Source organism: Pantoea sp. X-Soil-ISGK-285 (assembly GCF_059730815.1).
In genome coordinates this window covers 112,383-226,870 of record NZ_AP035939.1, presented here as the reverse complement: position 1 = coordinate 226,870, position 114,488 = coordinate 112,383, and the positions used below count along the sequence as shown (strand labels likewise).

105 protein-coding genes, 2 pseudogenes and 1 riboswitch (2 of these 108 cut by a window edge) are annotated in these 114,488 nt (G+C 53.4%); of the genes and pseudogenes, 50 read left to right on the top strand and 57 right to left on the bottom strand.

The genetic code is table 11. The features are described 5' to 3' along the window. Both AC6I8B_RS20355 and AC6I8B_RS20350 read left to right on the top strand, forming a co-directional pair. Positions 1-374, top strand: the end of a protein-coding gene (locus AC6I8B_RS20355) for a transporter substrate-binding domain-containing protein (protein ID WP_157353089.1). The gene continues 397 nt to the left of window position 1, outside the view; the window shows 374 of its 771 coding nt (coding positions 398-771); the start codon falls outside the window, past its left edge; it ends in the stop codon at positions 372-374. Positions 375-411: 37 nt separating this feature from the next. Next, the gene (locus tag AC6I8B_RS20350; protein ID WP_157353090.1) at positions 412-1,485 is read left to right on the top strand and encodes a DUF2817 domain-containing protein; all 1,074 of its coding nucleotides are present in this window, start codon (positions 412-414) and stop codon (positions 1,483-1,485) included. A gap of 2 nt (positions 1,486-1,487) precedes the next feature. Here AC6I8B_RS20350 and AC6I8B_RS20345 read toward each other — a convergent pair whose 3' ends face one another. Beyond that, complete coding sequence (locus tag AC6I8B_RS20345; RefSeq protein ID WP_061703469.1) at positions 1,488-2,261, bottom strand: HalD/BesD family halogenase; 774 nt, start codon at positions 2,259-2,261, stop codon at positions 1,488-1,490. Positions 2,262-2,360: 99 nt separating this feature from the next. Between AC6I8B_RS20345 and AC6I8B_RS20340 the strand changes: the two genes are divergently transcribed. Further along, complete coding sequence (locus tag AC6I8B_RS20340) at positions 2,361-3,269, top strand: LysR substrate-binding domain-containing protein (RefSeq protein ID WP_033760408.1); 909 nt, start codon at positions 2,361-2,363, stop codon at positions 3,267-3,269. A gap of 98 nt (positions 3,270-3,367) precedes the next feature. On the opposite strand, the gene uca is transcribed toward AC6I8B_RS20340, so the two are convergent. The 6 genes from uca to AC6I8B_RS20310 form a co-directional block, all read right to left on the bottom strand. Continuing rightward, positions 3,368-6,979, bottom strand: coding sequence for an urea carboxylase (gene uca, locus AC6I8B_RS20335; protein ID WP_497817785.1), 3,612 nt, complete (start codon positions 6,977-6,979; stop codon positions 3,368-3,370). 164 nt (positions 6,980-7,143) lie between these two features. Further along, positions 7,144-7,779, bottom strand: coding sequence for an urea amidolyase associated protein UAAP2 (locus tag AC6I8B_RS20330; protein WP_157353095.1), 636 nt, complete (start codon positions 7,777-7,779; stop codon positions 7,144-7,146). Between the two features lie 10 nt (positions 7,780-7,789). After that, positions 7,790-8,518: an urea amidolyase associated protein UAAP1 gene (locus tag AC6I8B_RS20325; RefSeq protein WP_157353097.1), complete on the bottom strand. Its 729-nt coding sequence runs from the start codon at positions 8,516-8,518 to the stop codon at positions 7,790-7,792. Then, entirely contained in the window at positions 8,515-9,300 is a 786-nt protein-coding gene (locus AC6I8B_RS20320; RefSeq protein WP_157353100.1) for an ABC transporter ATP-binding protein, read from the bottom strand. The genes AC6I8B_RS20325 and AC6I8B_RS20320 overlap by 4 nt, the downstream gene beginning before the upstream one ends. Then, a complete protein-coding gene (locus AC6I8B_RS20315) occupies positions 9,297-10,112 on the bottom strand; it encodes an ABC transporter permease (RefSeq protein WP_010247123.1) in 816 nt (271 codons plus the stop codon). The genes AC6I8B_RS20320 and AC6I8B_RS20315 overlap by 4 nt, the downstream gene beginning before the upstream one ends. Before the next feature lie 24 nt (positions 10,113-10,136). Then, positions 10,137-11,192, bottom strand: coding sequence for a putative urea ABC transporter substrate-binding protein (locus AC6I8B_RS20310; RefSeq protein ID WP_010247121.1), 1,056 nt, complete (start codon positions 11,190-11,192; stop codon positions 10,137-10,139). A gap of 60 nt (positions 11,193-11,252) precedes the next feature. Beyond that, positions 11,253-11,351: riboswitch (guanidine-I (ykkC/yxkD leader) on the bottom strand. Between the two features lie 287 nt (positions 11,352-11,638). Between AC6I8B_RS20310 and AC6I8B_RS20305 the strand changes: the two genes are divergently transcribed. Next, positions 11,639-12,688 (top strand): ABC transporter substrate-binding protein, encoded by a 1,050-nt coding sequence (locus AC6I8B_RS20305; protein ID WP_157353102.1) that lies wholly within the window; start codon positions 11,639-11,641, stop codon positions 12,686-12,688. Further along, a complete protein-coding gene (locus tag AC6I8B_RS20300) occupies positions 12,688-13,374 on the top strand; it encodes a molybdate ABC transporter substrate-binding protein (RefSeq protein ID WP_332837931.1) in 687 nt (228 codons plus the stop codon). Before AC6I8B_RS20305 ends, AC6I8B_RS20300 begins: the two co-directional genes overlap by 1 nt. 70 nt (positions 13,375-13,444) lie before the next feature. Here AC6I8B_RS20300 and AC6I8B_RS20295 read toward each other — a convergent pair whose 3' ends face one another. Both AC6I8B_RS20295 and AC6I8B_RS20290 read right to left on the bottom strand, forming a co-directional pair. Further along, the gene (locus AC6I8B_RS20295; RefSeq protein WP_045140103.1) at positions 13,445-14,026 is read right to left on the bottom strand and encodes a DJ-1/PfpI family protein; all 582 of its coding nucleotides are present in this window, start codon (positions 14,024-14,026) and stop codon (positions 13,445-13,447) included. Between the two features lie 151 nt (positions 14,027-14,177). Continuing rightward, the gene (locus tag AC6I8B_RS20290) at positions 14,178-14,561 is read right to left on the bottom strand and encodes a cupin domain-containing protein (RefSeq protein ID WP_010247112.1); all 384 of its coding nucleotides are present in this window, start codon (positions 14,559-14,561) and stop codon (positions 14,178-14,180) included. A gap of 296 nt (positions 14,562-14,857) precedes the next feature. Here AC6I8B_RS20290 and AC6I8B_RS20285 point away from each other — a divergent pair, with 296 nt between their 5' ends. Then, positions 14,858-15,655 carry a MetQ/NlpA family ABC transporter substrate-binding protein gene (locus tag AC6I8B_RS20285; RefSeq protein WP_157353104.1) on the top strand — a complete coding sequence of 266 codons (798 nt, stop codon included), beginning with the start codon at positions 14,858-14,860 and terminating at the stop codon, positions 15,653-15,655. Positions 15,656-15,788: 133 nt separating this feature from the next. Here AC6I8B_RS20285 and AC6I8B_RS20280 read toward each other — a convergent pair whose 3' ends face one another. Further along, positions 15,789-16,496 carry a phage antirepressor KilAC domain-containing protein gene (locus AC6I8B_RS20280; protein ID WP_010247108.1) on the bottom strand — a complete coding sequence of 236 codons (708 nt, stop codon included), beginning with the start codon at positions 16,494-16,496 and terminating at the stop codon, positions 15,789-15,791. A 390-nt stretch (positions 16,497-16,886) separates the two neighbouring features. Here AC6I8B_RS20280 and AC6I8B_RS20275 point away from each other — a divergent pair, with 390 nt between their 5' ends. Beyond that, entirely contained in the window at positions 16,887-17,321 is a 435-nt protein-coding gene (locus tag AC6I8B_RS20275) for a 6,7-dimethyl-8-ribityllumazine synthase (RefSeq protein ID WP_122889383.1), read from the top strand. A gap of 55 nt (positions 17,322-17,376) precedes the next feature. After that, positions 17,377-17,850 (top strand): nuclear transport factor 2 family protein, encoded by a 474-nt coding sequence (locus tag AC6I8B_RS20270; protein ID WP_033773958.1) that lies wholly within the window; start codon positions 17,377-17,379, stop codon positions 17,848-17,850. 45 nt (positions 17,851-17,895) lie between these two features. Here AC6I8B_RS20270 and AC6I8B_RS20265 read toward each other — a convergent pair whose 3' ends face one another. After that, entirely contained in the window at positions 17,896-18,291 is a 396-nt protein-coding gene (locus AC6I8B_RS20265) for a hypothetical protein (protein ID WP_010247102.1), read from the bottom strand. A gap of 361 nt (positions 18,292-18,652) precedes the next feature. Here AC6I8B_RS20265 and AC6I8B_RS20260 point away from each other — a divergent pair, with 361 nt between their 5' ends. From AC6I8B_RS20260 to AC6I8B_RS20250, 3 genes are all read left to right on the top strand, one after another. Further along, entirely contained in the window at positions 18,653-19,423 is a 771-nt protein-coding gene (locus tag AC6I8B_RS20260; RefSeq protein ID WP_033780243.1) for a MerR family transcriptional regulator, read from the top strand. A 121-nt stretch (positions 19,424-19,544) separates the two neighbouring features. After that, the gene (locus tag AC6I8B_RS20255; RefSeq protein WP_050679344.1) at positions 19,545-19,934 is read left to right on the top strand and encodes a DUF1090 domain-containing protein; all 390 of its coding nucleotides are present in this window, start codon (positions 19,545-19,547) and stop codon (positions 19,932-19,934) included. A 465-nt stretch (positions 19,935-20,399) separates the two neighbouring features. Further along, the gene (locus AC6I8B_RS20250; RefSeq protein WP_010247095.1) at positions 20,400-21,674 is read left to right on the top strand and encodes a Glu/Leu/Phe/Val family dehydrogenase; all 1,275 of its coding nucleotides are present in this window, start codon (positions 20,400-20,402) and stop codon (positions 21,672-21,674) included. A 42-nt stretch (positions 21,675-21,716) separates the two neighbouring features. Here AC6I8B_RS20250 and AC6I8B_RS20245 read toward each other — a convergent pair whose 3' ends face one another. Next, the gene (locus AC6I8B_RS20245; protein WP_010247093.1) at positions 21,717-22,886 is read right to left on the bottom strand and encodes an ROK family transcriptional regulator; all 1,170 of its coding nucleotides are present in this window, start codon (positions 22,884-22,886) and stop codon (positions 21,717-21,719) included. Positions 22,887-23,183: 297 nt separating this feature from the next. Here AC6I8B_RS20245 and AC6I8B_RS20240 point away from each other — a divergent pair, with 297 nt between their 5' ends. The 5 genes from AC6I8B_RS20240 to AC6I8B_RS20220 are packed head-to-tail and all read left to right on the top strand — an operon-like array spanning position 23,184 to position 28,213. After that, positions 23,184-24,431, top strand: coding sequence for an extracellular solute-binding protein (locus AC6I8B_RS20240; RefSeq protein WP_497817784.1), 1,248 nt, complete (start codon positions 23,184-23,186; stop codon positions 24,429-24,431). A gap of 9 nt (positions 24,432-24,440) precedes the next feature. Further along, positions 24,441-25,349, top strand: a complete 909-nt coding sequence (locus AC6I8B_RS20235) for a carbohydrate ABC transporter permease (protein WP_033787031.1) — start codon at positions 24,441-24,443, stop codon at positions 25,347-25,349. Then, on the top strand, positions 25,339-26,178 hold the full coding sequence (locus AC6I8B_RS20230; RefSeq protein ID WP_157353106.1) for a carbohydrate ABC transporter permease: 840 nt from the start codon (positions 25,339-25,341) through the stop codon (positions 26,176-26,178). The genes AC6I8B_RS20235 and AC6I8B_RS20230 overlap by 11 nt, the downstream gene beginning before the upstream one ends. Positions 26,179-26,180: 2 nt before the next feature. Then, on the top strand, positions 26,181-27,128 hold the full coding sequence (locus AC6I8B_RS20225; RefSeq protein ID WP_033760463.1) for a carbohydrate kinase family protein: 948 nt from the start codon (positions 26,181-26,183) through the stop codon (positions 27,126-27,128). A gap of 2 nt (positions 27,129-27,130) precedes the next feature. Continuing rightward, complete coding sequence (locus AC6I8B_RS20220; RefSeq protein ID WP_033787036.1) at positions 27,131-28,213, top strand: ABC transporter ATP-binding protein; 1,083 nt, start codon at positions 27,131-27,133, stop codon at positions 28,211-28,213. Between the two features lie 331 nt (positions 28,214-28,544). On the opposite strand, the gene AC6I8B_RS20215 is transcribed toward AC6I8B_RS20220, so the two are convergent. After that, positions 28,545-30,485 carry a methyl-accepting chemotaxis protein gene (locus tag AC6I8B_RS20215; protein ID WP_061703154.1) on the bottom strand — a complete coding sequence of 647 codons (1,941 nt, stop codon included), beginning with the start codon at positions 30,483-30,485 and terminating at the stop codon, positions 28,545-28,547. A gap of 522 nt (positions 30,486-31,007) precedes the next feature. Between AC6I8B_RS20215 and AC6I8B_RS20210 the strand changes: the two genes are divergently transcribed. Then, positions 31,008-32,135, top strand: a complete 1,128-nt coding sequence (locus AC6I8B_RS20210) for a Fic family protein (protein WP_052271551.1) — start codon at positions 31,008-31,010, stop codon at positions 32,133-32,135. Between the two features lie 68 nt (positions 32,136-32,203). Here AC6I8B_RS20210 and AC6I8B_RS20205 read toward each other — a convergent pair whose 3' ends face one another. From AC6I8B_RS20205 to AC6I8B_RS20135, 15 genes are all read right to left on the bottom strand, one after another. Further along, positions 32,204-33,598, bottom strand: coding sequence for a glycoside hydrolase family 1 protein (locus AC6I8B_RS20205; protein ID WP_497817783.1), 1,395 nt, complete (start codon positions 33,596-33,598; stop codon positions 32,204-32,206). Positions 33,599-33,610: 12 nt separating this feature from the next. Further along, entirely contained in the window at positions 33,611-35,473 is a 1,863-nt protein-coding gene (gene bglF / locus AC6I8B_RS20200; RefSeq protein ID WP_157353110.1) for a PTS beta-glucoside transporter subunit IIABC, read from the bottom strand. Between the two features lie 138 nt (positions 35,474-35,611). Next, positions 35,612-36,445 carry a BglG family transcription antiterminator LicT gene (gene licT / locus AC6I8B_RS20195; RefSeq protein ID WP_157353112.1) on the bottom strand — a complete coding sequence of 278 codons (834 nt, stop codon included), beginning with the start codon at positions 36,443-36,445 and terminating at the stop codon, positions 35,612-35,614. A gap of 615 nt (positions 36,446-37,060) precedes the next feature. Beyond that, the gene (locus tag AC6I8B_RS20190; protein ID WP_497817782.1) at positions 37,061-37,405 is read right to left on the bottom strand and encodes a YebG family protein; all 345 of its coding nucleotides are present in this window, start codon (positions 37,403-37,405) and stop codon (positions 37,061-37,063) included. Positions 37,406-37,563: 158 nt separating this feature from the next. Further along, entirely contained in the window at positions 37,564-38,358 is a 795-nt protein-coding gene (locus AC6I8B_RS20185) for an SIR2 family protein (RefSeq protein ID WP_010247078.1), read from the bottom strand. Continuing rightward, positions 38,355-38,915, bottom strand: coding sequence for a non-canonical purine NTP pyrophosphatase (locus tag AC6I8B_RS20180; RefSeq protein ID WP_010247077.1), 561 nt, complete (start codon positions 38,913-38,915; stop codon positions 38,355-38,357). Before AC6I8B_RS20180 ends, AC6I8B_RS20185 begins: the two co-directional genes overlap by 4 nt. A 156-nt stretch (positions 38,916-39,071) precedes the next feature. Then, on the bottom strand, positions 39,072-39,971 hold the full coding sequence (locus tag AC6I8B_RS20175) for an ABC transporter substrate-binding protein (RefSeq protein WP_033780257.1): 900 nt from the start codon (positions 39,969-39,971) through the stop codon (positions 39,072-39,074). Beyond that, positions 39,968-40,762: an amino acid ABC transporter ATP-binding protein gene (locus AC6I8B_RS20170; protein WP_010247075.1), complete on the bottom strand. Its 795-nt coding sequence runs from the start codon at positions 40,760-40,762 to the stop codon at positions 39,968-39,970. Before AC6I8B_RS20170 ends, AC6I8B_RS20175 begins: the two co-directional genes overlap by 4 nt. After that, a complete protein-coding gene (locus AC6I8B_RS20165) occupies positions 40,746-41,672 on the bottom strand; it encodes an amino acid ABC transporter permease (protein WP_010247074.1) in 927 nt (308 codons plus the stop codon). Before AC6I8B_RS20165 ends, AC6I8B_RS20170 begins: the two co-directional genes overlap by 17 nt. 9 nt (positions 41,673-41,681) lie before the next feature. Further along, entirely contained in the window at positions 41,682-42,200 is a 519-nt protein-coding gene (locus AC6I8B_RS20160) for a GNAT family N-acetyltransferase (protein ID WP_010247073.1), read from the bottom strand. A gap of 10 nt (positions 42,201-42,210) precedes the next feature. Then, positions 42,211-43,152 (bottom strand): ABC transporter substrate-binding protein, encoded by a 942-nt coding sequence (locus AC6I8B_RS20155; protein ID WP_437382547.1) that lies wholly within the window; start codon positions 43,150-43,152, stop codon positions 42,211-42,213. An 11-nt stretch (positions 43,153-43,163) separates the two neighbouring features. After that, on the bottom strand, positions 43,164-44,477 hold the full coding sequence (locus AC6I8B_RS20150) for an LLM class flavin-dependent oxidoreductase (protein WP_022624348.1): 1,314 nt from the start codon (positions 44,475-44,477) through the stop codon (positions 43,164-43,166). Between the two features lie 80 nt (positions 44,478-44,557). After that, entirely contained in the window at positions 44,558-45,709 is a 1,152-nt protein-coding gene (locus AC6I8B_RS20145) for an amidohydrolase (protein WP_033773369.1), read from the bottom strand. 23 nt (positions 45,710-45,732) lie between these two features. Then, positions 45,733-46,731, bottom strand: a complete 999-nt coding sequence (locus tag AC6I8B_RS20140; RefSeq protein WP_157353118.1) for an MsnO8 family LLM class oxidoreductase — start codon at positions 46,729-46,731, stop codon at positions 45,733-45,735. 553 nt (positions 46,732-47,284) lie between these two features. Further along, positions 47,285-48,019, bottom strand: coding sequence for a GntR family transcriptional regulator (locus AC6I8B_RS20135; protein ID WP_010247068.1), 735 nt, complete (start codon positions 48,017-48,019; stop codon positions 47,285-47,287). A 576-nt stretch (positions 48,020-48,595) separates the two neighbouring features. Between AC6I8B_RS20135 and AC6I8B_RS20130 the strand changes: the two genes are divergently transcribed. Genes AC6I8B_RS20130 through ulaA form a run of 3 tightly spaced genes read left to right on the top strand, consistent with a single transcriptional unit; the run spans position 48,596 to position 50,779 of the window. Then, complete coding sequence (locus tag AC6I8B_RS20130; protein ID WP_010247067.1) at positions 48,596-49,045, top strand: PTS sugar transporter subunit IIA; 450 nt, start codon at positions 48,596-48,598, stop codon at positions 49,043-49,045. Positions 49,046-49,093: 48 nt separating this feature from the next. Next, positions 49,094-49,366 carry a PTS sugar transporter subunit IIB gene (locus tag AC6I8B_RS20125; RefSeq protein WP_010247066.1) on the top strand — a complete coding sequence of 91 codons (273 nt, stop codon included), beginning with the start codon at positions 49,094-49,096 and terminating at the stop codon, positions 49,364-49,366. Between the two features lie 39 nt (positions 49,367-49,405). After that, positions 49,406-50,779 carry a PTS ascorbate transporter subunit IIC gene (gene ulaA / locus AC6I8B_RS20120; RefSeq protein WP_033773374.1) on the top strand — a complete coding sequence of 458 codons (1,374 nt, stop codon included), beginning with the start codon at positions 49,406-49,408 and terminating at the stop codon, positions 50,777-50,779. 115 nt (positions 50,780-50,894) lie between these two features. On the opposite strand, the gene AC6I8B_RS20115 is transcribed toward ulaA, so the two are convergent. Together AC6I8B_RS20115 and AC6I8B_RS20110 are read right to left on the bottom strand one after the other, a co-directional pair. Beyond that, positions 50,895-51,308, bottom strand: coding sequence for a helix-turn-helix domain-containing protein (locus AC6I8B_RS20115; protein ID WP_010247064.1), 414 nt, complete (start codon positions 51,306-51,308; stop codon positions 50,895-50,897). After that, positions 51,305-51,616, bottom strand: coding sequence for a type II toxin-antitoxin system HigB family toxin (locus AC6I8B_RS20110; protein ID WP_010247063.1), 312 nt, complete (start codon positions 51,614-51,616; stop codon positions 51,305-51,307). The genes AC6I8B_RS20115 and AC6I8B_RS20110 overlap by 4 nt, the downstream gene beginning before the upstream one ends. A gap of 440 nt (positions 51,617-52,056) precedes the next feature. Between AC6I8B_RS20110 and AC6I8B_RS20105 the strand changes: the two genes are divergently transcribed. The 12 genes from AC6I8B_RS20105 to AC6I8B_RS20050 all read left to right on the top strand — a co-directional run bounded on the left by AC6I8B_RS20105 (position 52,057) and on the right by AC6I8B_RS20050 (position 67,954). After that, on the top strand, positions 52,057-53,610 hold the full coding sequence (locus AC6I8B_RS20105) for a pyridoxal phosphate-dependent decarboxylase family protein (RefSeq protein WP_157353119.1): 1,554 nt from the start codon (positions 52,057-52,059) through the stop codon (positions 53,608-53,610). A 10-nt stretch (positions 53,611-53,620) separates the two neighbouring features. Continuing rightward, positions 53,621-54,913, top strand: coding sequence for a lysine N(6)-hydroxylase/L-ornithine N(5)-oxygenase family protein (locus tag AC6I8B_RS20100; RefSeq protein WP_497817781.1), 1,293 nt, complete (start codon positions 53,621-53,623; stop codon positions 54,911-54,913). Between the two features lies 1 nt (position 54,914). Further along, on the top strand, positions 54,915-57,269 hold the full coding sequence (locus AC6I8B_RS20095; protein ID WP_497817780.1) for a GNAT family N-acetyltransferase: 2,355 nt from the start codon (positions 54,915-54,917) through the stop codon (positions 57,267-57,269). A gap of 77 nt (positions 57,270-57,346) precedes the next feature. Next, positions 57,347-58,573, top strand: coding sequence for an MFS transporter (locus tag AC6I8B_RS20090; RefSeq protein ID WP_033768943.1), 1,227 nt, complete (start codon positions 57,347-57,349; stop codon positions 58,571-58,573). A 219-nt stretch (positions 58,574-58,792) separates the two neighbouring features. After that, positions 58,793-60,427, top strand: coding sequence for a TIGR04028 family ABC transporter substrate-binding protein (locus tag AC6I8B_RS20085; RefSeq protein ID WP_052061784.1), 1,635 nt, complete (start codon positions 58,793-58,795; stop codon positions 60,425-60,427). A gap of 12 nt (positions 60,428-60,439) precedes the next feature. Continuing rightward, positions 60,440-61,381: an ABC transporter permease gene (locus tag AC6I8B_RS20080; protein ID WP_010670387.1), complete on the top strand. Its 942-nt coding sequence runs from the start codon at positions 60,440-60,442 to the stop codon at positions 61,379-61,381. Continuing rightward, positions 61,378-62,229 (top strand): ABC transporter permease, encoded by an 852-nt coding sequence (locus AC6I8B_RS20075; RefSeq protein ID WP_010670388.1) that lies wholly within the window; start codon positions 61,378-61,380, stop codon positions 62,227-62,229. The genes AC6I8B_RS20080 and AC6I8B_RS20075 overlap by 4 nt, the downstream gene beginning before the upstream one ends. Beyond that, positions 62,226-63,845: a dipeptide ABC transporter ATP-binding protein gene (locus AC6I8B_RS20070; protein ID WP_497817779.1), complete on the top strand. Its 1,620-nt coding sequence runs from the start codon at positions 62,226-62,228 to the stop codon at positions 63,843-63,845. The genes AC6I8B_RS20075 and AC6I8B_RS20070 overlap by 4 nt, the downstream gene beginning before the upstream one ends. Next, positions 63,842-64,849 (top strand): putative FMN-dependent luciferase-like monooxygenase, encoded by a 1,008-nt coding sequence (locus AC6I8B_RS20065; RefSeq protein WP_157353125.1) that lies wholly within the window; start codon positions 63,842-63,844, stop codon positions 64,847-64,849. The genes AC6I8B_RS20070 and AC6I8B_RS20065 overlap by 4 nt, the downstream gene beginning before the upstream one ends. Then, on the top strand, positions 64,846-65,946 hold the full coding sequence (locus tag AC6I8B_RS20060; RefSeq protein WP_157353126.1) for an alkylhydroperoxidase domain protein: 1,101 nt from the start codon (positions 64,846-64,848) through the stop codon (positions 65,944-65,946). Before AC6I8B_RS20065 ends, AC6I8B_RS20060 begins: the two co-directional genes overlap by 4 nt. A 2-nt stretch (positions 65,947-65,948) precedes the next feature. Beyond that, positions 65,949-67,088 carry an amidohydrolase gene (locus tag AC6I8B_RS20055; protein ID WP_033780275.1) on the top strand — a complete coding sequence of 380 codons (1,140 nt, stop codon included), beginning with the start codon at positions 65,949-65,951 and terminating at the stop codon, positions 67,086-67,088. 20 nt (positions 67,089-67,108) lie between these two features. Continuing rightward, the gene (locus tag AC6I8B_RS20050; protein ID WP_033773398.1) at positions 67,109-67,954 is read left to right on the top strand and encodes a VOC family protein; all 846 of its coding nucleotides are present in this window, start codon (positions 67,109-67,111) and stop codon (positions 67,952-67,954) included. A gap of 114 nt (positions 67,955-68,068) precedes the next feature. On the opposite strand, the gene AC6I8B_RS20045 is transcribed toward AC6I8B_RS20050, so the two are convergent. The 3 genes from AC6I8B_RS20045 to fhuE form a co-directional block, all read right to left on the bottom strand. Beyond that, the gene (locus AC6I8B_RS20045) at positions 68,069-68,479 is read right to left on the bottom strand and encodes a helix-turn-helix domain-containing protein (protein ID WP_010247048.1); all 411 of its coding nucleotides are present in this window, start codon (positions 68,477-68,479) and stop codon (positions 68,069-68,071) included. After that, entirely contained in the window at positions 68,476-68,787 is a 312-nt protein-coding gene (locus AC6I8B_RS20040; RefSeq protein WP_157353127.1) for a type II toxin-antitoxin system HigB family toxin, read from the bottom strand. The genes AC6I8B_RS20045 and AC6I8B_RS20040 overlap by 4 nt, the downstream gene beginning before the upstream one ends. Positions 68,788-69,145: 358 nt before the next feature. Continuing rightward, positions 69,146-71,368, bottom strand: coding sequence for a ferric-rhodotorulic acid/ferric-coprogen receptor FhuE (fhuE, locus tag AC6I8B_RS20035; RefSeq protein ID WP_497817778.1), 2,223 nt, complete (start codon positions 71,366-71,368; stop codon positions 69,146-69,148). 443 nt (positions 71,369-71,811) lie between these two features. Between fhuE and pagP the strand changes: the two genes are divergently transcribed. Next, positions 71,812-72,381 carry a lipid IV(A) palmitoyltransferase PagP gene (pagP, locus tag AC6I8B_RS20030; protein ID WP_497817777.1) on the top strand — a complete coding sequence of 190 codons (570 nt, stop codon included), beginning with the start codon at positions 71,812-71,814 and terminating at the stop codon, positions 72,379-72,381. A gap of 18 nt (positions 72,382-72,399) precedes the next feature. Here the strand turns inward: pagP and AC6I8B_RS20025 are convergent, their stop codons facing one another. After that, on the bottom strand, positions 72,400-73,506 hold the full coding sequence (locus AC6I8B_RS20025; RefSeq protein WP_332837877.1) for a tyrosine-type recombinase/integrase: 1,107 nt from the start codon (positions 73,504-73,506) through the stop codon (positions 72,400-72,402). A gap of 307 nt (positions 73,507-73,813) precedes the next feature. On the opposite strand from AC6I8B_RS20025, the gene AC6I8B_RS20020 reads away from it, so the two are divergent. Beyond that, entirely contained in the window at positions 73,814-75,988 is a 2,175-nt protein-coding gene (locus AC6I8B_RS20020) for a TonB-dependent siderophore receptor (protein WP_157353380.1), read from the top strand. 294 nt (positions 75,989-76,282) lie between these two features. After that, positions 76,283-76,504, top strand: coding sequence for a hypothetical protein (locus AC6I8B_RS20015; RefSeq protein ID WP_010247042.1), 222 nt, complete (start codon positions 76,283-76,285; stop codon positions 76,502-76,504). A gap of 175 nt (positions 76,505-76,679) precedes the next feature. Here the strand turns inward: AC6I8B_RS20015 and AC6I8B_RS20010 are convergent, their stop codons facing one another. The 3 genes from AC6I8B_RS20010 to AC6I8B_RS20000 form a co-directional block, all read right to left on the bottom strand. Further along, positions 76,680-76,862 (bottom strand): hypothetical protein, encoded by a 183-nt coding sequence (locus AC6I8B_RS20010; RefSeq protein ID WP_071778610.1) that lies wholly within the window; start codon positions 76,860-76,862, stop codon positions 76,680-76,682. Then, positions 76,859-77,497, bottom strand: a complete 639-nt coding sequence (locus AC6I8B_RS20005; protein ID WP_050679322.1) for a TetR/AcrR family transcriptional regulator — start codon at positions 77,495-77,497, stop codon at positions 76,859-76,861. The genes AC6I8B_RS20010 and AC6I8B_RS20005 overlap by 4 nt, the downstream gene beginning before the upstream one ends. Before the next feature lie 171 nt (positions 77,498-77,668). Then, positions 77,669-77,980 carry an antibiotic biosynthesis monooxygenase gene (locus AC6I8B_RS20000; protein WP_010670399.1) on the bottom strand — a complete coding sequence of 104 codons (312 nt, stop codon included), beginning with the start codon at positions 77,978-77,980 and terminating at the stop codon, positions 77,669-77,671. A 321-nt stretch (positions 77,981-78,301) separates the two neighbouring features. Here AC6I8B_RS20000 and AC6I8B_RS19995 point away from each other — a divergent pair, with 321 nt between their 5' ends. Continuing rightward, positions 78,302-78,814: a hypothetical protein gene (locus AC6I8B_RS19995; protein ID WP_157353132.1), complete on the top strand. Its 513-nt coding sequence runs from the start codon at positions 78,302-78,304 to the stop codon at positions 78,812-78,814. A gap of 153 nt (positions 78,815-78,967) precedes the next feature. Here AC6I8B_RS19995 and AC6I8B_RS19990 read toward each other — a convergent pair. Then, positions 78,968-79,420 (bottom strand): annotated as a pseudogene (locus tag AC6I8B_RS19990) (ABC transporter permease subunit); the annotation flags it as partial. A gap of 201 nt (positions 79,421-79,621) precedes the next feature. On the opposite strand from AC6I8B_RS19990, the gene AC6I8B_RS19985 reads away from it, so the two are divergent. Then, on the top strand, positions 79,622-80,023 hold the full coding sequence (locus AC6I8B_RS19985; RefSeq protein WP_033760565.1) for a VOC family protein: 402 nt from the start codon (positions 79,622-79,624) through the stop codon (positions 80,021-80,023). A gap of 207 nt (positions 80,024-80,230) precedes the next feature. Here the strand turns inward: AC6I8B_RS19985 and fetB are convergent, their stop codons facing one another. The 5 genes from fetB to AC6I8B_RS19960 all read right to left on the bottom strand — a co-directional run bounded on the left by fetB (position 80,231) and on the right by AC6I8B_RS19960 (position 85,915). Beyond that, complete coding sequence (fetB, locus tag AC6I8B_RS19980) at positions 80,231-81,010, bottom strand: iron efflux ABC transporter permease subunit FetB (protein ID WP_332837878.1); 780 nt, start codon at positions 81,008-81,010, stop codon at positions 80,231-80,233. Further along, complete coding sequence (gene fetA / locus AC6I8B_RS19975; protein WP_497816494.1) at positions 80,997-81,665, bottom strand: iron efflux ABC transporter ATP-binding subunit FetA; 669 nt, start codon at positions 81,663-81,665, stop codon at positions 80,997-80,999. Before fetA ends, fetB begins: the two co-directional genes overlap by 14 nt. A gap of 302 nt (positions 81,666-81,967) precedes the next feature. Then, the gene (locus AC6I8B_RS19970; protein ID WP_010247034.1) at positions 81,968-82,456 is read right to left on the bottom strand and encodes a hypothetical protein; all 489 of its coding nucleotides are present in this window, start codon (positions 82,454-82,456) and stop codon (positions 81,968-81,970) included. A gap of 430 nt (positions 82,457-82,886) precedes the next feature. After that, positions 82,887-84,245: an esterase-like activity of phytase family protein gene (locus AC6I8B_RS19965; protein WP_157353138.1), complete on the bottom strand. Its 1,359-nt coding sequence runs from the start codon at positions 84,243-84,245 to the stop codon at positions 82,887-82,889. A 491-nt stretch (positions 84,246-84,736) separates the two neighbouring features. Next, a complete protein-coding gene (locus AC6I8B_RS19960; RefSeq protein WP_157353140.1) occupies positions 84,737-85,915 on the bottom strand; it encodes a methyl-accepting chemotaxis protein in 1,179 nt (392 codons plus the stop codon). Positions 85,916-86,733: 818 nt separating this feature from the next. On the opposite strand from AC6I8B_RS19960, the gene AC6I8B_RS19955 reads away from it, so the two are divergent. Beyond that, positions 86,734-87,906: an EAL domain-containing protein gene (locus AC6I8B_RS19955; RefSeq protein WP_497816492.1), complete on the top strand. Its 1,173-nt coding sequence runs from the start codon at positions 86,734-86,736 to the stop codon at positions 87,904-87,906. Positions 87,907-88,148: 242 nt separating this feature from the next. On the opposite strand, the gene norR is transcribed toward AC6I8B_RS19955, so the two are convergent. Further along, entirely contained in the window at positions 88,149-89,669 is a 1,521-nt protein-coding gene (norR, locus tag AC6I8B_RS19950; protein ID WP_033787081.1) for a nitric oxide reductase transcriptional regulator NorR, read from the bottom strand. A gap of 145 nt (positions 89,670-89,814) precedes the next feature. Between norR and AC6I8B_RS19945 the strand changes: the two genes are divergently transcribed. From AC6I8B_RS19945 to AC6I8B_RS19930, 4 genes are all read left to right on the top strand, one after another. Then, complete coding sequence (locus AC6I8B_RS19945; RefSeq protein WP_157353145.1) at positions 89,815-90,117, top strand: TehB family protein; 303 nt, start codon at positions 89,815-89,817, stop codon at positions 90,115-90,117. A 199-nt stretch (positions 90,118-90,316) separates the two neighbouring features. Further along, the gene (norV, locus tag AC6I8B_RS19940) at positions 90,317-91,786 is read left to right on the top strand and encodes an anaerobic nitric oxide reductase flavorubredoxin (RefSeq protein WP_157353147.1); all 1,470 of its coding nucleotides are present in this window, start codon (positions 90,317-90,319) and stop codon (positions 91,784-91,786) included. Positions 91,787-91,790: 4 nt separating this feature from the next. Beyond that, positions 91,791-92,936: an NADH:flavorubredoxin reductase NorW gene (gene norW, locus AC6I8B_RS19935; protein WP_157353150.1), complete on the top strand. Its 1,146-nt coding sequence runs from the start codon at positions 91,791-91,793 to the stop codon at positions 92,934-92,936. Positions 92,937-93,063: 127 nt separating this feature from the next. Next, complete coding sequence (locus tag AC6I8B_RS19930; protein WP_033787085.1) at positions 93,064-93,348, top strand: hypothetical protein; 285 nt, start codon at positions 93,064-93,066, stop codon at positions 93,346-93,348. 624 nt (positions 93,349-93,972) lie between these two features. Here AC6I8B_RS19930 and AC6I8B_RS19925 read toward each other — a convergent pair. After that, positions 93,973-94,926, bottom strand: a complete 954-nt coding sequence (locus AC6I8B_RS19925; RefSeq protein ID WP_157353152.1) for a DMT family transporter — start codon at positions 94,924-94,926, stop codon at positions 93,973-93,975. 115 nt (positions 94,927-95,041) lie between these two features. Here AC6I8B_RS19925 and AC6I8B_RS19920 point away from each other — a divergent pair, with 115 nt between their 5' ends. After that, on the top strand, positions 95,042-95,830 hold the full coding sequence (locus AC6I8B_RS19920; protein ID WP_129063337.1) for an AraC family transcriptional regulator: 789 nt from the start codon (positions 95,042-95,044) through the stop codon (positions 95,828-95,830). Between the two features lie 178 nt (positions 95,831-96,008). Here AC6I8B_RS19920 and AC6I8B_RS19915 read toward each other — a convergent pair whose 3' ends face one another. Further along, entirely contained in the window at positions 96,009-96,872 is an 864-nt protein-coding gene (locus AC6I8B_RS19915) for a LysR family transcriptional regulator (RefSeq protein ID WP_497816491.1), read from the bottom strand. Between the two features lie 101 nt (positions 96,873-96,973). Here AC6I8B_RS19915 and AC6I8B_RS19910 point away from each other — a divergent pair, with 101 nt between their 5' ends. Both AC6I8B_RS19910 and AC6I8B_RS19905 read left to right on the top strand, forming a co-directional pair. Further along, positions 96,974-97,825: an alpha/beta fold hydrolase gene (locus AC6I8B_RS19910; RefSeq protein ID WP_497817776.1), complete on the top strand. Its 852-nt coding sequence runs from the start codon at positions 96,974-96,976 to the stop codon at positions 97,823-97,825. A 4-nt stretch (positions 97,826-97,829) separates the two neighbouring features. After that, positions 97,830-98,432, top strand: coding sequence for a glutathione S-transferase (locus AC6I8B_RS19905; protein ID WP_033760594.1), 603 nt, complete (start codon positions 97,830-97,832; stop codon positions 98,430-98,432). Between the two features lie 288 nt (positions 98,433-98,720). On the opposite strand, the pseudogene AC6I8B_RS19900 reads toward AC6I8B_RS19905, so the two are convergent. Continuing rightward, positions 98,721-98,909, bottom strand: a pseudogene (locus tag AC6I8B_RS19900) (LysR substrate-binding domain-containing protein); the annotation flags it as partial. Between the two features lie 441 nt (positions 98,910-99,350). On the opposite strand from AC6I8B_RS19900, the gene AC6I8B_RS19895 reads away from it, so the two are divergent. After that, entirely contained in the window at positions 99,351-99,698 is a 348-nt protein-coding gene (locus AC6I8B_RS19895) for a hypothetical protein (RefSeq protein ID WP_031591685.1), read from the top strand. Between the two features lie 163 nt (positions 99,699-99,861). Here the strand turns inward: AC6I8B_RS19895 and AC6I8B_RS19890 are convergent, their stop codons facing one another. Further along, positions 99,862-101,205 (bottom strand): MFS transporter, encoded by a 1,344-nt coding sequence (locus AC6I8B_RS19890; RefSeq protein ID WP_157353160.1) that lies wholly within the window; start codon positions 101,203-101,205, stop codon positions 99,862-99,864. A gap of 485 nt (positions 101,206-101,690) precedes the next feature. Beyond that, on the bottom strand, positions 101,691-102,854 hold the full coding sequence (locus AC6I8B_RS19885; RefSeq protein WP_157353162.1) for a mandelate racemase/muconate lactonizing enzyme family protein: 1,164 nt from the start codon (positions 102,852-102,854) through the stop codon (positions 101,691-101,693). A gap of 191 nt (positions 102,855-103,045) precedes the next feature. On the opposite strand from AC6I8B_RS19885, the gene AC6I8B_RS19880 reads away from it, so the two are divergent. Next, the gene (locus AC6I8B_RS19880; protein WP_157353165.1) at positions 103,046-103,972 is read left to right on the top strand and encodes a LysR family transcriptional regulator; all 927 of its coding nucleotides are present in this window, start codon (positions 103,046-103,048) and stop codon (positions 103,970-103,972) included. Positions 103,973-104,133: 161 nt separating this feature from the next. On the opposite strand, the gene AC6I8B_RS19875 is transcribed toward AC6I8B_RS19880, so the two are convergent. Beyond that, positions 104,134-104,238, bottom strand: a complete 105-nt coding sequence (locus AC6I8B_RS19875) for a hypothetical protein (RefSeq protein WP_228312790.1) — start codon at positions 104,236-104,238, stop codon at positions 104,134-104,136. Positions 104,239-104,509: 271 nt separating this feature from the next. Then, the gene (locus AC6I8B_RS19870) at positions 104,510-105,130 is read right to left on the bottom strand and encodes a TetR/AcrR family transcriptional regulator (RefSeq protein WP_033773452.1); all 621 of its coding nucleotides are present in this window, start codon (positions 105,128-105,130) and stop codon (positions 104,510-104,512) included. Between the two features lie 173 nt (positions 105,131-105,303). Here AC6I8B_RS19870 and AC6I8B_RS19865 point away from each other — a divergent pair, with 173 nt between their 5' ends. Then, positions 105,304-106,512: an MFS transporter gene (locus AC6I8B_RS19865; protein ID WP_022624386.1), complete on the top strand. Its 1,209-nt coding sequence runs from the start codon at positions 105,304-105,306 to the stop codon at positions 106,510-106,512. Between the two features lie 106 nt (positions 106,513-106,618). Here the strand turns inward: AC6I8B_RS19865 and AC6I8B_RS19860 are convergent, their stop codons facing one another. From AC6I8B_RS19860 to AC6I8B_RS19850, 3 genes are all read right to left on the bottom strand, one after another. After that, positions 106,619-107,611, bottom strand: coding sequence for an MFS transporter (locus AC6I8B_RS19860; protein WP_124890622.1), 993 nt, complete (start codon positions 107,609-107,611; stop codon positions 106,619-106,621). Next, the gene (locus tag AC6I8B_RS19855) at positions 107,592-108,056 is read right to left on the bottom strand and encodes a cytochrome P450 (RefSeq protein WP_229518700.1); all 465 of its coding nucleotides are present in this window, start codon (positions 108,054-108,056) and stop codon (positions 107,592-107,594) included. The genes AC6I8B_RS19860 and AC6I8B_RS19855 overlap by 20 nt, the downstream gene beginning before the upstream one ends. A gap of 187 nt (positions 108,057-108,243) precedes the next feature. Beyond that, complete coding sequence (locus AC6I8B_RS19850; RefSeq protein ID WP_157353167.1) at positions 108,244-109,197, bottom strand: MBL fold metallo-hydrolase; 954 nt, start codon at positions 109,195-109,197, stop codon at positions 108,244-108,246. An 81-nt stretch (positions 109,198-109,278) separates the two neighbouring features. Between AC6I8B_RS19850 and AC6I8B_RS19845 the strand changes: the two genes are divergently transcribed. After that, complete coding sequence (locus tag AC6I8B_RS19845; protein WP_157353169.1) at positions 109,279-110,205, top strand: LysR family transcriptional regulator; 927 nt, start codon at positions 109,279-109,281, stop codon at positions 110,203-110,205. A gap of 5 nt (positions 110,206-110,210) precedes the next feature. On the opposite strand, the gene AC6I8B_RS19840 is transcribed toward AC6I8B_RS19845, so the two are convergent. After that, on the bottom strand, positions 110,211-111,080 hold the full coding sequence (locus tag AC6I8B_RS19840) for a LysR substrate-binding domain-containing protein (protein WP_157353171.1): 870 nt from the start codon (positions 111,078-111,080) through the stop codon (positions 110,211-110,213). Positions 111,081-111,278: 198 nt separating this feature from the next. Here AC6I8B_RS19840 and bla point away from each other — a divergent pair, with 198 nt between their 5' ends. After that, the gene (gene bla, locus AC6I8B_RS19835) at positions 111,279-112,118 is read left to right on the top strand and encodes a class A beta-lactamase (protein WP_370873667.1); all 840 of its coding nucleotides are present in this window, start codon (positions 111,279-111,281) and stop codon (positions 112,116-112,118) included. 99 nt (positions 112,119-112,217) lie between these two features. Here bla and AC6I8B_RS19830 read toward each other — a convergent pair whose 3' ends face one another. Continuing rightward, entirely contained in the window at positions 112,218-113,642 is a 1,425-nt protein-coding gene (locus AC6I8B_RS19830) for an alpha,alpha-trehalose-phosphate synthase (UDP-forming) (protein WP_157353172.1), read from the bottom strand. 454 nt (positions 113,643-114,096) lie between these two features. Further along, positions 114,097-114,488, bottom strand: the 3' portion of a protein-coding gene (locus tag AC6I8B_RS19825) for a GNAT family N-acetyltransferase (protein WP_022624394.1). It continues 49 nt past the right edge of the window; 392 of the gene's 441 nt are visible here — the last part of the coding sequence; its start codon lies off the right edge, out of view; the stop codon is at positions 114,097-114,099.

Here is a 114,488-nt window from a genome sequence, read left to right as displayed (position 1 = left end):
CGATCGGTGTGGCACAGGGCACCATCCAGGAAACCTATGCCAAAACCAAATGGGAGCCGGAGGGCGTTAAAGTCATCTCCTATCCTAACCAGATGGAAGTTTATCCGGATCTGGTCGCCGGGCGTCTTGATGGCAGCCTGGCCAATGCGGTCTCTGCTGAACAGGGATTCCTGACCTCAGCCGAAGGCAAGCCGTACGCCATCAAAGGGACCCTGGTGGATAAAGTGATTTTTGGTGATGGCGTGGGTATCGCGCTACGCAAAGGAGATGAGGCAAACCTGAAGATGATTAACGCGGCACTGGCGGAGATGCATAAAAACGGGACTTATGACCAGCTCACCAAAAAATATTTTAAATTCAATGTTTATCCCTGAGCCGCTCAACGTGAAGAATCGCAGGAATATGAAGACTATGGCATTGCCCGAATACCACGTTCAGCGCGCGCGCTTTATGGCAGCGGCGCAGAGCAAAGGTGCTGAGACGACCTCTTATCCGCATCCTCTGCCTGGTCCTCTGGGAGAAGCTCTGTATACAGACGTGGCACGGATAGGACCGGCCAGCGCATCACGTCTGATGCTGGTCGTTTCCGGCACTCACGGCGTTGAAGGCTATTATGGTTCCGATTGCCAGATAGCCTGGCTCGAGACCCTGGATGAAAAAGCGTTGCCCGCTGATACCGCGCTGTTGCTGATTCATCTGCTCAATCCATGGGGCGCGGCGCATTTACGGCGCGTGAACGAAGACAATATTGATCTGAACCGTAACTTTATCGATTTCAGTCAGCCACCTCCTGCTAACCCGAATTATGCACAGTGGCACGGTATTTATCATGGCGACCGTGCAAGCGCCGATCGGCAACTGGCCGACGCACTCGAGGGCGCAGGCTGGCAGGCGGTTAAACGTGTCACAGAAGCCGGACAGTATAGTTTTGCTGACGGCTTTTTTTTCGGCGGTGAGAAGCCCTGCTGGTCACACCTTACGATGGCGGCGATCGTTGACCAGCATCTCTCTGTAGCGAAAACTATCATCAGCTTTGACCTTCATACCGGGGCTGGCGCATGGGGGCATCCGATGCTGCTCTCTATTGCGGAGCAGCGTTATCCGGCGCATGACTGGGGCAAAGTCATTTACGGTGAGTGGCTGACCTTATTGTTTACTGGTGCCGGACGTGACAGTGTAACTGGAATCACAGCAACGGCAACCGGCTATCTGTCGCACTATCTGCTGACGTCACTGGCTGACACCCGGATTTTGCCTCTGGTGGTGGAATGCGGGACTTACGAGGGTCAGGATATGCATCAGCGGGTGCGTGAAGATCACTGGCTGCACCTCTATGGCGACCCTGCCAGTGCGGGCGGCCAGGTGATAAAGCAACAACTGGTCGAGGGGTTCTGGCCAGAAGATGCGGACTGGCGTGCATTGGTGGCTTTCCGCACGCAGCAAATCTTTCTGCGCGGCTGGCGTGCCCTTGCAGACACGCCATGATGTCATAGTCTGCCGTAAAAGGTCATACGCGCGGTTTCTGACAACGCAATATCCGGCTGCGTATTGTAAGCCAGCACGGCCAGCATACGGGTGACCTCGCCTTCAGTTGGGGTCACACGGTGCAGGGAATTACGGCCGCGAAACAGCACCAGATCTCCGGCATCTATCTCCAGCGCGTCAACGGTCTGGCGTTCTTCCAGCACTGCGTCGACACCGGCAAAGTTCATCTCACCGGCATCGGCATCCCGCAGATCTTTCACATACTGAAACACGCCGCCCGCCAGCGGTTTCTGCACCAGTAAGGTGATGGCAAATGAGGAGTTGTCGAAGTGCCAGCCCAGCTCCTGGCCGTGTGATGCATAGTGCAGATTGATCGAGGAAAGCGGGTCAGCATAGGGATAGAGCGCTTTTTCACCCAGTACATCGCACAGGAAATGTTTGAACAACTCATCATTATAAAGCTGACGCAGCGGCGAGTCGGCAGCGATAACGTCATCCGTAATACAGCCTTTGGTGCTGATCACATCCCTGTTACGCGGATGCTCAGCACTGAAAGCGTCATCAGGTTTCATCAGATAGACATTGTGCTTGCTGCGGGTGTGATAAGCCTGGTGACGTTGTGCATTGCCCTCTTCGATGATCGCCACTAAAGCGTGTGGTTTTAAAAATTGACGCAGTACCAGCGCGCCGGACTGGTTTAACTGTTCACGACAACGTTGACGCCAGCCATGATCGGCCAGTGGATGAAGATCGAGACGGACAAGGGAACCAGACATAGCAACAATTCTCATGATGAGCAGGTGTGATGTTACTCTACCGGTCGCCTGCAACGCGGCGTAACGATAAAAACTTAATGCCCTGATAAGGAAGAGTTAATGCCTGCCCAATTGCCAAGGTTGCCAAAGATCAGCGTCATACAGTCATTTAAAGTGGCTGCCGAACTGGGCAGCCTGGCAAAAGCGGCCGCTCAACTGGCCTTAACCCCCGCGGCAGTCAGTCAGCAGATTCGCCAGCTGGAGGAGCAACTCGGCAGCGCCCTGTTTTTACGTACGCAGAGCGGCGTGATGCTGACCGAAACCGGCAAAGAGTATCTGCGCTATGTCACTGAGGCGTTTGATATTCTGCATCTCGGTCAGCAAAACATCCGCCATGCGGCAAGCGCGCCAAAACTCACGGTTTACACATTGCCGGCGCTGGCGTCCAAATGGCTGTTGCCCCAGTTGGCGAGCTGGCGCGACCATTGCCCGAATATCGATCTCTCGTTACACGGTACGCATTCTCAGGTCGATTTCACCGCGATGCCCGCCGATTTTGTGATCTGCTTTGGTGAGGATCGTTACCCGCAGTCAGATAAGCTGAAGTTGTTTCATGATGACGTGCTGCCGGTGGCCAGTCCTGCTCTGTTACATCGCTTTACGCCGGAAACGATCTTAAGCCAGGCGCCGCTGATCCACCTCGACTGGGGTAATGAAGGCCGTTTTCTGCCGGACTGGCGAAGCTGGTTTCAGGCTAAAGGCATGGACGAACCTCTGCCGCAGCCCGCGTTCAGCTTTAATCTGACCTCGCTGGCGATTGATGCGGCCGTCGCGGGAGCTGGTGTGTTGCTGGGGCAGCGACGCCTTATCGCGGCGGAACTGGCACGGGGCGATCTGGTGGTAGTGGATGATCTTTGCCTGCCGCTGAGCAAACCCTATTACCTTGTCTGGCCGCAACGCACCCTGAGCCAGCCAGGCAGTGAGGCGATGATTAGCTGGTTAAGCCAACTGGGCGCGAGCGGCGAATAGCCCGTCGCCGTGATCGGACTCGCCTGCGCCCGCCAGTCTGGAACCATCAGTGGGCACAGGGTCAGATTATCACTGCGTCACTACGTGATCAGGTGTCATCATCCTTCCGCATTATCCTCAACAATCACCGCCACGCGTTGCCCTGCACGTACAGCGCTGCCTGGCTGCACGCTGACCTGCTGAACAATACCGTCGCACGGCGCCAGAAGCGGGATCTCCATCTTCATCGACTCCAGCACCACCAGGATATCGCCTTCCCGCACCCGGCTGCCCGCCGTCGCCTGCACCTGCCATAAATTGCCGGAAACCGGGCTTTCAACCCCCTGCTCGCCTGGCTGCAGCGGCGCGTCGCCACCTTCATCGGCCACACTTTCCTGGCTGTCAAAATGGGCCTGTCCGCTGGCGATCCAGCGGTCACGTTCCGCATTGAACGCGGCTTGCTGGTGATCGCGAAACAGACCGATACTCTCCGCTTCACGGGCGAGGAAATCCTGATATTCCGCCAGCCGCAGCGTGCTGTGCTCGATGCGCAGCGGATAGCGACCGAGGGGAAAATCGCGGCGAATCTGCAACAGCTCACTGGCCGGGACCGGATAAAAACGGATCTGATCGAAAAAGCGCAGCAGCCAGGGTTTACCGCCAAAATCGGCGACTTCATGATATCGGTTCCACATCTGCAGCGTGCGGCCGACAAACTGATAGCCGCCTGGCCCCTCCATGCCATACACACACAGATAGGCACCGCCGATGCCAACCGAGTTTTCCGCCGTCCAGGTGCGGGCCGGGTTATATTTTGTCGTCACCAGCCGATGACGGGGATCCAGCGGCGTGGCGACCGGCGCGCCGAGGTAGACATCGCCCAGCCCCATCACCAGATAGCTGGCTTCAAAGACCGTGTTCCAGACAGCCTGCTCATCTGGCAGATCGTTTATACGGCGGATAAATTCAAGATTACTCGGGCACCACGGCGCATCCTGCCGCACGGTGGTCATATATTTTTCGATGGCCTTCTGACAGGCCGGATCGTCCCAGGAGAGCGGCAGATGCACCACGCGTGTGGGAACCTGAAGGTCATCACTCATGCAGACCCTCTCCCACTCACCGCGCACCCACATCAGCAGCACGTCGGGCGTCAGCGTCTCCGGCTGAAAGTGGATTTGCAGCGAGCGGATCCCCGGCGTGATATCAATAATGCCGTTGCGGGATTGCGCTTCCAGCGCCTGCATCAACGCATGAATGCGAAAACGTAACACCAGATCCAGTTCCGGCTCGCCAGCCTCCAGCAGCAGATGCTTATCACCAGAGAGGCGCGCCACCAGGCGTTTATCCGCTGCGCCGCAGGTCATCACGATGGGCGAAATCAGCGGTGCAGGCTGCCAGTCTGTTTCCTGTGGCTGGAGCGTGGTCAGCTCGGTGCGTCGGCCCTCTGCCAGTCGGCGGGCGGTGGGGATATCCACCGCGACAAACTGTACTTTGTCACCGGCTTTGAGCTGTCCCAGTTGCCAGAGGTCAGCCTCGATTACCGTCACCGGGCAGACGAACCCGCCAAGGCTCGGGCCATCCGGCCCCAGAATCACCGGCATATCACCGGTAAAATCGACCGCGCCGATCGCGTACGGGTTGTCATGGATGTTTGAGGGGTGCAGCCCTGCTTCACCACCGCTATCGCGGGTCCAGATTGGCTTTGGCCCGATCAGGCGAACGCCGGTGCGGCTGGAGTTAAAATGCACTTCCCATGCTGTGGTAAAAAACGTCTCGATATACTCCGGCGCAAAAAACTCAGGCGCACCGTGCGGACCATAAATGACGCGCAGCGTGCGCACCGTGGCAAGCTCTGTTTGCAGTCCGACGGGCAGTTCCGTTCCGGTTGCGCTTGCAGAACGCGGAGCGAGATGCAGCACGTCACCGCTACGCAGTGCCCGTCCGGCATGTCCGCCAAACTGACCAAGGGTAAAGGTGCTTTTGCTGCCTAAATAGTCCGGCACCTGAATGCCGCCGCTCAGACAGAGATAACTTCTGACGCCCGCGCCACTTATCGCGCCCAGCTTCAGCGTTGCCCCGGCCGGAATGGTAAAAACAGAATTCATTGACTGTCCGACGCCATCCAGTGTGACAGTGAGCGGCGCGCCAGAGATCACCGCCTGAATCTCAGTGTTAAATTTCAGCGTGGGTCCATTCAGGGTGATTTCCAGCGCGGCGTCACCCTCCTCATTGCCCAGCAGACGGTTGCCCAGACGCAGTGCGCGATCGTCCATCGGCCCCGACGGCGGCACGCCTACCGCCCAGTATCCCAGACGTCCGGGATAGTCCTGAACGCTGGTCTGGGTTCCGGCACTCACCACTTCAACCGTTGCCGCCTGATAGGCGAGCTGCTCCAGGCAGCGGGTCCAGGGTTCGCCAGCCGTAAAGGGCGAGAAGGCCAGAATCTGCAACAGATAGAGGCGATTGGTTTCTACGCCATAAAAACGGGTCTCCGCCAGCGCCTGTGCCAGGGTGGCGATGGCTTCCTCGCGAGTGGGGCGCCAGGTGATAACTTTTGCCAGCATCGGGTCGAAGAATGGCGGGACTTCGCACCCCGCTTCCACCCAGCGGTCAATACGCAGGGTTTTACCGTCGGCTGCCGGAAAGAGGACCTGGGTTAACAGCCCTGGCGAAGGCTGGAACTGCCGCCCCGGATCTTCCGCATAAATTCGCGCCTGCACGGCATGGCCCTGAGGATTCAGCGCAGCGGCTAACGCATGAAGCGGAGGAAGATCGCCTGCTGCCAGCTCAATCATCCACTGCACCAGGTCAACGCCCCACACCTGCTCCGTGACGCCATGTTCAACCTGCAGCCGGGTATTCACTTCAAGAAAATAGAACTGCTGCGCCACGCTGTCATAGACAAACTCAACCGTTCCGGCGCTGCGATAGTTCACCGCTTTTCCCAGCGCGATAGCCGCCGCGCATAAAGCCTCCGCCATACCTGCGGGCAGATTCGGCGCTGGCGTCTCTTCGATCACTTTCTGGTTACGCCGCTGTACCGAGCAGTCGCGTACGCCCAGCGCGATTACCTCGCCCTTGCCGTCACCGAAAATCTGCACTTCAAGATGTCGGGCGCGTTCGATATATTTTTCGAGAAATACCCCGGCATCGCTGAAGTTGTTCTGGCCGAGGCGCTGGACCGTTTCAAACGCCTCTGACAGCGCATTCGCATCACGACAGACACGCATACCGATGCCACCGCCGCCCGCGGTGCTTTTGAGCATCACCGGATAGCCGACCCTCTCTGCGGCGCGGCGGGCTTCGCTGATATCCGCCAGCAGTTCACTGCCTTCCAGCAACGGCACCCCTTCGGCTTCCGCCAGCGCGCGGGCCGTGTGTTTCAGGCCAAAAGTCCGCAACTGCTGCGGTGTGGGGCCGACAAAAATCAGACCAGCAGCCTCGCACGCCTCAGCAAAGGCGGCGTTTTCCGAAAGGAAACCGTAGCCAGGATGAATCGCTTTCGCCCCGCTCTGCTGCGCGGCGGCGATGATCTTTTCCGTTACCAGATAGGTTTGTGCGGCCGGGCCTTCGCCAAGACTTAGCGCCACATCCGCCTCGCGGATATGTAAACTGCTCAGATCGGCTTCGGAGTAAACGGCGACCCCTTTCACCTGCATGGCACGTAGCGTGCGCAGGATGCGACAGGCGATAGCACCGCGATTAGCAATCAGTAAGGTATCAAACATAAGCGAACTCTCAGGGATGCGGGTCGTCCCGCAAAATTCGATATTCCCTGGGGCCGTCCCCGGGGCTGACCGGCACGTAACAGGCGTGCGCCGGTCGTGTGTTGAGAGGTCTGACGCAAAAGGCTGAGAAACTCAGTCCCGCTTGTCGCCATGGCAACGCTGACTCAGTTCCACACCAGCACTTCGGCGGGCGTCGGGTTCCAGCCGTTACAGGGGTTATTCAGCTGCGGGCAGTTGGAGATCAGCACCATCACATTGCATTCGGCTACCAGCTCAACGTATTTGCCTGGTGCCGATAGCCCATCCTCAAAGGTCAGACCGCCTTCCGGCGTGACCGGAACGTTCATGAAAAAATTGATGTTGGCACCGATATCACGTTTGTGAAGGCGGCCATCGTGCATGCAGGCGCAGAGAAAGTTATCCCGACAGCTGTGCATGTAGCGCTTATCCTGGGCATAGCGCACGGTGTTGCTCTCCTGCGAGCAGGCTCCGCCCAGGGTATCGTGACGACCGCAGGTGTCGGCGACGATAGTCAGCAGCGGATTGCCGAGATTCGAATAGAGCACGCTGCCGGTGGTCAGATAGACGTTTCCCTGACGACGCAGCGTGCGCTGAGGATCGTAGCGTTCCCGCGGGTTATCGCTGTTATAGAACAGGGTATCAATTGCCTGATTCCCTTCGAGGTCGAGCAGGCGCAGCGTCTGCCCTTTTTTCGCTTCGAACAGCCACGGCTCGCCTGCCGGGATCACGTGGCGATAGACGGCATCTTCAGGACGACGATCAGAGTTAATAAGGGTCATCGCAGCCTCCTTACAGGGCAAAAAGTTGGGTGTTATGAAGCGCGCGCTGGTTTTCACCACGCGTGACCATCGCTTCGCTGACGGCCTGCATATCGTCGGCCTGATACCAGCTCAGCTGAACCGGTCGCGGGAGATAGTCAGCGGCGGGATCCTGCGGATGTGGCAGCGCGGTCAGCACCATCAGCACGTCCATGGGTGCGAACAGTTCAGTGAAATCGCCGGCGCGGCTGTTGCCCGCGCTGAACCGGAAGCGGCCCTCCTCATCAACCGTGACCTTGCTGAAAAAGTTGACGACCATCAGCAGATCTTCCAGGCCCAGATCCCATTTGCCCATCTCAACCAGCAGATTATCGGTGCCGTTGCGGTAGAAGCCGTTGCGCAGCTCCTGATAGCGTCCGGCTCCATACTTATCGTGTGTTTCCGCCGCGTTGAGAACGCCGCCAAACGGGTCGTGCCAGCCGCAGCTATCCGCCACGATCGCGGCCAGTACGCGTCCCATGTCGGAGTAGAAACAGTGCCCGGTGGTCAGGCGAGCCGTATGCTGGCCTTTCAGGGTATCCGGCAGATTCAGGCGTTCACTTTTCTCGTGGGGATTGAGCATCATCATGCTGACGTTCGCGCCGCCCTCGATGTCGGTCAGGCGCAGGATTTGCCCTTTGCGCAGAATCAGCGAGGTGTGCCCTCCGCCAGGCAGCTGCTCTTCGCGCAGGCTCGGAGCTGAATGAAAAAGTGCGGTCATTGAGCGGTCTCCTTGAAGGGATAAATATTGTTTTTGTTGCGGGTTGTCAGCTGCGACAGCCGCGTTTCATTAAGCGGGATGTCGTAAGTGATACGCGCGCCCCAGGCATTGGGGGCCTGAGGATCGATGCGCACTTTGTCGAAAACCAGCAGCCGGGTGCCAAGATTGAAGCCTTCGGCAAGGTCGTGAGTGACCATAAACACCGTCATGCGGGTTTCGCTCCAGAGCTGGAGCAGCAGCGCATGCATATCTTTGCGGATGCCGGGGTCCAGCGCGCCGAAGGGCTCATCCAGCAGCAGTACGCGCGGCTGCATCACAAAAGCCTGCGCAATCGCCAGCCGCTGCTGCATCCCTCCCGAAAGCTGCGCCGGATATTTATCGAGCGAATGGCCCAGCCCGACTTTCTCCAGCATCTGTTTTGCCTGCTCACGGGCATGGCGTTTTCGGGTGCCAAACAGCCGGCCAGTAAACGGTGAAGCCGGAAGTTCGAGGCCAATGGCGACGTTATCCAGCACGTTGAGATGAGGGAAAACGGAGTAACGCTGAAACACCACGCCACGGCTGCGATCGGGTTCCGCGCGCAGCTGTTCGCCATCCAGCGTGATTGTTCCCCGTGTCGGCTTTTCCTGACCCAGCAGCAGGCGTAAAAACGTCGACTTACCACAGCCGGACGCCCCCACCAGCGAGCAGAATTCACCTTCTTTGACCTGCAGATTGATGCGTTCCAGCACCACGTGGTCGCCATACTCCTGCCAGATATTTTTGATATCGATAAAACTCATTCCCGGCCTCCTTCCGCCCAGGGGAAACAGGCTTTGTGCAATTGACGCAGCGCGAGATCCATCAGCCACGCCAGCAGCGTGATCCAGATGACATAGGGAATGATCACATCCATCGCCATATAGCGACGAACCAGGAAAATGCGATAGCCCAGTCCGGCGGTTGCGGAAATCGCCTCGGCGGAGATCAGAAAGAGCCATGCGGATCCCAGCAACAGGCGCAGCGAGGTGATCAGCCGCGACAAGAGCTGCGGCAGCACAACCCGCAGCACCACCGTCCAGCTGTTCGCCCCCAGAGTTTGTGCTTTGATAAACAGTTCTGCGGGGATTTCCCGCGCCCGATGTTCAAGGTCGCGCGCCAGCATCGGCGTAATCCCGATAACAATCAGCATCACTTTTGACAGCTCATCCAGCCCGAAGACGATAAACAGCATCGGCAGGAGCGCCAGCGGCGGGATCATTGACACCACGGTCATAAAGGGTGACAGCGCCGCGCGACTCATCGGGAAGACGCCCGCAGCAACACCGATGCAGAGACCAATCAGTGAAGAGATCGCCAGGCCGGTCAGCAGACGGCTTAAGCTAATCCACGTATCCGCCCACAGCAGATATTCACCGCTGCGCTTGTCCGGCGTGAAGGCCATCCGATCAATAGCGGCGATCATCTGTGACAGGCCGGGCAGCAGTTTGTCGTGTGGGTTGGCTTCAAGACGCACCGCCGAACTGATAAACCAGACGGCGATCAGCAGCACAAAAGGTAATAGCATCAGCGTCAGGCGCATTCCCTGCCGGGGATAGCGGTTGATGTGGCGCATGGCAAATACTCCTGAGATCGGTGATTACAGCTTGCCCGCAGCGGCCATCTTCAGATAGCTGTCGTCAAAGCGCAGTTTGATGTTCGCTGTATCACCGACGGTGATGTTGCCAGGGAAGCTCATGCCGATGAAGTCAGCGCTTTGTGCACCCTCGCCCAGTAATCCCTTATCAAAGGAGAACGCGGCGACACGCTGCATGGTTTTCGCCAGATCGGGGGAAGAAACAAATGTCTGGGTTTCGGCTGGAGTCCAGAACAGGTGGGTGGTTTTCAGCTGCGCCTTGTATCCGGCGAGGTCAGTACCGGAATCGGCAGCCATCGCGCTAAGCGCCTGCGCATCACCGGCCTGCATTTTCGCCATCATCTCAAACCAGGCACCGGTCAGTGCCTTACCCAGCGCGGGGTTATCTTTCAGGGTCTCTGTATTCACCACCATCATGTCAATCAGTTCGCCCGGTACGGCCGAAGAGCTGAACACCTCTGTGGTTTGCGGGGTTTTCTTGATCACTGAAAGCTGTGGATTCCAGGCAACCGCCGCCTGCACGCCGCTGGTACCAAAGGCGGAGACGATATCGGCATCGGAGGTGTTCACGACCTTAACGTCTTTTTCCTGTAAACCGGCCTTCTCCAGACCGCGAACCAGCAGGTAGTGCGAAACCGACAGCGCAGGAAGATAGACTGACATCCCTTTCAGGTCGCTGAGTTTTTTATTTGCGCCTTTCAGCACCACACCATCATTGCCATCGGAGAAGCTGCCGGTGATCAGCGCTGTGGAATCAATGCCGCCCGCCGCAGGTATGGTCAGCGCATCCATGTTGGTCATGGTGCAGCCGTCGAACTGACCCGCGGTGTACTGGTTGATCGACTCGATATAGTCATTGAGCTGGGTGATATGAATTTTGATGCCGTATTTGCTGGCCCATTTATCGATGATTTTCTCGTTGCTGATGGTGCCCCAGGGCATCCAGCCCGCATAGATGGTCCAGCAGATATTGAACTCTTTTTTGACCGCGGCGAAAGATGGCGCGCTGACCAGCAGCGTCAGCGACAGAATAAGCGTCAGGAGGGGTGATTTCTTCATGGTTGACCTCTGGTTGGCACAAAAAAACGGGAGCAGCGCAAGACACCATTTGGTGCCGCTGTCTCCCGGGCTTTTGTCCCGCCGTGTAACCTCACAGAGGTCGCCAGCTCTCGGACCAGACATTCACCTGCGTGAACCGGAACCCTAGCCAGCTATTTGCTATCAATTGTGTCGAACGCTGCTTACTGTTCAGACTTCAGCAAATGGCGTGCCAGAAATTAACTTACGTAAAATCAGAGAAATAGAGAGAGCGGAATCCAGAAGGCACCGGGATGGTGAGTCAGTAACGGGCGTTGCACATTATCAGTGCCGGGCAGGCAAGAGATATCAGAACCCTCAGTCAGTCTCTTTTCGTACTCACATCTATGCCGGAATGCAGACCCGGACCGTGACGCCTGTCACTTATCGTTATATAATCCAATGCATAACGTATTTGAGGATAGTTAATGAAGCGCTTCTGGCAGGCATGCACACTCGGTTTACTGATACTCCTTCCGCTCTCTTCCCAGGCATCGCGCCAGATAACCGATCAGACAGGCCGCCAGGTCACGATTCCTGATCGTGTTGATCGTATTGTGGTGCTTCAGCATCAGACGCTGAACCTGCTGGTGCAGATGAACGCGACCGATAAAATCGTCGGTGTGATGGCGAACTGGAAGCAGCAACTTGGCGACAGCTATGCCCGCCTGGCTCCTGAGCTGAACCAGAAAGCGACACTGGGGGATCTGACGCATGTTGATCCCGAAAAACTGGTGGCGCTGCATCCGCAGGTGGTATTTGTGACCAACTATGCGCCGCATGAGATGATCGACAGCATTACCGCGCTGGGCATTCCGGTGGTGGCTATCTCACTGCGTCATGACGAGCCGGGTGAAAAGGCAAAAATGAACCCGTCTATCCGCGACGAGGAAATGGCCTATGACAAAGGACTGCGTGAAGGGATTACGCTTATCGGCGAAATCGTCAATAAACCGGCAGAAGCAAAAGCCCTGATTACGGCCACCGATGAGGGCCGCAAAATCGTCAGCGACCGCCTGAAGGATGTTCCGGCGGAAAAACGCATTCGCGCCTATATGGCGAACCCGGAACTGACCACCTACGGCTCAGGAAAATATACCGGCCTGATGATGCTGCATGCGGGCGCGGTCAATGTCGCCGCAGCGACCGTAAAGGGATTCAAAACCGTGTCGATGGAGCAGGTCATCGCCTGGGATCCACAGGTGATTTTTGTGCAGGACCGTTATCCCTCCGTCGTGAATGAAATCAACAGTTCACCACAGTGGCAGACTATCGACGCGGTAAAAAATCATCGTGTCTGGCTGATGCCGGACTACGCCAAAGCATGGGGTTATCCAATGCCGGAAGCGATGGGGATTGGCGAATTGTGGATGGCGAAAAAACTCTATCCGCAGAAATTTCAGGATGTGGACATGAATAAGCTGGCCAATAAGTGGTATCAGCGCTTCTATCGCACCGCTTATCAGGGAACAGAGTGATAAGCGTACTGGCGGCGGGCAGCCTGAAAGCCGTCTGGCCCGCGCTGATGGCGTACTTTCCTGAGCCAGTTGAAACCCGGTTTGGCCCCGCCGGTCTGCTTCGCGAACGGATTGAAGCCGGTGAGCCCTGCGATCTCTTTGCTTCAGCCAGTGAGGAGCATCCGCAAAAATTGCTGAACGCTGGGCGAGCGCTGGCAGTCATACCGTTCACGACTAATAAACTCTGCATCACGGTTCGCAGCGATCGGCTACAGGCGGGAGACGACTGGTATCAGCTACTGACCCGCGACACACTGCGGATCGCAATCTCTACACCCACAGCCGATCCCTCTGGCGACTATGCGCAGGCCCTTTTCACCCGGATGGGTAAAGCCGGTGAAGCGGTGCGCCAGCGCGCAAAGGCACTGGTGGGTGGGCGCGACTCTGCACCCATTCCCGCAGGCAGGCTGGCGGCAGAATGGATTATCCTGGAGGATCAGGCGGATCTTTTTATCGGTTATGCCAGCCATCGGGCGGCCCTGAGTCAGATTGCCGGGCTGACAGTTGTTGATATCCCTGCGGCTTTCAATCTTGTTGCGCGCTACGCCTGTGCAGTCATTACACCCGAGGCGCGTCGACTGGCGGATTTTTTAGAATCGGAGCAGGCAAAAAAGGTACTGCTGGAAGCGGGGTTTGGCGGGGGGTAAATGCCTTTTCTGTCGCGGATGACTTTGCGCCCTGTCAGCATGTCGCTTTAAGGGCGCGAAACACAGCTCATTAAAGCTTAGCGAAATCCACCTTAAGCTTGTGACTGATATGTTCAGCCTGCTCGGTAGCACTATCAGCGTCGCCAGTCAGGATAAAAGCGATCGCGAAGGCGAAATCAAACGCCGCGCCCAGATCCTGTCCACTCAGCAAATTGCCATCTTTCACTACCGAGGCATTAACGTAAACGCCATCGGTAACACCTTCTGATGACGTACCAGAACTGACATAGCGACGCCCCCTTAAAAGACCCTGTGGCGCCAGTACTCTGGCCGCTGCGGAGCAGATTGGGCAGACCAGGCGGCCCGCCTCATCATGGCGGCGAATAAAATCTATCACTGCCGCATTTGCCGCCAGATTTTTGCTGCCGTCAGGACCACCCGGCACAATCACCGCATCAAACAGCCTGTCCCGATTCGCCTCCAGCAGCTCATCGGCGACAACCTTCACATGATGATAACTGTTCACTTCGCGATAGGGCTGACAGGCCAGGGTTGTAACCTGAACGCCCAGGCGTGAGAGGATGTCGAGAGTGATAATAGCCTCAGCTTCTTCAAAGCCTGGGGCAAGCAGCAGAGCAACATTCTTATCCATGAAAATTCCTTTTTAATTGGTGTGGATGAAGCAGAGAGCGTTTAATCCTGGTCTGTGCAGGCGCACCCTTTACTGATCCGAATCAAGTCTGAGCAGGGTTTTTAAACGGCAGCGGGCGACACTACCGTGGTGCGTCATGAAGTAAGTGCGTTTAAAACTCCTCCGGCTCGCCCGGCAGTGGCTCGGTCAGTTCCTGCCCCTTTACACCGGCATAAGTAATCACCAGTTCGGCTGGCTCATCCAGGGTGTAACCGCGATGCGCGCTGTTGACCGTCTCATTGAGGGCTTCACCCGCATGGAAGGTGCGCTGTTCGCCGCTCTCTTTATCCTCAACAATCAGGGTGCCGGAAAGAATAAACGCCGCATTCGGCATTGGATGGGTATGCCAGGGCAATGACGTATGGGCAGGTAGCGAGAGCCGCATAACGGTCAGCTCAGGTTCGCCGGTGGGATAGGCCTCAAGAACGTCACCGTTCCAGGCCTGGCTGCTGCGCATTACTTCAACCGCGTTAATCCCGTTATCTTGCTTCGACATGGTTAATCCCTGTTAATAATCAATAGAATGCCAGTAGTGACCGATAAGTAAGCTTAGAAGAAAACTGTGTTGATGCCCGCCTGCGTTTTAATAAGCGTTTTAATAAGCCTGTTAACAGGAATTTTCCGCCAGCGAACAAAAGGATGAAAACCGGCCATTAGCGGACTGGCTGAATTGCTGATTAATTAATGTTCAATATTTGCGTTGTGGTTATAAGATATATTCCTCAGTCAGTACGCAACCTGTGAGTTCTGTATTATCTTTGAAGCCATCAACCACCTGAGGGATTTCTGATAATGAAAGGTCTGTTTACGGCATTACTCGCCAGTTCTGTTCTACTATTATCCGCCTGCTCAAAAGATGACGATAACAAAGTTAAAGTAGCAATCAATACCGGGCCTGATGAAGCAATCTGGCAGGTGGTAAAGCAGGTGGCGAAAGATAAATACAAGCTGGATGTCGAAGTGCTTAACTTCAATGACTATGTGCTGCCAAATGAAGCGCTGAATAACAAAGAAGTTGATGCCAACGCCTTCCAGAGCCTGCCTTATCTGGAATCACAGTCTAAAGAGCGCGGCTATAAGTTTGCGGTAGTGGGTAAAACGTTCGTCTTCCCGATTGCTGCCTATTCGCACAAAATCAAGAACATCAGTGAGCTGCAGAATGGTGCCACTATCACCATCTCTAACGAAGCCACCACGCTGGGACGCAGCCTGCTGCTGCTGCAGGCGCAGGGTCTGATTAAACTTAAACCGGATGTGGGTTATTTACCGACCTCACTGGATATCATCGAAAATCCAAAAAATCTGAAGCTGGTTGAAGTGGACACCCCACAGCTGACCCGCACATTAGACGATCCCAACGTGACCCTGTCGATCATTAATACTAATTTCTCGGCTCAGGCTGGATTATCAGCGCACCGCGATGGCTTATTTATGGAAAGTGCCTCATCGCCTTACGTCAATGCGCTGGTTTCACGAGAAGATAATAAAGACAGCGATAAAATTCAGAAGCTGAAGTCAGCGCTGCAGTCACCGGCGGTGGCGGCCAAAGCCGAAGAAGTTTACAAGGGTGATGCGATTAAAGGCTGGTAATTCGCCTGATAATCGATCATTAACGATCCAAAAAGGCCGCACTCTGTTGCGGCCTTTTTTTATATCTGCACTTTTACAGGCACATCTGCCAGCACTTACACATCCGCGCCAGCCCGCAAGATCACAGGAACGGTTACGCGGCTGCGCCTTTTGGCTGAGCAGAGAGATGCCCTGCCCACAGACTGGCGACCCATTTCACCCCTTTAGACGTAAAACGTGCCTGAGAGAAAGCGTGCTGATTTTCGCCCGTGCCGGTATGCAGCGTAAAGTAGCCGGCCTGCATATGATAGTGCTGCGGCGTCAGGGTGCCTTTTGCGCGATACATAATGTTGCGCTCCAGCAGAAACTGGCGAAACTCCGGTTCTTTCACTTTCAGCATTTTGCAGAGCTGCCGAAAACCCAGCGAGTCATCAACCTCAACGAAGTTATCAAAGAAAGCCGCCTTGGGTGCCGAGAGAGCCAGCTGCTGCTCCGCCGCCTGACGCTGTTCAAACTGTTCAGCCCAGGCGCGAGCGGCTTCAGCAGGATTGGTAAAGTCAGGCAGATGGGTCGTCTTCTCGCGATCCTGCCAGCGATCCAGCACTTCTGCAGTGAAGCCTGGCGACAGGCGTGCCACGGCCAGCAGCGAGTCACGCTTGCACAGACGGTACTCCTGACGCACTTCCCCTTCCCGCTCATACTCATTCACGCTGAGCGGCTGGGAGAGACGCTGAGCCGTCTCCAGACTTTTGATTAACCGCTTCACTTCTCCGTGTGTAATACCGGTCATCTGAGCCAGTTCACGACTGCTCATTGTGACCGATTGTTCCAGAGATTTGAGGCTTTCAGTTGAAATCATCATGGGTTCACCCCTCGCTAACGCTACCAATACCCGGCGGGCAGTCGATTAATTATACAAATACCTGTTCAAATATCCAGTATTTTATTTAAGCAATAACGTAACTGGAAGCTGTTACGCAAACAACAGGGTGTGAGGCGGTTTGGCGGGCTGAAGAGTGCGTGTTGAATGCTTTGCAGGAGGCGTTGCGGGCTTTTGCTGCAGCATAAGCGGGTAATCCATCGCTCAGTTATTTACATATAATCACAATGATGGACACAGACTCTTTACATTACAGTATAGTGAAGGCTGTCAGCAGGTTACTGGCCTGCCGGGCTCACTATTTTTGATTCGGGGTGCAGAGGCGCAATCTGGCCCGTTACCACTGGATGTCACCTTTTACTGGAGTAAGTCATGCAGCCGTTGAAAGTCGCCTTTATTAAAGCTAACTGGCACAGCGAAATCGTTTCTCAGGTTCTGACCGGATTTGAACAGGAACTGGAAAGCCGCGGTACCTCATATGAGATTAAGACATGGGATGTTCCGGGCGCTTTTGAAATGCCGCTGCTGGCGCAACGCCTGGCGCAGACCGGCAACTACGATGCGATTGTCTGTGCAGCACTGGTGGTGGATGGCGGCATCTATCGCCATGATTTTGTCGCGCAGGCTGTGGTAAGTGGTCTGATGCAGGCGCAGCTGACAACCAATGTGCCCGTCTTCTCTGTGTCACTTACGCCACATAATTTCCAGCCATCGGCAGAGTTTATCGACTTCTATACTCAGCATTTCGTGAAAAAAGGTCAGGAAGCGGCGCGTGCCGTCTGCCAGATTCACGCCCTGGAACTCTGATACGACTGTAACGAATGCTGACAATGCGTTTGCCTGCGCTGTTAAGGAGAGAAAGTTGGAAAATTCACGTCCGCCTCTACCGCCATTTACCCTGGCTGCACAGGCGATTGAAAAAGTCCGGCTGGCTGAAGATGGCTGGAACAGCCGGGATGCGGAGCGAGTCGCTCTGGCCTATTCAGCGGACAGTAAATGGCGCAATCGCGATACCTTTCTGACCGGCCGGGCAGAAATCATCGCCTTCCTGCAGCAAAAATGGCAGCGGGAGCAGCAGTATCGGCTGATTAAAGAGTTGTGGAGTTTTGACCAGAACCGGATTGCGGTGCGGTTCGCCTATGAATGGCATGACGAGCAACGGCAGTGGTATCGCTCATATGGCAACGAGAACTGGGCCTTTGATGAGCAGGGTTTAATGCAGCAGCGTTATGCCAGCATCAACGATCTGAAAATCAGTGAAGAACAGCGGCTGTTTCACTGGCCGCAGGGCCGACGCCCTGACGACCATCCTTCACTGAGCGAACTGGGATTATAGTGCCAGCCCTTCCAGCGGAGAGCGCAGCTCTCCGCCGTCATCCACTCAGCCCTGCTCGTCCTTGTTCTCAACAAAGGTCGCTTTGTTGCGTGTGACCGTATAAGCCACTTTTTTTACATCTTCCGGTGACGTGGTCACTTCTACCGGTGCAATGGTCACCCGACCCATGCCAAACAGAGTGGGTACATAGCCACCGACCTGGTGTTTTCCGGCCGGAACATGCAGCAGCATGCTTTCGCCGTTAGGCAATCTGCCGGCGTCTTTACCATCTACAGTCAGGAATACACTGGAGCCATCATCTGCGCGGGTCTTGATGTGTGAGACATCAATCTGCGTCGGGCCAGCAGCAAATTCATCTGGCGCATCGCTGGCGGCATGTTTTGCACAGCCAGTCAGTACAGCAGCAACCGTTACAACGGCGAGACTAAAACGATAACGCATTGGGCACTCTTTCTCCTGATCATCAGAACCCGCTATTTTAGCGATTTAGCGGGAGGATGTAAGGGGGATAAGAGTCGGCATGCTCTTAAAAGAGGCTTAAAAGTACCGATTTCCCGGTATATTTGCGTAAAGAATATTTACTGAATAAATAAACAGTATTTTTATTGCCTGATCGCAGCGCTTTTAACCTGCTGATCAGCATAAATTTAATCGGAGAATAACAACGAATAAGCGTAGCGTCACAGGCACATAGCGCCGATTTGCCTTAACTCTGCCTCTGTTAATTGGCTGTTATAAGGTTCATAGTGGTGGTTCATCCCCGGTTAATCCCGGCGGCCTTCCCCTCTACAGAGGGCACGATATGCATTCTTATACCACCGATACTGTTTGCGCCATAACCGGCACCCATCCCGCTAACCTGAAGAGCTGGATGAAGCAGGGATTACTGACGCCGCAGCAGTATCAGGAACGCTGGAGTGATCATCACCTCAGTGAAATCCAGACCCTGGTTGGCTTAACAGCCACTGGCGCGACGCTCGACGAAATCTGGCAAGGTCAGCAGGCTGCTTCGACGGTCACCACCTATGGCTGGGCGGCGCGCAAAGGCGACCTGCTCTGGCAACTGGAATTTGGCACACCGCTGTCGCTTTCACGCCAGATGCACACGATGTCCAGCCATTATAGCGGTGATGATTTCGTCATTAATCTGCTGCGGCCGCTGAGCGCCTGGCTTTACGCCGATCTCCGTCGGGGAGCGTCACGTCGCCTCAACCGTTTTGAGCAAACCGTGCAGCAGCAGGCGGATAAAGTCATGCGCGCCTCATCGCGCAACGAATCTTCTATTCCTCTGTTTCTGGAAGCGGTGAGCGTACTTGATAAAACCGAAATCTGGCTTGAAGCCATTCGTCTTACTGCGATGGGCTTTAATGTCGAGGTTGACTCGCGTGCAACCGGGCAGCCAGCCGTTAAAACCGACCTTCATCAGCATCATGTGATGTGGTGTGGTGCCGGCATCAGCCAGCAGATGCAGGACTATTTTGAACAGCAGAGTCTGGATGGCCATCCGGTAATGCTCAGTGGACCTGATTGTAACCTGCAATTTGCCCAATCCAACGCCTCCAGCGCTGCCTGACAGCAGGCAGCGCCTTCTTTACCCCTGTTTTTCCGCGCCAGTAAATATTTTTTTCGTTAAGAATCTCTTAAGGTGGTTCCGTATACTGGTGCCACAACCCTGACTCATTGACGAGACTAAGATGAAAAAGACCTTACTGACCTTCAGCCTTCTCCTGTTACCACTCACTTTTACTGCTGCTCACGCGGCCTCTGACCTGACCGGTTGTGCAGCCAAAAAGCAGGAGATTGAGACCCAGCTCTCTTTTGCCCGCCAGCACAATAATACCCATCAGGTTGCCGGCCTTGAAAAAGCGCTGAGCGAAGTAAATCAGAACTGTACCGAAAGCAGTCTGCTAAAGCAGCGTCAGGAAAAAGTGGCAGAGAAAAAGTTGAAGGTACAGGAACGCGAACAGGAACTGGCTAAAGCGAAAGCAGAAGGCCGCAGCGCCAGCAAGATCCAGAAGCGCGAAGATAAACTGGCTGACGCTCGCCAGGAACTGAAAGAAGCCGAGCAGGCTCTGCATCAGTAAAACTCATTCTGGCCAGCCACTGCGCTGGCCCGTTATTCTCCCTTCCCCAGCCCTGACCCTCTCTCCTTTCTAAATACCTGATTAGCCTGCGCTATTAACGTCCAATCCATTACTTTATGTAATCCTTTGATTACTTATTCTCATGCACTTAATTGGTGCAGCAAAGTCAACATGGTTACGATCAATTATTTAACTTTTTGAACGCCCTCAAAGATTTGAAAGATAGCGATATTTCCTGTCCTATGCAGAAAATACGCACTCCACGCGCATCTTTATTCGTCTGTAAGGGGTCAGCAATACTAATCTATTCACTCACCCTGCCCCAAAACAGGGCATTACAGCGATGTGGCATGGCTGATGCCACATCTTATTTGTTTCAGGAGTGTTAGATTATGTCGGCGCAATGCAATGCGCTCTCCATCCACGGCTCCACACAATAAATAACTTCATTAAGAAAGGTTTTTTATGGATAAGTTATCTTATGCGTCTGAAAGCAGCACATCTGCCTGGTCCACCTATTTACAGCAAATCGACCGGGTTGCGCCCTATCTGGGCGATCTTTCACGTTGGATAGATACTTTGCGTCATCCAAAACGTGCGTTGATTGTTGATATTCCTCTCCAGATGGATGATGGCTCAATTCGCCATTTCGAAGGCTATCGCGTTCAGCACAACCTTTCGCGCGGCCCAGGAAAAGGCGGTATTCGCTACCATCCGGATGTCGACCTTAATGAAGTGATGGCGCTCTCCGCATGGATGACCATCAAATGTGCGGCGGTTAACCTGCCTTATGGCGGCGCTAAGGGCGGCATCCGCGTTGATCCGTTCAAACTGTCCGACGGTGAACTTGAGCGACTGACCCGCCGTTACACCAGCGAGATCGGCATCATCATCGGGCCGCAAAAAGATATTCCTGCGCCAGATGTCGGGACCAACAGCAAAGTGATGGCGTGGATGATGGATACCTACTCCATGAACCACGGCACAACGATTACCGGCGTTGTCACGGGCAAACCGATTCATCTGGGCGGTTCACTGGGGCGTGAAAAAGCCACCGGTCGCGGCGTGTTTATTACCGGACGCGAAGTGGCACGCCGTGCAGGTATTGAAATTGAAGGCGCACGCGTTGCGGTCCAGGGTTTCGGTAACGTCGGCAGCGAAGCGGCACGCCTGTTTGATGAGGCGGGTGCTCGTGTGGTAGTGATTCAGGATCACACCGCGACGCTGTTTAATGCCGATGGCATCAACATGGCTGCCCTGACCGAATGGCAGATCGCCAATAAGCAGATTGCCGGTTTCCCTGGTGCGCAGAGCATTGATAAAGAGGCGTTCTGGACCACAGGGATGGATATTCTGATCCCGGCGGCGCTGGAAGGTCAGATTACCCGCGAGCGTGCTGAAGTCCTGAGCTGCAAAATCGTGCTGGAAGGCGCAAACGGCCCGACCTATCCGGATGCCGATGACATGCTGGCCACCCGCGGCATTATCGTGGTGCCGGACGTGGTCTGTAATGCCGGTGGCGTGACCGTCAGCTACTTCGAGTGGGTTCAGGACATGGCCAGCTTCTTCTGGAGCGAAGATGAGATCAATCGTCGCTCAGACAAGATCATGACGGAAGCGATGGTACACGTCTGGGAAAAGTCGAAGGAGAAAGATTGCTCGCTGCGTACCGCGGCCTATATCGTGGCCTGTGAGCGTATTCTGATGGCGCGTAAAGATCGCGGTATCTACCCGGGTTAATGCCTGTGGCGCTGTTGTCTGCAGCAGCGCCCTTTTCCCTGACTACTTCATCAGCACCTGAAACTTCGGATTAAATTCATCGAAAATCGGTAAAGCGGCGGCGCCGAGAGCGGCTGTATCGCTGCCGGTCATGCCAATTTTTAGTCGCATATCGTTAAGATAGCGTCCGCGCACCGACTGATAAAGCGGCGGCAATCGCTGCACCATCTGCTCCAGCAACGGCGCAGGCATCATCCCGCCAATAATTACCGCCTCAGCATCAAACACCGACTCCAGAATATTGATCGCCTGACGCAACGGCGTCGTCACATTCTCAATCCATGCGGTAAAACGCGCTGGTTCAATCTGCAACAGATCTTCGGGCAGCGCCCGCATTGGATCGAGACCGCAGAATTCATAAGCGGCCTGCAGCGAGACGTAGCGCTCGAGGCAGCCCTGATTTCCGCAGTAGCAGTCGCGACCGCCCGGCTCGACCACAATGTGTCCGATTTCGCCCGCATTATGAGCGTGGCCGGTATAGATATGACCATCGGTGAAGATCCCCGCGCCCAGGCCGGTGCCGATATAGAGATAGATAAAGGAGTTAAGGTGGCGCGCTGTGCCGTGAAAGCGTTCGCCGATGGCAGCGACCGTAGCATCATTTTCCAGCGTCACCGGCAGACCGCTAATGGTGGCGAGTTCAGCCTCGATATCGACCTGCTCCCAGCCGTTCAGCGTGGTCGGCCCCACTGATGAAATGCCCTCCACACCAAAAGGCCCTGGCATCACCACGCCAATCCCCAGCACTTTCTGCCACTGAGTACCCAGGAAGGCGCGCATCTCCTCCAGCACGCTGGCAATGCACGCCAGGGTGGCAGCAGGCTGAGGCTTTTGCACCAGAACGAGGCGGCGGAAACGCACTTCACCACTGAGATCGACCAGAACCAGCAGCAGCGTCTGGTGATCAAGATGGATGCCGATCGACCAGGCACTGGTGGGATTGAGCGTAACCGGAATTGAGGGCTGACCACGCCCGCTGCGGCGCGGCTGGCGGCTGGTCAGCAGTTCGGCCTGCTCCAGTTCCGCCACGATATTCGAGACGGTCTGCGGCGTCAGCGCCGTCATGCGGGCCAGTTCGGCACGGGTCAGTTCACCGTGCAGACGAATAGCTTCAATCACCACACGCCGGTTGTGCGCCCGCGCATGTTCAAGGTTGGTACCCGAGGTTTTCATGTTGTTTTCCATTTCAGCGGGACCCGACAGTATTGGTCTCCGAATGCATTCGGGCAAACAATATCTTTGATGCTGCACGCAATTCTCGCGCATCAGGATAGGCAATTTTGCCATAAAAGCGCAGTCTGAGTTTCAGCGTTGCTACGGCTTTGTTGCTATGCCCTCCGGCACTGTGGCACGCCGTTTGCTTAGATTCAGACAGGTCAGTTCACCCACTGACCAAAATTACGCCCCCGATTAAATCAATCAAATTGATTTAATTAACCGACAGCCTGTTGCTGCACAGTGGAGAAGACCATGTCACAGCGTTACACACCCCAACTAAAAGCCGGTTTTGCCGCCTTACTGATGTTAAGCGCAGGCAGCGCGGCGGCGGCCAGCCAGATCAATGCCCTGTTTATGACCCAGGCGGCTTACAGCGAAAATGATATCCGCGCGATGACGCAAAATTTTCAGAAGCAGCACCCGGATGTCACCGTCAATCTGGAGTTTGTTCCTTATGAGGCGCTGCACGACAAGATTGTGGCAGCGCGTGGCGCGGGCGGCAATGGCTATGATGTGGTGCTGTTCGATGCCATCTGGCCAGCGGAATTCGCCCGTTTCGATTTGCTGCAGGATGTCAGCGCACGCATTACGCCAGAGGATAAAGAGAAGGTCTTCCCGGGCGCGATGAACACCGTGGTTTACAAAGGTAAAACGCTGGGTATGCCGTGGATCCTCGACACCAAATACCTTTACTACAACAAAGCGATGCTGGCTAAAGCGGGCATCACCACGCCGCCACAGACCTGGCAGCAGGTGCTGGATGACGCGAAGATCTTCAAGGATAAAAAGATTGTCACCTGGCCGCTGGTCTGGAGCTGGTCCCAGGCTGAGGCGCTGGTGTGTGACTACACCACGCTTGTTTCAGGCTTTGGTGGTCAGTTCTATCAGAACGGCAAACTTAACTTCTCCAGCCCGGCTTCACTCAAGGCGCTTAACCTGATGAAAAGCTCGCTCGATGAGGGCCTGAGTAACCCGGCGTCGCGTGAATATCTGGAAGAGGATGTGCGTAAATCGTTTTCTAATGGCGATGCGGCTTTCGCGCTGAACTGGACCTACATGTACAACATGGCGAACGATCCGAAGCAGAGCAAAGTGGCGGGCGACGTTGGGATCATGCCTGCGCCCGGCGATGCGCCAGGAAAAGTGGGGGCGGTAAACGGCTCAATGGGGCTGGGGATCACCAAAGGCAGCACCCATGCCAACGAGGCCTGGCAGTACATTCAGTACATGACCTCACAGCCGGTACAAAACCAGTATGCGAAGCTCAGCCTGCCGATCTGGAAATCCTCTTATCAGGATGAGGCGGTGAAAAAGGATCAGGAGAGCCTGATCGCCGCGGCGGACAAATCACTAAACGTGATGCTGTCACGTCCGGAGACCGCTGACTATTCCCGTCTGTCGAACCAGCTGCAACAGCAGTTACAGCAGGTGTTGCTGGGTAAAGCCCCGGCGCAGGACGCGATGGCGACGGTTGATAAAAGCGCCGCTCGGCTGCGTTAAGGAGTCACGATGCTGAGTTTGCGTCAACGCGAACAGCGTCAGGCATGGGTGCTGCTGGCACCCATGTTGCTGGTGATGCTGCTGTTAACCGCCTGGCCTCTGCTGCGTACCATCTGGCTCAGCTTTACCGATGCTGCGCTGATTGGCAGTGGTGAAACGCCTGCCTGGATTGGGCTGGAAAACTATCTCTATGCGCTTAGCGATCCCGACTTTCGGGCATCGATCTGGCGCACACTCTATTTCACCCTTGTGTCTGTCACCGTTGAAGGGATTATCGGCGTGCTGGTGGCGCTGCTGCTGAATCAGAAATTCACCGGGCGCAACGTTTTGCGGGTGCTGGTGATTCTGCCGTGGGCGCTGCCGACCATCGTCAACGCCATGATGTGGCGGCTCAACTTCAACCCTGATTACGGCAGCATCAACGCCCTGCTCAGCCAGCTCGGTATCATTGACGGTTATCGCAGCTGGCTGGGATCGCCGGAGGCGGCGCTCAATGCGGTGATGTTTGCGGATATCTGGAAAAACTATCCGCTGGTCACCCTGCTGGTGCTGGCGGCGCTGCAGTCGATCCCCGAGGATCTGTTTGAAGCGGCACGACTGGACGGTGCCTCCGCCTGGCGGCGTTTCCGGGCGATTACCTTCCCGGCGATTGTTGCACCGCTCGGCGTCGCGCTGGTGTTACGCACCATCGATGCCTTCAAAATCTTCGACATCATCTACGTGATGACGCGCGGCGGCCCGGTGGACAGCACCAAAACCCTGAGCTTTTTCGTTTATCAGGAGTCGTTCAGCTATCTGCGTGCCGGCAGCGGTGCCGCCTACGCGATACTGATGACCCTGATGTGCGCCCTTCTGATCACGCTCTATCTGCTGATGTTATGGCATCAGCGCCGCCGGAGTACCGCTTATGAAAACTAAACTGCGACGGGTCCTGCGTTACGGGGCTGCGCTGCTGGTCGCCGTCAGCATTCTGGCCCCGATGGGCTGGCTGTTTCTGATGAGTGTCAGTTCTGCCAGCGATCTCTCCCGCGTGCCGCTGGAGTTGCTGCCTCGTCAGTGGGATTTCAGTCGCTATCAGGGGCTGGTTTCGCTGGCACCGAATCAGCCCGGCAACGTTTTTCTGCACGCGCTGGGCAACAGTTTGCTGGTAGCGACGGTGGCCACAGCGATCTCGCTGCTACTGGCGATACCCGCGGCGTTCAGCTTCTCACGCTACAGTGGTCGTGATGCCTGGCTTTCCGGCGCTCTGGCAATCTATATGGTGCCGCCCGTGGCGTTTGTGCTGCCGCTCTACTTTCTGCTGCAACAACTGGGGCTGCTCAACACCCGTCCTGGCCTGGTGATAGTCTACTGTTCGCTGATCCTGCCGTTTCTGACCTGGATGCTGAAGAACCAGTTCGACTCACTGCCACGTGATATCGAACAGGCAGCACGGCTTGATGGCCTGCGCTTCTGGCAGGTTCTGCTGCGCATTACGCTGCCGCTGGCAAAGCCGGTGCTGGGCGCTGCCGCGCTGTTCGGCTGGCTGCTCGCCTGGGATGAGTTTTTCTACGCGCTGCTGTTCACCAGCAATATTTCGGCACAGACCCTGCCGGTCGCCATTGCCGGTTTTACCGCAGGACGCGCGACCGATGACGGGCTGATCGCGGCTATCGGCATTCTGGCTTCGGTGCCGCCACTGTTTATTGCCATCTGGTTGCAGAAGACGCTGGTCAGCGGTCTCACCAGCGGCGGAAGTAAGGGATAATTATGGTCACTACCCTCACGCCCACCCTCTATGTGGTGGGCAATATAAATGTCGATTTAATCATGAGTACGCTCAGCGACTGGCCGCAGCGCGGCACGGAAGTGATGCTGCAGCACAGTGAGTTACGTCCCGGCGGGTCCGCAGGTAACTGTGCGCTGGCGCTGGAGGCGATGCAGGTGCCGCATCGGGCCATTGCCAATCAGGGCGACGATGGCTTCAGTCACTGGCTCGCCAGTCACTTTCCTCATAGCGCTGCATACTGGCCCCGCTATGCCTGTGAAACCTCGCTGACGGTAGGCGTGACCCATCCCGATAACGAACGCTCGTTTCTCAGCAATCACGGCCATATTACCGTGCTGACCGCGGACGATGTGCTGGCCCAGTTGCCGTCGCAGGCGACGTCGGGCGACATCGTACTGCTGTGCGGCACCTTTCTCTGTCTGGAACTCTATGATCACTACCCGGCGCTGCTGGCCGCGCTGCAACAGCGTGGCTTCTGTGTCGCCGTGGATACCGGCTGGCCGCCTGCGGGCTGGAGCGATGGGCTTCGCTTACAGATTGGCAACTGGTTAGCGGACTGTGACTGGCTGCTGCTGAATGAGGTGGAAGCGCTGGGCTTATCGGGCGCAGAACTGCTGGATGAAAGCGGTAAACAGCTGGCAGCCCGGCTCAGTGGTCGCGGCGGCTGTGTGATTAAGTGTGGCGCAGAGGGCGCACGTCTCTGGTCTGCCGCCTCTGTGCAGTATGCTGCTGCCCAGCCGGTAACGGTGGTAGATACCATTGGTGCCGGTGACAGTTTTAATGCCGGTTTTCTTACTGCACTGCTCTATCACCAGCCATCGCACACGGCGCTGCGCTGGGGCATTGAAGTGGCATCACAGGCGATAAGCAGCTCTCCGCGCCGCTATCCCAGCTGGCAACAACTCCAACTATCAAATGAGGTGCGCTGAACATGGCCAGTGTTGAACTTGTACAGGTGGCGAAGCGCTACGGTAAACAGAGCGTGCTGCACCCGCTGGATTTAACCATCCCTGATGGCAGTTTCACTGTGCTGGTTGGCCCCTCCGGCTGCGGCAAATCAACCCTGCTGCGGCTGCTTGCCGGTCTGGATACCGTCTCTGACGGGGCGATCATGCTGGATAAAAAACAGATTAACGATCTCGATCCTGCTGACCGGGATATCGCCATGGTGTTTCAGAGCTATGCGCTCTATCCGCATCTCACCGTCGCGGAGAATCTGGCGTTTCACATGCAGGTGAAAAAGGTGAAGCGCGAGGAGCAAAAAAGCAAAATCGCCCGCATTGCCGGCATTCTCGGCATCGATCAGCTGCTGCAGCGTTATCCAAGAGCGTTGTCGGGTGGACAGCGGCAGCGCGTGGCGATGGGCCGCGCCATGGTGCGCAATCCGCAGGTGTTTCTGTTTGATGAGCCGCTTTCTAATCTTGATGCGCAGTTACGCATGGAGCTGCGGGCCGAGATTAAGTCGCTGCATCAGCGTTTCAAAACCACTATGGTCTATGTTACCCACGATCAGGTTGAGGCGATGACGCTGGCGGATCAGATTGTAGTGATGAAAGAAGGGGTCATTGTGCAACAGGGTGCGCCGCTGGCGATTTATGACCGCCCGGTAAACACCTTCGTGGCGCGGTTTATCGGTTCACCGCCAATGAATCTGCTGGATGCCCGTTTCCAGACACGCGATGGTCTGCCTGGCGTCTGCTGTGGCGAGCAGTGGCTGCCGTTGCCGCGTCGCTGGCACAGTGCGGCACAGCAGCAGGCCGATCAGCCGGTCACGCTTGGCGTACGTCCGCACGATCTGATTTTTGATGCCAGCGGGCAACCCGCGGTGGTCAATATTGTTGAGATCACCGGCGAATCGACCCTGTTACATCTGAACTGGCAGGGTTTCCCGCTGCATATGCAACTGACCGGCCGCAGCGATGCCGTGCCTGGCGGCACGCTGCCGGTGACCGTTAATCCGGATAAAATGCACTTGTTTGATGCCAGCAGCGGTGTGCGGCTGACGGAACAGTGATAAAAATAAACCCGCCAGCGGTAATGTCAGTCAGTTAAGCGACAGGTGATAACGCAGTCTGGTGCCGGGCAGGGGCTGGCCAGGGAGGGCCGATCCCCGAACGGTTCGTCGGCACGACGTCAAAGCCGAAGGTACCGCGTGAGCGGCGCGAGGACGGACCGGCAGCAGCAGCGGTGCGCTGGCCCGCACTGCGGCTCGCTCGCCCGGAAAAAAAGCTGCCACGTTTGACCGTGACAGCCTTTACAAATCTAATCTTAACTGATCAGCATTACGCCAGCGGCGAGTTTTTTATTTTGTGAAGCAGAGTCTGGATCAGGAAACATACGCCTGCTTACGCCAGATGAAACTGCTCTACCGTCTGTGACAGCTGCTGCGCCTGATCTTCCAGCGAACTGGCGGCAGCCGACATCTGCTGCACCAGCGCGGCATTCTGCTGGGTGACGCCATCCATTTCATTGACGGCAATCGTTACTTGGCTGATGCCACGCGCCTGTTCGCTTGATGCTGTAACAATCTCACCGATAATCCCCTGCACCGAATTCACCGCCTGCATCATCTCCTGCATGGTTTTACCGGCATCGTTTACCAGCCGGACGCCGCTCTCGACCCGAACGCTCGACTCTTCAATCAGTGCGCCGATCTCTTTCACCGCGTTCGCGCTGCGCTGGGCCAGATTACGCACTTCAGAAGCCACCACCGCAAAACCGCGTCCCTGCTCACCGGCACGTGCAGCCTCCACCGCCGCATTCAGCGCCAGAATATTGGTCTGGAAGGCGATGCTGTTGATCATGGTGGTAATGTCGCCGATCTTTTTCGAACTGTCGTCGATCTGCGCCATGGTCTGCACCACCTCACCCACCAGCGAGGCACCACGACTGGCGATGTGGGTAGCGTTTTCAGTCAGGCTGGTCGCCTGCTGCGCGTTATCGGCATTCAGGCGAATCGTGGCGCTGATCTGCTCCATGCTGGCTGCGGTCTGCTCCAGCGCGGCGGCCTGTTGTTCGGTGCGTGACGCCAGATTGAGGTTGCCGCTGGCAATTTCGCCCGCTCCCTGGCGTACTGATTCACTGGAATCTTTAATCTGCCCGACAATCTGCCGGAGCTGGCTTTGCATGGTATCCAGGGCGAAAAAGAGGCTGCTGCGATCGCCGTTTTTCACCACAATCGCGTTATCCAGCTTGCCATCGGCGACGGCCAGCGCAATATGCGCCGCTTCAGCCGGCTCGCCGCCAATCGGACGCAGCACTTTACGGCTGAACAGCATGCCCAGCACCGTCCCGACCAGCAGAACGCTCACGACCATCAGGATCACCGCCCACATCAGCTGCCGGTTTGAGGCGGCCATCACCTGACTGACCGGTGCCACCACGCCCAGATACCAGGGTTTGTCGCTGTTACCTATCATCACCGGCTGCCAGGTGACTAAAGCGTCTTCACCCAGCACGGCATCAAATCGCTGGACGACTTTTGACGTAAAACCCTCTTTTTCGCCTTTCCAGGGCTTCCCGGCTTCATCTTTCACCGGCGAAGAGACCACATTCCCGCCGTGAGAAAGCAGCAGCGCATAGCCGCTTCCCTGCCAGGGTTTGATCTGATTCACTTTCTGTTGCAGTGATGCCAGTGAAATGTCAGAGGTAACGATCGCCTTTAAGGTGCCCTGATCGATAATCGCGGCGGCGACGGAGGTGAGCAATGTTGGCACGCCGTTATAGGCATAGCTATAGGGTTCTGTGAGCGTATCTTTTTGTGTTTTTTGCGGGATCAGATAGTAATCGCCCTGACCCGGTGTCAGATAGGAGAGCAGCGGATGCATCGAGTAATTACCTGACGCGTCACGATCGACAAAAAAGGCATAGCGGCCCTGCGGTGCCTGACCCGGCTGTGAAGCGAACTCGGCATCACGGCCATCAAACGCATTCTGTTCAAATATCACTGACATCGACAGATAGTCAGGGTTAGCACGCAGCGCATACTCCATCACCTTATCGGCCGCTTTGCGATCGGTAATGCCGACGTGGGGCAAGGCAATCAGACTTTGTCCAAGGTGACTCGCGACATCACGGGCATGGCTCAATTCCTGCTGCACCTGTAAGGCACGGCTCTGCGCAATCTGCTGCAGATATTGTTCGGCCAGCGCCTTCTGCTCTTTACCGGATTGCCAGCTGAGGACGCCAATCGTCACGGTAAATCCCAGCACTATCGTTAAACCACCCATGATCAGCATCTGGGCACGGGTACTCATTCTTTTCTTATGTGTTAACTGACTGACCATAGTGCTTCCCCTGAAATTTACCTGGCTCAATACCTCCTTGTAGTTATGGTGCTCCTGAGATCATCTATCGGCGGCGTTTTTTTGAACTTTAATGGCCATTTCCCCGCCGTGATGGGGGTCTCACAGCGCGTGATTACGGGAAGTTGATCGCAAAGGGATTATGGCGCTGCGAATGAACGGCCTTTTTTTGATCTGCAACAATACTGGTGCCCGCCATTACTGTCAGTTTATGTCAACAGTTGCTGTAGCCCCCTTATCGCAGTGGAGATAGAACAATGATCGGTAAATCAGGATTAGCTGTCGGGATGGTTGTCTGGCTGGCGTATGTCGCCTGGATCGTTCACTATTATTCAGACACCTTTATGCAGTTCTCCCGCTAAGCAAACAGGACCTTCGGGTCCTTTTTTTTGCCCTCACGTCAGCCGGGTTGGCCTGTGAGCCAAATATTCGCTATTATCGACTCATTCTGTGAGCCGAATAACCTCCTTTATTCGGCTCATCCACCCTTAGCGTGAGCCGATTATGAGCGTTACCTGGATCTGGCAACAGCCGGACTGGCCCCATTTTCAGTGGCAGGACGCCGTGCTGTTACCGCGCCTGCGCCATCTGCAGCAGCAGCGCGGATTGCTGTTGGGACGTGCCAGCCTGCATTCAGACAGTGAAACCCAGACGCTGGATACCCTGCTCAGCAATATCCTCTCCTCTTCCGCGATTGAAGAGGAGCGGGTCAACGTGCAATCGGTCCGCTCATCGCTGGCGCGTCGGTTAGGCGTGACGGAAGAGCAACCCTATCCGGTCTCCGATCGTTCAGAAGGCCTGGCTGCCATGATGCTCGATGCCATCAACAACCGCAGCCAGCCGCTGACGCCTGAGCGTCTCTGTCAGTGGCATCGCTGGCTTTTCCCTGCCGATGAGTGGACGGTGCAGCGCCTGAGCGTCGGCACGCTGCGCGGCAGTGAGCCGATGCAGGTCATCTCAGGTCGCATCGATCGTCCCACGGTGCATTTTGAAGCGCCGCCGCGACAGGGACTGGAGCCGCAGCTGGCGCAGTTTATTGAGTGGTTCAACAGCAGTCAGCATGATGTGATGCTGGACCCGTTGCTGCGCGCCGCCATCTGCCACCTCTGGTTTGTCACCCTGCACCCTTTTGATGATGGTAATGGTCGTATCACGCGTGCGTTAACCGATCTGGCGCTGGCGCAGGCCGACAGTCAGAGCATCCGGCTGTATGCCATGTCACCCGCCATTCTGACGCAGCGTGCCGGTTATTACCGCATCCTTGAGCAGACGCAGAAAGGCGGCCTGGATATCACTCACTGGCTGGTGTGGTTTCTTGATATCCTGGATGAGAGTCTGCAACAGGCGATGAACGTCATCGATCGCACTCAGATGAAAGCGCGTTTCTGGCTGCGGCATCAGGGAATGGGATTGAGTCCGGAACAGGTGAAAGTGCTGAACCGGCTGCTGGATGGCGGCGAGCAGGGTTTCGAACTGGGGATCAGCGCCAGCCAGTATCAGAAGGTCGCCAAAGTGAGTAAAGCCACCGCGACCCGTCATCTGGCCGATCTGGTTGAAAAAGGCTGCCTTTACCGGCTTGAAGGCGGAGGCAGGAGTACCCGCTATCAGGTTAACACCCACGAGACGCCCTGAGCCGGGCTGTTTTAACTGCTAACCGGGAGTACATCGCGATCGTTGTAATATACTCCTGAGTACGGGAATTACTCTTTAAGTGAAGCCCCGTTGGTCGCAATGACCTCTTTATACCAGTAAAAGCTTTTCTTCCGGCTGCGGGCCAGCGAACCTTCACCAGTATCATCGCGGTCAACATAAATAAAACCGTAACGCTTAGACAATTCGGCTTTTGATGCGCTGACAAGATCGATAGGTCCCCAGCTGGTATAACCCATGACCTCCACGCCATCGTCAATGGCCTCACGCACCTGAACCAGATGATCGTTGAGGTAGCTGATGCGATAATCATCCTGCACGACGCCCGTTGCATCCGGTATGTCTTTGGCGCCCAGTCCGTTCTCAACAATAAAAAGCGGCTTCTGATAACGATCCCACAGCAGATTCAGTAAGGTCCGCAAGCCCACCGGGTCAATCTGCCAGCCCCATTCAGAACTCTGAAGATGAGGATTTGGCACCATGCTCAGAATGTTACCCCGCATCTGCTGATTCAGTGCTTCATCGGCGGTTACGCAGCCGGACATGTAATAGCTGAACGAGATAAAATCGACGGTCGACTGGAGTATCTGACGATCGGCATCCGTGACATCCAGCTGAATATTATTTTCACGAAAGAACCGCAACATATAGCCCGGATAAACACCACGGCACTGAACATCGCCAAAAAATTGCCATTTCCGGTTCTCCTGCAGCGCTTCCAGCACATCATCAGGCTTACAACTGAGTGGATAGACCAGCCCTCCCAGCAGCATATTGCCAATGCTGGCGTCCGGGTTAATCTCGCGGCAGGCTTTCACCGCCAGCGCACTGGCGACCAGTTGATGATGAATTGCCTGATACACCTCAGCTTTGCTGCTGGTTTCCGGCAGACCCACGCCGGTCATCGGCGCATGCAGAGACATGTTAATTTCGTTAAAGGTCAGCCAGAGTCTGACTTTCTTCTGGTAGCGGGCAAACACCGTGCGAGCATAATGCTCAAAGAAGCCAATCACCTGACGGTTACCCCAGCCACCATACTGCTTCACCAGGTGCCAGGGCATCTCATAATGTGACAATGTAACAAGTGGGGTGATGTGGTGTGCGGCCAGCTCGTCGAATAGCCGATCATAAAAGGCCAGACCGGCCTCATTAGGTTGTTGCTCGTCACCGTTCGGGAAGATGCGCGTCCAGGCGATGGAAACCCGCAGACAGCTGAACCCCATCTCTGCAAACAGCCTGATATCGTCCGGATAGCGGTGGTAAAAGTCGATCGCGATGTCTTTGAGGCTTTGGCTGCCCTCAACGCGCTCCGATACCGGGCCAAAAATTCCCTGTGGCTGAACGTCTGAGGTTGAGAGGCCTTTGCCCTCTTCACGCCATGCGCCTTCAACCTGATTAGCGGCAACAGCACCGCCCCATAAAAATGAATCCGGGAAAGTTTTCATCCTGTTCTCCTTTTATTGACGAGTGACGCTGAGTAAAGGCGTACCTGCAGTGACCGCGGTCCCTGCCACAGTCATCACCTCAGGATACTCATCGCTGTTAGTGATAATGATCGGTGTTGCCAGGTCATATCCGGCATCAAGAATGGCCTGACGATCAAACTCCAGCAGCAGATCGCCGGCCCTGAATGTGTCGCCCACTTGTACATGTGCCGTGAAAGGTTTGCCGTCGAGCCTGACGGTATCGATACCCACATGGATCAACAGCTCAATCCCGCTGTGACTCAGCAGCCCTATGGCGTGTCGGGTCTGAAACAGGGAGGCCACCTCACCCGCAAAAGGCGCAATCACTTTGTTGTCGGAAGGGATGATGGCCACACCCTGTCCCAGCAGGCCACTGGCGAAGGTTGGATCGGGAATCTGACCAAGCCCCAGAACGGTGCCCGTCATCGGTGACAGAATGTCATCTTCGCCAGGGGTAATCGGGAGCGTTGCGTCTGGCGCCGTGTTTCGGGACATTCCGGCTACCAGCGTCATGCCGCAACCCAGTATCAGCGCGAGTAGCGTCCCGGCAATACCGCCCCATAACGTGGAATCCACACCGCCAGGTGGGATCATCTGTGCGATGGTAAAGATGTTGGCAAAACCAAATGAATAAACGTGGGTGCTGCTGAGGCCGACAATGGCACCGCCAATAGCGCCCGCCACGCAGCCAAAGATAAAGGGACGGCGCAGCGGCAGATTAACGCCATAGACAGCCGGTTCAGTGATACCAAAGATCCCTGCGGTCACGGATGAACCCGCCAGCATCTTCTGTCGTGCATCCCGACTGCGCAGAAACACCCCCAGCGCCGCGCCAACCTGGCCCATGACAGCAGGCAACAGCATGGGCAGCATTGAGTCATGCCCCAGTACGGCAAGATTGTTGATCATCAGTGGCACCAGTCCCCAGTGCAAACCAAAAATCACACAGACCTGCCACAACGCGCCCAGGGCGGCACCAGCCAGCCAGGGTGCCAGCGCATAAATCCACTGGTAACCGTTCGCCAGTATCTGACTTAAGCCCGTGGCCAGTGGGCCAATCACCAGGAAGGTCAGCGGCACGGTGACGCTCAGACAGATCAGTGGCGCAAAGAAGTTTTTCATGGAGGCGGGAAGTCGCCGGCTGCTCTGTTTTTCCAGCCAGCAACTTACCCAAGCAGCGAGAATAATCGGGATAACCGACGCACTGTAATTAAACCAGGTTACAGGGATGCCGAGAAACGCGTCCGTCATTTCACCTGACTGCTGGCTGGCATTAAAAGCTGCAATCATCGTCGGGTGGGTCAGCGCCCCACCAATCACCATGGTAATAAAGGGATTGCCGCCAAATTTCTTCCCGGCGGTGTAGCCCAGCACCAAAGGAAAGAAGAAAAACAGGGCATCACTGGCTGCAAACCAGATTTTATACGTTCCACTTTCAACAGAAAGCCAGCCACAGACCACGGCCAGCGCCAGTAAACCTTTTAGGATCCCGGAGGCGGCGAGAATGCCGATAAACGGGGTAAAAATGCCTGACACAATGTCGATCAGATGGTTGAAAACATTACCCCCGGTCTTTTCCCCTTCTGTTGCTGCAGAAAGCTCATCAGCCAGCCCAGCTTCACTACGCACAGCCTGCCAGACATCATGAACGTGGTTGCCAATCACCACCTGAAACTGCCCGCCGCTTTCAACGACCATAATAACGCCCGGATTTTTCTTCAGTCCTTCAGCATCGGCTTTATGGTTGTCTTTCAGTTTGAAGCGTAACCGGGTGGCACAATGAACCAGACTTACGATGTTCTCCCGGCCACCAATATGGCTGAGGATATCCTGCGCCAGCGTGTGATATTCCATCTCGATTTCCTTACAACCGATGCCTGCGGACATCAGTTAACTGAGCCAAAAATGAAAAAAAACCTGAGAACGTCCTCCTTTCAGAGTTCGCGCTCAGGTTTTGCCTGCGTTAAGCAGTAACAATCCGGTTTATAGAGCTTATTGCCCCTCTTTTCTCACCCGTTCGATGTTAATGGCGAGAAACATGATCTCTTCTGCAGTCAGATCACGCTGATAGCTTTGTTGCAGATGCTGCGCGATTTTCACCGCACATTTCCAGGCTTTGGGATAGTTATCTTTTACTGCTGTATGCAGCGATACATCGTCATCGTCCACCACGGTACGCGTCAGCATCCGCTGAGCAAAAAACTTCAGATGAGTGACAAAACGCTGGTAACTCAGCGACGATTCGATGTACTCCAGCTGCAGTTGATACTTCACCAGTTGCAGAATCTCCTGCATAACCCGGGTGACATGCATCACTTCCGGCATTTCATTATTGAGCTGCGCCGTCACCAGATGTAGCGCGATAAATCCGGCTTCATCCTCCGCCAGTTCGACATTCAGACGACGTGAAATGATAGCCCTGGCCTCCTGACCCAGTGCGAACTCTTTGGGGTAGAGGCGTTTGATATCCCACAGCAACACATTTTTAATTGCCAGACCTTTTTTCTGCCTTTCAATGGCAAAGTAGCAGTGGTCGGTCAATGTGATATACAAGCTCTCCTGCAATGTCCCCAGACGTTGTGTTGCCAGATCAATAATGCGGTCGCAGGTGGTCATCACTTCAGGAGGGATCTGGTGTAACAACTCCTCAAGACGACGTACCAGCAGATCACTTTGCAGCGCAAATACCTTCTCAATTTGCGCAGCGTTGAGACTGTCACCGATGCGCTTCTGGAAAGCCAGTCCACGCCCCATCACGACCTGTTCGCGTCCCTGCTCATCCTGAACCATCACCACGTTGTTATTAAGAATTTTGGCGATTTTCATCGGAACCCCAGAAACAAAAAAACCTGACATCCGACAGAGGCCAGAAGTCAGGTTTTGCCTGCCTAAGCAGTAACAATCCAGTTCGGGAACTCTATCAGTTTTAGTCGTGACCTCAATCTGTCAGGGCAAAAAGCGTGACAGCGATCGAAATCCTCTTATTAACTTAAAAAGTGACTACCGTGTTGAGTTCAGTCACCCAGGCATCCTGCGTGTGGCGATACCCGCCGGACGAGACCAGTATTAAAGCCCGGGGTGCGGTTCCGGGCAGCAAAAGGGGTATGACGCTCAGTGGAATGAAAACTCACGTTATGGAAGGAAGATGGTCATGCGAGGAAGGTCGTCTGAAAAATCGACTAATGGACTGCAGTGTTCATTAACTGCCATTTAGCGATTAAAAACACACCGCTTTGAACGCTTTTGTCACTGATCACAATGTTTTGATTTATCGGACGAAAAGTTTTTAACGTGTGAAATCGTTCCGTTGAGCGTCAGAGCCCGTTATGCAGGGTAAAAGAGTGGAAGGAAGACTATCTGTAAAGAAGTTAGCAGGAGAACAGCTCAAACCGCTATTCAGAAACAGCAACGCCGGAAGGTTCGCTTCCGGCGCTGTTGAGATTACGCGGCTTTAACGGCGCGTACTTTCTTTGCAGCAGGCTCTTCCTGCGACTCATCCGCGCTATCGTCTGAGACAGCTTCTGGCTGAGAGACGGGTGCTGCTGCCGCTTCCGGCAGTTTGCTGGTGCGCAGAATATGCTGAACGGCATCTTTCTGCTCTGCAATCAGCAGGCCCAGCGTTTCTGCCTGAGATTCATCCAGTGCAGGTTGATACTGTAACAGCCAGTCGGTGAAGGCTTCGGCCATATCGAGCATTTTGTCGTAGGCATCGGCCTCTTTCTTATTGGCAAACGTCATCTTCTCTTCACCCTTTCTGACTACTACAAACTTTGTTTCAACAGCCATCTTCTCGCCCTCAGGTACTGTGTATGCATACAGTATATCATGCCGATCCTGCTTTGCCAGCAGAGAATAGAGTTTATCGGTTGTGCACGGGCTAACCTTAACCTGGCACAGGCTTTTTTCATTTTTCCTGACGCATTCTCCGCCGCGAGGGTCGGCGGCTACACCAGCAGCTCTTCAAGAAACATCGCCAATGCCTTACGGGGATCGTCCTCTTCCGAGACGATCACCTCGATCCCCCACTGCCCCAGCACCTCTTTGGCCACAGGGTTGTTACGGTTAGTGAACAGGTACGATTTTGGCCGGGCGGTTGCCAGCCCGGTGCGGCCCCACATCTTGGTCAGACGGTAAAACAGCAGGCGAATATTGAAATCACTGATGCTGTAGCCGACAAACAGCACTGAGTTGCCCATCACATCGTGAGTCAGTTTAATGTCGAGCGGCGAATCAAAATAGAGGCGTTCAAAATAGCTGCTCTCATCGAGCACGATTGAAGTGTCATCATCAAAATCACCGTGCAGCTTGATGATGTGACGCTTATCTTCGGTGAGAGAAACCAGGTCCGCGGCGTTGGCCACTTTATAATAGGGTACGCCGTGCGCTTCATGCGCCGCTTCCAGCCAGCGATCGTAATTGGTGGTGTAGATTCGCGAAAAGTTACCCTGGGTAATCATGGTATGAATTTCAGAAGAGCGGACATCAATATCGGGGCGATGCCATTCGCGATCCATCCAGCTGCGCAGCGGGCCAAGCGAACCTTTTTTCTGTTTGTAATACTCCGCCAGCGACAGGTGCGTGCCATAGGTATTGAAGATTTTTGGATCGTAACCCAGCTCATTAGCAAGATGCGCAATCAGTTCATGCCACTCGGGCAGGCCAAAATTGCGCGAAATACCGGCACCGGCAAACAGAATCAGTTTGCCGGAATCATAGGCGCGTTTGAGTTCAGGTTTCATGCCATGCCCCGCGAGGTTTTTAAAAAGGTGGCGAAGCGATCCAGCGCGATGCGCCGCATCGAGATCTCATTCTTGAGTTCGCCCATTTCAGCAAACGTCTGCTCATAGCCTTCGGGAATAAAGACGCAGTCCCACTGAAAGCCACGCGTTCCGGCAGGTTTCGCGGCGATAGTGCCGCGCAGTTCACCCGAAAACTGGTACATTTTGCGGCCATCGCAGTAGCCAAGCACCGTTTTGGCCGTCACGGCCTGGCTGTCGAGCCCCTGCACCAGTGCGGTAAAGCGCTCAGCGTCCAGGCGGTTCCAGAAGATGCGGGTCAGACCGGCGGGCAGGCCATTGAGGCCATCCAGATAGAGGCCGGTATGCTCCACAAACAGCGGTCGCCCAATCAGCGAAAAGGCTTTGGTCAGTTTGTCGCGCACCAGGTCGAGTTCGTTTTCAGTCTGAATTTCTTCGATGCGACGGGCGATGGGCAGAACTTCGACCCCGACAGGTTCGAGTATTTTGCGCACCTCCGCCAGCTTTTGCTCATTGGCAGAAAGGAATCTGATTTTCATGGGGCTTCCAGGTCAATTACTCCGCCACGCAGTGAGGATTTTACGGAAACAGGCGGGCAGGATAAATCACTAACGCTGGAGAGTGTAGTTCAATTCTGTGCTCATCAGGTTGAAGTGCGCAGAACCGGCCGCAGCAGGCGGGCCGGTTCTGCAGTCTCAGTAAACAATGCCGGGTGGATTCACCGTGGACTGAGTGATGGCCTCATCCTGTTCGCCCCAGCGTGCCAGCACCTGCTGATACTGCCCGCCTGCGATGGTGCCATCCAGCGCAGCCTGCAGCGCGGGTGCCAGGCCATTGCCCTTTTTGGTGGTCACGGCGACCCAGGCGCGAAACGGTCCGCTGCCAACCAGCTTTGTCTGTCCGCGTGACGCCACTTTCCAGGCCGCCATAGAGTGAGGGCCAAACATCGCATCTGCCCGTCCCGACAGCAGCGTCAGCGTCGCGGAGGCATCATCAGTCAGGTAAATCGGCGTTACCGCAGGCAAACCTTTAGCCCGGTTCTGCTCATCCCAGCTCAGTAAAATACGCTCCTGATTGGTGCCCGAGGCGACGATAATCCGCTTACCGGCAATATCCGCCGGACTATTAATCTTGCTGATATGACTGTCGCTTTTCACCGCAAAAGCGTGGTTGTCGGCGCGATACGTCGCAAAATCGAACTTCTTCTTGCGCTCTTCGGTCACGGCAATATTGAACATCGCGACATCATAACGTCCGGCGCTGATGCCCAGTGGCCAGTCCTCCCAGGAAGCCGGAACCAGCCTGAGTTTCAGGCCCAGGCTATCAGCAAGGAGTCGGGCGATATCGGGATCGCTGCCGATCCGCGTGACGTTATCAGACGCCAGCAGCGACAGCGGCGGCGAGTTGGTCGCTGAGGTAGCGACCGTCAGGGTGCCCGGTTCGATAAAGCGGTAATTGGCCGGAATTTGAGCAATAGCCTGCGGATTGGCCGGGGCATGAATCGGCGTCTCGTTTTGCAGGACATCGAGCTTCTCAGCCGCAGAACAGGCCAGCGCCGGAAGCAGCGTCAGAACCGTTAACGTTAATGCCCTCATAACACGCGCGCCAGAAAACGGCGGGTGCGCTCATGACGCGGATTATTGAGCACCTGGGTGGTGCTGCCCTGTTCCACAATCCGGCCATCCACCATAAAGACCACGTTGTCCGCCACTTCCCGGGCAAAGCCGATCTCATGCGTCACAATCACCAGCGTGGTACCGGAACGCGCCAGCTTTTTAATTACATCCAGCACTTCGCCCACCAGTTCCGGGTCCAGCGCCGAGGTTGGCTCATCAAACAGCATGACCCGTGGATTGAGCATCAGCGCACGCGCAATCGCGATGCGCTGCTGCTGCCCGCCCGACAGGTGACGCGGCCACGCATCGGCTTTATGCCGCAGGCCCACAATATCCAGCAGTTCGCCTGCACGCTGTATCGCTTCCGGTTTCGTTAACTGACGATGGGCAATCGGCGCTTCAATCAGGTTATCCAGCACGCTGAGGTGTGGGAACAGATTGAAGTTCTGGAACACGTAGCCGACATTGATGCGCTGGCGCAGAATCGCCTTCTCTTTCAGTTCATACAGCTTATTGCCGCGCTGCTGATAGCCGATGTAGTCGCCATCAATCTGAATAAATCCTTCGTCGACCCGTTCCAGATGATTGATGGTGCGCAGCAGCGTGGATTTACCGGAGCCGGACGGCCCGAGGATCACCGTGACGGACCCCGGTGCCAGTGACAGCGATACATCATCCAGCGCTTTATGTTTACCAAATCGTTTACTGACGCCGGTGATGCTGATGGCACCGGTAGTGTGTGAGGTGCGGTAATCAATGGCTTCGGACATGGCTGATCTCCTCGGTCGGATGAAGTGGCGTGACGCGGTTGCGCCATTGTCGCCAGCGCGACGGTTGCGGTTCACGGGTGACGCTGCGGGCCATCCAGCGTTCGGCGTTGTACTGAATCACGGACAACACGGTGGTGATAATCAGATACCAGGCAGCACCGACCATCAGCAGTGGGATCACTTCCTGATTGCGGTTGTAGATCATCTGGATGGTGTAGAACAGCTCCGGCATCGCCAGCACATAAACCACGGATGTGCCTTTCGCCAGACTGATGATCTCGTTGAACGCGGTGGGGATAATGGCGCGCAGCGCCTGCGGCAGAATGATGCGGAAAGTGCGGCGTGTGGCAGAGAGACCCAGCGCGGACGCGGCCTCTACCTGACCGTGATCGACGCCGAGGATCCCGCCGCGAATAATTTCCGCGCTGTAGGCCGCCTGCACCAGCGTCAGACCGATAACGGCTGCCTGAAACTGCCCCAGCACGTTAATCGTCTGATACGCCCCCCAGGAGAGGCCGGTAAACGGAATGCCGACAGACAGGGTGTCGTAGAGATAGGAGAAGTTATAAAGAATGATCAGCACCACAATCAGCGGCAGTGACCTGAACAGCCAGATATAACCCCATGCCAGCGTGCTCAGCAGCCACGATGAGGAGAGACGTGCCAGCGCCAGCAGACCACCCAGAAACAGACTGAATATTGTACCCAGCAGCGTCAGCAGCAGCGTCTGGCCCAGACCGTGCAGGATCACCGGGTCAAAGAACCAGCGGGCAAACACGCTCCATTCCCAGCGCGGATTAAAGGCCACTGACTGCACCACGCCAGCCAGGATAAACAGCGCAACGATAGCCCCTGCGGTGCGTGCCGGGTAACGTGCCGGCACCACCTGCAGATGTTGATGTTTGCTCATGGTCACCTCTTAACTTGCCGCGGCGACGTTATAAACGCCGATCACTTTGATAAAACGCAGTCGTCCGTCGTGCGGCGGCTGGCCATAACGCTCCAGATCCCCGCTGAGATCGAACTGTGGCTGATAACCGTGACCGGTATAGAGCCGCACCGCCTCCGGCTGACGGAAGCCGGTGGTGAGAAACAGCCGCTGATAGCCCGCCTGTAAGGCGCGACGCTCCAGCTCCTGTAACACCACCAGCGCCAGCCCCTGACGCCGCAGATCGCTGCGGGTCCAGATGCGCTTCAGCTCGGCGGTCTGCGGGTCATACGGTTTATAAGCGCCCATCGCGATGATCTCGCCGTCACGCTCCAGCACGATAAACAGCCCCTGCGGCGGCAGATACCATTCGGTCAGCTCCTGTTCCAGCTCGTTACGACGGGAAAAATAGTCGCCATAGCGTGCGGAATATTCGCCAAACAGGCCGCCCAGGATCGGTTGCAACTCCGGCGCGTCGGGTGAAACTTCGCGAAAAGTGGATTCACTCATGGTCAGCTCCTTAGTCGCCCAGCCCGGCGGGATTGATTTCAGAACGATCGATCTTCTCAACACCTTCACCCCAGCGGTTCAGCACCTTCTGATAGTCACCGTTGCCGATCACGCCGTTCAGCGCGGTGCTGATCGGTTCCGCCAGGCCGCTGCCTTTCTTCACGGTAACGGCAATGTGCGCCGCTTTGGGCCAGCCGCCATCGACGCTGCCGACCAGACGGGTTTTACCGGTCAGTGCCGCTTTCCAGGCACCAATCACATTGGGACCAAAGTAGGCATCAGCCCGGCCAGCCTGCAGCGCCAGCGTCTGAGCGGCATCATCTTTGGTATAAACCGGCGTAAAGGCTTTCAGTCCCTTTGCCTGATTCTCTTTATCCCACGCCAGCAGAATCGCCTCCTGATTGGTGCCGGATCCCACAATGATCCTCAGCCCGGCAATATCTTCTGCTTTGGTCAGTGACTTTATCGGGCTACTGGTTTTGACATAAAAACCCAGTGAATCTTTGCGGTAGGTGGCGAAGTCGAACTTCTCTTTACGATCTTTGGTCACGGTAATGTTGGAGATCGCCGCGTCATACTTGCCCGAGGCCACGCCCAGCGGCCAGTCTTCCCATGAAGCTGGCACCACGTTGAGTTTTAATCCCAGGCTGTCAGCCACCAGCCGGGCAATATCCACTTCGCTGCCAAGCAGGGTTTTGTTGTCATCGGAAAACACCGTTAACGGCGGGGAGTTCAGCGCTGCGACTGCCACGGTAAAGGAACCCGGCACCACAAAACGATGACCCGCAGGCAGTTGCGCGATCGCCTCCGGATTCTTCACGGTATTGATCGGCGCTTTGTTAGCTTCAAGGCTGACGCGCTGGCCGTTATAGGAGACGCTGGTATCTTCAGCCAGCGCATGACCACTGGCCGCCAGAATAAGCAGGGCGATAAGACGCGATGTTTTGTTCATGGCTTGTGCTCTTATTGTGAGGTGAACTGATTAACGGGTTGTTTCAGGGCGAAGCTGTCACGAAGCGTGCTGCCCGGATAGTCGCGGCGCGTCAGGCCGCGAGCCTGCAAAATCGGCACCACGCGGTCGACAAAACGTTCAAAGGTATCGGGCGTGCCGCCATTAATGATGAAGCCGTCAGTAGCTTGGGTTTCAAACCAGAGCTGCAGGCCATCCGCCACCTCTTCCGGCGTGCCGTGAAACAGCGGGCGTGGTGTTGCCGCTTCCAGCGCGGCCTGGCGCAGGGTATGCCCATGCTGCTGTGCTTTGCGTTTGATCTCGTCGGTGGTGCTGCGGAAGCTGTTCTGACCGATGTCACCGATATCCGGGAACGGCTGATCCAGCGGATACTGAGAGAAGTCGTGATGGTCGAAGAAGCGCCCGAGGTAGTTAAGCGCATCGGTAATCGACACCAGCGCCGCCGTGGTCTGATACTGGCGCTCCACGTCCTCGGCATCATCGCCAACAATCACGCTGACACCCTGGAAGATATGTAAATCGTCTGGCTGACGGCCATTCGCCACCAGTTGCTGTTTCACATCCTGGTAAAATGCCTGCGCCTCTTCACGCGTCGGCTGATGGGTGAAGATGGCGTCAGCATGACGCGCCGCCAGTTTTTTACCGTCGTCGGACGCGCCCGCCTGGAAGATAATCGGACGACCCTGCGGCGTGCGGGCGATGTTCAGCGGCCCCTGTACCTGGAAGAAATCACCGTGATGATCGAGCGTGTGCAGCTTCGCCGGATCGAAAAATTGTCCGCTCGCCTTATCACGCACAAAAGCATCCTGCTCCCACGAATCCCACAATCCTTTCACCACCTGCAGATACTCATCGGCAATGCGGTAACGCAATGCGTGCTCCGGGTGCTGCTGACGCGAGAAGTTTTTGGCCGAGCCTTCCAGCGGTGACGTCACCACGTTCCAGCCCGCACGCCCGCCGCTGAGATGATCAAGGCTGGCAAACTGACGCGCCACGGTGAAGGGCTCGCTGTAAGAGGTCGATACCGTGCCAACCAGCCCCAGATGTTCAGTGACGCCCGCCAGCGCTGAGAGCAGCGTCAGCGGCTCAAAGCGATTCAGAAAGTGCGGGATCGACTTTTCGTTAATAAACAACCCGTCGGCGACAAACAGAAAATCGAGTTTGCCCTGCTCCGCCTTGCGGGCGATTTTTTTGGCGTAATCCAGATTAATACTGGCATCGGCCTGCGCCGCCGGATGGCGCCAGGCAGACATGTTTCCCGATGCGCCATGCAGAATGGTGCCCAGCCGAAGTTGTCTTGTGGTCATGATGCTCTCTCTTTTTTAGTCGTAGCGATGCCCGACGACGGTGGTCAGAACCGTCGTGCTGTAGCGGGTTGCAGATGAATTCAGTTCAGAATGGCTTCCCGACATCGCGCATTAAGATGTTGCAGCGCCTGGCGGGCCAGTCGGGCGAAGTAGTCGGCGGCGGGCGCAATCAGCGCCTCATCCGGGGTAAAGCTGGCATGGTGCAGACCAAAGTCACTGGCGCTGCCGATGCTGACAAACGCCCCCGGCACCTGTTGCAGATAGAAGGCAAAATCCTCACCCAGCAGATGGAGATCGGCGGTCTGCACCCGATAGCCTGCCTGCTGCGCCACTTCGCTGCTGAAGGTCGCCCAGTGCGCATCGTTAATCAGTACTGGCGGGCCAGGATGCCAGCTCAGGGTTGCCTGCGCGCCATTGGCGTCGGCGAAGTGCTCAACCAGCGTGCGCACCCGCTGTTCCAGTTCGGCGCGCACCTGTAAATCGTGGGTTCGGGCCGTGCCGCCAAACTCAACGCCGCCGGGTAATACATTCCAGCTTTTGCCGCCGTCGATGCGGGTAATGCTCAGTACCAGACTGTCCAGGGCACTGAAGCTGCGGCTGGTGAGTCCCTGTAACGCCTGGATAATCTGGCTGGCCGTCACAATGCTGTCGACACCCTGCTCCGGATACGCGGCATGTGCGCCTTTGCCGGTGACGCGAATAATAAATTTGTCAGCATTCGCGTAGAACGCCCCGCTGCGGGTGGCAAAGGTGCCGACGGGCAGCGAAGGCTCGTTGTGCATCCCGAAGATAGCCTGCACCTTATCCAATACGCCTGCCTCAATGAACTGACGCGCCCCGCGCGCTATCTCTTCAGCGGGCTGGAACAGGATGCGCACCCGGCCAGCTAACCGATCGGCTTGTGCGTTGAGCTGTAACGCCGCGCCCAGCATCACCGCGCTGTGCAGGTCATGACCGCAGGCGTGCATCACGCCAGGATGGCGGGAGTGAAAACGCACCCCGCTCGCCTCATGGATCGGCAGCGCATCGATGTCGGCGCGCAGCGCGATCACCGTCTCTCCGCTGCCAATTTCTGCCACCAGGCCGGTTTCCAGTGGATAGTCCAGCAGCCGGATGCCCGCCGCCTGCAACCAGCCCCGCAGTCGCGCGGTGGTGGCAAATTCCTGACCCGACAGCTCCGGCCAGGTGTGCAGTTCGCGTCGCCATTCAATCAGTTGTGACTCAGGGTTCATGATGACTCTCCACTGACGGGGATTCAGGCTGTGACCAGATGATGCGTGGCCAGCAGTTCAAGTGACTGCAGACGTGCAACCGGCTCAGTAATCGGCGTGTCGATAACAAACTCATCAATGTCAAAATTATGATGCAGCGCGTCCAGCTGGGCATGAACCTGCGCCGCCGTGCCTTTCAGAAGTGACGGCGTGCGCGGCTCAATCTGATAATCGCGGTATCCGCCCTGACGCACATAGCGCTCCGCCTGCTCAAGGCTGGCGACGTTGACGCTCGGGCCATCTTTCACCGCTACATGGTAGTGACGAAGATTGGCTACCAGCAGGTCAGCCCCGGCGGGTGAGTCGGCTACCACCACCTGCACGGCCACCAGGGCGCGCTGACCCTGGCTCAGGCGGGAGTAGGTACTCAGCGCATGCTCCAGTAACTGGCGGTCGCCATTGAGGTGAGCGGCAAAGACAAACTGCCAGCCCAGACTGGCGGCCAGCAGTGCGCTCTCTTCACTGGCACCCAGCAGAAAACGGTTCGCCGGACGTGACGGCAGTGGCGTGGCGGCTAAACCCTCATCGTCAGGATCAGCCTGACCGGGCTTCAGCCAGCTATCCAGCAGCTGAAGCTGTTCGGCAAAGCTCCCTTTTTTAGCGGCATCAACACCCTGTTGCAGCGCATGGGTGGAGAGTGGAAGTCCGCCCGGCGCTTTGCCCACGCCGAGGTCAATGCGGCCCGGCGCCAGCGAAGCGAGCAGATTAAAGTTCTCTGCCACTTTATAAGGGCTGTAGTGCTGCAACATCACGCCGCCCGATCCGACGCGAATATGTCGTGTCTGGGCAATGATCCAGGCAATCAATACCTCAGGTGAAGGACTGGCCAGCTGCGCGGTGTTGTGATGTTCCGCCAGCCAGAAGCGGTGATAACCCCACTCCTCTGCCCGCTGCGCCATCTGCAGCGTGCGCTGCAGCGCCGCGGTGGGTGATTCACCCTGCAGCACGGGCGCTTTATCTAACAGACTTAATCGATATGCCATTCACCTGGTCCTTGTTTATTCCGGTTGCAGACCAGTGTGCTGCGCAGTCGATCATTGGTAAAACATCATATTGTTTTATGCATTATTGATTTCGTCATAATGGAGAACAGTGAGAAGTGAAAGAGGGAAAACGGGCTCTGAAACAGGTAATCAGGCAGATATTTTGCGTATAACGCTATTTGTTGCCTGATATTCAGGTGAGTAAAATCGGCGAACTGGCAAAGGTTTGCAGAAAATCGTCTTACGTATGGAGAGATGACAGCTGTTGTTAGCCGCGACTGCAGAAATTCAGACAGCCTGAATTCATGGCATTGAAATACATTCTTCACAGGATGTTGAAGCACGGGTCGCCAGATAGATAAATAAGCATATGAAGAATGCAATTGAGTCAGAGATAACTCATTGCAACTGCCAGATGATTTACAGGACCTTATACATTATCCGGAATTAAGATCCTCTACTGTAATGAGAGGTGTAAACCGGGCATGAATCTGTCTGATAGGGTCATATCCGGGCACAGCAAAGCATTGAGCCCAGAAACAAGATTATTTTTCTAAGGCCGTTGCGAATTTTGTTTCAACGGGAAAAATCGGGTGTTGATAAGCGCCACATTGACTTCACATGGAACGCCGTCGTCGAGATAAACAGTTTCATTAAGCTGAATGACAGCATCCCCTTCCGCTAAATTAAGCAGTGTAAGCGACTGTGTATCCGTAAGATTGACGGCCGTTAAATGCTGGTCCCTTAGCTGCACTTTCTTACCGGTAACTTCTTCAATGTAGGCATATTTTGACAGTTCCAGCTTGCTGAACTCCATGCTGCTAAACATATTAACCGGCAGGTGAATATGTTCCAGAGCTACCGGGATGTCATCGAAACACATCAGGCGTAAAATTTTATAGATCTGATCGCTGTTTTTAATACGCAGCGCCTGAGCGATATCAGCAGAAGGAACCTTGATTATGCTGACCGATATGATTTTTCTTACACCTTTATGGCCATTTCTTTGCGCCTGGTAATCAAAAGGTGAAAGCACATGATATCGGTTCGCCTGGCTGCTCATCTCCGTGGAACCGACAAAAATACCCGACCCTTTAACCCGGTAAATTCTCTGCTGCTCCACCAGAATGCGTGTGGCTTCACGCACCGTTGCGCGAGTAATGCCGATGCTTTTGGCAATTGATATTTCGGTATCCAGTTTCTCTCCGGGTCGAAGGCCATCATCCTTAATTTTATTGAGGATGTAATCAACAACCTCTTTTTGTTTTTCAGTAATGCCATCAACCATTGGCTTTCTTCCCGTTTGAGTGAAGGACAGACTCCCTCTAATCCGTGTCAGTACAGTTCTGCCTGACATTGCCGGATGAGTACCACTTCCGCTAGCTGAATATGTGATCAACTTATCAAATTGGCACTGATGTTAAGCCTGATAAGCAATATTTTAACTTTACATGTTGTGTCCGTACACGTCGAAGGACATCATCAGGATGACTAGACACCTTTAACATGTACAGATGTGATGACCGTTGTGAAATATAACTCCATCTGAACGATGAGAAAATATTTTTTTAATAACTACATGAAAATCATGACTTTTAAGGATATTACCTCCTTTTACTACATTCGATTTTTGTATCGCTCTGCTGACAAAAAGTTTATCTAAAAAAGTGATAACGGGGTTTTTGAGGGAAACTGACTGTACATACTCAGGAATTTATGAAAAATCGGAATGCATAACAGGCCCTGTTCCGGTTGAGAAAATTTTATATGAGATGGGTTATGCGTAACCGGGAGCAGGCAAACGCCACACGGTTTATGCGTTTAGTTAAATTTTATTGCGCATTTAAACAGGAGGAGTAAGACGATGTCACACCTGGCTAAGTGGTTAAATAACGAGAAAATCCAGTACGTCGAAAGCGTGACTGACTGGCAGGAAGCGTTAGTTATTGCGGGACGTCCTCTGCTCAGTGAGGGCGCAATATCGCAGGATTATATTGATGCGATTATTCAGCAAAAAGAGGAGATCGGCCCCTTTTTTGTCATCGCGCCCCAGATTGCCATGCCCCACGCACGCCCGGAACAAGGCGCACACAAACTGGGGTTGTCGATTGTGCTGCTGGGTACAGCAGTGAAATTTGATTCCGAAGAAAACGATCCGGTAAAGGCTATTTTCATGTTTGCCGCACCGGACAGTAATAGCCATATCGAAATGATCTCCCAGCTGGCGGAAGTGCTGTCCGATGAAGAGATCATGGCTCAGATATTCAATGCGAGCAGCAAAGAAGCGCTCATGACGATTTTATCAGGCGTTTAGTCTGCCCGTTGAAACGCGACTTTTAATCATTAGTTAATGAGGTTTGATATGAAAATTATGGCGGTGTGTGGTTCAGGTTTAGGCAGCAGCTTCATGATGGAAATGAACATCAAGAAAGTGCTTAAAACGATCGGTGTTGAAGCTGAAGTGGAACATTCGGATCTCGGCTCTGTCACCCCCGATGTGGCAGATGTTTTTGTTATGGCCAAAGACATTGCTTATAGCGCAAACCTTCCTGAACAGAAGGTCATCATCATTAATAACATCATTGACCTGAAAGAAGTGGAGCAGAAAATACGTGAGTATTTTGAGAAAAAGTGACGCTAATAATTAGATAAACACCTTACCCTCGAGGTTAATATGTTTACTCAAAATCTTTTGCAGTTCGTCGTCGACGTGCTGAAAGTGCCCTCTATATTAGTCGGACTGGTGGCATTTTTCGGACTGATTGCGCAGAAGAAGCCGTTTCCTGATGTTATCAAGGGCACGGTAAAAACTATTCTGGGCTTCCTGGTGCTGGCAGGCGGTGCGACCGTTCTGGTCGGTTCACTGACGCCACTGGGCGACATTTTCAAACATGCGTTTGATGTTCAGGGCATCATTCCTAATAACGAAGCGATGGTCTCTATCGCTCTGGCAAAATATGGTGCGCCTACCACGATGATCATGGCCTTCGGCATGGTCGCCAACATCGTTGTCGCCCGCTTCACCCGACTGAAATATATCTACCTCTCAGGGCATGTGACGTTTTATATGGCCTGTATGATCGCGATTATTTTATCGGTTGCCGGTTTTGAAGGTATTCAGCTTATTTACACCGGGTCACTGCTGTTGGGCATTCTGATGGCCACCTTCCCGGCAATCGCCCAGCCCTATATGCGTAAGATCATTGGTGGCGATCATGTCGCGCTGGCGCATACCGGGACAATTGGCTATGTCTTATCAGGCTGGATCGGCTCTTTGGTAGGTAAAGGATCTAAATCCACCGAAGAGATGAACATGCCAAAAAACCTCAGTTTTTTGCGCGACAGTACCATCTCAATATCTCTGACGATGATGATTATCTACTTAATCCTGTCGGTATCTGCCGGTAAAGACTATGTAGAGGCTAATTTCAGCAATGGTCAGAACTACCTGGTTTACTCCTTTATCCAGGCCATTACTTTCGCGGCGGGTGTCTTTATCATTCTGCAGGGTGTGCGCTTAATCCTGGCTGAAATTGTCCCTGCCTTTACCGGCTTTTCAGAAAAACTGGTTCCGGAAGCCAGACCGGCGCTGGATTGCCCGATTGTCTTCCCCTACGCCCCGAATGCGGTGCTGGTTGGCTTTATCTCCAGCTTTGTCGGTGGCCTGGTGGGGCTGTTTGTTCTCGGTCAGCTGCATTGGGTATTGATTCTGCCGGGTGTGGTTCCTCACTTCTTCTGTGGCGCTACGGCTGGCGTGTTTGGTAATGCGACCGGCGGCAAGCGTGGTGCGATTTGCGGTGCCTTTGCTCATGGCCTGTTAATCACCTTCCTGCCTGTCGCCCTGCTGCCGGTACTCGGACAGATAGGGCTGACCAACACCACCTTCTCGGATACCGACTTCGGCGTCACCGGCATCCTGCTGGGTAATATGGCTCACTTTATGGATAAGGGAACCATTACTATGATTATCACCGGCATTTTTGGCTTGTTAGTGATTTATAACTTTACGGCTAAAAAGAAGGTGCCTGTAGAAACGAATGCAGGGTAATAGTAACGCTTAATGGCAACCAGAAAGGGCAATGAGCGCTTTCTGGTTGTTTGCGGAATACCTTCATCATTCAGTTTCCAGAAAAAAAACCGCACTCATATAAGTTCAGGCTAAGTTATTCAGCGAATGCTTCAAACGGCAGGTTAAAACGCGCTGCCAGTCGGGCTTTATGTTTATCCGTCAAAGGACGATCACCACGCAGGATACGACTGACATAAGAGCGCTGCCCTATTTCATCCGCAAAAGAGGATTGAGTCAGGCCGTGCTGATCCATGATGACTCGCAAAAGTGCTACTCCGCGCGGAATAGCATCAGTACGCGCGTTAAACGCAGCGAACTCAGGGGCGCTGTTTTCGTATCGGGCGACTTTATCAGACAGTATCTCTACTAACGGGCTGTCCGGCTGGTGCTCAACCAGATATTCAACCAGTTCCAGCGCCTGCTCGTAGTCCCTTTTATCGGTACTGCCTCCCAGAAAGGGAACAATTCTGACCAGGTCATTGGTCGCCTGGATTGCTTCGGTAATCATTCTTTACTCTCCCGGTACTTCTTCACCAGCTTGTCATATTCCGCATGCGTCACGATGTGTTTGATAAAAATTTTGCCGCGATCAAAGTCAGCATAAAACATGATTCTCAGGCTGTTTCCGCCCACATCGATTACCCACCACTTTTCCCGGTACTTCATGCGGTCAAGGCTCTGAAAGCGAATTTTCAGCGCATCTGGCGTGGCAAAGTTTTCGTCCCTTAGGACCAGATAAGCCGCATCCAGTGCGGAGGCATGATTTGGATAAATTATTGCCGCTTCCCTGAACGGCCCTCTTGAGATGATATGCATTTTTCTCTCAAACTTTCCATGTTGGAAACATTCTAACCCACAAAGCTAATGTTTCCAACATGGAACACACGCAGATGAGTTCTGAATGAATTGCTGGCGCTAAACCTAGTAAAAAAAGGACTATTCCGATCCAGAAAAGTGATCAACATCACATTTTCAACATTAGACATACTAATAAATAAAATTTAACAACAAAACATTTGAATGATAATGATTAACATTTACACTCTCATCCGCATATAACAAAGCGTTTAACGCTGCCAAATCCACAAATAATATGCGGTATTTACTCTTTTTAAGGTGAAAACACTAATCCATTTAATGGTCAGGGTTTTTATCTGGTTAGTTAGTTTTATGTTTACTGGAGTTGTTGAGCGGACATCCAACGCTGCTGACCTTACGTCGGCAGGGTCACTGGTATTAACGCACAGGAACTGAACATGCTTTTACGCTCATCCACTCAGGCGGCACAGGATCTCGCGCCAGCATCCAATGCCAGCGGTGCCGAAACGGCTATTTTTAACGATCAGCAACTGGCGGCCTGGTCGCAGCAGACTCAGGAGGTGCTGGCGCTGATGACCCGTACCGTTACCGGCGTTGAGAAGCCTTTCAGCGGTATCCTGCCCCATGAACTGGCGGCGGAATTCAGTGAGGTCGATCTCGATCGTCCGCTGGGTAACAACGATGACGCCCTGACAGAGCTGAGTCAGCTCTATCTGCGTGACGCCGTCTGGTTTCACCACCCTAAATATCTGGCGCACCTGAACTGCCCGGTCGTGCTGCCCTCTCTGATGGCTGAGCAGATTATGGCGGCAGTGAATAGCTCGGTCGACACCTGGGATCAGAGCGCAGGCGGTACGCTGATTGAGCAGAAGGTGATCGACTGGACGCTTGGCCGCATCGGCCTGCCTGCCGGATCTGATGGGATCTTCACCAGCGGCGGCACCCAGTCCAACCTGATGGCAATGCTGCTGGCGCGTGATAGCTGGTGCGCGGCACATCATCCGGGGCATCTGATTAAGCATCGCGGCCTGCCTGAGACCGCGTCGAAATGGCGAGTGTTTACCTCAAAACTCAGCCACTTCAGCATCCAGAAATCGATGGCGATTTTAGGGCTGGGCTATGACGCAGTTATCGCCGTTGATCACGACGCCCACTACCGTATGGATGCAGCGTGCCTGGCGCAGGAGATCGAAAAATGTCGCAGTGAAGGGCTGATCCCGATTGCTGTGGTTGCCACCAGCGGCACCACGGACTTTGGCAGCATCGATCCGCTGCCGGAGATTGCCCGTCTCTGTGACGATTATGGTTTATGGATGCACGTTGACGCCGCTTACGGCTGTGGGCTGCTTGTCTCTGAGAATCATCGCTCACGCCTGAATGGCATTGAACGGGCTGATTCCGTCACCGTCGATTATCACAAATCTTTCTTCCAGACCGTCAGCTGCGGTGCGTTCTTTGTGCGGGACAGCCACAACCTGAAGCATGTCACGCACCATGCAGATTACCTGAATCCGCTCAGTGCCCAGCAGGAAGGCACACCGAATCTGGTCAACAAAAGCATTCAGACCACCCGCCGATTTGATGCGTTGAAAATGTGGCTGACCCTGCGCGTGATGGGTCCGGCGGCGCTGGGTGACGCTTTCGATACGCTGATAGAGCTGACACAGGCGGCTCATGAGCGGTTAACTGCGCATCCTGCTATCGAAGTGCTGCACGCGCCTGAGCTGACTACCCAGATTTTCCGCTACGTGCCCGGCAAAAACGCCAGCGACGCACAGATCGACGAAATCAACGCCGCTATCCGTAAAGCGCTCTTCCGCTCCGGCAACGCAGTGATTGCCGGAACCAAAGTCGATGGGCGTCAGTACCTGAAATTCACCCTGTTAAATCCCACCACGACCATCGCCGACATCGAAGATGTGCTGAGCCTGATCGCGCACTATGGCCGCGAGCAGGTACGTGCGTCTGCGCTGAACGCGGCGAAACAGTGAGAGCTCTGAAATGAATAATTCCGTTTACGATTTTATTGGTATCGGTATCGGCCCTTTCAACCTGAGTCTGGCCTGTCTGAGTGAGCCGGTTGAGGGACTGAACGGTCTTTTCCTGGATGAGAACCCGGGCTTTGACTGGCACACCGGCATGATGCTGGAAAATGCCCATCTGCAGACGCCGTTTATGGCCGATCTGGTGACACTCGCCGATCCGACCAGCCCTTACAGCCTGCTTAACTACATGAAGGAAAAGGGGAAATTATACTCTTTTTATATCCGTGAAGACTTCTTCCTGATGCGCAAAGAGTATAATCAGTACTGCCAGTGGGCCAGTTCACGGCTCTCTAATCTGCGCTGGAACAGCCACGTTGAGTATGTCAGCTACGATGAGGCGGCTGGCGTCTATCAACTCCAGGTGACCGACACCCGGAATGGTCAGAAACAGAACTATCTGGCACGACATCTGATCCTCGGCACCGGGCCTAAAGCCTGGATGCCGGAGTGCAGCCAGCCGCACCGCCAGCGCCTGACGCACTCAAGCCACTATCTGGTCAACAAAGCGGAACTGCAGCAGAAGCGTTCCATCACCGTGCTGGGCAGCGGCCAGAGCGCGGCAGAAATCTACTACGAGCTGCTGACCGATATCGACCGCTTTGGCTATCAGCTCAACTGGATCACCCGCGCGCCGCGCTTCTATCCGCTGGAGTACACCAAGCTCACGCTGGAGATGACCTCGCCGGAGTGGGTCGACTATTTCCACGCGCTGCCCGCCAGCACCCGGGACGAACTGAATGCGCGCCACAAGAATCTCTACAAAGGCATCAACAGCAGCCTGATTAACGACATTTATGACCTGATGTATGTCAAACAGCTCGATGGCGATCTGAACGTTAACCTGTTTACTCACTCGGCGCTGACCGCTATGCGCTGGCTGCCACAGGGAGAGTTCGAGCTGACGCTGCATCAGGAGGAGCAGGATTGCACCTTCACCCGTCGCACCGAAGGACTGGTGATGGCGACCGGCTATCACTACCAGCCACCGATGTTTTTAGAGGGCATCAACGCCCGCCTGCGCTGGGATGACAAAGGCCGCTACGACGTGCAGCGCAACTACAGCATCGATTATCACAATCAGATCTTCGTGCAGAACGCCGAACTGCACACCCACGGTTTTGTTACGCCGGATCTCGGCATGGCCTGCTACCGCAACTCGGTGCTGCTGCGCGAACTGACCGGACGCGAGGTCTACCCGATCGAGCGTCAGATTGCCTTCCAGACCTTCCCGGCTAAATCGGAGCACTGAGATGAGTTCACAAACACTGTTCAGCGCCGCCCGCCCCGCAGGCCAGTTCACCCTGAGGCCCATGCTCGCCAGCGATGCGCCGCTGGTTCATAGCTGGGTCACCCGCGATTACGCCCGCTTCTGGGGCATGCAGCAGCAGAGCCTGAATCAGGTCGCTGAGTTCTATCAGACACTGACCGCTGCCGATCCCCATGCTGCGCTGATTGGCTGCTGCAACGACCAGCCGGTCTGCCTGATTGAGTGCTATCGCGCCTGCGACGACGAGGTCGGCAAATTTTATCCTGCCGCACCCGATGATTACGGCATGCATATCCTGATTGCCCCCGCCAGCCAGCCGATCAGAGCCTTCAGCTGGCAGGTCTTCACGCTGGTGATGGACTACATGTTCAGCCGCCCCGAGGTGCGCCGCGTGGTGGTAGAGCCAGATGTGCGCAATGAGAAGATTCACGTGCTGAATAAGCGTGCCGGGTTCCGCTATCAGCACACCATCGACATGGGTCATAAAACCGCCTGGCTGGCCTTTTGCCAGCGGGAAGATTATCAACACGCGTTACTGCAGGAGTCGCAGACTATGAACACCCCCTCTTCGCTGATGAACGGTACACATCTGACGGGCGACCACTGGGCGCAGGCAAACCGCATGCTGATCCGGAAAGCGATTGCCGAGTTCGCGCATGAGAAAATCATTACGCCACAGGAGTCGGGCGACGGCAGCTATCAGCTTGCGGTGCCAGGCGGTGAAGCGAGCTACCATTTCCGGGCGTCGCGGCTGGCGCTGGATCACTGGGAAATCGATGCCGGCTCACTGCGCAAGCAGGAGAACGGTCGTGATCTGCCGCTGGATGCGTTGAAGTTTATCGTGGAGTTTAACGGGGAGATCGGTATTACACAGGCACTGCTGGCGACCTACATGGAAGAGATCAGCAGCACGCTGTGCAGCAGCGTTTATAAGCTGCAGAAGAATAATCCTGACAGCCAGGCGCTGGTCTCAGCCGATTTCCAGACGGTGGAAGCGGCGATGACCGAAGGCCATCCCTGCTTTGTTGCCAACAACGGGCGTATTGGCTTCGATGCCCATGATTATCTGGCGTATGCGCCCGAGGCCGCCGCGCCCGTTCACCTCATCTGGGTCGCGGTTCATCGCCGCAACGCCCATTTCTCCAGCCTCAGCGAGCTGGGCTATGAGCAGTTGATGCGTGATGAACTGGGCGACACCACCCTGGAGCAGTTTACTGCGCAGCTGGTGTATAAAGGGCTGGCGGTTGAGGAGTATATCCTGATGCCGGTGCATCCGTGGCAGTGGCAGAACAAGCTGCTGACCGTGTTTGCGGCAGACATCGCCAGTCACGATATTGTTTATCTCGGCACCGGAGACGATGCTTACCAGGCGCAGCAGTCGATCCGCACCTTCTTTAACCGCAGCCAGCCCGCGAAGCGCTACGTGAAAACCGCCCTGTCGGTGCTGAACATGGGCTTTATGCGCGGACTGTCCCCCTACTATATGGCGACAACGCCTGCGATAAACGGCTGGCTGGAACAACTGGTTGCTGGCGATGCGTGGCTGAATCGCTGTGATTTCCGCATCCTGCGCGAAGTCGCGGCGGTCGGCTATCACAACCGCTACTATGAGCAGGCGATCAAAGGCGACTCCGCCTATAAAAAGATGTTCGCAGCGCTGTGGCGGGATAATCCTGCGGCCGGCCTGCAACCCGGCCAGCGTCTGATGACCATGGCCTCTTTCCTGCACGTCGATCACCATCAGCAGGCATTGCTGCCTGCGCTGATAGCGGATTCTGGTTTGCCCGCGAAGCAGTGGATAGAACGCTACCTGACCTGCTATCTCAGCCCGCTGCTGCACTGCTTCTATCAGCATGACCTGGTGTTTATGCCGCACGGTGAAAACCTCATCATGCTGCTGGAGAACAACGTGCCGGTCAGTGCATACATGAAGGATATCGGCGAAGAGATCGCCGTGATGAATCCGGATGCGGTGCTGCCGGAAGGCGTGCAGCGTCTGGCGGTGGATGTGCCGGAGAACCTGAAGCTGCTCTCGATCTTCACCGATGTGTTTGACTGCATCTTCCGCTTTATCAGCGCGATTCTGCATCAGTCAGGAACGCTGCCGGAGGAAGAGTTCTGGCAGGCGGTGGCGCAGTGCGTGAAGGATTACCAGCAGGCGCACCCGGAGCATGCCACTAAGTTCGCGCGCTATGACATGTTCGCGCCGGAGTTTACCCGCTCCTGTCTGAACCGCCTGCAGCTGGCGAATAACCAGCAGATGATAAACCTCGCCGATCCCGCTGAGAACCTCAAGTTCGCCGGAACGCTGAATAACCCGATCGCCCGCTGGCGATAAGCGTTACACCGTCACGCTGAAATTATGCGGTCACCCTGGTGGCCGCTTTTTTAATGGCTTTATCGCAGGTATCCGTAATGGTTTCTTTTGAACCGGTCGCGCAACTGACCCGACGACATCTGATCTTCCCGCTGTCGCTGGTGTTGTTTGAGTTCGCTACCTATATCGCTCACGACATGATCCAGCCCGGCATGCTGCTGGTGACTCAGGAATTTAAGGTTGGGCCGGAGTGGGTCTCTACTTCGCTCACCGCCTATCTGGCCGGTGGCATTATGCTGCAATGGCTGCTTGGCCCCCTCTCTGACCGTATCGGGCGGCGTCCGGTGCTACTTAGCGGCGTGGCCTTTTTTATGCTCTCGTGTGTGGCGACGCACTGGGTGCAAAGCATTGAGCAGTTCGTCCTGCTGCGTTTTCTGCAGGGCGTCAGCCTCTGTTTTATTGGCGCGGTAGGCTACGCGGCGGTGCAGGAGGCGTTTACGGAATCGCTCAGCATCAAAATGATGGCGCTGATGGCCAACGTCGCCCTGCTGGCCCCGCTGGCCGGTCCGCTGGCGGGCGCGGCTTTTCTTACCGTGGGTGAATGGCGCACCCTGTTCTGGCTGATTGGCGCTATTGCGGCGCTGGCGCTGGCAGGTCTGTGGTATGCGATGCCCGAAACCGCAGGTGACCGGCAGAAACCGCTGTCGCTGCGATCGATTATCAGCGGTTACGCGGCATTGCTGAAGGATCGTCAGGTGATGCGCGGCTCGCTGGCCATCGGGCTGGTCACCGTGCCCTGCATCGCATGGGTTGCATTGTCGCCGGTGATATTAATCCACGATGCGGGACTCAGCCGCATCGGCTATGCGTTGTTACAGCTGCCGGTCTTCGCCGCCATGATTGCGGGCAACCTGACGCTGGGACGCTTATCCAGCCGTCTGCCCATTGAACAGCCGTTACGGCTCGGTGCCTGGCCGGTGGTCTGCGGGCTGGCAATCGCAGTAACCGCTACCGTGCTAAATCCGCAAAGCTATCTGTGGCTGACTGCCGGAATTAGCCTCTACGGCTTCGGTGCCGGGCTGGTCAGTGCCGGACTTTATCGCATGACGCTTTTTTCCAGCAGCGCCGGAAAAGGCAGCGTGGCGGCGATGCTCGGCATGGTGAGTATTCTGATTATTGCGCTGGGCATTGAAGCAGCCAAAACCGCGTATTTTAGTTACGGCACCGGCGGCTTCAGTGTGGTGAACCTGATCTGCGGTCTGCTGTGGCTGGTTCTGGTCAGCGCTTTTCTGCGTGCAGGCCAGCGGAAATTGTGTACGGAATAGCGGCTCCCGATTAACCAGCCACAGCTAAGAAAATATAGCCCGGCAGGATGGCAGAAATTTATTTGCCATCCTGCAACTGAAATAAAGAGATTACATCCCACCCAATCCCGCATTTATTTTTTTCAGATAAGCTTTGACCAAATCGTTACTTTATCTGTGTGTTGCGTCATTCGATGATGATTCCGCCTGCTGAGGCAATTGATAACAAAGGAATTCACCATGAAGACGTTATTTCCCCTTAAACCACGCGCACAAACGCTGGTTTTTACTTTACTTGCCGGGACTCTGACCTTTAACGCGGTGGCTGCACCGGTCAAAGGCGGTACGCTGATTTATCTTGAACAGCAGGCACATACCAACCTCTATCCGCCTGCCGGTGGCTTTTACCCTAATGGCGGCATTCTCAATCAGATCACCGATAAATTAACCTGGCAGAATCCCGAAACGCTGCAGGTTGAACCCTGGATTGCAGAAAGCTGGACTACCAACGCCGACAAAACCGAATACACCTTTAAATTACGGCCTGGCGTGACTTTTTCCGATGGCACACCATTAGATGCGAACGCGGTGGCGAAAAACTTTGATACCTACGGGCTGGGAAATAAAGCGCTGCGCCTGCCGGTATCGGAAGTGATTAATAACTATGAACGCAGCGAAGTGATCGACCCGCTGACGGTGAAATTCTATTTCAAAAAACCCTCGCCCGGATTTTTACAGGGCACCGCCACCATTGGCTCTGGCCTGGTCTCGCTGAGTACCCTGGCGCGCAGTTTCGATCAGCTGGGCGATGCCCGTCACATTATCGGCTCCGGCCCGTTTGTAGTTAGTGATGAGAAGCTCGGTCGGGAGGTGGATCTGGTAGCGCGTAAAGATTATCAGTGGGGACCGAAAAACATTCAGCAGCAAGGTCCGGCCAATCTGGATGCGATAAAAGTGATCGTGACGCCGGAAGACAGCGTGCGCATCGGTGCACTGCTGGCGGGCCAGGCAGGCCTGATCCGTCAGGTGCAGGCCTACGACGAGAAGCAGGCTAAAGATCAGAACTTCCCGGTTTATGCCGCGCCGACCCGTGGCGTAAACGACAGCCTCAGCTTCCGTCCGGATAATCCGCTGGTCAGCGATATCCGGGTGCGTCAGGCGCTGCTGCACGCCACCAATTCCAAACAGGTGGTTGAGACGCTCTTCTCGCCGAACTATCCGCAGGCAACCTCGGTCGTGGCGACCACCGCCGCCGGCTACGTCAATCTGGCGGACAAACTCACTTTTGATCTGGCAAAAGCGAAGGCATTGCTGGACCAGGCGGGCTGGCAACCGGGTGCCGATGGCATCCGTGAAAAAGCTGGCCAGCGACTGGCGCTAACCGTCTATGAATCACTGCCGCAGCCGCAAAACAAAGAGGTGCTGCAACTGGTGGCGCAGCAGTGGCGCCAGGCGGGCGTCGCCCTCAGCGTTAAAGCGGGCGATGCCGGCAGCAAAACGCTGGATAACCTCGACCCCCTTAAGACCCCGCTGAACGTCACTGAAGTCGGCCGCGCCGATCCCGACGTGATCAAAAGCAGTTTCTACCCGGCTAACCGCGATAACCTCCTGCAGAAAGGCGGCTCCAGCGACAAAGTGAAAAACTTCCGTGATGACAAGCTGAACCAGCTGCTGGTCGCCATCTCCGCTGAAGTAGACCCGGCAAAACGATTACAGCTGACCGGTGACGTTCAGCGGTATCTGCTGGACCAGGCCTATGTGATTCCGATTTTCGAAGAGCCGCAGGTCTATGCCGGTGCGCCCTGGCTGAAAGGGGTCAGTTTTGAAGCGGTGGGCCGTCCGGCACTCTATGGCGCCTGGCTGGAAAAACAGTAACCGGAGGTGAGGATGCGTCATTATCTGCTGCAACGCGCTGGCCTGGGGGTATTGGTCCTGTGGGCCGCGTTTACCCTTTCGTTTGTGCTGCTACAGGTGCTGCCAGGCGATGCGGTCCTGATCAAGTTTCAGAATCCGGATCTCGGCCTGAGTCCGCAGCAGATTGCTGAGATGCGTCAGGCCTATGGTGCGGACAGCCCGCTGTGGCAGCAATATCTGCACACGCTGGCAGCAATGCTGCACGGCGACTTCGGCTATTCGGTGCAGGCGGGCGTGCCGGTCAGTGAACTGCTGACCAGCAATCTGCCTGGCACGCTGCGACTGGCCCTGTGCGGCTTTTTGCTGGCGACACTGCTGGCATTCGTGCTGGCGACACTATCGCGGCTGCCTGCCCTGCGCGGCCTGCGTAATCTGCTGCAGTCACTGCCCGCGCTATTTATCTCAGTGCCGACCTTCTGGCTCGGCATAGCCCTGATTCAGCTCTTCTCATTCCAGCTGCGCTGGATCCCGGTAATCAATCCCTCACCGTGGCAGGGACTGATTCTGCCCATTATTACGGTCGCCGTTCCGATCTCAGCGCCGCTGGCTCAGATTCTGTTGCGCAGCATCGATGAGGTTTCAACCCGGCCTTTTGTGGCGGTGGCGCGCGCCAAAGGAGCTAGCGAGCACTATGTGCTGTGGCGGCACATCCTGCGCAACGCCATGCTGCCGGTGCTCACCGTGGCGGGCCTGCTGCTGGGAGAACTGATTGCCGGTGCGCTGATCACCGAAACGGTGTTTGGCCTGGGCGGTCTCGGTCAGCTGACGCAACAGGCGGTGAACAATCAGGATGTGGCGGTGTTGCAGGCGGTAGTGATGATCTCCGCGCTGGGTTTTGTGGTGATCAACCTGCTGGTGGATCTGCTGATGCCGCTGTTTGACCCGCGCTTACAGCTGTTACGAGGTGCAACATGAGTCTGGTTGATTACGCTGCCGCGCGGCAACCCGTGGCGGCAAAGAGGCGCACTTTACAGTTCTCGCCGGGCCTGTGGCTCGCCGTTTCAGTCATGCTGCTGGCCGTACTGGCGGCCCTGTTCCCGGCCCTCTTTACCCAGGCCAGCCCGATTGAAGGCGTTGCGGGTGCACAGCGACTCTCTCCGCAGGCCGGACACTGGCTCGGCACCGATCAGCTCGGCCGCGATCTTTTTGCCCGCATCGTTTACGGCGCGTCCCATTCGCTCTCCGCCGCCGTCATGGCGGTGGCGATCGGACTGCTGGCAGGTACCGCGCTGGGTCTGGTGGCAGGGGCTATCGGTGGCAAAACTGAATCAATTGTGATGCGCGCAGTGGATGTCCTGCTGGCGATTCCGGCGCTGCTGCTCTCTCTGAGCGTGCTGATTTTACTCGGCTTCGGCACCCTGAATGCCGCATTAGCGGTGGGCATTGCCTCCATCGCCAGCTTCGCCCGACTGGCACGCGCCGAAGTGGTACGCATCCGTCACAGCGAGTATGTCGAAGCGGCTTACGGCAGTGGCGGCCGCTTTTTCAGCGTGCTGTGGCGTCACATTCTGCCCAATGCGCTGACGCCGGTGATCGCCTATGCCGCCCTGCAATTTGGTCAGGCGATTCTGGCGCTGTCGACTCTGAGCTTCCTCGGCTACGGCACCCCACCGCCGGTGCCGGAATGGGGTCTGTTAATCGCTGAAGGGCGTAATTATCTGGCTACCGCCTGGTGGCTGACCACTTTTCCTGGTGTGGTGGTGGTCGCTGTGGTGCTCGCAGCCAACCGCATCAGCCAGCAACTTTCAGGAGGACGCCGATGAGCGCTCAGCCGTTACTCGCGGTCAACAATCTGACGCTTAGCTATCGCAGCGGCAACCGTTGGCAGCCGGTGGTACATAACGTCAGCTTCGAGCTGCAGCCCGGTGAGATGGTGGCGCTGGTCGGGGAGTCCGGCTCCGGTAAAACTACCACCGCACAGGCGATAATGGGTCTGATGGCGGAAAATGGCCGTCGCGAAGGGGGAGAGATCCTGCTCAACGGCGTGGATATCAGTCAGTGGTCGCAAAAGCGTTTCGATACGCTGCGCGGGGCGCGCATCAGTCTGGTACCGCAGGATCCCGGTAATTCCCTGAACCCGGTGAAAACGGTCGGCGAACAGGTGGAAGAGATCCTGCGACTGCACCTGAAATTACCGTCAGCGCAGCGCCAGCAGCGGGTGATTGACCTGCTGAATCGCGTCGGACTTAGCCATCCGGAACAGCGGGTCAGGCAATATCCGCATCAGCTGTCGGGCGGCATGAAGCAGCGGGTATTGATCGCCATTGCCCTCGCCCTGCAGCCGGAGATCATTATTGCGGATGAGCCGACCAGCGCGCTGGATGTCACGGTGCAAAAGCGCATTCTCGATCTGCTGGACAACCTGCGGCAGGAATCCCGCACCGCCGTGCTGTTTGTCACCCACGACCTGGCGCTGGCGGCGCAACGCGCAGATCGTATTATCGTGTTTCGTCACGGCGAGATTCAGGAATCGGGCCGCACTGAACAGGTTATCAGCGCGCCTGCTCATCCTTATACCCGTCAGTTACTGAATGATGCGGCACCGCAGCGACCCGCCAGAGTTAAATCTGCAACCGCCCGTTTTTCTGCCCCCGCCATCCGGGCAACCGGCGTGATGAAAAGCTTTTCGCTGGGCAAACAGCAGCGTTTGCAGGCGCTGAACCAGGTCAGCTTTCAGGTTGCGCGCGGCACTACGCATGCACTGGTAGGCGAATCCGGCTCAGGCAAAACCACGCTGGCGCGCATCGTTATGGGTTTTGAAACCGCAGACAGCGGCGAGGTGACGCTGGATGGCATCGTGGTCAACGGATTACGCGGCGAGGCGCTGCGTCAGCTGCGGCGGAAGATCCAGTTTGTCTATCAGAACCCGTTTGCCTCGCTCGATCCGCGTCAGACGCTATATGCAATTATTGAAGAGCCACTGCGTAATTTTGAGCGGCTGAGCCGCAGTCAGCGCCGTGAGCGCGTAGAAGGGATGACCACGCGGGTGGCGCTGCCGCGCTCTCTTCTTTCACGTCATCCTCACGAACTTTCCGGCGGACAGCGGCAGCGTGTGGCGCTTGCGCGGGCACTGATCTGCAAGCCGGAGATTCTGGTACTGGATGAGGCGACCTCGGCGCTGGATGTCACGGTGCAGGCGCAAATCCTCGACCTGTTGCAGCAGCTCCAGGCCGAACTGGGTCTGACCTATCTGTTTATCACGCACGACCTGGCGACGGTGCGGCAGATTGCCGACAGCGTCACGGTGTTAAAAGCGGGCGAAGTCGCAGAGCAAGGTGACGTTGTCACGATTTTCAGTGCGCCACAGCATCCTTATACCCGGGAATTAATGGCTGCCATTCCTCCGCTTATTCCCTTAACCCACAAGGAGTCAGCATGAGCCGACGTCTCGGATTTTTTACCCGGCTGCTGGATAAGGTGCCGGCGAAACAGCGCTATCAGCTGGCCACCGAACAGATTCAGCATGCCGAACGCTGCGGATTTGATAATGCGTGGATTGCTCAGCACCATTTTCATCAGGATGAGGGTGGTCTGCCGTCGCCGCTGCTCTTCCTGGCGCATGTCGCCGCGCAGACCCGCACCATCCGGCTCGGCACCGCCATCATCACCCTGCCAATGGAAAATGCGCTGCGGGTGGCTGAAGATGCCGCAGTACTGGATCTGCTGGCAGATGGGCGGCTGGAGATCGGGCTGGGCTCCGGTGGCACGCCGGATTCGTTTTTGCCGTTTGGTCTGACCTTTGCCGAGCGCGGTGCCGCTTTTGCCGACCATCTGCATACGCTGCTCAGTGCCTGGCGCGGGGATTCACTGGGGCATCCTGATAATCATCTCTATCCCGCCGCGCCGCAGCTTGCCGGACGGGTGTGGATCGCCACCTTCTCGGTTGAGGGCGCGATCCGTGCCGCTCAGGGCGGCCATGGCCTGATGCTGTCCCGCACCCAGCCGCGTCCGGCGGGCCAGCCTGAGCTGCCGCTGGATGCATTGCAGAATCCGCTGATCGATGCCTATCTTGCGGCACTTCCTGCGGGAACCACTCCGCGTATCCTCGCCTCCCGTACCGCATTCGTGGCCGATTCTGACCGCTATGCCCGTCAGGTAGCTGAACCGGGAATTCGTCAGCAGGCTGCGCAGTATCGTGGTGAATTACGCGGTGAATGCTTTGATGACCTGCTGGCGCAGTTTGATGCCCATGTTGGCGGCATCGATCAGGTGCAGCACTCGCTGGCGCAGGACAGCACACTGGCGCGCGTCACCGACATCTCATTTCAGGTGCATTCGGTTGAGCCTTCGCATGCCGACACGCTGCGCTCGATTGAACTGATTGCCCAACATCTTGCGCCCGCGCTTCGTGCCGCTGGCGAACCTCACAGGAGAATTTCATGAATCAACCTGACGATTTGATCGCCACACTGGCAGATATCGATCCCGATTCCGAACTGGCCCATGCGCGCCAGACACGTCACGCCGCCACACAACATGCTCAGGGTAGCTACACCCTGTTGTTTAGCCAGGGTGATGAAGATTTTCCGCTGGCGGAGCGCCGTCTGCTGGCCGCACAGGTTGCCGGCTGGCATGCACAACCCGGCCTGCAGGCGCACTACCAGCCACAGGAGAGTCTGGCCGGGAGTGATCGGATCAACGCGGCACAGGCTTTTGCCCATCGCCTGACCTTTGAGCCGGTTACTGCTGCTCCCGCGCATCTGGAGGCTTTGAAACAGGCGGGCTGGAGCCTGCGCGGCATTGTCACACTGGCACAGCTGGTGGCGTTTGTCAGTTTTCAGAGCCGGTTGCTGGCGGGTCTGCGCAGCTTACAGGGCGATGAGGCACCGGATGAGGTTGCCCCGGTAGTCGCCGGTCACTGGCACGAGGCCTTACATACCGCCAGCGGCAAAACTGCCCTGACCGCGTTTACGCAACAGGAACTCGGCTGGGAGCCCTGGCTGACGGCAAAACCGCTGTCGGAATTCAGCGAGGAAGAGCAGGCGACACTGGCAAAATTCGGTCACACCGACTCCGACTATTTTCGCCTGCTGGCGCGCAATCTGCCGTTGCTGGAGCAGCGCACCCTGACCGATAAAGGCATTTTTTATACCGCAGGAGGGCTGCCACGCGCCGAGCGCGAACTGGCTGCCACCGTGGTGAGTAAGGTCAACGGCTGCATTTACTGCGCCTCAGTCCATGCGCGTAAAGCCAGCCAGCTCTCAAAGCAGGATGAAGCGGTACAGAAGCTGCTGAACGTCGCACCCGGCGCGGTGTTATCTCACGGACACACCGTGCGCTGGCAGGCGATCATCGCATTCTCAGCAGCGCTGTCGCTGACCCCTGCCCAGCCGACACAGTCGCTGCTCTCTGCACTGCGTGAACAGGGTCTGGATACGCTCGCCCTGCTCGATCTGATTCAATCAACCGCCTTTTTTGCCTGGGCTAATCGCCTGATGCTGACGCTGGGCGAACCTTTTCTGCCGGAACAACAGGGATAATCATGACTTTGCCTTTAACCGACCAACTGGTGCAGTGGCGTCGCGAACTGCATCAGCATCCGGAACTTTCGAATCATGAATTTGCCACCACGGAACGTATTACCCGCTGGCTGGAGCAGGCCGGAATCCGGCTGTTGCCGCTGGGGCTGAAAACCGGCGTCGTGGCTGAAATCGGTCATGGCGAACCCCTGATCGCCCTGCGCGCGGATATCGATGCATTACCGATTGAAGAAACCACCGAACGCCCGTGGCGATCACAGCAGCCGGGCGTGATGCACGCCTGTGGTCACGACGTTCACAGCGCCGTGATGCTCGGCGTGGCGTTACGGCTGAAACAGCAGGAAGACGCACTGCCAGGCCGGGTACGGATTCTGTTTCAGCCCGCTGAAGAGACTTTTAATGGCGCACGTCAGCTGATTGATGCCGGTGCGCTGGAAGGCGTTCAGGCGATATTTGGCCTGCACAACGCGCCCGACCTGCCGCTGGGCACACTGCGTAGCCGGGCGGGTGCGTTTTATGCCAACGTAGACCGCTTTGTTATCCGCATTGAGGGCAAAGGCGCCCATGCCGCGCGACCGCAGGAGGGCATCGATTCGATTGTGATTGCCAGCCATATCGTAACGGCTCTGCAGACCCTGCCGAGCCGGGTATTCAGCTCGCTGGAAACGGTGGTGCTTAGCGTGACGCGCTTTACCGCCGGAAATACCTGGAACGTGCTGCCACAAAGCGTTGAGCTGGAGGGCACCGTGCGCACCCACAACGGCGAAATCCGGGCGCAGATCCCGCACCGCATGCGATCCCTGATTCAGGGTATTGCCGCCGGGTTTGGTGCGACCGCCGAACTGGAGTGGACTGAAGGACCGCCGGCCCTGATTAACACGCCAGGCTGGGTGGATGTTGCGCTGGACGTTGCCCAACAGAGTGGCTATCTCGCGGAGCACGCTGAGTCGCCGCAGATGGGCGGAGAAGATTTTGCCTTCTATCTGCAGCAGGTGCCGGGGGCGTTTGTCAGCATCGGCAGTGCCAGCGAATTTGGTCTGCATCACGCCGCCTTCGATCCTGATGAAGCGTTGATTGGCCCGGCGGTGGACTACTTCACGCAGCTGGTGCCGCGCGCGTTGCAGATTGTGGCGGCGCAATGACGAAAAAAAGGAGTGCTGCTATGTCAGTTCAGGTTCCACAACCGATTCTTGATCATGCTGTGATTAACGTGGCCGACCAGCTCGACAGCGCCAGCGCGCGCTTCCGAAGGCTCGGCTTTCAGCTCACTGAACGGGGTCATCACTCTCTGGGATCGAGTAATCACCTGGCTATTTTTGGTGAGAACTACCTGGAACTGCTGGGCTATGAGACGGGCAAAGGGAGCCAGCGCGCCGATCTCTGGCAATCGCCGCTGGGATTGAGCGGTCTGGTGTGGAAAAGCAGCGATGCAGAGAGTGAGTTTCAGCATCTGCAACGGCAGGATCTGGATGGCGATCCGCCAGCGGCCTTTCACCGTCCGGTCACCCTGCCCGACGGTTCGGTGAGTGAAGCGCACTTTCGGACCGTACGGATTCGCCCTTCGCTGTTACCCAATGGCCGCAGCTTTTTTTGCCAGCATCTGACGCCCGAAGCGGTATGGCAGCCGGCATGGCAGCGTCACCCCAATGGCGTGCGTAATATCAGTGAGTTTGTGATTGTCGCGCAGGATCCGGCGCTTTCAGCGCTGGTCTATAGCCGCCTGTTTGGGGCCGCTAAGGTGCTCGCCTGTCCCGAAGGCGCCTTTGTCCTGCGCGCGGGTGCTGCCACGGTTCGTTTTGCTTCGGCAGACTATGCGCAGCAGCGATTTGGCCCGCTGCCGGAAGACTATGATGGCAGCGCCCGCATGGTTGCGCTGGGTTTTGAGACGGAAGATCTCGACCTGGTGAAACGCGCGCTGGTGAAGGGTGAAATTGCCTTTCAGGAGCAGCCCGAGGCGATTGTGGTGGAGTCGGCAGAAGGTTTTAACCTGGCACTGCGTTTTACCTGAGTGCAGATTCAGGAGGTGATGAAAAACGCCTCAAGTGAGGCGTTTCTTCAGAGCACGGACCGATAAAATATAAAGACTTATCGAATCTTAATAGTCCATCGCAGCACGCTTAAATCAGAAAAACAGAGATGGCGACAGGCCAAACCGGGCGCATAATGCCCGGATATGCGACACAGTCAACTGACGTTCGCCGCTGAGGATTCGGCTAACCAGCGATTTTTTACCGATCTCATTTTCGAAGTCGCTCAGGCTAAGATTGTGTTGCTCAATAAGCACGCGCAGAATGCCGGGGCCTGTGCTGATTTCATTTTGACGTGCATTAAATTCGGCCAGCTCCGGATCTTTATCTTCATAGTGAGCAATGCGCGCGCAAAGCAGGTCAACCAGCGGATTATCCGGCTCATGTTCAATCAGATATTCGACCAGTTTCAGTGCTTCTTCATAATCCTCGCGCTGGCTGCTGCCAGCCAGCAGCGGTACCGCTTCAGCGAGCTCATTTGACAGCCTGATAGCTTCAGTATTCATCCGGTAACCTCCCGATATTTTTTAACAAGCTTGTCGTACTCAGCGTGCGTGCAGATATGCTTAATAAAGATTTTACTTCGCTCAAAATCCGCGAAGAACATCACGCGCAACTGGTTGCCACTCACGTCGATGACCCACCATTTAGCACGATATTTCATACGATCAAGGCTTGCATAAAGCGCTTTAAGATCGTCAGGACCACTGAAATCGCCTTGCCTGAGATGGCGATAAAGCAGATTAAGTGCGGCCGCTGCATTAGGATATTTTCTGGCCGCCTCATCAAACGGCACACGTGAAATAACATGCATTCCATTGGCTCCTGACTGTTTCCATTATGGAAACCATCCTGTCACAATCCAGCCATGTTGACAAGATGGAAACATGTTAAATTTGCGTACTCAGTAGAGAAAATACGGCAAAAACTAATGTAAAACGGTGATTAAGGCATAATCGGCACGTGGTTTGGATGACCGGTTATCTCTGGTAATAACCTAAATGTAAGAGCAATATTGTGATCTGATGTCTGCTAACAACACTGCCTATGCAATGAAGACTCATTCACCACAAGTTTCGCCAACTGAGGTGATATAAATAATTGCACTCTGATTTGAAATAAAAAAAACGCCTCAACTGAGGCGTTTTTCACAGGCTTTACAACGACACAAATCAGAAAGTGTAGCTGGCGGTCACTGAGAAATTACGCGGTTCGCCGTAGACTACGGAGCTGGCCACGTTAGTGTCATACTCTTTGTCGAAGAGGTTATTGAGGTTGCCCTGCAGCGACAGATTTTTGTTCACCTGATAACGGGCGAAGAGATCAACCAGCGCATAGCTGCCCTGACGGGCACGCCAGGTGCCATTGCCTTCCGGGCCACCGACATCATTCCAGATATGTGTCTGCCAGTTCACACCGCCACCCAGCGTCAGCTGCTGCAATGTCGGCAGGCGATAACTGCTGAACAGGTTAAAGCTGGTCTGCGGCAGTTGCGGGTTAAAGGTGCTGCCATCGCGGTTTTCCGCAATGTAGCGCGTGCCGCCCAGGGTCATCTGCCAGTTGTCGGTTAATGCGCCGTTGACTTCAAACTCCACGCCACGACTCACCACGCCTTTACGGCCAATGTACGCGACATCACCTGACCCCTGAACCGTCTGAGTGGTTGCTTCACCGACATTATTCAGCTCGGTGCGGAACACCGAAATCGAGGTGGTGAAGCGACTATCCATCCAGTCAGATTTCAGCCCTGCCTCGTAGTTTTTGCCGATAACGGGCGACAGGAAAGCGCCGCTGGCATCGCGATAGTCCTGTGGCTGGAACACCGAGGTATAGCTGGCGTAAGCCGACCAGTTTTCAGCGAAGTCATAAATCAATCCGCCGTAAGGGGTGGTGTTATTTTCTTCCATTTCACCACCTGGCGTTTCACGGTTCCAGTTAGTGTAACGGGCACCGATAATCAGGTGCAGCGGATCGGCGAGCGACAGACGGGTCGCCATATAAGTCGATTTATGGCGAACCAGCTGGGTATCGCTGGCTGGCAGACGCGGCGTCCAGGCCGATTCCGGATACTGACCGTTAAACTCGTTGTAGTTGCCCAGCGACTCTGATGAGATATTCTCAAAGGTACTGAAGTACTTGTTATCCTGGCGGGTGTAATTGACGCCGACCATCAGCTCATGCTGACGCCCCAGCAGTTCATAAGGACCGCTGGCGAAGGCATCAACGGCATCCACTTTACGTTTACCGGTGTTGTAACCGGTCCCGCCTACCACCGGATAGTTGGCATAGGAAGAGACGCCCGCCCCGGTGTTACGATCGAAATAGCCATCAAGATAGATCTGCTTACTGTCGAGGCGCATCTCGTTGTGCGCGCCGTTCAGCGTGATGTTCCAGCCGTTATCGAAGTCCTGTTTCAGGTTCACAAAGACTTTACGGTTCTCTTTATCGTTGTAGGCCCAGTCAGGTGCGGTGTTGTAGCCGCGTCGGGTATGTATCTGCGTGCCGTCTGTGTACCAGCGCGGTGCGCCACCCCACATGGTGGAATCCGTATTGACCTGGCTGAATTCATAGCCGACCGAAAGCGTGGCAGAGTCGGTCAGGTCAGCGTCAACCACGCCATAGATAAACTGTTTTTTGGCGCCGTAGCGCTCTATGAAGCTGTTGTTATCCTGCCAGCCCGCGATCAGCCGGCCACGAACATTGCCGGAGTCACTGAGCGGAGCCGAGAGATCGGCCACGTAACGCTGCTTATTCCAGCTGCCGTAACTGGCGGAGACAGTGCCGCCGAACTCTTTGCTGTCGGCGTGTTTGCGCACCATATTGATGGCAGCTGATGGATTGCCCGGTCCGGTTAACAGACCGGTCGCTCCGCGCACCACTTCAACGCGCTCATACATTGCCATATCGGTCTGCGCATCGCCCAGGTTCCAGCGAGCGGCAAAGGCAGTAGGGATACCATCGACCATGTAGTTGTCGATCATAAAGCCGCGCGCATAGTAGTTGGTGCGATCCATATCACCACTGATACCGCGAATACCGGTGGTATTTGCGAGCACATCATTCAGCGACTGGAGTTGCTGATCGGCCATACGCTGCTTACTGACGATGCTGACTGACTGCGGGACATCACGTACGGTGCCCAGCATTTTAGTGCCCGCACGGGTAACCGGTACGCTGTAATCAGTGGCGGGCGAAGCGGCTACGGCATCATCGGCTGACGCGCTGACCGTCATAGTCTGGTTATCGCTGGCAGCGGGTGCGCCGGTCTCTGCGGCATGAGCAGCGTTATGCGCCAGCGACGAGGCGACGATGACAGCCAGCAAGGAGAAGCGGAATGGACGTTGCAGAGCAGAAGTGTCCGTTGCCCTGGGGTCTTGAAGATCGAAAGCGTTCATTAATTCCTCAATTATCTTTATGTTTTTATGCTGCCACTGTCACGACCATGCTTCCTGCGGACATCGCTGCCCTGCTTATGGTTTGAGGAACCAGAAACCTTTCCCTGAGCGCCTGCGCGCGGGTGTGATGAACTTCTAAAACAAATGAGAAATATACGCATTGCGATTATCATTGCAAGATTTTGTTAGCAAACAATACGATTTTTTTCAGGGAATTGTCTGCGCGTGAAAGGCTGCCTGAAGTTGATAAAGACAGGGAGACATTTATAGGGTCAGCACGCCTGCTGACTTGTCAGAGAAACAGGGCTGCTGCATCATTTTTAATAAAGATAAAATCCTGTAATGGCCGTTCATTGAACTGTAGTTGTCACTCCTGATGCCACAATATCTGCCTTAAATCTTTTATCACCTTATTTAACACCAGATATTGCAGGAATTCGTACGTGCGCAAAATTTCAATGCTTAAAGCGCTGATAACGACCACCGTTTTCAGTGTTTTTTCAGTCCACTCCGCCACACTTGTGGAGACCGTGAGTGCGGGCTGGGATAATTTCAGTGATAAAGTCGCCACAACCTGGCAGCAGCCTGAAGGTTACGACTTTTATCTGCCCGCGATTACCTGGCACAACCGTGCCACTTACGATCGTGAACACATCAATAAATATAATGAAAGACCCTGGGGCGCGGGCGGAGGTATCTCCCGCTACGATGAAAAAGGGAACTGGAACGGCATCTACTTAATGGCGTTTAAGGACTCCTTTAATAAATGGGAACCCTTTGGTGGCTATGGCTGGGTGGCAACCTGGCGTCCGCTGGCCGACCAGAATTTTCACTGGGGCGCGGGTTACACGGCGGGCTTTACCGCACGGCACAACTGGGATTATATTCCGGTGCCAGCGATACTGCCGCTGGCCTCTGTCGGCTATGGCGATCTCGATTTCCAGATGACCTATATTCCCGGCACCCATAACAACGGTAACGTCTATTTTGCCTGGCTGCGCTACCACTTCTGACAGTTGCCGATATAAGCGTTAGCGTGACATCGCCATGAGCGAGAGATCGTCCAGCGTGAGGGTTTCGCCATCATAGCGATGACGCAGCAGATGGTAGCTTTCGCATTCAATAATCTGCTCTACCGCGTCCGAAAAGATAGTCATGGCGCTGCGCATCTGACTCAGATAGTCATGGGTGTCATAGACCCGATCGATACCTTCCAGCGCATGGTTCATGATTTTTCGGGCGACGTCATTAGGCGTGTCGAGCGCTGAGAGTTTTGAACGCGCAGTCCTGCGCAGATCGCGCGGGGTAAACGCCTCCAGTCCCAGCCCACGGGGAGCGCGAATCATCCGGCGAAGTGCCTGATTCATCGCGCCTTTTGACAGCGGCTGTTGCGGATCGCGTGGCGCGGGCACCAGCCAGGGTGAGGCTGGATCGGCGGCGCGCAACAACGCTTCGATGCACTGACGCATCAGCGGTGAAATGGGCAGCACATGCTCCCGCTGCGATTTATTGCGCGTACCCTGCATCCACAATCCTAATTGCAGATCGAACTCCGCTTTCTGCGCCTGCACAATTTCATCCGGCCGCCGGGCGCTGACCAGGCATAAACGCAGCGCCCAGCGCGCCTGTTCCGAAAGCGCCCAGTTATCCAGCCCGTGCCAGAACACCCAGATTTCTGCATCGGTGAGTTGCCGACTGCGCGGCGGCGTAGCGCGACCCGCGACATCACGCTTTTTCATTGAAGCGATGGGTGAATGATCGAGATAGCCCTGCATCTCGGCCCAGGCAAGAAATTGTTTGGTCAGCGCGAACACCCGCCGCGCCTCCTCTTTTTTACCGTCGGCGATCAGAATGTTATAGAGCCGGTTAAGGCGTAAGCGGTTCAGCGTTTTGAGTGGCTGCGAACCGATGTTCGGCAGGACATGTTTCAGCAATGAGGAGATGGCGATCTCAGGACGACGCCGGCTGATCAGCAGCGAGAGTTTTACCCAGACCTTCATCACCTGCTCCACCGTGCCTTCATCGCCAAAATTATCCAGCTCGCTAAGTGAAGCCTTTTTAACCTGCTCCAGCCAGATCAATACATGGCGGCCTACGTGGACTGAACGCGCAGGGATCAGTGTCAGATCTGGGGTCACATTTATACCTGTTAGTCACTGCAGGGCGGGCCATTCTATCCATTGTTTATCTATGACTCCAGACCTAATAAGTCTGGAGTCACAAATACGCGTTCTGATGAAATCTGAGGAAGTTTTCGGGTGATGACCAACAAGTAAAACTAACGTCACTTCTCCCTTCTGGTCACGGTTATGGCGAATAAATAGCCCATTGTTATGGAATGTAAAGGTGGCTTACCGCGATATACAATGATAACTATTATCATTATCATACGCATTTGCTTACATACCTTAATACTTCAGGGAGATTTTCTAAGTGAATGTAACCATGCGTGTCCATAAGCGCCCTGTTGCGCTACTGCTGGCCGGTTTATTGAGTACCTCTGCTAACGGCGCTAATCAGGAAGAGACAGAAAAGCTGGCTGATGATGAGACGATGCTGGTCACTGCTGAACAGGAGCTGAAACAGCAGCCTGGCGTTTCGGTGATCACCTCGCAGGACATTGAGAAAAACCCGCCGGTCAACGACCTTTCCGACATTATCCGTAAAATGCCAGGCGTTAACCTTACCGGCAATAGCGCCAACGGTGTACGCGGTAACAATCGTCAGATCGATATTCGCGGCATGGGGCCGGAAAATACGCTGATTCTGATCGATGGTGTGCCGACCACCTCGCGCAATTCGGTGCGTTATAGCTGGCGCGGCGAGCGCGATTCCCGCGGTGACTCAAACTGGGTACCACCAGAAATGGTTGAGCGGATTGAAGTGATTCGTGGACCGGCGGCAGCGCGTTACGGTTCCGGCGCGGCTGGTGGCGTGGTTAATATCATTACCAAACGCCCGACCAATGACTGGAGCGGATCGCTGTCGCTCTACACTAACCAGCCGGAAGATGATAAAGAAGGCGCAACCCGCCGCGCTAACTTTAACCTGAGTGGTCCGCTGGCGGGCGATGCTCTGACCATGCGGCTCTATGGCAACATCAACAAAACCGACAGCGATGCTTTCGACATTAACCAGTCGCACAATGGCTCCGGCGCCGCCGGTCGCGAAGGCGTTCGCAATAAAGACATCAACAGCGTGCTGTCGTGGAAGATCACGCCATTACAGGTGCTGGATTTCAGCTACGGATACAGCCGTCAGGGCAACATTTACACCGGGGATACCCAGTACAGCAACGGTGCCGGTAATGCCTTGATCGAATCTCTCGATGGTTCAGAAACCAACCGTCTGTATCGTCAGACCTGGGGCCTTGCGCATAATGGCATCTGGGACTGGGGACAATCTAAGCTCACCTTTAACTATGAAAAAACCAATAACACCCGCCTGAATGAAGGCACGGCGGGTGCGGGTGAAGGCCGGATCAACAGCAACACGTTCTCAACCAGTCGCTTTGAAAGTTACCGGGCCGGAGGTGAAGTCAGCTTCCCGCTGGAACTGCTGCGTGAGCAGACCGTTACGCTGGGAGCCGAGTGGAACCGTGATGAGCTGAACGATCCAAATTCAATGAACGGCACCAGTGCGCCGGGCGTATCCATCGACGGTGTCAGTGGGGATGCGGGCAGCCGCAACAGTAAAAACAGCGCAACGCTGAGCTCACTCTATTTTGAAGATAATATTGCTGCGACCGATAGCACTGAAGTCATCCCCGGTCTGCGTTTTGATTATCACGACACCTTTGGTGCGAACTGGAGTCCGTCGCTCAATATTTCTCAGGCTCTGGGAGAAAGTTTTACCCTGAAAGCGGGTATCGCCCGTGCGTTTAAAGCCCCTAACCTTTATCAGTCCAGCGAAGGCTATTTGCTGGCGACGCGGGGAAATGGCTGTCCGATCAACGTTACCCGTGGCAGTTGCTATCTGCTGGGTAATGAAAATCTCGATCCTGAAGTCAGCATCAATAAAGAGCTGGGTATCGAGTTCAGTCAGGATGGCTATATTGCGGGTATCACCTGGTTCCGCAATGACTATAAAAACAAAATCGTCTCCGGGACGGAGGTGTTGGGTTACGCCTCTAATGGCAACAATATCCTGCAATGGAGTAACGGCGGCAAAGCGGTAGTGGAAGGTCTGGAAGGCAATTTCACTATCCCGCTGGTCAGTGACCAGCTGGAGTGGCGGACTAACGCAACTTATATGATCGAGTCGAAAGATAAAAAGACCGGCAATCCGCTGTCGATTATTCCTGAATACACCATCAATACAATGCTGGACTGGCAGCTGACGCAGGATTTCTCCACTAATCTGAACTGGACGATGTATGGCCGTCAGAAACCACGCCAGTATGCGGAATCCCGCACAGAAAGCAATTCAATGTCGAATCGCGAAGTTGGTGCTTATTCAGTATTTGGGGTCAATTTTAATTATGACATCACCAAAAATCTGCGTGCCAATGCCGGGATTAATAACCTGCTGGATAAACAGCTATATCGCGAGGCTGATGGCGCATCGACCTATAACGAACCGGGACGCGCTTATTATGCCGGGCTGACAATGTCCTTCTGATCTGCAGCAGCGCTTCCCGGTGGAGGCGCTGTTTTTTCGTCGTCGTCGAAAAACCCCCGGTTTACACTCCCCCCTATTTATCTTCTCAGTGCTAATCTCTGGCTGCCGCTTAACGAGCCGGAAAGTATCTGGCTCACGGGTATGGCATTAAATACTTACATTCCCTCTGGAAAGCGTAACGACAGGTAACTAATGTCGTGATTCCTGTATCCCGGCCAGCGAAACACCCCAGAGTGCGGCTATGCTCTGTCGGGTTCAACCTGCAACTATAACTAACTATCAGGATATTAAGTGATGAAAAAATTATCAGTTATCGTTATTGCTACCGGACTGTTTTTGTCGGTGAATTTACAGGCTAATGCCCAGGGCTGTCTTAAGGGAGCCGCAGTAGGCGGTGTCGCAGGTCATGTTGCTCATCATGGTGTGGCCGGTGCCGCAGCGGGCTGCGCAGTCGGTCATCATATGGCGAAGAAAAAACAGAAAGAGGCTGAGCAAAATCAGCAGTCTCAAAAATAAACTGAGTTTGTAGCACCGATGTAAATCAACTGATTACCGGGCATTGATGATGTCCGGTGATCGCTGAGTGATAACTATTCTGAGTCTGTTGCATCGCTAAAGTACGGCGCATTAATGGCAGCCGGTTATGGTAATTATGTTTATTTGAACCAAATGTCTTTAAAGGTGCAATGATTTAGGTGAGTGACCAGAAATTTGAATAAGGCACGCCTATTTTTAATTCAGACAGTGGAAAACGCCTTTTAAAAAAACGTCCTTTATCGACCCATCCGCACAATGCCATACCATCTGCATATTCAATTACCACCATTATTCTTCTTCTTTTTCTTCGCCGAACAATGGTGCCCACTTCAATCATGCGGATGCCTTAATTGCACTATTGCCGGTTACGTCATGGTTGTCTGAAAGTATCGTTCTGACAATGAAGTCATTACTTTTTCTCAGATCTCCAATCGCTGGCTGGAGTTTTCCATATATCCGCATACCTTCCAGCATCATGAAAATGCTTTGAGCCATGACTCGCGCATCTTCATCCTGGCGAAATACCCGCTCATCCTGGCCTCTTTTTAAGATGTTCTCTAACTCGTTAATTAAACGGTTAAATTTACAGGAAACTTTGCCTTTAACCTCTTCGTCTCCGGGTAAAAGCTCGCTGGCTGCCGCAATAGTGAAGCACCCTTTCTCTCCGGCAGGAGCTGATGATAACTGAGCCACAAATTCCAGCGTTTCTCGCAATGCAGCTTCTGGCGACATTTCTGCATTTCGTTTCACTGTCCTTGAAATGCCTTCATCCATGTATCGCTGCAAAGCAGCCAGGTAGATAGCGCGCTTATCGGGATAAAGTTTATAGATGCTGGCACTTGCCAGACCTGATGCTTTCATAAGATCAGCCATAGATGTTGCCTGATATCCCTTCTGCCAGAAGCATTCAAGTGCGGTGTTGAGGAACGTCTCTGGATCGAATTCTCTGGGTCTGCCTGCTGATGCTTTCATAAGGTTCTCCTGTGCTGACGATTGATTGTAGATCAATCAATCTACAATTAAAAGGCTTTATATAAACCTTGCGTTAAAAGTCATGCTTTTTGCCTGGTAAAATTTTATGCTGAGTCAGCGGACAGGTTCAGGTGAGTCATTGGCCGCCTTCTGGCGGCGGCAGGCAAATACTTATAATGGGATTACAGTCTGGACGTGATGCTGAAAAACGTAGGGATCTGATAGCAACTCATATTCTTCATCGTCCGGATAGGTAACGGCAATTTGATACTGTTCGCCTGCAAAGGCTTTTATGGCTTCTAAATCTTCCCAGTACGTCGCAAGGAAGAAATGCTCCCACTCACCCTGCGTTTCTCTGCGTACATAGGCTCCCAGATTCCCTGGCGTCGCTTCTGAATGTTCAACACCGGTCTTCTGCAAGTGAGTTGCAAAACCTTCGGCGTGCCTGGCCGGTACGCATCCGTGCCATGTTCTGACAATCATGTTGCTATCCTCATGTTGTTGAAGGGTTTTAACCATAACATGACAATGCAGGAACAACGATTCGTTTTCTGGGGGTGTAAGATGGAATATTAATAAATTACTTACCGGCTAGTTGACCATAAACAGAGCGTCGGGCATACAAACAATCGCCCATTTTGACCATCATAAAGCTCATGCTTTTTGTCTTAAGAAAGACCGACGTGATAACCTTCGAACATACGATAATTTCGCCTGACGTTTGGTTTACCATGAGAACTAACCGGTTCAGGGAACTGCCGCTTATCAGCGCCAAATACTTAAGACTCAGGGAGAGAGCTGCCAATGAATACCTATTCAACCCGCCGTTTCGCGCTGTTAATTACCGGAGTGCTTGGCTGCTTATTTACTTTTTTTGTGTGGCGCAATGAAATTGACCGTAATACCTTTCTGACTCAACCTGTGCTCGACGCATTATGGTGTGCCGTCCTGCCGCTGGGACTGGCTCTTTTTTTTATTATTAAAAAATGGGGTAAAGGTGAGGCTGTCAACGGCATAATGAATAACATCAAACTTTTCGCAGGGTCCGTTCTGCTGATGGCCTTTTTTAGCTATATGCTGCTGACCACGGTTACCTGGCTTCTTCCGGGCACCCTCAGCAAGTATACCGCTTATAGCGAGTTTTCGGGCGGCGGGCGTCACGACTGTTCGGGTGTTGAGGTTAACGACCCGGACCTGCAAAGACGGATAAAGGTCTGTGAACCCGTGGGCAATTATTTTGCCGGCGGAACGGTTCGCGTGACTAAACGAAGCAATGCGGCAGGCATGAGCATTGTTAACGCTAAAATCAAAGAGTAAACGTCATTACGCAGCTCGGGGCCTGAGTACCTTCAGGCCCACACATAAACAGCATGATTTCTTTATACAACAGCCGTCATTCTTTTGTTAAAACTCAGAACTCGATATCTTCCAGGCTGAAGATTTCAGTCTGATCATTGTAGGAAAAAATTATGCCAGAATCACAATCACCATCGTGAGCAATACCCAGCCTATGGCGTGAATATCTTTATGCATGATAGCCTGAGCCAGATAGCCGCCTACGCCGGGCAGCGTATAAGCGTTATTGCCCACGGTGATCGCTTCGGAGGCCACGAAAAAGAACCAGCCACCAGACATTGACATCATCATGTTCCAGATCAGCCCCGGAACGGCAAAAGGCACGTCCAGTTTCCAGAAACATTGCCATGCTGTCAGATGGAAACTGCGGGAAACCTCCACCAAATCCGCAGATACGGTGCGTAACGATTGATAGAAGCTAAAGGTCATGTTCCATGCCTGGCTGGTGAACAATGCGAAGATCGCCGCCAGCTCTACGCCCAGTACCTGTCCAGGAAACAGCGCAATAAAGAACGTCACGGTAAAAGAGATTTAGCCTAGCACCGGAACGGATTGCAGAATATCGAGTGTGTATGAGTAAATCCCTCAAATATTTTTTTATACCCGCGCCATGAATTTATAAAAATTATAGGCTGATGTCAGCTGATGTATCTTTATTGCAACGGTTGAATACTGTGATGACTGAATCAATTCACTTAAACCAGGGATACTCGTTTGTGTTAAAACAATGTTTCAAGGCAACCAGGCCTGAAACATGACGGAGCAGAAATGAGAACGCAGAAGCGATGTATGGGATATGTGGCCATCGTGGTTGATGACTATGATCGGGCAATTGAGTATTACACCGAAAAGCTGGGTTTTACCCTTGTTGAGGATACACCGCAGCCAGGTAAACGCTGGGTTGTAGTTACACCTGACCCTGAAAGCGATTGCAATCTTCTTCTGGCTCGCGCTTCAGATGACAGACAGGAAGGTTTTATCGGCAATCAGTGCGGCGGAAGAGTATTCCTTTTTCTGCAGACGGATGACTTCTGGCGAGACTATAAAGCCATGAAATCGAAAGGCGTTACATTCTCCCAGGAGCCTCGTGAAGAGGAGTACGGAACCGTGGTGGTTTTTGAAGATCTGTACGGCAACCGCTGGGACCTTTATCAGAACAGGCAGAATTAAAAACCAAAGCCAGTTGTGTATCAGGCATCCAGATGAACAATAAAAGTACGAACCCTGCCGGGATACTTCAGATCAGCGGGGAGTGTTTTTGAAGCATCCCCTGAGCACTCTGCTATCAATTAAGCGCTCGCGAGCAACAGAGCGCCGTGTGATAGCAGACTTACTTTCCTCACCAGCTATAATCTTCAGATCCGCCAATCAGTTTCGCTAATCCAGCGATCTATCCGATATTTTTAGCTGCGCCCTGGCATTATAAAAACGACGATAGGATAAATAGACAGCAATGATCGTTGCCAGACTGGCAGTTCCTATCAGCATAAACGTAACCATAATCTGATACTTAATCGCCTTGAGCGGATCTATTCCGGCGAAAATCAGTCCGGACATCATCCCTGGCAGGCTGACCAGTCCGACGGTTTTGGCAGCGTCCACCGTCGGCATCATGGCTGTACGAATGCTGTCGGCAATGATGCGGCCCGATGCCAGCTTCACCGATGCGCCAAGGCTCAGCATCTCCATAATTTTCTGCTGGTTGTCGCTGAAGCGCTGGTTCAGGTTGCTGTAACAGAGCCCTACTGCGACCATGGCATTACCGGCGATCATGCCCGTGATGGGGATGACCTGCATCGGAACAAACGCTATCGCCCCGCTCAGCACCAGAATCGTCAGCGTGATAACGGTGCCACTAAAAATAGCAACAAACGATATCGTAAAAGCGTTATCAATATTTCGACCGCGTTTACGGGCGTTGATCGCGGCATTAACGCAGATAAACAGCACCATCAGTACCGTCAGCCAGCTGTTATTAACATCGAAGATCGACTTCAATACAAAGCCGACAATCACCAGCTGAATTATCGCCCGGAATACACTCCAGAGAATATCTTTGCTCATGCCGAGCTTTTCTTTCTGGCTGATAAGCAGCGCTATAGCCACCAGCGTCAGTGACAGCAATAGAGAGGTGTCACTGATATTATGCTGATTCACGCTTATTCTCCTTTTCTGGCGGCTCAAGCCGAAGCACCTGCTCAGCCTGCTGGATATCGTTAACGTCATGGCTAATCCGCACCACGGCTACCTTTTCTTCAGCTGAGATCCGGTTAATCAGTGAAAGTACTGATAGTCTGTTCTCTTCATCAAGTGCGCTGGTGACTTCATCCAGTAACAGTACCTCAGGCATAAACTGCAGATTGCGCAGTAGTCCGACACGCTGCTTTTCTCCGCCTGATAGTTGTTCAACAGGTTTATTCAGCATATCCGGAGAGAGATTTGCGCTTTCCAGCGCAGCAACAAGTTTGTCCCGCTGAGGTTTCTGACGTCGAATCTGCCATGGCAGCGCCAGGTTGTCATATACCGTCTGACCAAACAGTTGCGGCGTCTGAAAACAGTACGAGACCTGCTGGCGATAGGCCTCTGCTCTCAGCGTGGTGATATCACTGTTCCTGAAGAAAAGTTGCCCGGAGGTGGGGGTAATCAGCGAAGCAAGGATTTTGAGGAAGGTACTTTTTCCGCTTCCGGATGGGCCGGTCAGCAAGACGCAATCACCCTGATATAACTGCAGGGAGACCGGTTTCAGTAGCTGCCTATCCCCGACTGAAAAAGCGACATCCTGCACATCCAGCAGGAGTGAAACTCTGTCCATATTTGCGCCTCAGGACCTGACAAATTGAGTGTTGGCAGTATCAAAAAAAGCAGGAGTTACCCTTCACAGGCAGATTACCGGTACTGCATGTTGCAGCGCACTCACACTGCTGGCGTGGGCGCTGCAAGGCAAATGTACATCAGGCTATGAAATATAAGGCATTTAATTGCGGCTATGCATCTTCTGAGTAAAAAATCAGTGTGTGGAGGTGTCCGCCAGCCAAAACTCAATATGATCCTGCACGAGGAACGTGGCAGGCATCGGGTTTAAATCAGAGTGGCAGACACGCTGCCACCCGACAATTATTTGTTTTTCCAGCTGGTAGAGACCGGGTTGGTTACGGTGTTTTTTTCCTGAGTATAGGTGCCGTTCTGCTGCGCAATGGCTTCACCGGTATCCACAATGGCATTCTGAATAAAGACGTTCTGCTCGTCACCCCTGATAAAAGTTAACTGATGAAAAGCCGTTTTATTGCCCCAGTCAGCAGAAGGCAGAGAGATAAAACGCACCGTGAAAGTTTCATCATCAAACTTGCCCTGCATGACGTAAACACCGTAGTGGTTTTCGCCCTGAGAAATGATTTTATAGGTACCGTTGTCGTAATAATAAATCTCCGCATCCGGAAACGGCTTTTTGTCATACATTTTTCGGTAGTGCAGCACCTGTTTGATGGTGGGCTGGCCGAAGCTGACGGCGAGGTTTTTACCATCTGCTGACGTCGTCAGACCTTCAGCGTGAACACTGCTCATCAGCATTAACAGACTTGTAGCGGCCATTGCGGTTGCTTTCACTCTCTTTCTCCTCAGCGGATTACGGGGACAACAAGCGTATGAGACCCCAGAACTTACACGGTGGTGAGTATCTGTTGAAGAGGCAGATAACATATTATTACACAATGTTATAATCACGCCCTGCAACCTGGCGACTTGAGCCGTAGTTGACCGGGTTGCCCGATATCGAAAGCGCTCGGATGCAGAAGGAAGCGGTTATCGCAATGAAAATAAAAAATAAACGCCAGGCTGACGTTTAAAGTTCGCCAGTGACGCTTAATGCCGCAACGCGGTGGAAAGCTGTTTAACTGCTTAAACGAATATCGGTCTGCTGCCGGCCGCTATAACAAAACGGCGCAGACCGATCTTTCGCGGGTAAATCCGGGCTGTATCCTGCTCTTTTACAGAAAATCAGGCACTAAGCGCAGACAGCCCAGGGCAAGGGGAACGTTTATTTCAGCGGTTCCGGCAGCGTTACGATCCATAACTCGCTGTCCGTCTCCGGTTTCTTCAGCGGCTTCACGCCGATCGTCGTTGCAACCGGCTTACCCTCTACAGTAAGTTCCCCCTTTTCATTCAGCCGATAATCCTTGCGCTTCTTACCTTCCACCGGATTTTGCATGACCGTTTTCACGCCGAAGTCATTGTCATTGGCGACCGCCAGGGTTTTACTGTCGATAAGCGCCAGTCCTTCGGCCTTCTCCTGCTGCCAGCCGAGTTGACGTAAATCGACCACCAGCGTTTTAGCTGCGAGCTTAATGCCTCGCTGCGCCAGCGCTTTCTCGTTGTCAGCCTCCGGATACTCACCAGGCTTGTCGAATGCGGCAAGATCGGTAGCCGCACTGAGATCCACCTTATAGATAAGGTTGCGCATCGCGTCGTTTTTATCGCTGCCTTGTTCAATCAAGAGAATATGCTGATTATCGAGCGCCACGATATCGCCAATTTTGGCGTCGCTGTTTTTACTATAAGCCTGGCTGTCGATAGGGTATCCATACATCGCGGTTTTCCCGGTCGCCGGATCGAAGCTCACCAGGCGGGTAAAGCGCGCCTGCTTTTTACTTTTACCGTTGATATCCAGCGTACTCTGCACCGCGGCGATGATGCGCCCGTCCGGCATACGGGTAAGCCCTTCAAAACCACGATTAGGCTGACGCCACTTAAGAATATTAGGCAGTCCGCCCGCAATGGATTTTTCCCCTTCATTAGCCTGCGGCCCGTGAATCGCCAGAATCTTGCCGCGTTGATCAACGTTAATCAGAAACGGGCCATATTCGTCGCACAACCAGTACCCGCCCTTCCCGTCCGGCGTAATTCCTTCCGTATCCAGACCACGGTTATCGCCCTTCAGCACTTTCAGTGTGTCGCTTAACGCGACTTCATTGGTTGAGCCGATGACACCATCCTGTAGCGGCAATCCGTTAATATTGCCCTTGTCGTCATGCAGCGGTCGGGCATCCGTGGCTTCTGCTTTGCCGTTCTGCACCCGAATATTCATCAGCAGCGGAGCGAAGTCTGGCGTGACGAAAATTTTTGACTCATGTTTGCCCACATCGGGTGAGTCGGCATTCGGCCCACGATCGGTGACGGTCGCGAAGGTGAGCGCATCCCCCTGCTTACCGGTAAACAGCAAACCGGAGCCGATTCCCACCGGCAAACCATCCGGAAACGTACTGGCGAACGCGCCGCTGTAGCTCACGCGCGTACCTTCCGGAAAACTGACGATATAGTGCTCAGCCTGAGGTTGCGCCGCAAGACCAGAAAACGAGAGCGCACAACTGATAACCAAAGAAATCGTTTTTATTTTCATAATATTAAATCCATGAGAGAAAGCTGACAGCGTAAAGAACATAAATGACAGGAAAATGATATTTGCGGTAAAAACGGACTGCTAACAGGTTGATTTTTCCACCGTTAAGGCGCCGGCTGGGGAGGTGTTGAACGTAGAGTGAACGTTGATTTGTGCGCAACGCTGTCTGCTCAGTGCCAGGAGCTGACATTGGCAGAAAAATGATTGTTATTCATCACCCTATTGCTATCATCATGCACTTCCGGATGTGAACCACAGATGAGAAAGCTTGCGGGCTACTTACTATCCAGATATTTGCTCTGAGGTGCTGAGTAACTCCCAGAGCAAGTTCGCATAATGAAATGTGAACCCACTCCGGGAGAATTTTCATAGGGTGAAACTGCGAACTGAACTGATGTTCTGGTTACAGTAAATCAAAGACATGCTGTGGTATCTCTTCACCAGAACATCCCTGTATTTACCTGTGGTAAGTGTTAATCAATGTGTGATGTTTATTGTTCAGGCGATTTTTCTATGCCGCTAGCCGAATTACTTATTCGCATCTGAAGACGAGAAATGTGTCCGGTGATATCTGCCGTTCTTTCCGCTAATCCCCGGATAGCACTGGCGATAACAGAAAATCCACGGCCATGTACACCTGCCCTCGCGGCTTCGATACTGGCGTTCAGTGAAATGAGTTTGATCTGCGCAGCAATAATCCCGTTTTCAGAGACGAGTTCGGCAATTTCTTTTGCGGTTTCGGCGGTCTGAATGTTTCGCCTGACTTCGCTTTCCTCATGTCGCCCACGGTCTTTACGGCCCTGAATATCAATAAGCGCGCCGACGGCACGCAAAGGGGTACCATCAGGTGCACGTTTAGTCTGCCCGCGGGCCTGAAACCACCGGTATTCACCACTTCGCAGTTTAAGACGATATTCAATATCAAAACCGGTTTTACCACTGAAGTCCATCAGGTGGCTGACGAAAGCATCGAGCGCATTCTGTTTGTCATCCGGGTGAAGGCGTGATGCCCAGCTGTCCATCACATCAGGGAACTCTTCAATGGTTTCAAAACCCAGCAGCTTCCTGAACTGCGGTGACCACCAGAATACGTTATCGGGATTCAGGGGATTTCCGCCAATAATATCCAGATCCCAGAGGCCGTCATTAAGCATTTCGCGCGACAGGTCAAAACGGGTGGAGACAATATCAAACTGGCGGGACTGGGACGTTTCTTCTTCTGTATTCTCTATAACGGCAACCAGGCGCGGCGGCGTAAATTCACGACTGTATGATGCACGAATGCAAAACCACTGAAAGGTATTTGCGCCAGTTTTTATCAGGCAGCGTAACAGCTTTTCATCACCGCTATGTTTGAGTGTATGACTTATCAAACCTTTGAACGCTTCCCGGAAATCCGCATGGATCATCTGGATCAGCGAAGAGAGCCCGACCTCCTTCTGCAGAGGCAATCCCATAAGCTGGCGTGCTTCAGGTGAAACAAATGCAGGCGCGTCACTTTTAAGATCGGTCGTCTCAACATACCAGTAGCCTTTCTGGCTGAGGTTCATAATACATTTCAGCAGCGTGGCATCACTATGATCCACATCCATCGTTTCATCGATAAATTTCTCAGCGATATCCATCGTTGTCGGCTCTTTGGCGGACTGTTTCCGGAATAAATTCAGCATTATTTCTCCTGGTGAGCATATACAGGCATAAAAATATGCCTGAAAGGGTTATCGGCAGAACCTTCTGGATATTCAGTTAAAGGTCGCTGGTTTGAATTAATACTGTAACAAGATGCTATAGATAGCTCGCCAGCTATAGCTACCGGAACAGAGATGATGGATGAGCATCACCACCAGCGTGCTAAATGTATTTTTTTGAAATCATGTGGCACAAAATTATCTTTGGTCTATGATATCTGAAAAATTTCAGGCCTTATAATCCCGACGCTCCGATCCCCCATGAAGATTCACAGTGAATTGTTATGCTGAGTTTTGACATACGGTTGTGAGTTTATATTTTCCGGCTATCGCAGGTATTAAATGAGTGGCTTAGCTTTGAGCTGCCACCTCTGCCTGCAGACAAAAGTCCGGACATGACTTATTGATATCCATAAGTATAATTCGTCAACGCATAAGAGAGCCTGGCTGCTGATCATATTAAATGCATTAACAGGGTTTAATATTTAACTTAAGCGATATTTTTATGGGATTGGTTTCAATTTGTTTCTGGTTTACCATACCAGATACCATCAGCCTCATGCAGACCCGTGAGTTAAATAAATATGGCATTTTATGTTCATGAAACTTGCCCGCTCACTGACATCATAGCTATGTATCTCGTACTTAATAACCGTAGACAATTTAAGGCCTCCGGAAAAACGACGTTTGCAAAAGATTAATTTCCCGCCGCAAACAAAACAGGGTTTTAAAAAAGGTTTTCTATTCCGTTCCCGCTCAGGTCATCAATGCCTTACAGAAATACGTTTCAGGATATTTAAATGAATGAAAAATTGAAAGATGCTGATGCTCGTGCAACTTATCAGCAGCTAATTAAGTCGGGCGAGTTTAAACCTTTTTTTCAGCCGATAGTCTCACTTGAGGATCAGCGCGTAGTAGGTTTTGAATTGCTGGCACGGCGTATTTTGCCCGAAGGGCTTATCGTATCTCCGGCTGAGTTCATTCCGGCTATGGAACATCATGGGTTACTCAATGAGCTGATGACAAGTCTGGCCGCTCAGGGATTCATGACAGCGAGCACCTGGCCAGAACACCAGTTTCTGTCTTTAAACGTTTCTCCTTCACAACTGAACGGTAAGCACCTTCCCGAAATTTTAAGAAAACTGGCTGAACGTTATCAGTTCAGCCTTTCGCGGCTCAGGATAGAAATCACCGAGACAGCATTGATCGATGATATTGAGACGGCTCATGCAGAACTCGAAGCATTGTCTGAAATGGGTTGTATGATTGCTATGGATGACTTTGGCACCGGCTGTTCAAGCCTTGCCTGGCTTATCCAGCTTCCCGCCAGCACGATTAAGATTGATGGCAGTTTTATTCGTTCAATGCTTCAGAAAAAGGATAGCCGGAAAATTATCTCCAGCGTAGTCGGTTTGGGCCGCAGCCTGGATATGGACGTCATTGCTGAGGGTGTTGAAACAGAGGAACAAGCTGAGATGTTGCGGGGTATCGGCTGCGCTTATGCACAAGGCTACTTATTCAGCAGGCCGCTCCCGGCTGAAGAAACACATAATTTTCTCACCGCTGGCTCTGGCCGTAAATTTCATAGTCGTGTGGCACGAATGTCTCTTGAGCAGCGCGCGCATCAGATTTCATCGATGTATGCTGCGCCTGACACCTCTATCTGTTTTCTCAGCCCTGAACTGATGATTGTTGACGCAAGTGATACCTTTGCAGCGCGGGTTGGCTGGCCAATGCAGGACATTACCCATCGCCATATTTTTGAAGTGATACCGTCTCAAGCTGAGAAGCTGCTTTGGTTGCAGGATTTCAGGACAAAAGGTCTTCCTTACCCTCCGTTTGAGGTAAAGCTGCCCGGCGGTAGCACCGATTTGGTTATGATTACGCGGGTGGAGGATGAGGCAAAAGATTTACTGGGGTTTTGTGTGTTTGGCTTTAACATTGACCGTCAGAACAACCTTGTTCAGCCTTAGTGCCAGTTCACCACATCAGCTGTTATTTCCCTGTCGCGAAAATAACCTTACCGGTGCAGGCTTCAGTTTCAGGTTGTTAGCTGAAGATGGGGAAAATGCCCGCTTAGTGCCAGAAGCAGTAGTTGCGAACAACATTCTGTGTGAATCATTGGTAAGCAGGCACATGTTCTTTGACCTATTTAAACGTTTTACCCTACAGAATGGAGGAATTTCCTGGCCTGTTTTCGATTAAGGCTGCCCTTTTACTTCAGGCCCAGTTTGACTGCCAGCCGATGAAGATTACCCGGATCTAATTCCAGCTTTCTAGCCGCCTTAGCCCACACCCGATCGCAGCTTTCATAGACCTGTTTGATGTAATCGTACTGAAATTTACGCGTCGCCTCGCTGAGGTTCATCACTGGCGTTGCTAGCAACGTTTTGATCGGTTCTGCATGAACAGCCCCGCTATTCTCCAGTTGGAAATGTTGCGGAAGCAGAATAACTTCGCCGTTGCGTGATTCGGCCTGCGCGATAATCACGGCGCGGTATATGGCATGTTCCAGCTCGCGCACATTTCCTGGCCAGCTCGCGGCTTGCAGCATAGCGCGGCAGCCAGAACTTAGCGCAACGCTTAACAGACCAAATTTAACCCGACACTTTTCACAGAAATAGCCCGCCAGCAGCACGATATCGTCCCGACGCTCATTCAGCGACGGGACGAACAGCGGGAAGACGCTTAGGCGATGATAAAGATCAGCCCTGAATTTGCCATCGGTCACCGCCTTACGCATATCGAGGTTGGTTGCGGCGATAATGCGCACATCAACGGTAAGTGGCTTATCTTCGCCCACCCGCTGCAGATCGCCATACTGCAGCACACGTAAAAGCTTGGCCTGCAGCGAAAGCGGAAGCTCTCCGATTTCGTCAAGAAATAGCGTACCTTTGTCCGCCAACTCGAATTTGCCGGGCCGATCGTGAATGGCACCCGTAAACGCTCCTTTGACATGTCCAAACAGCTCGCTCTCCGCCACGCTTTCCGGCAGGGCTGCACAGTTCAAATATACCAGTGGCCGCGCTGCGCGCTGCGATTGTTGGTGAATAGCCTGAGCAATCAGCTCTTTACCGGTGCCGGTTTCGCCCATGATCAGCACGCTGAGATCAGAAGGAGCAACCACTCCAATCTGCTGTTTGAGGTGCGCTAACGCCGCCGAATCACCGATGATTTCCACCTCTTCGTTCTCTTCGGGTCGGTGTGGTGACGGTGTAAAGGATGAAGCGGGTTTTTCTAAACGCTCCATCAGCAAGGCATTGTTCAGTGCGCCCGCCATCAGACTCGCCAGCACTCGTAACTCTTCATCGCTGTATTCATCAAACTGAGTGGCATTAATGCCATCCAGCGTCAGGGCACCGATCAGCGTTTGTCCGATAAAAAGTGGCATGCCGACACAGGCATGAACGTGTAAATCGCCTTGATCGGGAATCAATCCATCATAGGGATCGGGTAAATCGCTGTCGGCGGGAAAGCGCACCACATCGCCAGCGCGCGCGATGGCCTCAAGCCGTGGATGAACATCAAGATTGAATCGCCGCCCCATCACATCCGGTGCCAGACCCGCGGTGGCCAGCGGACGAAACTGCTGATTCTCGTAGCGTAACAGCGCGGTCGCATCACAGTTTAGCGCGCCGTGGATGCTGTTAATCATCCGCATAAACCGATCGCGTCCGTGTACACCATTTTGAATATCGACAGCCAGCGCCGCCAGTGTTTCAACAGAAAGCGTCATATTGTCACCTGCACATGAATTGTCTCAAAGACAACTAAACGCATTGTATTTAGCACAATCCCGTTTTGCCTGTTTGATGCAAATCAACGTGTTAAGTAATGGCATGGAATATGCCTTATCAGATTAGATAATGTAGCCAGGGAGTATGACCATGCCGCAAGCGCTTTTGACACATCACAACACGAAAAAAGGCGTATATGGCAGGCTTTCAGTTATGTGCGGTGCGGTGAAATATTATGGTTTCTCCGGTGAACACGAGACAGAACACGAAATGGAAACCACCATTATCGCCGGACAGTTTGGCATCAGCCCGCCGCAATACTGGCACCGCATTGAGGTGTTAAGAGATGACACTTATTTCAATCTTGAATTTTTTGCTGACCCAGACGTTGCATTAGAAGGCGACGGATTTGAACGCGAGCTTCATATTCCGGAATCATCGAAATGAGCCATATCACTGGCCCGCTGCGGCGGGTTTTTTATATCACATGTATTGTCATTTTAACAATTCGATGTCATTAACACAAAATATGCCAGTGTAATTTTAACAATGAAGTTAATGTAAACACCCAAATATCAGCAACTTAAAAACTGGCACATTTGATGCAAAGCTGGTGTGAAACCAACTTACGCTAACAGGGCATCAAATGAACATTCTTGTAAAAAACAATATTTTTTGGGTCGGCAAACGTGACTGGGAAGTTGAGCACTTTCACGGCAAAGAGTACAAGATGCAGCGGGGCACCAGCTATAACAGCTACCTTATTCGCGAAGCAAAGAACGTCCTGATCGATACTGTTGATCTGAAATTTCGCACTGATTTTGTTAAAAATCTGGCAGAAGAAATTGATCTGAAAAAAATCGATGCCATCGTAATTAACCATGCCGAAGAAGACCATTCTGGCGCACTCGCCGAACTGCTGGCGCTGATCCCAGGCACGCCGATTTACTGCACTGCTAATGGTGTCGATTCCATTAATGGTCATCACCACCATCCTGAATGGAATTTTAACGTGGTTAAAACCGGTGATTCGCTTGATCTCGGCAACGGCAAAAAACTGATTTTTGTTGAAACCCCAATGTTGCACTGGCCGGACAGCATGATGACTTACATGACCGGGGACGCCGTGCTGTTCAGTAATGACGCCTTCGGCCAGCATTATTGCGATGAACATCTGTTTAACGATGAAGTTGACCAACACGAACTGTTTGACCAATGTCAGCGCTATTTTTCCAACATTCTGACGCCTTTTGCACGTCTGGTTACCCCAAAAATCAATGAGATACTCGGATTTAATTTGCCGGTTAGTATGATTGCGACCTCGCACGGCGTGGTGTGGCGCGATAATCCAACGCAGATTATAGAGCTGTACCTGCAATGGGCTGCGGATTACCAGGAAGATCGCATCACTCTGTTCTACGACACCATGTCTAACAATACCCGCATGATGGCGGATGCTATCGCCGAGGGCATCCGCGAAACCGATCCTCGCGTTGCCGTGAAGGTTTACAACGTCTCCACCCACGACAAAAACGAAATCATTACCTCCTGCTTCCGTTCCAAGGGCATTCTGGTCGGTTCCTCCACCATGAACAATGTGATGATGCCGAAGGTGGCGGGCATGCTGGAAGAGATTACCGGCCTGAAATTCCGCAATAAACGCGCCTCCGCGTTCGGTTCTTATGGCTGGACCGGCGGAGCAGTGGATCGCGTAGCCACCCGCCTGCAGGATGCCGGTTTTGATATGACGATTGCGCTCAAAACTAAGTGGCGTCCCGACCTCTCCGCGCTGGAAGAGTGCCGCGAGCATGGCCGCAAAATCGCCCGTGAATGGGCGCTCATGCCGCTGCCGGTAGCCGTCGTCGCAGCGAATAATGCCGCTGCGGTTATGGCAGCCTCCGTGCCCATAAACCAGGATGGCGTCGGCGTGGTAGAAGCGGGTGAGAACATCGGACAGAAAATGATTTGTACGGTTTGTCAGTGGGTTTACGACCCGGCCGAGGGCGAACCAAATCAGGATGTCGCACCAGGAACCGCATGGGAAGCCGTACCAGACGATTTCTTATGTCCTGGATGCGCGCTGGGTAAATCCGTGTTCGATCCTTACGAGGACTGAGTCTATGTCAGCAGACATTGTGGTGATTGGCTCAGGTTTCGCCGCCCGCCAGCTGGTCAAAAACATCCGGCTTCTGGACAAAAATGTGCCGATTCGCATCATTGCTGCCGACAGCTGTGATGAATATAACAAACCCGAACTCAGTCATGTTTTCAGTATGGGTTATCGCGCTGAGGCACTCACTCGACAAGCAGCAGCAGACTGGGCGGAAAGCCAGAACATCATGCTGCATCCTTTTACCGTAGTTTCGCGCATTGATACGGCTGCACACATTATCACCACCAGCGCGGGCGATTACATCTATGGCAAGCTGGTACTTGCCACCGGTGCCGAGGCTATCGTACCGGAGATAGAAGGCAGTGATCTGATCTTCACGCTGAACAGTCAGCAGGAATACCGACGGTATGACAAAGTGCTTATTGATGCGCATCAAATACTGATAGTCGGCGGTGGCCTAATCGGCACAGAACTCGCAATGGATTTTAACCGTGCTGGTAAAGCAGTAACGGTAATGGATCGAAGTAACAGCCTTCTTTCAACGCTGTTACCACCGGAAATCAGTGCTCGGCTGCAAAACCGTTTAACGAACAACGGGGTAGAATTTATGTTGAGGCATGAACTCATCCAGGTCTCCCGGCATAATGATTTACTGGAGGCAAGTTTCAGTAACGGACAAAGAAAGACCTTTGACGCCGTGGTGTGTGCCATTGGCTTACGCCCTAATCTTACGCTGGCGAAGAGTGGTGGGATTAAGACACGTCATGGGATTGTAGTTGATGACACTCTTGCCACGTCGGTTGCCGATGTCTATGCACTGGGTGATTGTGCAGAAATACAGGGGAAACCGATGCCCTATCTGCAACCAGCAGCCCTTGCGGCAATGACGCTGGCTAAAAACCTTACCGGCCACAACGCCAAACTGATGCTACCAGCCATGTTGATCAAGATTAAAACGCCGGATATGCCGCTTCAGCTGGCGGGCGATCCAGCGAATGCTGCTTATCATTGGGAAATGGCGCTATCCCCGGCAGGCATAATTGCTCAAGGCCGTGACGAAGACGGTGCACTACGGGCATTTGTTGTCAGTGAAGATCATATGAAGCTTGCATTCAGTATGTTGAAGGACATTAAGCTACCGGGCACATCTTAATCAAAGCATTTTATTACCAGATGGTCGGACGCATTTATTTTCGATTAATAAATCGTCGATTTTGCTTACACCAAACAGGCCGGTTTTCCCCGGCCTTTGCTTTCAACTCAATACCAAAGGATGTGACATGATGAATATGCCTGAAGCCCCGGCAGTAACTAATATTACCCTTCATAACCCGTCGTCCTGCACTTGTGGCAGAATAATTTGGTTATCAATGCACTGTGATCTCTTCGCAATGAACATTGGAACAAGCGGCAATGATGCGCGAATTAGTGCAAGTATCGGGACGTTTTCGCAGAGTAAAACTTTCCCGCCCGAAATGCTCAAGGACGCCGTTGCAACAATATTTTGGGAGATGTGGAATCTCTGGGAACCCGCAGAAGGCATAAAGGTTGTGGCTGAAGGATAGAAAAAATAGAAATGATACTGATGCGTCCACATGCGCTCTTTACAGAACCATCACTATAATTTTAAGAACAACATTATTTCCCATAAAGAAAATAGCCAGCGCCACAACGTCAATGTTAATTCCCTGGCCGTATTTTCTATAAGCTCCGGTTAATGCCAGAAGCGGAAATTAACAAGGAGGGGTATTTCGCAGACTCCCATAGAGAAATTAAAAATATGATAACGCGTAAACCCAAGCGGGATGTCAATCTTCAATCAGCATCCCCTTCAGGAGAACCCACGGACAATACTTTCCAGTGGTTAACAACCATGATTGCCTTATTTTTTCAAGTTATTCGTGTACGCGCCGGCAGCAGCGTCACGTGTCTGGCCTGCCGGGGAATTCCACTGAAAACCTGTCTTTGCCTCGATACCCGGCCATAGCCGTTGCTAGTCGGTGTAATCTTCCCGCGGATGAAAAAACATTGGCGCTTCCCGCTCAATATGCCGCAGCCGTGTAGCCCACTTTTCCAGACAGGCCTCTCTGATTTCCTGCGACGTATTATCTGCCATCCACGCCATAAAATTGTCTTTACAGCCCCTTTAAACGACTGCGATTCCGGGTGGGCAAAAACGATTAGAACTTTCAGGGATTTCTCCCTGTTGAACGACGACGCGCAGCAGACCGGTCCAGCTTAGTGATAAACCACGGCCAGCCGCTGACAATAACGATCCCACTCAGGATAAGCAGCGTGCCCCAGATGAAGCCCGGCTGAGGCTGCTCGTCGAGAAACAGCATTCCCGCCAGGACACCGAAAACCGGCGTCATGAACGACAATACGCCGAGCTGTGAGGCCAGATAGGTTTTCATCAGGCTGAACCAGGTCAGGTAGCTGGCAAACCCGACAATAAAAATCTGGAAAAGCAAGCTCAGGCTTCCGGTGACTCCAGGCCTGAAATGAAGCTGTCCGCTGAACAGTGCGTACATAAAGAGTAAAATGCAGGCACCTGTGAGCTGATAAAACAGTGTATGTGTTGCCGGTGCCTGGCTCAGCGCAGTACAGCGCACCACGACAGTGGTAGCTCCCCATGCCAGTCCAGCCAGCAGGCCCATCACATCTCCAGTCAGCATTCTCACTGTGTCGCCGGTGCTGCTGCTCCCGGACAGGAATGCCACCGCAATCCCAATGAACGCGACAACGATGCCTCCCCATTGTGCAGGCATGAGCCGCTCATCAGGATGAAAAAGCTGCAGACCGACAGCGGCAAAGGCAGGCGCAGTGTAGAGAAAAACCGCCATATGGGAGGCAGAGGTATAGCGGAGCCCCTCAGCAACAAACAGGAACTCCAGTGCAAACAGCAGCCCGACCACACATCCAGCCATCAGATAAGGGCGGGACTGACGCAGCGACTCTTTTTTGCAGGTCATTACGACCAGCACAAGCAGAGCGGCAATGCCGGAGCGGAGAGCTACCTGTAACACGGGCGAAATTTCTTCTGCCACGCCTTTGATAGCGACCTGCTGTACTCCCCATATGATGCAGAGCACCGTCATTATTGCGCTTGCGCGCAGATCCGCATTTTTTCGCCTGAACGTCATCTCTGCCTCCTGAAAAAATTCAGTATGGCAGTGACGTGGATAGAGCATATAGTGTGAAAAGGACATCCTGTAGTGTAAAACAGCAGGAAAATACAGGAATCAATCGGGTTCAGTCATGCTAAACAAAAAGCTTATTTCTCCCCCCTTCACACATGAACTACCCGGCCCGGCATGGTTCAGGGTGGCTGACATGCCCGCCGGGGCTACCTATCCCGTGCACTCGCACCCCTGGGGTGAGTTTGTCTTTTCCTTCAGCGGAGTTATGGAAGTCAGGCTGGAAGGCGATCACCTCACTGCCCCGGCTAACTATGGTATCTGGCTGCCGCCGGGCGTCGTACATGAAGGGCTGAACCGCTACTCTGCTACCCACTGTTCACTTTACCTGATGCCTGAACTCTGCCTGGGCATGCCTGAAGTGCCCTGCACACTGCAGGTAAATCCTCTTACGATTGCCCTGCTTGAACATCTCCGGCTGCATCCTCTTCTGTCGCCGCTTTCTGAGGAAAACCATCGGCTCCTCGACGTGCTCCGTGACCAGTTGAAAAGAGCACAGCGTTATAAAAATTTTCTGCCCTACACTGATGATCCACTGCTCAAGGGGATTCTGGAAAAACTCGAAAAAAATCTGGCGGATGATACGCCGCTGGCAGAACTGGCTTCTTCATCAGGCACGACAATAAGAACGCTTAACCGGAAATGTCAGGAGGCACTGGGTATGCCGCTGAACGAGTGGCGTCAGCGGATGCGCGTGGTAAAAGCCATGCACCTGCTGGAAAAAGGTGGAAAAGTGGAAAGTGTAGCCTTCGAAGTCGGCTATAACAGCGCGTCGTCGTTTATTGCCATGTTTCAAAGGCAAACGGGGATCACACCCGGACAGGCGATATGTTCACGATCTTCATTTTGAATGCAGCGTTGTTGCCTGTGAGAAAATAACGGATCCTGATTCGGGTGATGTAATGATATGGGTGCTTCTATTTGCGCTCACACCAGATGCAACAGCCTTGTTGTTTGTCGGTTTTGTGCCAGACGCAGATATTTATTACAACGCGGTGTATTCATCGATTAATTGCACCAATTCACTTTCAATCTTTATGCATCAGCCTGGTCAGCATCTCGCAGAAGGCCTCGCTTGCTGGATTAACGCGGTGTTTATTCAGGCGTAGCAGGCAATCGACCGACGGCAGAGGCATCAATTTCTCAAGTTCAGGCACATTACAAATGGCTTTATCAACACTGTATTGATTGAGTATTCCCACACCCAGCCCGGTGGTTATCGCCGCAAGCATACCTGCTACTGAAGGACACTCCAGCATCACAGCAAATGAAATATTTGCCTGCCGAAGTTTCTCCTCAGCCAGATTACGATAATAGCAATCCGGTCCCCAGGTAATAAGCTTCAGGCTCTTATCCGAGTCATGTCGCCAGGCAGGCGTTGCATACCAGTATAATTTTTCACTCCACAATACCGTATCTTCCGTCGATGCCGTGCCCGTGAAATCCTGATGTAAAATGATCTCCAGACTTCCTTCAGAAAAATGCTGACGCAGGAGATGACTTTGCTCCACCACCAGTTGTATATCCATCTCTGGATGGTGGTGAGTGAAGGTTGAAATCACCCCGCATATTTCAGTCATTGAGATGTGTTCAGTGACCCCAATTCGCAGCTTGCCACGCAGCGCCGAAGGCGAAAAATAGGCTACGGCATGATCGTGTTCAGTGAGTATTTTTTCCGCATGTTGCAGCAGAACGCTGCCCTTTTCTGTCGGAACGGCTTTTCCGGCGATTCGCGTTAGTAGCTGGCATTGAAGTTGATCCTCAAGCCGTCTGAGCTTCCAGCTTACAGCGGACTGGCTCAGGTTGAGGAGTAATGCGGCCTTACTCATATTGCCCGTTTGCAGCACGGTCCGGAACACTCTGAGTGAGTCAACGGAGAGTCGTTTATTCATTTTTGTATGACAAAAGTAGGATTGCAGCGGGAAATAATGTCACTGGTGTCATATTCAGTCAACGGATAGCCTGACTGAAACAAACACAACGGAGAAAGCCGATGCCCGCTAATAACCCATTACTGAATGACGACGTTCTGATAAATGGTTGTCGCATTGCGACCGGAGTCCATGGTTCAGGAACACCTCTGGTGCTGGTTCATGGCACGCCCGCACACTCAATAATCTGGCAGTCACTGGTGCCGGTATTTGTCGATGCGGGTTTCCACGTTCATCTGTATGACCTGGCTGGGTTTGGCGCGTCAGAGCGCCCTTTGACGGCTGATACCTCGGTTGCCGCTCAAGTCGTTTTTCTGCTGAAACTGCTTGAACACTGGCAGCTCGAAAAAACAGATCTTTTTGGTCACGATATAGGCGGGGCCATTTCACTCAGACTGGCGTTCGACAACCCATCCCTTCTGAAGACGCTTACGATTGCGGATATTCCGAGCTACGATTCCTGGCCTTCGCCCACATGGAAAGATATGCGGGATCACTATGCGGATTATGCGCTGATCCCCGCCACTGAGCATTACCGCGCGATGTGTCGCCAGTTAAAGATGGCTGTTTTTAATAAGGATCGTATGACAGAGCAGCGGCTGGATAGTTATCTTGCACCGCTTTGTGGTGTGGTAGGGCAGCCTTCATTTTATCAGCATCAGGTTGCGCACTATAATGAGTGTTACACCAGTGACTTTGCAGAAAAATTGCCGCAACTCCGGCTGCCAGTACAGATTTTATGGGGCGCCGAAGATGAATGGCAACCCGTTGAGTATGCAAGGCGTTTGCAGCGCGACATCGTCTCTTCCACGCTGCATATCTTTGAACAGGCCGGACACTTTTTAATGGAAGATGCCCCCTTGCCAGTCGCCGCACAGGTAATTGATTTTGTTAATCAACATAATATGAGGTAGAGCCATGATCCTTATCGGAATGCTGGATTCACCCTATGTCAGACGGGTTGCTATTTACATGAAAGTATTGGGTATTCAATTCGAGCATCGCCCGCTTTCGGTATTCGGCGATTTTGATGCCTTAACGAAAATTAACCCGGCCGTTAAAGTTCCAACGCTTATCACAGATGATAATCAGGTGCTGATCGATTCCACACTAATCATTCATTACCTTGAGAAATATTGCGGTCATTCGCCTGCACCTACATCAGCGTCCGGCGTGGAAGAGTTCCGGGATCTGCATCTTACCGGCTTCGCCCTGGCCGCCTGCGAAAAAGCGGTGCAGATTGTGTACGAACAGCGTCTCAGGCCGGAAGAAAAACAGCATCAGCCCTGGGTGGATCGCGTAACTCAACAACTGCATGGTGCCTGGCAGACGCTGGAGAACGGGCTGCGGGAAAGTCATCCTGACATGCTGTCCGTGGCCGGTATCAGCATCGCAGTGGCCTGGAGTTTTACAGAATTGATGCTGCCGGATACCGTCAGCCGTGCGCTGTACCCGGAACTGGCCGGGTTTACATTGCTGGCCGAACAGCGACCGGAATTTCTGGCAACACCTTTGATTTAATGAGGATGGGTTTTGTATATAAGAGCCCAATGATGCCTTACCTAATGTATAAAGAACTTATAGCTTTAGAATTAGTCGATAGCAAAAGGTGACTCAATGAGCACCAATTGAATATCTTCATACAATATAAATAACTCTTAATAATCTACTAAAGGCAAATAAACGTAACATCCGCTTTTTGCATATAACGGGCAATGCTCTGCTCTATGCCAGAAACGGACGTTTATGATTTTGAATTAAGCATAAAAGTGCATACGATTTCAGAAAGCATTAACTTCCCGATACGGATTACAGAGACAGGCCTGACTCAGCAATAAAAACGATAAAGCAGCGTATTCTCGATGAGAGATATCGGCTGGCCGGCCAGAGTGCCGAGAAATACCCCTGCCTGGTACAGTAACCGGGCAATACCTCTTTCAGTTGCCCCGAATCCAAAGATTCACGTACGACAAAATCGGGCACATAGCTGATACCCATACTGACTGGTCTGCTACACGGATAACAACAATATATGAGTCAGCACCTGATGTCATACTGATGGCTTACGGTTAAACGTGACGGCCGGATTGAGAAATGAGCGATTGAAGAGCGCGAAAAATCTTAAACTTAATCTGATGTTCATCCTGTTAAGTGGCTGAAACACACAGCTAACGCGTTGCGCATATAGATAAATGCATTCCCCACTGGAACGATTAACCTGCCACCTGCTGGCCTTTCCTTAAGTCAAATCCGCACCCCACCGCCATGATCGGGTTACACGTCAGTTATTGATAGTACCAGCGAAAACTGGAGTGAAAATAACGCGCGTTATCGTAACCTTAGAACTCTACATTTTTCATTCAAAAACAGTAACTTCTCCTCTGATTACAGTTCGCCTATGCTGGCTGCTCATTAAATTTCACTTCAGAAGGATCTGTTATGTTTGTTGTGCCCGCATCCTACAGTGCAGAGGCTGTTGAGTGCCTTTATGAAGTCATCGGCATACTCAACCTGAACGGCGTACGCTGCCACGTTATCTTTGACAGTCAGGCATCCCGCGCCGCAGTGATCCAGGCGGACGCGACAGAGGAACATGGCGAAATGCGCCATCCTGTGCTGGCCGTGTTGGAAATGGAACGCGTAACGAGTATCAACACCATACTGCGCATCAAATCGTTCTGGACCGATTCCGAGGGCGCTCAATCAGGTGTGGAACCAGGCACGCTGGCAAAAGCGTTGTATAAAGCGCTGACAACAAAGAAACATATCACGCTGGTGGGATTGTAGGCATTCTGAAGCCCGTGAAGTACGGGCTGTAACAGTCAGATGTTGAGAGAGATACACGCCGGAGATGAGCATGATAATTTCACAGGTGCACAAGAGTGCTTAATGCTGATCCACGCATTCTGCCTGATCGGGCGTCCGATGCCCGTGGGAAGATTCCGCTTTATTATTGACGTGTTGATACTGCTCTGTGTGAAGACACAGAGAATGCCTTGCTGAAGTCCCGGATGCGTTCCTCACGGCCCACGGCAAGGGCAAACAGCACGCCACCCACAATAGAGAACAGCCCCAGAACACCCCATGCCAGCGTCATATCACTACCGCCACCCAGATGCTTGAGGTATCCGGCAACAAGGGGGCCGCCAAACTGTCCAATGAAGTTGCTGCATGCGCCGACAAAAGCCACCGCAGGAACCGCTTTCTTTGTCGGGAGAATTTCAGTCAGCCTGACGTAAACCAGCGGCACCAGCATCTTCATTGTCAGGCCGACAAACATGAACAAACCTATCTGAGCCCAGTAATATGACAGCGGCACAAAAGCAGCAGCCAGTAATGCCACACCACAGAGGACGGTGGGAATAGCGGCATGTAGTCGTCGCTCCTGGTTGTACTTATCTGAACGCCGGGTGATGTACCAGATGCCCAGCATAGTCATCAGGAAAGGCATCCCGCTGATGAGACCGACCATAAATTCACTGAGCGTGCCATACCCTTTGAGAGCTGTCGGCAGCCAGAGCGTAAAGCCGTAAGCGAGCATGCTATGCAGGGAGTAGCCGATCAGCATCAGCCAGAGGGCCGGTATTTTGAGAATGGTCCACCAGGGATCGGATTTCTCATTCCTGTAGTTTGACTGCTCAGCCGCCAGGTCTTTCTGGATATAATCCCGATCTTCGGCACTCAGCCAGCTAGCGGCCTGAATACTTTTGGGTACCAGATAAAACCAGATGATGCAGAACAGCCAGGCCGGTGCACCTTCAATCACCATCATCAGGCGCCAGTTATGATGTGCAAGGATCCAGCCAGATATCGGACCGGCCAGAAACGCGCCCGCACCCAGGCTAAGATTCCAGATTCCGAATGCACGCCCCCGCTCAGGCTTCATAAACCACTGGGCCAGGAACATGGCCGTGGCGGCCTGAATTGGACCTTCAGCGATGCCCAGTAAGAAACGGATCGCTACCAGTTCACCGAAGTTACGCGTCAGGCCGGTAAGCATTGCGCAGGCCCCAAACAGAAACAGGCTGATACCTATTATTTTCCGTGATCCAAAACGGAGAGCCAGCCATCCTGCAGTAAATTGTGTGGCGACGTAACCCCAGGCAAATGCGCCGCCAAGCCAGCCGGCTTCAACAGGACTCAGGCCCATTTCAGCTGTTATATGGGGCAGCGCCATGCCTATATTCACCCGATCAAAAAATGAAATGGTATACATGATGAATACGGCAGGTAATATGATTGTCCAGCGTTTATTTCCGATAAGCGCATTACCCTTAAGAGTTTTCTCACTCATAATAACTTCCTCATTTAACACTGTGGCAGGGGGAGGAAATGCTGACTTCAAATCCATCTGAATATCAGTCAAAATTTTTTTTATTCATTACCCGACGTAAATAACGGAGAAATGAGCAGTCTGAAAATAAAAGGCGCGGATAAACAGGCAAAACTCCAGAATTCATTATTGGTTCTAATTGACTGATATTTATGAAAATTTCTAGTGAAAATTTAACCCGATAAAAACATCTGAATATCGATAACTCAACGGATGGCTGATATACCCCCAGGCAGAGTTTATGCTTAAATCAAAGTCAGCTCTTCAACCAGAAATTATTAACAATGCTACCGTTTGCCAGTTCAATAACGCCCTCTCCTCTCAGATTCAGATAAATTTATTCTCGCTGAGGTGTCAGGTTAATTAAGAGATTGATATTTTCCCGCAGCCCCTCGGCTTAACGAGGGGCGCAGTGATATTAAACGTGCCGTAATGAAAGCGAAAACTTATTCAGCCAGCGCCCGCATTTCTTTAATAAGGTCTGATTTGCCTTCGAAACCGACACCCGGCAGTTCAGGCATAATAATATGGCCATCTTCAACTTTTACCGAGTCCGGGAAACCGCCGTAAGGCTGGAACAGATCAGGATAGCTTTCGTTACCACCCAGACCGAGGCCGGCGGCGATGTTCAGGGACATCTGATGGCCGCCATGAGGTATGCAGCGTGACGGTGACCAGCCAAACTGCTCCAGCACATCCAGTGTGCGCAGATACTCAACCAGCCCATAGGAGAGCGCGCAGTCAAATTGCAGATAGTCGCGATCCGGACGCATACCGCCATATCGCAGCAGGTTTCGCGCGTCCTGATGTGAAAAGAGGTTTTCGCCCGTTGCCATTGCGCCTGGATAGAACTCCGACAGGGCTGCCTGCAGAGAATAATCGAGCGGATCGCCAACCTCTTCGTACCAAAAGAGCGGGAATTCACGCAGCATTTTTGCGTAGGCAATACCGGTTTCCAGATCAAAGCGACCATTAGCATCAACGGCGAGGCGCGCTTCGCTGCCGATTTCCTCCAGTACGGCCTCAATACGGCGTCGGTCTTCGTCCAGAGAGGCACCACCGATTTTCATTTTCACAACGTTATAGCCGCGGTTCAGGTAGCCACGCATTTCCTGTCGCAGTGCGCCAAGGTCTTTACCTGGATAGTAATAACCCCCAGCTGCATAGACGAAGACGCGCGGATTAGCCTCAACGCCCTTCATTTCGGCCAGCAGGCGGAACAGTGGCTTGTTTGCGATTTTTGCCGTTGCATCCCAGATGGCCATGTCCAGGGTTCCCACCGCAACAGAACGCTCGCCATGACCGCCAGGCTTTTCGTTACTCATCATCACGGCCCAGACTTTATGCGGATCCAGGTTGTTACCTTTGGCATTCAGCAGGCTTTCAGGATCGGCTTCCAGGATGCGATCGCGGAAGCGTTCCCGGATCAGGCCACCCTGGCCATAACGGCCGTTAGAGTTAAAGCCGTATCCCACTACACGGCGCCCGTCGACTTCAACATCTGTCACAACGGCGACCAGGCTTGTCGTCATCTTGCTGAAATCGATGTACGCGTTACGAATAGGGGAAGCAATGGGTTTGGTAATTTCTACAACATCAAGGATGCGCATGATCTCTCCGGTAGTTCTCAGTCAAAGACTGTTTTACTAAAATACCTACGCAATCAGTTATGTCATGCCATCTGTTTATCGGCATTCATCAGCATAATGAAGTGACGTAGTGTAAGGGACCTGATTGTCCTGTCTGCTATTATCCTAAGCAGTACAAGGATTACGTTCTAATGCCAAAGAGGCAGCCTGTAATGCAAAATCGGCATCACCTGGAGTTAACCTGGCTTGAAGACTGTATTGCGCTGGCGCAATCACTCAATTTTTCCCGAGCGGCAGCTTCACGATATGTGACACAGCCTGCATTCAGCCGCAGAATCGTCTCGCTTGAAGAGTGGCTTGGCACGCCGATTTTTGAAAGAAACCGTCGGGGTGTCAGCCTGACCCGCGCCGGAGAGGTTTTCGTCAGGCAGGTGCCGGAACTTATTCGTGCGCTTTATACACTGAGAAGTGAATCTATCGAGGCCGCAGGAGAAGCCCGACCGGATGTTATTTTTTCCGCCACGCACGCGCTGTCATTTTCTTTTTTTCCGGCACTGATGCGTAACAACGAAAAAATTGCCCGCTTCGGATCTTTTCGACTGTTATCAGACTCATTAAGTGCCTGCGAACGCATGATTGAGAAAGGTGACGCGCAATTTCTGCTTTCTTATTACCATCCTCATATGCACATTCATCTCGATCAGTCGAAATATCTCAGCGTCCGGCTTGGACAGGAAATTTTACAGCCGTATTCACGATGCGATCCGACAACGCGTGAGCCTCTATTCCATGCGTCAGGCGGTAAGAAGTTTCCTTTCCTCTCCTATTCTGCTGAATCCGGCCTGGGCCGCATCCTGTCTAATACCTCACAGGTTAACCGGGCCAGACGCGGAATGGATATTGCCTTCACGGCCGATCTTGCTGCCACCTTACTCGCCATGGTCAAAGCCGGAGACGGCATCGCATGGCTGCCGGAAACACTGGCAGCGCCGGATGTTGATGCTGGCTCGATTGCCGTAGCAGCTAATAACGAGAGCGCACTCTGGATACCCATAGAGATCCGGCTGTTCAGACCCGCAGCGAGGATGTCCCGAGCGGTAGAAGCGTTGTGGGAAATTTTCTTAGATGGCCAGATCTGAGCGGCAAACCATTTTGCGCCGATCGCGACAACATCTGAAAGGGATAAAGCGAGAACACACCAGAACCACAAGCTGACGCTCTAAGTGGCCTGACAAGCAGAGTAGCACAAACTACCCATATCAATATAAACACCGCTTGCCTTCATGCGACCGACCGGAGATTAACTAGCTTGCGCTGCGGTTTCCCGGTTTTCACGCATGACATCGACTGGGTAAGACGTCCCAGGCACTATAAGCAGGTAATCGGGATAACCGATGATGGGAATGAAATCGGGTATTAAATCAAGTGGGTTAAACAGTATAGGCTGCGACAGTCAACGCCAGCACTTCAGCGAGCATCGGCGTGCGGAGATCGCGGGCGGCAAGCCATACCGCGTGCAGTCCCGTTTGATGTCTCACACCCATTGTCTGGTGTCAGCAATAAGTTTGATACTCACTAACAGGCATTAACTTATTGAGACGTGCTTACTTTACGCTTCCGCACAGTTGCTCTCTGACAGGCACAAGCTTCGTGCTGAAACTAAGCGCCGTTCTCTGTCACTCAACAACGTTCAGTGCATTAGCATCCCAGGCTTTCATCGCGGTTGATACCGCCGAATCGAGTTCATTGCCGGTTGCGCCATCACGGGCTTCAGTCGACAGGCCGATCTCAAAACTGTGAAGGGTCGTGGCCAGCGCGCGCACGTCGGTATCGAAAGCCAGGAGTCCCGCCTCTTTCGCTCTTGTGACACATCGCAAAAATCCCGCCCTGGTCCGATCGCGCTGCGCTGCCAGAATCTCACGAATGTGCTCGTTCGCTGGCGAACAGGTATTAACGGATAGCGCAATCAGGCAACCACTGGGATGCCCCTGTTCTGTCTGCATTTTTGCAGAACGACGCAACGCCAGTTCAATAGCGTCACGGGGTTCAAGCGTGTCATCCCATAGGCAATCGTTAACCTGACCAAAAGTCGTCATATAACAATCGACAACCTCCTCAAACAGCGCTTCTTTTGAACCAAACGCGGCGTAGAAACTTGGGGCGGTGATGCCGTTGCCGAGGTTTGACTTGAGCATGGCAAGCGAAGTGGACTCGTAACCATGCTGCCAGAAAAGGGTCATCGCCTGACGAATTGCCTCGTTCCGGTCAAATGTCCGTGGGCGTCCCATCTGAGCCATATCCGCTCCTTTTTCGCTTATCGTATATAAATACTAATCGATACATATATACTTGACAAGCCTCAGTGTAGCCTATACTTTCTGATATATACCGATCGGTATATATATTGTAAAACCCGTTATCCGGAGGGTTTCGCAATTTTTAGTCGTTACAAACTAAAAAAGGGGCCAACGTGCACGCCAATACAGTATTCAGTGAGACCACAACACAACGGGGTCTACCACTGGCTTCCCTGCTGGCATTTGCCATGACAGGCTTTATTGCCATCCTGACCGAGACCCTTCCGGCGGGTTTACTTCCGGAAATTGGAATGGGTCTTGACGTATCTCAGGTGATGGCGGGTCAGCTGGTCAGCATTTATGCGCTGGGTTCGCTACTCGCGGCAATCCCTCTGACGGTTCTGACCAGTGGCTGGCGTCGTAAAAAGGTACTATTACTCGCCGTAGGTACCTTCCTGATTTTCAACACTATTACCACCCTTTCGTTCAGTTACTGGCTGACGATGGCAGCCCGATTCATGTCGGGTGTGGCTGCAGGACTTGCATGGGGAATTCTGGCGGGCTATGCGCGACGCCTCGTTCCTGCTGAAATGCAGGGCCGCGCTCTCGCTATTGCTATGGTTGGAATACCGGTTGCCCTGTCCCTTGGAACCCCGGCTGGCGCATGGCTTGGCAGCATGATGGGATGGAGAGTCCCCTTTGGTATCATGGCAGCATTGGCAGTCATTCTGTTCATCTGGACATGGGTGGCGGTTCCTGACCTGCCGGGACAGCAGGCCGACCGCCGACTACCGGTATGGCAAGTTTTCCAGATGCCCGGAGTCAGACCTGTTCTGGCGGTTATCTTTCTATGGATGACGGCACACAATATTCTTTATACATTCATCGGACCGTTCCTGCAGTTGTCGGGGCTGACCGGAAATGTCGGGCTTATCTTGCTGATTTTTGGCATTGCGGCACTTATCGGCATCTGGATAACCGGGATGCTGGTGGATCGCCATCTGCGCAATCTGGTTCTGCTCAGTCTGGTGGCACTGGCGGCGGTTTCTGTGGCACTCGCCGCAGGCATGCGGGAACAGATTGTGGTCTTTGTGGCCGTCATCGTATGGGGATGGTCGTTTGGCGGCGCGTCAACTCAGATGCAGACGGCTGCCGCTGATGCGGCAGGCAATCATGTCGATGTCGTTCAGGCAATGGTTACAACTGCCTGGAATCTGGCTATCGCAAGCGGCGGCGTCATTGGTGGTCTGCTTCTCAATAATGCCGGTGCGGTATCTTTCCCATGGGCGCTACTGATCTTTATGGCTGTTGCGTTGATTATCGCCTGGTGCGCGAAAAAGCATGCTTTCAGGCCCGGTGCAAGAGAACCTTTAGTAAAATAGTGACTTCCAGGGACGTCCGGAACGGACGCCCTGTTTTGGCACCAACCGCCTGCTTTGAATATCTAAAAGAGACCTCAGTTATTTAAGTCGTCCATTTGGGCACTCTTTAAATAGAACTATCGGATTCGTTGCTTCCCGAAATATTCTTTTGTTTTTTGTCTGGAAGACAAGCCATTGAGATAATGCCAGTGAGTACGATGAGAGAACTCATGCCTGCAAAAACAACCATCAGACTCGCAGCGGCGGCCAGTCCGGAAAGGAGACCAGAAAGTGCTTCAGCAGTATTAGCCAGGGTAGAAAACGTGCCGAATGTCTTGCCTGTGTTCTCTGCAAAAGACCAGGACTGTATGAGTGTCACCAGAGAAATATCAACGAATGCACCACTCATACCAAGGACGAATGCTACCGGCAGCAGAGCCTCGAGCGAATAGAGGGCAATAAATGACATTAAAATCAGTAAAATTCCGTAAAAGAACCAATTGCGCATAACATTCAATGGTGAAATATTTATGGCAAACCGTCCGTAAATGAGCCCCCCGGTAATTGTGCCTGCAGCCATTAGAGAAAATATCCAGCTGGTAAATATCTCCCCATTCCCCTGACTGACAGCTACAGCGGGAATAATAAAACGAAGTAATGATCCGGTAAAGAGAATGCAAACAGATGAACCAAAAATAGCAATAAATAAGCCAGGAGCTTCCTGAAATAAACTTTTAATGCAGGATAGATTCTCCTGATATACTTGTTTCAATCTGAACGCCGACGTTTTGTTCTGTGAATTTTCTGAAAACGTACAAAGTATAACAATTGAAATTGCATACGTTAATGTATTGAACATCAGCACCCAGGGCTTGTCTGCCAATGAGAGTATAACTGAACATTTGATGCGCCAATTGTCTGCCATCCAGCCACCAGCGGGGCCGAAAAATAGAAAAGGAATAAAACGAAAAAAATAGACGCAGCCGGCAAGAAGATAATTATTATGCGTGTTCTCGAGCACAATAAACACAAAAACGACCTCATATACATAATCGCCCAACTTCGAGATGAAAAGAGAAGCGAGTAACGTGCGGAAATCTTTAATTTTCAGCCAGTTCATTGAAGTCTATTCCAATATTAAAATCTGAAGCACCTGGCGCAGACACACCCTCTGCAAATTCGATTATGCTAACGTCCCTGAGCATGTAATGTGAGTTTATGTGGCCAATAAACGACGAAGCAAAGCTGAGTGCTATGCCCATACCAATACACATATGCATGCCCGTGCCGAATGATAGTGGCTTTTCTTTTCGCCCCGCAATAAAACGGAATGGGTTATCGAAAACTTTTTCATCGAAGTTAGCCAGCGCCGTGTAAAACATGACCCTGTCACCTTCTTTAAGGTTCTGGCCTCGGAAAATCAGGTCCTGCGCTATTACTCTACCTACAGAAAGAACGGGACTGTATAAGCGAGAAGCTTCTACAACGATATCCCGAACATTGACTGTATTCACCTTCAGGTTGAAGTGAGAAATGGCCCAGAGCGCAGCGACAATGAGTGGCATAACGCTGTCGACTTTATCAGCCCCATAACCTCATTGATTACTAATCTGTACGGCAACGCTCTGGCCCCTCTTACAGAGAAGCCTCTAAACTAAAAGACATTATTCAATTTGTTAATATTGAAGCGCCGCCTGTTAACTTACATCAAAATTTTTCTCCCTGATATTATTACATTTTTTAGTTAACAACCTACTGCCCGAGCTGCGTAGTGTAATTAGCGGGCACCCAGCGATAAGCGTTACCTTCATGCTGAACATGGCCCAGACCAGGGAAGGCGATATGCGCCGCAGCCACCCAGTAGCCCTGATCTGCAGCCTGTTTCAGTACGCTTTCACGTGTAGTGATAGCCTGCTTCTGATTGACATCAAAATGGATGGCCACTTCAGGATCGGGCATTTGCACCGCTTTGGCATGGATGATATCTCCCCACAACACCAGGGTCTGGCCTTCACTCTCTACGCGATAAAGTACGCTACCCGGCGTGTGCCCAGCTGTCGACTCTGCACGGATTCCCCCCGGTAATGTGGCTGGTGCTATAAACGTTTTAAGCAGGCCAGCATTGATGACCGGGCGAAGCGTCCGTTCAGATTCTGCAAAGGTATGGGCCTGACTGGTCTCTACCCTGCTGACGTTAGCCGGATTAAGCCAGAAATCGACATCCCGTTTATCCACGAACACTTCGGCCTTTGGAAAAGCAGGCTTGCCCGCGCGTGAAACACCGCCTGAATGATCGGCATGAATATGGGTTAAAAGTACGGCATCGATCGACTCTGCCGGATAGCCAGCGGCGGCCAGATTAGTCAGCAGATGTCCGCCATTGTGTCCAAAAAGCTCACCGGCCCCGGTATCGACTAAAATGCGCTTTTTACCATCATCGATAACGAAGGCATTGATTGATGTTTCGGCCTGTGGCGTCATCGAATCTCTGGCCATTGCATGGTTTAGTTTTTCAGGCGAAATGTTAGTCAGTAATTTATTCAGGGGAACGGTTACCGTGCCGTCGGAAACCGCGGTAATGCGTAATTTCCCCAATGTCATCCGGTAATAACCCGGAGCTTGCTGATCCCGTACAGAGGTCTGTTCGGCAGCATAGACCGGACTGAACGCGATAAGAGAAGCCACCAGCATCAGTAAAATTTTCATAAATATCTCTCCAGAAAGTTTCATCACAACGTGGTGGGCAGTATCATTACGCAACCTGTATCACTCAAATTGATTAAACTGATGCTCACTATCAGAGAAAATGATTTTCATCGAATCGACCTGAATTTACTGACGGTGTTGTTGGTTCTGAAGCGGGAAGGCAGCGTGTCGCGTGCGGCAGAAAAGCTGCATCTGGGTCAGCCAGCAGTCAGTAATGCACTGGCCCGATTGCGGGTCATGTTCAGCGATCCACTGTTTGTGCGCACGGCGAAAGGCATGGAGCCTACCCCGCGTGCTGAAGCGCTGATCGCTGAGCTGGGCCCGTTAATGGCACAGATGCAGAACGTATTGTTTCAGCCAGCATTCTTCACGCCTTCTGAGGCGACACATGTTTTTCGGCTTGGGATGAGCGACTGGGTTGAACGCTGGCTGATGCCGGGACTGTATGCGCGCATCACGCGCACCGCTCCCGGCGTGACGCTTCAGGTCACGGCCAGCGATCCCTTCCGGGATGCAGAACTGGTCGCGCGTGGCGAGATCGATCTTGCCATTTCGGTTGGCGAGAGCACACCCGCCACGCTCCAGCGCGAGAAGATTGTGTCACACAACTTTTGTACGTTGTGGCACCCGGAACAGCTTTCGTTGCGTGCACCGTTGACGCTGGAGGATTATGTGGCGCATGACCATCTGCTGGTTTCCTATCGCGGGGCGAACTGGAGCGCCATCGATGACCAGCTTGCGGCATCAGGAAAGGCACGTTCAATTCGCTACGTGACGCCGCATTTTTCTTCTCTGCCTCCGCTGCTGGCGCGCGCACCCGCGTTAGCCACCGTTCCCGCTGGGCTGTCGGTTGAGTGGGTGACGCATTACGGCTTATGCTGTAGCCCGGTACCCATTGAAACACCGGAAATAGCCCTGTCACTGCTCTGGCATAAACGGCTTGATAACGATTTGTCACTGCGCTGGCTCAGGGAAGAACTGCGTAACGTGATGACAGAACGAACCTGAATAAATTACGGCCTAATTATTTGCTCAATAATCCATTCGCGAAATATTTCCATCGACTGGGTCATCTTTCTGGCTCTCTGCCAAGTTAACCAGTACCCATCATGACCAGAATAAATATTAAATGGTCTGGCGAGCAAACCTTGCTTTATTTCCGTTTGAAACATGACATCAGGTGCCAGTGCCAGGCCGCCAGTGATCATCACAGCATCTATAATAAGGCGTGAAGAATCGAATACAGGTCCATTAATTCTGAATGGGGAAATACCCGCCGCAGCAAACCAGTTATCCCACTCTTCAAGACGGTAAGAACGTAATAACGTCTCGCCGGATATATCGCCAGGTTTTGTCAGTCTCTTCGCCGTTTCAGGCCGGCATAACAGGGTCAGCGGCGCATCCAGCAATAGCTGGTTATGCGATGACGCCCATTTACCCGAACCATATCTTATAGCAAAATCCACTCCCTCTCCGGCAATGCTTACGACATTGTTGTTCGTCTGAATACTCAGTTCGATAGAGGGATGTCTCTCCTGAAAATCTTCAATTTTTGGTAAAAGCCAGCCCAGCGCAAAGGTGCCCACACAGGATATCGTCAGTGCCTCCCTGACTTTACCTCCTTCAAACTGACGATAAGCCTTCTCAATACGATGAAATTCTTCTGAAATTTTTGAGAATAGCAACCGCGCCTCATCGGTCAACTCCAGGCCCCGGGAAAGCCTTTTGAACAAAATCACCCCTAATTTCTCTTCCAGCAGCCTGACCTGCTGACTGACCGCAGCCTGAGAGACAAAGAGTTCCATGCCTGCCCTGGTAAAATTGAGGTGGCGGGCAGATGCTTCAAATGCACGCAGCGCATTGAGTGGGATATCACTTTTCAAATCAGCCCCCAGAAAAACTTATGACTGGCATCAATTTATACCGTTTTTTCTTACAAGGAAATTGATTTATTTTGGGGCAAATAATTTAAGGGATGCATTTTTTCTGCGTGACTTAAAAGACCCCATGATTTTACTAATGCCAGAATAAGGTAATGCAAGATGATAAACTTTAAAGGAAGCCTGACCGGCATGTTACTGATGGCCGCAACAGGTTGTTCAGTGTCAGCCCATGCTGCTTTTGACCAGCTAACGCTAAAGAGCCAGTTTGAGACACTGGAAAATAAATCTGGTGGCAGACTCGGCGTTACGGTCGTTGACACATCCGATGGTTCTGAATATTCATGGCGGGGCAATGAAAGATTCCCGCTGTGCAGCACAAGTAAAGTAATGGCAGTAGCAGCGATATTAAAGAAAAATGAAAGTGACCATAGTTTGCTTGATAAGAAAATTCATATAAATAAAAGCGACATGGTTAATTATAATCCCATCACCCAGAAACATATCGGCTCATCAATGACTGTTGCTGAACTGAGTGCTGCGGCGTTGCAATACAGCGATAATGCCGCGATGAATAAATTACTTGCGTATCTGGGTGGCCCGCAACAGGCTACGCATTTTGCCCGAACAATCGGCGATAAGGCTTTTCGCCTGGACAGAAAGGAACCAGAACTCAATACAGCAATCCCGGATGATGTGCGTGACACTACGACTCCTTCAGCGATGGCTGACACGCTTAATAAGCTTGTTCTCGGCACCGCCCTCAAAGGAGAGCAGCGAGCCAAACTGTCAGAATGGATGAAGGGCAATACAACAGGTGCAAACAGTATTAAAGCAGGCCTGCCGGCTGACTGGATAGTGGCTGATAAAACCGGCAGTGGTGACTATGGCACAACTAATGATATTGCCGTCATCTGGCCGAAGGATCAGGCACCCATCATCCTGACGACCTACTTCACCCAGAAGGACAAAGACGCGGTCGCGCGCAAAGACGTACTGGCCAGTGCGGCAAAACTAGTTGTGGACGCAATCAGTAAATAATTAGCTTCAGCTTCAGATAATCGGCTCAGAGTGGGCCGATTATCTGGCTTTCGCCCCGCTAACCCGCGCACCAGCGAAATACCACTTCAACTCAAAAACTCAGTACCTCGCCCGGCTACTGCTCAGGTGCGGAAAAAAGGCAGGCGACGGCAAGGCTTCCGGGGCAGTTGGCTCAGCGTTCAGCATACGCAAAAATGACTCAGCCCAGTGATGGCTGTTGTACATATGCAGTCCCTTTATCAGACAGGCATGCAGAGACCGCCGTTCGTGTAACGGCATCTGCAATGCGCGATGTACCGCACTGGCCATTGCATCAGGATCATAAGGATTGACGATGATGGCACCCTCCATCTGCCCGGCTGCACCGGCAAACTGCGAGAGGATAAGCACCCCGGGATTTTTCGGGTCCTGTAAGGCGATATACATTTTGGCCATCAGGCTCATGCCTGCCATCAACGGCGTCACCAGCGCAACGCGTGAGGCACGATAGATGCCAGCCTGCTCTTCGCGGCTGTAGCCATGAGTCAGATAGTTCACCGGATACCAGTTCATTGTGCCATGCACGCCATTAAGCTCCCCACACAGTGCTTCCAGAGCGTGACCGAGTTCTGACGCATCATGTGCGTGTCCGGCTGCAGGAGGCGCCAGCTGCAACAGCGTGATATTTTTCTGGTAGCAATCATGTTTTCGCAGCAACACTTCCATAGTGCTGATCCGGTAAGGCAGACCTGAACTCTCATCAAGATGGCCGCCGCTTAGCACGGTATTTTCGGGCAGGCTTTCGCGGCACTGCATTTCCATGTAAGCACAGCTGTTGCTATCACGCAGAGACTGGACATCGTCAAGATCTATTCCGACAGGTAACACACCCACCCTGATAATCCGGCCATGAACACGAAAGCTTTGCGCTTCCAGCCGTTCTATACGGAATTCGCTCTCCAGCCAGACCAGGAAGTTATTCATATCCTGCACGGTCTGAAAGCCAATCAGATCACAACATAACAGAGAGTCAGTGAACCAGCGCCATTCGGGTATGGTTTCAAACATTCTGCCAGCCGGGAAAGGTTGATGCAGAAAAATACCCACTAAGTTGGTCAATCCTTCTTCACGGATATAGGTGGCACAGCCTAGCAGATGGTAATCCTGAATCCAGATAACATCGTCGGGTGCGGCGTTTTCGCAGATGGCGCGCGCATAGGCTTTATTGATGTTTTTATATTCCTGATAGCCGCTGGCGGAAAAACGAGCCATGTCCGGACGCTGATGAAAAACAGGCCAGAGCCCTTTATGAATATAATTGTGGTACCCCTCATTAAGCTCGCCAGGCGTATACGGGAAGGTCACGGTTTCATACTGACCCATCTGCTGCACGGCGTAGGGTCTTGGCGCATCCGGAGGCATCACCCTGCTTTCACCATCCCAGCTAATCCAGACGCCTCCCTGACGGGAAAGGATGCCGTCATAAATTGCAGTAAGCGTCGAACGTTGACATTGATTATGCGAAACAAGAATAAGGCCTGACATGCTGTATTCCTTAAGAACCCGCTGCGGAGAGGCACCAGTGCCTGGCAGCGAGCCGCTATTAATAGGAGGTCGGAGAATAAACTGGAGAAAACCACTCATGAATGTGCACCCTGTCCACTTAATGCCTGCAGACGCTTTTTGCAAAATCGGGTTGTGACCGCCATCGTGTAACGTTGTCACGTAAATGCCCGGTGCCGTTAATTAAACCGAACGGCCTGTAAAAAAGGCGTAAAAAGAGTCTGATGAAGTGTAAAAACGCTGCAAATCACGCGCCCGATATAGCATTAGCGGGCAGCGATGGCGCAAAAAGTCAGTGAGTTGAAGACAGTGAATATACGCGGGTATAAATAAGGCGGGTTGGCCCGGTTCCGCTCACCCTCAAAGCTGGTTTGATAAATGCGTGGCCGGGCCGTTTTATTTCGGAAACAGAGAACTTAAAAATCTCTTTGTTAATTCAGAGCTGAGCGATCATTGTCTGGAATGATACGCCGTTAAAAAATTTGACCTCCCCGACTTTTTTAAATCCCCTTTTCTCATAAAAAGGGACGGCAAGGAGTGAAGACCGTACGCTGATTTCTGAACGCAATTCGGGAATCGCCCGCTGCCAGAGTGCCCTCGCTACCCCTTTTCGCTGAAATTTCGGATGTACAAAAAGGTATTTAACTAAATTGCCTTCGAAAAGGGTGAGTACGCCTGTCACCTCACCTCTTTCCACGGCAATCAGCCAGAGATAGTCATCTGAAACAATCAACGGCTGAAGCACATCGGGCTTTGTGCTGTCGATGAACCATTGCGGACAGGGCTCTGTCTCTGAAAAATTACATTGCACAGACACAAGCTGTATCA

What these genes read in the sequence shown, in the direction of transcription:
- AC6I8B_RS20240 (WP_497817784.1), top strand. Translation starts at nt 23,184, where the DNA reads ATGTCACAGCGTTACACACCCCAACTAAAAGCCGGTTTTGCCGCCTTA.
- AC6I8B_RS20115 (WP_010247064.1), bottom strand. Translation starts at nt 51,308, where the DNA reads ATGATTACCGAAGCAATCCAGGCGACCAATGACCTGGTCAGAATTGTT.
- AC6I8B_RS20105 (WP_157353119.1), top strand. Translation starts at nt 52,057, where the DNA reads ATGCTTTTACGCTCATCCACTCAGGCGGCACAGGATCTCGCGCCAGCA.
- AC6I8B_RS19860 (WP_124890622.1), bottom strand. Translation starts at nt 107,611, where the DNA reads ATGAACTGGCTGAAAATTAAAGATTTCCGCACGTTACTCGCTTCTCTT.
- AC6I8B_RS20150 (WP_022624348.1), bottom strand. Translation starts at nt 44,477, where the DNA reads ATGACCACAAGACAACTTCGGCTGGGCACCATTCTGCATGGCGCATCG.
- AC6I8B_RS19895 (WP_031591685.1), top strand. Translation starts at nt 99,351, where the DNA reads ATGTTTGTTGTGCCCGCATCCTACAGTGCAGAGGCTGTTGAGTGCCTT.
- AC6I8B_RS20330 (WP_157353095.1), bottom strand. Translation starts at nt 7,779, where the DNA reads ATGACCCTTATTAACTCTGATCGTCGTCCTGAAGATGCCGTCTATCGC.
- AC6I8B_RS20340 (WP_033760408.1), top strand. Translation starts at nt 2,361, where the DNA reads ATGCCTGCCCAATTGCCAAGGTTGCCAAAGATCAGCGTCATACAGTCA.
- AC6I8B_RS20345 (WP_061703469.1), bottom strand. Translation starts at nt 2,261, where the DNA reads ATGTCTGGTTCCCTTGTCCGTCTCGATCTTCATCCACTGGCCGATCAT.
- AC6I8B_RS20165 (WP_010247074.1), bottom strand. Translation starts at nt 41,672, where the DNA reads ATGAGCAAACATCAACATCTGCAGGTGGTGCCGGCACGTTACCCGGCA.
- AC6I8B_RS19830 (WP_157353172.1), bottom strand. Translation starts at nt 113,642, where the DNA reads ATGTCAGGCCTTATTCTTGTTTCGCATAATCAATGTCAACGTTCGACG.
- AC6I8B_RS20000 (WP_010670399.1), bottom strand. Translation starts at nt 77,980, where the DNA reads ATGATTGTCAGAACATGGCACGGATGCGTACCGGCCAGGCACGCCGAA.
- AC6I8B_RS20070 (WP_497817779.1), top strand. Translation starts at nt 62,226, where the DNA reads ATGAGCGCTCAGCCGTTACTCGCGGTCAACAATCTGACGCTTAGCTAT.
- AC6I8B_RS19960 (WP_157353140.1), bottom strand. Translation starts at nt 85,915, where the DNA reads ATGCTGAATTTATTCCGGAAACAGTCCGCCAAAGAGCCGACAACGATG.
- AC6I8B_RS20260 (WP_033780243.1), top strand. Translation starts at nt 18,653, where the DNA reads ATGCATTCTTATACCACCGATACTGTTTGCGCCATAACCGGCACCCAT.
- AC6I8B_RS20085 (WP_052061784.1), top strand. Translation starts at nt 58,793, where the DNA reads ATGAAGACGTTATTTCCCCTTAAACCACGCGCACAAACGCTGGTTTTT.
- licT (WP_157353112.1), bottom strand. Translation starts at nt 36,445, where the DNA reads ATGAAAATCGCCAAAATTCTTAATAACAACGTGGTGATGGTTCAGGAT.
- AC6I8B_RS20110 (WP_010247063.1), bottom strand. Translation starts at nt 51,616, where the DNA reads ATGCATATCATCTCAAGAGGGCCGTTCAGGGAAGCGGCAATAATTTAT.
- AC6I8B_RS20095 (WP_497817780.1), top strand. Translation starts at nt 54,915, where the DNA reads ATGAGTTCACAAACACTGTTCAGCGCCGCCCGCCCCGCAGGCCAGTTC.
- fetA (WP_497816494.1), bottom strand. Translation starts at nt 81,665, where the DNA reads ATGGACAGAGTTTCACTCCTGCTGGATGTGCAGGATGTCGCTTTTTCA.
- AC6I8B_RS19880 (WP_157353165.1), top strand. Translation starts at nt 103,046, where the DNA reads ATGCAAAATCGGCATCACCTGGAGTTAACCTGGCTTGAAGACTGTATT.
- AC6I8B_RS20080 (WP_010670387.1), top strand. Translation starts at nt 60,440, where the DNA reads ATGCGTCATTATCTGCTGCAACGCGCTGGCCTGGGGGTATTGGTCCTG.
- norW (WP_157353150.1), top strand. Translation starts at nt 91,791, where the DNA reads ATGTCAGCAGACATTGTGGTGATTGGCTCAGGTTTCGCCGCCCGCCAG.
- AC6I8B_RS19910 (WP_497817776.1), top strand. Translation starts at nt 96,974, where the DNA reads ATGCCCGCTAATAACCCATTACTGAATGACGACGTTCTGATAAATGGT.
- AC6I8B_RS20230 (WP_157353106.1), top strand. Translation starts at nt 25,339, where the DNA reads ATGAAAACTAAACTGCGACGGGTCCTGCGTTACGGGGCTGCGCTGCTG.
- AC6I8B_RS19930 (WP_033787085.1), top strand. Translation starts at nt 93,064, where the DNA reads ATGATGAATATGCCTGAAGCCCCGGCAGTAACTAATATTACCCTTCAT.
- uca (WP_497817785.1), bottom strand. Translation starts at nt 6,979, where the DNA reads ATGTTTGATACCTTACTGATTGCTAATCGCGGTGCTATCGCCTGTCGC.
- AC6I8B_RS20155 (WP_437382547.1), bottom strand. Translation starts at nt 43,152, where the DNA reads ATGAACAAAACATCGCGTCTTATCGCCCTGCTTATTCTGGCGGCCAGT.
- AC6I8B_RS19855 (WP_229518700.1), bottom strand. Translation starts at nt 108,056, where the DNA reads ATGCCACTCATTGTCGCTGCGCTCTGGGCCATTTCTCACTTCAACCTG.
- AC6I8B_RS20180 (WP_010247077.1), bottom strand. Translation starts at nt 38,915, where the DNA reads ATGAAAATCAGATTCCTTTCTGCCAATGAGCAAAAGCTGGCGGAGGTG.
- AC6I8B_RS19920 (WP_129063337.1), top strand. Translation starts at nt 95,042, where the DNA reads ATGCTAAACAAAAAGCTTATTTCTCCCCCCTTCACACATGAACTACCC.
- AC6I8B_RS19985 (WP_033760565.1), top strand. Translation starts at nt 79,622, where the DNA reads ATGAGAACGCAGAAGCGATGTATGGGATATGTGGCCATCGTGGTTGAT.
- AC6I8B_RS20160 (WP_010247073.1), bottom strand. Translation starts at nt 42,200, where the DNA reads ATGAGTGAATCCACTTTTCGCGAAGTTTCACCCGACGCGCCGGAGTTG.
- AC6I8B_RS19995 (WP_157353132.1), top strand. Translation starts at nt 78,302, where the DNA reads ATGAATACCTATTCAACCCGCCGTTTCGCGCTGTTAATTACCGGAGTG.
- AC6I8B_RS20140 (WP_157353118.1), bottom strand. Translation starts at nt 46,731, where the DNA reads ATGGCATATCGATTAAGTCTGTTAGATAAAGCGCCCGTGCTGCAGGGT.
- AC6I8B_RS19905 (WP_033760594.1), top strand. Translation starts at nt 97,830, where the DNA reads ATGATCCTTATCGGAATGCTGGATTCACCCTATGTCAGACGGGTTGCT.
- AC6I8B_RS20040 (WP_157353127.1), bottom strand. Translation starts at nt 68,787, where the DNA reads ATGCATGTTATTTCACGTGTGCCGTTTGATGAGGCGGCCAGAAAATAT.
- AC6I8B_RS20125 (WP_010247066.1), top strand. Translation starts at nt 49,094, where the DNA reads ATGAAAATTATGGCGGTGTGTGGTTCAGGTTTAGGCAGCAGCTTCATG.
- AC6I8B_RS20055 (WP_033780275.1), top strand. Translation starts at nt 65,949, where the DNA reads ATGACTTTGCCTTTAACCGACCAACTGGTGCAGTGGCGTCGCGAACTG.
- AC6I8B_RS20220 (WP_033787036.1), top strand. Translation starts at nt 27,131, where the DNA reads ATGGCCAGTGTTGAACTTGTACAGGTGGCGAAGCGCTACGGTAAACAG.
- AC6I8B_RS20130 (WP_010247067.1), top strand. Translation starts at nt 48,596, where the DNA reads ATGTCACACCTGGCTAAGTGGTTAAATAACGAGAAAATCCAGTACGTC.
- AC6I8B_RS20265 (WP_010247102.1), bottom strand. Translation starts at nt 18,291, where the DNA reads ATGCGTTATCGTTTTAGTCTCGCCGTTGTAACGGTTGCTGCTGTACTG.
- AC6I8B_RS20185 (WP_010247078.1), bottom strand. Translation starts at nt 38,358, where the DNA reads ATGAAACCTGAACTCAAACGCGCCTATGATTCCGGCAAACTGATTCTG.
- AC6I8B_RS20235 (WP_033787031.1), top strand. Translation starts at nt 24,441, where the DNA reads ATGCTGAGTTTGCGTCAACGCGAACAGCGTCAGGCATGGGTGCTGCTG.
- AC6I8B_RS20310 (WP_010247121.1), bottom strand. Translation starts at nt 11,192, where the DNA reads ATGAAGAAATCACCCCTCCTGACGCTTATTCTGTCGCTGACGCTGCTG.
- AC6I8B_RS20290 (WP_010247112.1), bottom strand. Translation starts at nt 14,561, where the DNA reads ATGTCGAAGCAAGATAACGGGATTAACGCGGTTGAAGTAATGCGCAGC.
- AC6I8B_RS20285 (WP_157353104.1), top strand. Translation starts at nt 14,858, where the DNA reads ATGAAAGGTCTGTTTACGGCATTACTCGCCAGTTCTGTTCTACTATTA.
- AC6I8B_RS20250 (WP_010247095.1), top strand. Translation starts at nt 20,400, where the DNA reads ATGGATAAGTTATCTTATGCGTCTGAAAGCAGCACATCTGCCTGGTCC.
- AC6I8B_RS20305 (WP_157353102.1), top strand. Translation starts at nt 11,639, where the DNA reads ATGAAGCGCTTCTGGCAGGCATGCACACTCGGTTTACTGATACTCCTT.
- AC6I8B_RS19945 (WP_157353145.1), top strand. Translation starts at nt 89,815, where the DNA reads ATGACCATGCCGCAAGCGCTTTTGACACATCACAACACGAAAAAAGGC.
- AC6I8B_RS19955 (WP_497816492.1), top strand. Translation starts at nt 86,734, where the DNA reads ATGAATGAAAAATTGAAAGATGCTGATGCTCGTGCAACTTATCAGCAG.
- AC6I8B_RS19965 (WP_157353138.1), bottom strand. Translation starts at nt 84,245, where the DNA reads ATGAAAATAAAAACGATTTCTTTGGTTATCAGTTGTGCGCTCTCGTTT.
- AC6I8B_RS20065 (WP_157353125.1), top strand. Translation starts at nt 63,842, where the DNA reads ATGAGCCGACGTCTCGGATTTTTTACCCGGCTGCTGGATAAGGTGCCG.
- ulaA (WP_033773374.1), top strand. Translation starts at nt 49,406, where the DNA reads ATGTTTACTCAAAATCTTTTGCAGTTCGTCGTCGACGTGCTGAAAGTG.
- AC6I8B_RS20145 (WP_033773369.1), bottom strand. Translation starts at nt 45,709, where the DNA reads ATGAACCCTGAGTCACAACTGATTGAATGGCGACGCGAACTGCACACC.
- AC6I8B_RS20215 (WP_061703154.1), bottom strand. Translation starts at nt 30,485, where the DNA reads ATGGTCAGTCAGTTAACACATAAGAAAAGAATGAGTACCCGTGCCCAG.
- AC6I8B_RS20350 (WP_157353090.1), top strand. Translation starts at nt 412, where the DNA reads ATGGCATTGCCCGAATACCACGTTCAGCGCGCGCGCTTTATGGCAGCG.
- AC6I8B_RS19850 (WP_157353167.1), bottom strand. Translation starts at nt 109,197, where the DNA reads ATGAAAATTTTACTGATGCTGGTGGCTTCTCTTATCGCGTTCAGTCCG.
- AC6I8B_RS20280 (WP_010247108.1), bottom strand. Translation starts at nt 16,496, where the DNA reads ATGATGATTTCAACTGAAAGCCTCAAATCTCTGGAACAATCGGTCACA.
- AC6I8B_RS20210 (WP_052271551.1), top strand. Translation starts at nt 31,008, where the DNA reads ATGAGCGTTACCTGGATCTGGCAACAGCCGGACTGGCCCCATTTTCAG.
- AC6I8B_RS20225 (WP_033760463.1), top strand. Translation starts at nt 26,181, where the DNA reads ATGGTCACTACCCTCACGCCCACCCTCTATGTGGTGGGCAATATAAAT.
- AC6I8B_RS20255 (WP_050679344.1), top strand. Translation starts at nt 19,545, where the DNA reads ATGAAAAAGACCTTACTGACCTTCAGCCTTCTCCTGTTACCACTCACT.
- AC6I8B_RS20205 (WP_497817783.1), bottom strand. Translation starts at nt 33,598, where the DNA reads ATGAAAACTTTCCCGGATTCATTTTTATGGGGCGGTGCTGTTGCCGCT.
- AC6I8B_RS19890 (WP_157353160.1), bottom strand. Translation starts at nt 101,205, where the DNA reads ATGAGTGAGAAAACTCTTAAGGGTAATGCGCTTATCGGAAATAAACGC.
- AC6I8B_RS20170 (WP_010247075.1), bottom strand. Translation starts at nt 40,762, where the DNA reads ATGTCCGAAGCCATTGATTACCGCACCTCACACACTACCGGTGCCATC.
- AC6I8B_RS19915 (WP_497816491.1), bottom strand. Translation starts at nt 96,872, where the DNA reads ATGAATAAACGACTCTCCGTTGACTCACTCAGAGTGTTCCGGACCGTG.
- AC6I8B_RS20325 (WP_157353097.1), bottom strand. Translation starts at nt 8,518, where the DNA reads ATGACCGCACTTTTTCATTCAGCTCCGAGCCTGCGCGAAGAGCAGCTG.
- AC6I8B_RS19885 (WP_157353162.1), bottom strand. Translation starts at nt 102,854, where the DNA reads ATGCGCATCCTTGATGTTGTAGAAATTACCAAACCCATTGCTTCCCCT.
- bla (WP_370873667.1), top strand. Translation starts at nt 111,279, where the DNA reads ATGGCCGCAACAGGTTGTTCAGTGTCAGCCCATGCTGCTTTTGACCAG.
- bglF (WP_157353110.1), bottom strand. Translation starts at nt 35,473, where the DNA reads ATGGAATATCACACGCTGGCGCAGGATATCCTCAGCCATATTGGTGGC.
- AC6I8B_RS20100 (WP_497817781.1), top strand. Translation starts at nt 53,621, where the DNA reads ATGAATAATTCCGTTTACGATTTTATTGGTATCGGTATCGGCCCTTTC.
- AC6I8B_RS20175 (WP_033780257.1), bottom strand. Translation starts at nt 39,971, where the DNA reads ATGAGGGCATTAACGTTAACGGTTCTGACGCTGCTTCCGGCGCTGGCC.
- AC6I8B_RS20135 (WP_010247068.1), bottom strand. Translation starts at nt 48,019, where the DNA reads ATGGTTGATGGCATTACTGAAAAACAAAAAGAGGTTGTTGATTACATC.
- AC6I8B_RS20050 (WP_033773398.1), top strand. Translation starts at nt 67,109, where the DNA reads ATGTCAGTTCAGGTTCCACAACCGATTCTTGATCATGCTGTGATTAAC.
- AC6I8B_RS20075 (WP_010670388.1), top strand. Translation starts at nt 61,378, where the DNA reads ATGAGTCTGGTTGATTACGCTGCCGCGCGGCAACCCGTGGCGGCAAAG.
- AC6I8B_RS19870 (WP_033773452.1), bottom strand. Translation starts at nt 105,130, where the DNA reads ATGGCTCAGATGGGACGCCCACGGACATTTGACCGGAACGAGGCAATT.
- AC6I8B_RS19925 (WP_157353152.1), bottom strand. Translation starts at nt 94,926, where the DNA reads ATGACGTTCAGGCGAAAAAATGCGGATCTGCGCGCAAGCGCAATAATG.
- AC6I8B_RS20320 (WP_157353100.1), bottom strand. Translation starts at nt 9,300, where the DNA reads ATGAGTTTTATCGATATCAAAAATATCTGGCAGGAGTATGGCGACCAC.
- AC6I8B_RS19845 (WP_157353169.1), top strand. Translation starts at nt 109,279, where the DNA reads ATGCTCACTATCAGAGAAAATGATTTTCATCGAATCGACCTGAATTTA.
- AC6I8B_RS20060 (WP_157353126.1), top strand. Translation starts at nt 64,846, where the DNA reads ATGAATCAACCTGACGATTTGATCGCCACACTGGCAGATATCGATCCC.
- AC6I8B_RS20090 (WP_033768943.1), top strand. Translation starts at nt 57,347, where the DNA reads ATGGTTTCTTTTGAACCGGTCGCGCAACTGACCCGACGACATCTGATC.
- AC6I8B_RS20020 (WP_157353380.1), top strand. Translation starts at nt 73,814, where the DNA reads ATGCGTGTCCATAAGCGCCCTGTTGCGCTACTGCTGGCCGGTTTATTG.
- AC6I8B_RS20190 (WP_497817782.1), bottom strand. Translation starts at nt 37,405, where the DNA reads ATGGCTGTTGAAACAAAGTTTGTAGTAGTCAGAAAGGGTGAAGAGAAG.
- AC6I8B_RS20010 (WP_071778610.1), bottom strand. Translation starts at nt 76,862, where the DNA reads ATGATTGAAGTGGGCACCATTGTTCGGCGAAGAAAAAGAAGAAGAATA.
- norV (WP_157353147.1), top strand. Translation starts at nt 90,317, where the DNA reads ATGAACATTCTTGTAAAAAACAATATTTTTTGGGTCGGCAAACGTGAC.
- AC6I8B_RS20045 (WP_010247048.1), bottom strand. Translation starts at nt 68,479, where the DNA reads ATGAATACTGAAGCTATCAGGCTGTCAAATGAGCTCGCTGAAGCGGTA.
- AC6I8B_RS20005 (WP_050679322.1), bottom strand. Translation starts at nt 77,497, where the DNA reads ATGAAAGCATCAGCAGGCAGACCCAGAGAATTCGATCCAGAGACGTTC.
- fhuE (WP_497817778.1), bottom strand. Translation starts at nt 71,368, where the DNA reads ATGAACGCTTTCGATCTTCAAGACCCCAGGGCAACGGACACTTCTGCT.
- AC6I8B_RS20275 (WP_122889383.1), top strand. Translation starts at nt 16,887, where the DNA reads ATGCAGCCGTTGAAAGTCGCCTTTATTAAAGCTAACTGGCACAGCGAA.
- AC6I8B_RS20245 (WP_010247093.1), bottom strand. Translation starts at nt 22,886, where the DNA reads ATGAAAACCTCGGGTACCAACCTTGAACATGCGCGGGCGCACAACCGG.
- AC6I8B_RS20295 (WP_045140103.1), bottom strand. Translation starts at nt 14,026, where the DNA reads ATGGATAAGAATGTTGCTCTGCTGCTTGCCCCAGGCTTTGAAGAAGCT.
- AC6I8B_RS20315 (WP_010247123.1), bottom strand. Translation starts at nt 10,112, where the DNA reads ATGCGCCACATCAACCGCTATCCCCGGCAGGGAATGCGCCTGACGCTG.
- AC6I8B_RS20015 (WP_010247042.1), top strand. Translation starts at nt 76,283, where the DNA reads ATGAAAAAATTATCAGTTATCGTTATTGCTACCGGACTGTTTTTGTCG.
- norR (WP_033787081.1), bottom strand. Translation starts at nt 89,669, where the DNA reads ATGACGCTTTCTGTTGAAACACTGGCGGCGCTGGCTGTCGATATTCAA.